The sequence below is a fragment of the Paraburkholderia aspalathi genome (assembly GCF_900116445.1).
GTDB classification, from domain to species: Bacteria; Pseudomonadota; Gammaproteobacteria; order Burkholderiales; family Burkholderiaceae; genus Paraburkholderia; species Paraburkholderia aspalathi.
Map to the genome: position 1 here is coordinate 172273 of NZ_FPBH01000008.1, position 115343 is coordinate 287615.

Genomic DNA, 115343 nt, shown 5'->3' on the forward strand with positions numbered 1-115343 from the left:
GTTGCCGTGCGACAAGGCGCGCAGTGCAAGTGAGAGCGCTAGCTGTGCGTCATGGGCGACCGCACTCCGGTCCTGATCGAAGAGTTTGACGGCATGGCGCATATGCTGCGCCGCCTGATCGTGAAGCTCGGCCGCCAATGCGTGCTGTTTTGCGGCGTTTGTGTTGTCTGCGCCAGAGCCGGTCGATGCCGGTGCGACCGGCGGCGTGTTCGCGCTGTGTGCGCCGGCGTCGTGTGCCTGATCGATCGCGTGCAAGGTGTGGCCATGGGCCATCATCGCCTGATGTGCAGCGTGGGCATAGTCCTTACCCGCCTCGAAATGCCGCGACGCCCCGCGGTGAAATCGGGAGGCCTGCTCGTGATGTGACGCTGCAGCTTCAAGATGTTCTTTTTTGTTGTGCTTCGTGCTCATACCGGCTCCTGTAAGTCCATAAGACCAACGCCGATGACGACCGATTCGAAGACCAGTGGCGGGTCGAAAACCACTGGATTCGAATTTACACGCACTTGCACGCCCGGTGACATTTTCGTCGCGCGGAATACTTCAACAACCGACAGCGGGTGAGGGTCGAATACGAATGACCACGGCAAACATGGCGGCAGCCATCGCTATCTATCCTGGTCCCTCAGAACGAGAACGTTGTATTGAGCATCACCAGACGCGCCTCGCCGACCGCAATGATCAGATTGCTGCTGCTTGACGGGTAATACGTCTTGTCGAAGACGTTCTTCACGTTGAGTTGCACACGCGTTGGGATCTTGCCGATCTTCGTTTCGTAGGCGGCGAACAGATCGGCGACGACGTAGCCTGGCAGCGTAAAGCTGTTTGCCGTATCGCCCGGGCGCTTTCCGACCAGCCGCGCACCGCCGCCGAAACGCCATTGCCCCGGCAGATAGGGCAGCATCGTGTCGTACACGGCAAACACGCTGCCGCTATGGCGCGCGGCATTCGCGAGACGCGTGTTGTCTTCGCGGTCGACGGCATCCGTGTAGGCATAACTCGCAATCACGCTGACATGCCGTGTCAGCTGACCGGCGACATCGAGTTCGATCCCGCGTGAACGTGCGCTGCCGATTGTCGACGTCGTATCGCCGACGGTGACCGCGACATTCTGCTTGTCGATCTGATAGACCGCGAGCGTGCCTGTAATGCCGGGCTTCGCTTCGAACTTCAAGCCGGCTTCGTAGACCCTGCCGCGCTCGGGCGCGAGCGGCTCGCTGACCTCCGTGGCAACGTTCGGCACGAACGACTTGCTGAAGTTCGCATAGGCGGACAACGCGGGAGTGAGCTTGTACACGAGCCCGAACTGCGGCAGCCACACTTGCCCGTGCGAGTGATCGGCGATGACGAATGGACGCCCAACGCCGGAAAGTTGCTGCCAGTTTTCCCAGCGCACACCGCCGATGGCGATCAGGCGGTCGGTCAGGTGGACCGTGTCCTGCGTAAGCAGCGAGTACGTATGGACCTTCGAGAGGCTGTCGCTTTGCGACGCGCTCGCTGTGCCGCCCGTCGAGAGCGTCCCATAGACCGGGTCGTACAGGTTGAATCCGGACACTGCCTTGCCGCGGATCGTGTCGCCACGGAAGGAGCGCTGCCGTTCGTATTCGCCGCCCACATAGACTTCGTGGCGCATACCCGCGAGGTTCAGGTCGCCGACCGCGCCGATCGTGGCGATCTCGTCGGAATCGTTGCGGCCAAGGTTTGCATCCGATGAACGGCTCATGATGCCGGTCGTGCTGTTGAATGCCGTTGCGCGGGTCAGGTACTGATCGTAGCGGTCGCGGCTCCACCCGTAGGTGGCACGCATGCGCCACTGCTCGGAGAACCGGTGTTCGATCTTGGCGCGAAGCGTTTCCTGCTTGCCGGTACTTTGCGCCCATGCTTCTTCGTAACGGGTGTAGCGCAACGCGTCGTCCAGATGACCGTTCACCAGAACCGTCCCGCGGTCGAAGGGCGTCGTGTAATCGACGTACTGGTAGCTCAGATCGATCGAGGTGTTGGCGTCGTGCCACGACAGTGATGGCGCGATTAGCGCGTCGCGCTGCCGTCCGAAGCTGCGCCAGTAACGCGCGGTGTTGTATTCACCGGTCAGCCGGAAGGCTAGCGTGCCTCCCGCCACCTGACCCGGTTGTCCGATCGGGCCGGTGAGGTCGAAGCTGGTTCCGCTGCCACGGTGGCTGGTGTACGTCGCCGATACCGAGCCGTGCAGTTCGTCCTCCGGTTTGCGCGTGATCATGTTGATCACACCGCCCGGTTCCTGAATTCCGTACAGCAGCGAAGCCGGCCCCTTCAATACTTCGACACGATCGATCGTGGCCAGATAGCTGTGCAGGATCGGCGATCGGATGCCGTCGACAAGGATCGAGCCGTCGTTGTTCGAGCCGAAGCCACGCTTGATGAACGCATCGCGTGTTCCGCCGAGCGTGTTGGTCTGGGTGATGCCGCTGACGTTGCCAAGCACATCGTCGAGGCTCCGCGCCTGCTGATCCTGCATCACGCTCGAACTGACTACCGCGACAGACTGCGGAATCTCGCTGATTTTCCGCTCGCCACCGCCGGATATCTGGCTGGTGAGCGGGCGATAACCGACCGTCGGTTCGGGGTCCGGTGCTGCGCGTACGGAAACCGCCGGCAACTCTTTCTCCGTGGGCGTTTGATCGCTGGTGACGTCGGCCGAGGCGCCGATCGCGGAATGCGTCGAAGCTGCGTACATCAGGAAGGCTATGTGCAGACCGAAGCCGAAACGGCGGTAACGCCCCGGGAGCGCGGAAATTCGCAGAAAACGCATGTGTCAGGAGACCGCCTCCCAACTCATGCGAGAACGCAGAAAGGTGGTTGTAGCGGTGAGCTAAGGGTTATGAAAGAGATCGGATGTTAATGTAAATGGGAATCGTTATCAATAACGATCAAAAAAATAAGATGTTAGGCAGGCGTTGCGGGTTGGGGCGAATTGCGACGCTGCTGTTTTTCCAGGTCCAACCTGACTATGCGCGCTGCTGACGCCAGGTAAAGCGGTGATGGATTACGACGGTCCTCGCAAAGACACGTGTACGCCAACTTGATCGCATGATCGTCGTTTGACGCCACGGCCATCCGGCACACGTCGTCCCAGTCAACGACGGCGTCAGGCGACTCTGTTTCAACGTTCGCAGCCTTGCGGACCGTTGCATACGCCGCGCACAGCGCAATCCACAAACCAGGCAGCAATTGTTTCGCCAACGCGTCAGGCAATTGCGCGAGGAGGATTCGTGCCGCGTGTGTCGCCGTAACCGTGTGAAGCACCGTGAAGTCCGGCGAGCGCCAGTAGGCGTTAATCGTCGCCCGCGCCAGATCATCGAGTAAGGACACAGCGACCGGAGGCGCAAGCACGGCTTGCCTGAACCGCACATCGCCCGCGACGGCGCGCAAGCGTGACGTGATGGAGTTGCCCTGTACGACACTGTCGTCTATTGCACGTACGACGTTGTCAAACCCGGCTTCGACGTTTTCCGCCGTGCGGGCCTCATCGAAACGGGCGTCAATCGGCAGATGCGACGAGATTAATGCGGCGAGGCCGGAGGCGATTTCGCCGGGATGTGCCGCCTCGATGCCGTATGCCAAACGGATAAGCGCGTGAAATGCCTGCGTTGCAGGTGCGAACGGCACCTCTTCCAGCACTGCCGCGATGACCGGGACGGAGCCGGCTTCGGCGATCCAGTCCAGAAAACACAAGCGCAAGGCACCGAATGCGGCGGCATTGCCGAGCTGCCGCGACCATTCGTGACGGCTGACGATTGTGTCGACAGGCGGCGCGCTTAATGCATATTCGCGTTCCCACATATCGAAGAATTCCTGCAGTCGAGCAGGCGACGCTCCCATCCCGGCCAACGCGACAAGCGCCATTGGACAATGATTGGTCGTACCTCTGGCCATCAGGTCGAAGCGAGCGTTTGCATCCAGAAGCTCATTCAACTTTTCGTGAGCGGGGTCGTTGCGCATATCGCCGTCTCTCGGTCAAAGGAACGAATCCATTCTGAAAGTTCAAGTAGACTTGAAGTCAAGAGAGAATTCGTGGAAACGTGATGAACGAGACGACGATTACAATTGGCGACCTGGCTAGACGCTCGGGCGTAGCGGCGAGTGCGATTCGTTTCTACGAGGAGCAGGGGCTGATCAGCAGTACCCGAACAGAAGGTGGCCATCGGCAGTATCGAAGGGAGGTCCTTCGCCGCGTCGGATTCATCCGCGCCGCACAGGCTGTCGGCTTGAACCTCTCGGAAATTCGTTCTGCCCTTGAGACGTTGCCCGGGCAACGCACACCGACCAAGCAGGATTGGCAGCGTCTCTCTCGCGCCTGGCAGCCTCTGCTTCAGGAACGCATCGACGGTCTTATTGCATTGCGCGATCAACTCGCGTCCTGTGTCGGCTGCGGCTGCCTTTCGCTGAAGTCCTGTTCTCTCTACAATCCCGGCGATATTGCCCGACGACGAGGAAGCGGTGCGCGATATCTGTCGGGCGACACCGCGCGCGCTGTGTTGGCGGACGATATCGCGGATAAACAGAAAACGTGAGACGACGGAACTGATAACTCATCTGTGAAACGCTCGCACCGGCCTCCTTCGCTGGAGACGCCGCTGAACCCAAAAGGAAGCATGAAACGACTATTCCTCGCTGCGCTCGCAGCCACCTCTTTCGCGACTTGCGTTTACGCGCAAAGCAACGACCCCGGCCCGCTCGTCACGCCTGCGGGCAAACTGCAATTCGAGCGCGTCGACCGTGATTTCGTGGGGACGCTCGACAAGGAAATGTTCGACCGCTTCGGTGCGAACACGCTCTCGCACTTCGACGATGTCGGCAACTCAAATGACACCGTCACCCGCATGCTCGTGCAAACGGATTCCGGCCCGGTGCTGTACGACTTTCGCCACCGTCCGCCGCTTGTGCAGCGTCTGGGAGAGCGCATGACGGTCAAACGCGTGTTCTGGCAAAGCGATGAAGTCGTGATGCAAAGCTCGCAAGGCTGGTTCCGATTCAAACGCGGCGTGCTGACGAAGCTGCAGTCGTCTACGACGACGTACCATTGATTGCGCGCGCACTTCTATCACCCTGACGGGTTTGTCATCGCCTTGTCCAGTTTCTCCAGAAGAAATTCAGCAAAGACCGCCACCGCAGGCGGCACCGGTGGGCGGCTCGTGTAGACGAGCTGCAAGCCGAGGCCGGTACCGGCGCGCCGATAGGTCGGCAGCACGCGCACCAGTTTCCCCTGCGCGATGATTGGTTCAACTATTAACTGCGGCAGCAGCGCAATGCCCAGTCCCGCAATGCAAGCCTGCGCCAGCACGCGCATGTCGTTGACCGCGAACCGGCTGTTGATCGTCACTTCCTGACTACCGCGTGGCCCCTGCAGACGCCACGTGCTGCGACTCTGGCGATTGGAAATCGTCAGACAGTCGTGTTCGGCCAGTTCACGCAGCGTGCGTGGCGCAGCGCGCCGTTCCAGATAGGCCGGACTCGCCGCGAGGATCATTGCGCTCGGCGCCAGCCGACGCACCTTAAGGCCGCTACGGCTCTCAATACCCATGCGCAACGCCAGATCGACGCGCTCGGCGATCAGATCGGTAGGCGTATCGTCGAGCAGAAAGTCGACGCTGATGTTTGGATAGCGCGCGTAGAACTCGACCAGCCATTCCATGCGGAAGAATTCGAACAGGCCGGCCATCGCGGTGACGCGAACCGAGCCGGACGGTGTCTGCTCGTCTGCATGGAGCCGGCCGATCTCGAGGATCTGATCAAGCGCCGGCGCATAGCGCTCGAACAGCGCCTGACCTTCCGTGCTCGGTGCGAGCTTGCGAGTCGAGCGATGCAGCAGACGTGTGCCGAGTTGCCCTTCGAGTTGATCGATGCGCCGGCTCAGCGTATTTGCCGGCATCTGCAGACGGCGCGCCGCCTCGGAGAAGCTGCCGGCGCGGACGACCTGAACGAACATCGCCAGATCATTCAGATCGAGCATGACATCTCTCCATAAATGGATGAATCAAATCCGATTTTACCATCTAGTGTGAAGCGTCTTTAATCCCCATACTTGGTGTGTCACGCAGGAGGTGGCCGTAAAAGGCCATTCTTCCGCTCCACTCTACGGTGGCATTGCATATCCCCGAAACCGCGCACGGGCGCGGCAACTTAATGATTCAAGGACATTGATTTGAAGAAGCATCTGATGATTGCGGCTGGTGCATTCGCCGCCTCACTGTCGTTTTCGACCTTCGCGGACGTATCGACGTACCAGATTGATCCGGAACACACGTACCCGAGTTTCGAGGCCGATCACATCGGCGGCCTGTCGGTCTGGCGTGGCAAGTTCGACAAGTCGCAAGGCACGGTGACGCTCGACCGCGCGGCAGAGACCGGAACGGTTGAAGTGACGACCGGCATTGCGTCAATCCACACGGGTAGCACAAAGCTCGACCAGAACCTGCAGTCGGACCAGTTCTTCGATGCATCGAAGTTCCCGGAAGCAACCTACAAAGGCACGATCAAGTTCAAGGGCGACAAGCCGGCCTCTGTCGTCGGCAATCTGACGATGCATGGCGTGACCAAACCGCTGACGCTGAAGATCGACTCGTTCAAGTGCACGCCGCATCCAATGCTCAAGCGCGAAGTGTGCGGTGTCGATGCAGTGGGTGAATTCGATCGCAGCGACTTCGGCGTCGACTTTGGCAAGGCATACGGTTTCAGTATGAAGACCAGGCTGCTCATCTCGGCCGAAGCGCTGAAGCAGTAATTCCATCGGACCGCTGCGCTCGCCGCGTGAGCTAGCATCGTCCCAACAAAATACCCCATGGAGAACAACCATGTCGAACACCCAGAAGCTTATCGCTGTCGTGGGCGCAACCGGCCAGCAAGGCGGCGCTGTTGTGCGCGCGCTGCAGGCGAGCGGTCAATTCAAAGTGCGCGCGTTGACGCGCAATCCGGGCAAGCATCCGAACCTGGGCGACGAAGTCGTTCTGGCGGATTTCAATCGCCCGGAAACGCTTGAAGCTGCATTTGCCGGCGTACACGGCGTTTTCCAGGTGACCAATTCCTGGGAAGCACAAGATAACGAGCCCAAGCAGGCGCTCGCGGCAGCCAACGCGGCGAAAGACGCCGGCGTACAGCACTTCATCTGGTCGACGCTTCCCAATGTGGAGACGATCAGCGGTGGCACGATCAATGTCCCGCACTTTACGGCCAAGGCGAAAATCGAACCCATCGTGAGTGAAGCCGGATTTCCGTACCACACGTTCGTGATCGCGCCGTTCTATTACCAGAACCTGATAGGCCTGATGGCTCCGCAGAAACAACCGGACGGCGCCTTGGGTTGGGCGCTGCCGCTTGATCCGGAGCGGCGCGTCATCCATATGGGCGACATCACGGAACTCGGTCGCCTCGTAGCCGGCGCGTTCGCGCAGCCTGAACTCGTGGGACACGGCGAACATCTGGCAATGGTCGGCGACTTCCTGAGCTTCAACGAGATCGTCTCCGCCCTGAATCAACAGGGAAACACGCTCTCGTTCAAGCAGGTCCCGCGCGAGGTTTTCGCCAGCTGGTTTCCGCACGCCGACGGTATCGCGGCGATGCTCGCCTACTTCGAAGCGCACACCTATCTTGGCTCGGATTCGCGCGACGCGATCGCGCTTGCCAACAAAGTTGCCGGAAAGCCGCCGACCAGATTTGCCGAATGGGCCAAGGCGAACTTCGCCATGCCGGCAGCCACCTGAACGAAGGCACTGATCAAACTACGAACGAGCAAGTACCTATGAGCCGAATTCCTACCCACACAATCGAAAGCGCGCCCGATGCGTCGCGTCCGCTTCTGCAAAAGATTGCCCAGTCTGCGCCGACGGGACGTCCTCTGAACCTGCATGGGCAGATGGCAAATTCCCCGGCGGTGCTGGCGGCGTACGCATCGCTGCGCGCGGTGACTGCCGAGCACGGTACCCTGGATCCGAAAGTGAGCTGGGCGCTCAATCTCGCCACTGCGGCCACGATCGGGAACGACTACATGATTGGTATCGCCGGTCGATTCGCCGGCATGAACGGTTGGACCGAAGCACAGATCGCCGCCTTGCGGACAGGCACAACGACGGGCGACACCAAGGTTGACGCGCTGACCAGCGTGGTCAGGGAAGCGACTGCCAGTTCGGGCAACGTCACCGACGCCACGTGGAAGGCTGCTCAACACGCGGGCTGGAGCGATGAAGACCTGACGGAGGCATTCGCGTTCCTGGGGCTGACGATGTTCACGGGATACTTCCTCAACTACGCGCAAACTGATTCGGATATCTGAACAGGCACGTCATCGACGGCAAGCAAAATACCTGCAGAGTGCGCAATGAATGCCGTCATGCAAACTCCGCTCAGCAGCCGCACGATCTCCATCTCGGCTACTACTCGGTGCGTACCCGCCCCGAAGCACTGATCGAGGGCGAGCGCGAAATCGCGTGCATCGGTCGCTCGAGCCCGATCATCGGCTCAGCCTTGCACGGGTTGCTCCGCGCAAGGCTGAGGGACAAGCCATTGCACACTAGATCACTGCGTTGCGCACGTGAAACTCGACGCAGCGTTTACATCGCCGGAACCGTTATACCTTGGGAAGCTCGGATACTCGCAAAGCGGCCGGGTACGGCCCGGCACACCCGCAGTATCCGCGACGGTCTGCGCAGGCGGCGTCACGCCATTTTCAACCCAGTTTTCCAGCGTCGTGAGTGAGTCCCATGACGCGTTGTACACCGTGCTGACCGCATGCCCATATCCGGGAATCTCGTAGAAGCGCACGAAATTGGCCACGGCTGAGGCGCCCATCGTCGCTTGCAAACGCTGATAGTACTGCTCACTTGAGCGCGTGCTAACGAGCGCGTCCGCCATGCCGTGCGCCATCAGGATCTTGCCGCCTCTCGCGTTGAACGCAGACAGATCGGTCTTGTTGACATCCTGCAGGCCCGTCAGTTGACTGATACGCGCTTGCAGACTGCCGGGATTCTGTGGATCGACGGTAAGCGAGTTGTAGTTGGAGTCACGCGTTACGAAGTAGCGGATCCACTGGTCCCAGAACACGCTGAGATACGGGGCGGTAGTGGGCATCGGCGAGGCCGGTTGCGATGTGCCCAGCGCGAGCGTCGTGACTGTGGGTTGCAACGCAGATGCATTCGCGACACCAAGGTCCGCGCCGTAAACGTTGAAGCCGGGATACTGCGTCTCACCGCTGGCAAGTGAATAACCGAAGGTGATCGGGGTGTTGTACACGTTGAGCGCGGAAATCTGTGCGTCCGACAGACAGGTGTCGCCGGTGTCCGCGCCGCCGGCGCAACGTAACGCTGTACCGTTGACCGTCGCCGTGGCCGGATTGAACGTGGTGTTGCAGGCTGCGACGTTGCTGATCAGCCCGTCGGCGACACCATCAAGCGTATCGCAGGCAGCCAGCACGGCGTTGAGCAGGACTTTGCGCTTGGCTTGATCCAGATAGGCGCCAGGCGCCGCGAGCGCGCGCGTGATGCGGCCGAACTGGAGATCGAGACTGGCGGCAGCCCAAGCCGGATAGAGGACGATCGAGCCATCCCAGTCTTGCGGCCAGCGTTGCACGACAGCAAGCGCCTCGCGGCCGCCGGACGAGCCGCCCGCGAAGTAGGCGCGTTTCGGCGCCTTGACCGCATAGCGGGCGTCGATCAGATACACGGCTGCGTCGCGGGTCTTCTTCAGCGCGTCGCCGGAGAAGTTCTGGACTGCTTCGTCGTTGACGCCGAACGAGCCGTCCTCGCTGCCCAACGCGTTGGCCTGATGCCCGGAGTCGCTCGCGAATGTCGCGTAGCCGCGTCCGAGCGGAGTGGGTTGCGCCGTGGGGCCTGCCGGCACGTTACCGGTCGGCGCCGGAATCGTTCCGTCATAGCCGCCACCGCCGAACATCATGATTTTATTGTTCCAGACGGTAGGCATCGCAATCTGGAATTTGATTTGGGGCGCAGCCGGATCGACAGGATTGATCGCGCCGCTCACGAGGCAATACTCTCCGGTCGCCTGCGCGCCGGTGCCCGAAGCGGGGATCGTGGTGGCTGCGGTCACGGTCGCGCCGGTGGTGGGCAGGCCAATGGAAGACGCCGGCACGGTCTTGCCGGCAAGCTGTGCACAACTGAGCGGCGTCGCCGCGGGTGGGGCAATGCTGTTGTTACCGCAACCGTTTAGCGACAGCACGGTAAGCACCGATACCACCACTAACGAGGAACCGATGCCGCCGAGTTTTCGGACGGTATGCTTCATTTGCATGGCCTGTCTCCGTTATGAGGGGGCGCGCCCGTCTACGGTTCGTCTGCTTCGCGGATGCAGGTGAGGACGCCACGCAAACTTGAGGCTGCTCAGCCGTCCTGTCAATCCCCCCGCACGGCTCAGCCAGGATTGTCCGCAACCGTGATCAGCGCAAGCGCCGCCGGTAGGAGCGGCTGCGCTGCCTCCCTGTTTGCCAACTGCCCATAGACGTAGGCACCGTCGATAAGAAGTGCGATCTGGTTGGCCAGATTGTCCGGCCGGGCAACGCCGATTTGCTTCGCTAGCGTACCGAGACGGCGGCGCAACTCCACCTTATGCCTGAGGGCCACCACCCGCGCGGGATGATCCGGCGCCGGAAACTCCGTTGCCACATTGAGAAAAGGGCAGCCGCGGTATTTCGGCGCGGCGATGTCGCGAGCGATCCACTTGAGGTGAGCCGTGAGCTCATCTTTCGGGGCGTTCCGGTGGCGCGTCGCGGTCTTGTCCCAGTCGGCCCAATAATTCGCGTCGTCCCGCTCGAGCACCGCAGCGACAAGATCGTCCTTGGTTGTGAAGTGCCGATAGAGACTGGTCTTCGCAACCCCTGAGCGTTCGACGACGAGATCGACACCGACGGCCCTGACGCCCTCCTGATAGAACAACTCCGCCGCCGTATCGAGTATGCGTTCCCGTACGCTGCTGGAACTGGCGCTTGCGGCTTCTTTTGCTGCGGTAGGTGTGCCTCTGCTCATGGCAAGTCCTCTTGAGACGGAAATCTTTTGCTTACCGATTACTGTACCAACATATCCCTTGACACGCTACAGATCTGTACTCTACTCTTTAAAAAACGATACAGATCTGTAGCGTCTTTGTATTGCCAAACTGCTGTCTCCCCATGCGAAGAAACACAATAACAACTGGAGGTCTGCAATGCCGTCGAATCAAACCGTGGCCGTCTTCGGCGCCTATGGCCATACCGGCCGCTTCGTGGTGTCTGAACTGCTCAGGCGTGGCTGGAGACCTATCATTTCCGGACGCGATGCCAGCAAGCTGAACGCTCTCGGCGCCGCTTACCCTGGGCTGGACATTCGGCCCGCGTCGGTAGATGACCCGGATTCTCTCGACCGGGCGCTTGCAGGCGCGGCTGCTGTGATCAATTGCGCCGGCCCCTTCGCCAGTACGTCCGCGCCGGTGATCGAAGCCGCGTTGCGTGCACGGATTCCGTATCTGGATGTCGCGGCGGAGTTAGAGGCCAATCTGGATACGTTCAAGCACTACGCTGAACGGGCGCGCGAGGCGGGCGTCGTGATCGTGCCGGGGATGGCATTCTTCGGCGGCCTGGGCGATCTTCTTGCCACGGCGGCAATGGGCGATTGGACGGCAGCGGACGAAATCTGCATCGCCTATGGGCTCAGCAGCTGGAAGCCGACGCTCGGCACAAGAGCGGCAGGCCAGGTCTCGCGGCAGCGTAGAGAGGGGCGGCGCCTTGTCTTTACGAAAGGACAGATGGTGTTCCGCACGGACGCAGCGCCGGTTGGCGAATGGCAGTTCCCTGCACCGCTCGGCAAGCAGCCGGTCATTGGCGAATTCACGATGGCGGATACTGTGACGATCGCGCGCCATCTGAAGACACCCGAGATTCGCTCGTACATGACGGCTGTGGCGGTTAAAGACCTGCTGGAGCCGGATGCGTCGCCGCCTGTCGCGGTCGACGAAAACGGACGCTCCGCGCAAACCTTCCTCGTCGACGTTGTGGTGCGGTCAGGAGGCAATGAACGTCGCATATCGGCAAGCGGTCAGGATATCTACGCAATCAGCGCGCCTCTGGTGGTTGAAGCAGTCACGCGCGTTGTCAATGGGCTGGTCCACGGGGCGGGCGTCTTCACCGCCGGCGAAGCCTTCCACGCGCCTGATTTTCTGGGGTCACTGCGTCGTCAGGAGCATCTGGCATTGGCGATGCCGTGAACGGTGCTCCTGCTCTCAGGCGCTCACTGCGACGCTGCCTGCCGGTCCGGATGCCGCGGATCATGCAACTGGTCCGCCGACCAGCCGCCGCCCAGATCGCCGAATAGCGACGCGGCATCCAGCAAGCGCGTCTCCTGAACATTCAGCGCGGTCTGCTGAGTGGCCAACTGTGTGGCCTGTGCGGTCGCCACGGTCGTGTAGTCCACTGTACCGGCCTCGTACTCGTTGAGCGCGATCTCGGCGCCGCGAGTTGCATCTTGCACGGCTGTATCGAGAACGACCGACTGCTCGGCCAGGATTCGCAACCCGCTCAAATCGTCTTCAACGTTCTGGAACGCCGTCAACACCGTGCCCCGGTAATTGGCGACGGCCGAGTCGTAGGCTGCCTTCGCCGCGTCGACATCGGCGCTGCGCAAGCCGCCGTCGAAAAGCGTTTCGGTGGCGCTGCCGCCGAGCGACCAGACGTAGTTGGCCACTTTGAACAGACCGGACAACGGCGACTGCGTGAGCCCGGCCAGCCCGGAAAGGGAAATCTCCGGGTAGTACGCCGACACCGCTACACCGATTGCCGCGTTTTGCGCAGCCATCTTGCGCTCGGCGACGGCGATATCGGGCCGGCGTTCGAGCAGCGTCGACGGCACGCCGACGGGCACGCCTGGCAGCGTCGGCATCGTGGTGCTGTGCGTAATCGAGAGCTCTTCCGGATTCTTGCCCACCAATACGGCGATCGCGTGCGCGTCTTGAGCGCGCGCCACGCCGAGCGCGATCAGATTGGACTGCGCCGTCTCGAGCTGGGTGCGGGCAGAGATCAAGTCGGACGGCGGGATGGTGCCCGCCTGATCCTGGTCGGACACGACGCTCAGAAAGTGCTGGTAGGCCACGACCGTCTTCTGCAGAAGGTCGATATTGGCGTCACTGGTGCGCAGCTGGATGATCGCTGTGGCCAACGCCACCTGCTCGGCGAGCGTCGCATTGGCGAGCGTCGCTTCGCTCGATTGCGCGGTCGCGGCGTTTTCTTCGATCGTGCGCCGCACCTGGCCCCACAGGTCAGGCGCCCAGCTGACGTTGCCTTCCAGCGAGGCTGAGTTGACCACTCGGGCGGCATTGCCGACCGAGCTGCGCGCCTTGGTGCCCGAACCGGTTACGCCGATGGTCGGGAACAGGCCGGCACGCGCCGCCCGCACTTCTGCCAGCGCTTCCTGATAGTTCGCGTAGTCCGCGCGCACGGTCTGGTTCGACACCGACACCAGCGGTTCGAGCTGGTCCATCAACGGATCGTTGAAGGCCGTCCACCAGTCGCCTTTCGGTTTGTCCGCCGCGGGCTCGGCTTGCGTCCAGCCCGGCAGCTCCGAGTAGGTGGCGGCCACATTGACCTGCGGCCGGTGGTAGTCCGGGCCGACCATGCAGCCGCTGGCCAGCAGGGCCAGCGTCGCGACGGCCAGCGGCCGAAGGTGGCCAAAGCGGTTACGGGAAATCTTCATCGTCATGCCCTCGTATCCGGTTGTCCGGGTTGCTGCGCGTCGCGATTCCATGGCAGGTTGGCGGACCATCTGACCAGCTTGAAACGCAAGCGGTCGAGGTAGAGGTAGATCACCGGCGTCGTGTACAAGGTAAAGACCTGACTCAGGATCAGGCCGCCCATCACCGTGATACCGAGCGGTTGCCGAAGCGACGCGCCCTGGCCAATGCCGATGGCGAGCGGCACCGCGCCGAGCACGGCCGCGAATGTGGTCATCATGATCGGCCGCAGACGGACCACGGCGGCGGAGTGAATCGCGTCCCGCGCCGGCATGCCTTCGGTGCGCTGCAAATGGATCGCGACGTCGACCATCATGATGCCGTTCTTCTTGACGATACCGATCAGCAGGATGATGCCGATCAACGCGATCACCGAGAACGGTGTGCCGAAAATCAGCAAGGCCAGCGTCGCGCCGATGCCCGCGGACGGCAGCGTCGACAGGATGGTCAGCGGGTGGATCGAGCTTTCGTACAACACGCCGAGCACGATATACACCACGCCGAGCGCAGCCAGGATCAGCAGCGGCACCGTCCCCATGGACTGCGAGTAGGCCGCCGCCGCGCCGGCAAACGAGCCGTGGATGCTGGCGGGCATGCCGATCTCGCGGATCGTGTTGTTGATCGCCACGCCTGCCTTGCTCAACGAACCGCCCGCGGGCAGGTTGAACGAAATCGTCGCGGCCACGAGGCCGCTCTGGTGGTTCACCTGGGTTGATGTATGGCTGTTCGAGAACGAAGCCAGCGCTGCCAGCGGCACCATGGTTTCGGCCGCGGTGCTGTCCGCACTGCCGGTCGAACTGCCGCCCTTGCTATTGGCAATGCTGTTGGTGGTCGCGTTGGCTTGCGCGTTCGAGTTGAGCGTGTTCGTGGTCGCACTGGCTTCGGTCGCGACGGTCACGCCCGACACCGTGCCACCCGGCATCTGCGTGCCCGCCGTGCCGGTGGCGTTGCCCGACGCCGTACTCAGGTAAATCTGGTTGAGCGCTTGCGGGTATTGCCAGTAATCCGGCGCCACCTCCATCACCACGAAATACTGGTTGAGCGGGTTGTAGATGGTCGACACCGTGCGCTGGCCGAACGCGTCATACAGCACGCTGTCGACCTGGTTCGGCGCAAAGCCGTAGCGCGCCGCCGTCGAGCGATTGATGGTGACGTAGGTCTGCAGACCGTTTTGCTGCAAGTCGGAGTTCACGTCGAGCAACTGCGCGTGCTCCTTGGCGAGCGCGGCGACGAGCAGCGGTGTCCACTTGAACAGTGCGGCGGAATCGTCGCTGGTGAGCGTGTACTGATACTCGGCGGCGGATTGCCGTCCGCCGATTCGCAGATCCTGCTGTGCCTGGATAAAGAGCCGGGCGCCTGAGACCGCATTGAGCTTGGGCCGCAGGCGGTTCACGACCTCAGTGGCCGAGGCGTGGCGTTGGGCTAGCGGCTTGAGTTCGATGAACACGTTCGCGGTATTGAGCGCGCGGCCGCCCGTAAAGCCGGCTACCGAGGCGACTGCCGGATCCTTCTGCACGATCTCCTGCAATTGCGTGAGCTTCTTTTGCATCGCCGGAAAGGAGATGCTCTGGTCGGCGATGATCTGTCCGATCAGGATGCCCGTGTCCTGCTCAGGAAAGAAGGTGGCCGGCACCAGCTTGAACAGAAACACATTGCCCACCAGCAGACCGATCAACAGCAGGATGACCAGCAGCGCGTGGTCCAGTACGGCCGTGAGCGAACGCGAGTAGGCATTCTTGAAACGATCGAACTGCTTTTCGACCCATATCGCCCAACGCGCTTTCGAATGTCCGGCGTTGTCGCGGCTCAGCACGTAGGCGCACATGGCCGGTGTGACCGTCAGCGAAATCACCAGCGAGATCAGGATGGCGATGGAGAGCGTGACCGCGAACTCATGGAACAGCAGGCCGACCACACCCGGCATCAGCATGATCGGGAGGAACACGGCGATCAGTGAAAGGCTCATCGAGATCACCGTGAAGCCCACTTCGCCGCTGCCTTTCAAGGCGGCCTCTTTCGGGCTGAGCCCCAACTCCATATGACGCACGATGTTTTCCAGCACCACCACCGCATCGTCGACCACGAAGCCGGTACCGATGGTCAGCGCCATCAGTGAAAGGTTGTCGATGCTGTAGCCGAGCAGGTACATCGGCCCGAAGGTGCCCACGATCGACAGCGGCAGCGCAACGGCCGGCACCAGCGTGGCGCGCGGCGATTGCAGGAAAATAAACACGACGCCCACTACCAGCAGCACGGCGATGAATAGCGTGCGCTCCGTGTCGCCCACCGACGCTCTGACCGACTCCGAACGGTCGATCGCGATGCCCACGTGCACACTGCTCGGCAGTGTCGCCTCGATTGACGGCAGGACCTTGCGAATCTGCGCGACGGTGCTCACGACATTGCTGCCCGGCATCGGATACACGATCACGAGGATGGCGGATTTGCCGTTGAAGAGCCCGGCATTGCGGATATTTTCGTTCGAATCCCTGACCTGGGCCACGTCGCGCAACTGGACCGGCGAGCCGTTGCGGTAGGCGACCACCAGGTCGCGATACGGCGCGGCATGCGTAATCTGGTCGTTGGACGTGACCACGTAGCGCTGGTCGCCCTCGTCCAGATGGCCCTTCGCGCTGTCGGCGTTGGCGGCGCTGATCGCCGCGCGTACGTCTTCCAGACCGATGCCGTAGCTGTTCAGTTTGCCCGGCTGCAATTCCACGCGTACCGAGGGCAACGCGCCGCCGCCGAGTGTGATCTGACCCACCCCCTGGACTTGCGAGAGTTGCTGCTGGATCACCGAATCCGCGGAGTCGTAGAGCTGTGCCTTGGTGAGCGTGTCCGACGTCAGCGAGAGCACCATGATCGGCGCGTCCGCCGGGTTGTACTGGCGATAGCTCGGGTTGCTGCGCAGCGTGGTTGGCAGGTCGGCGCGCGCCGCCTGGATGGCCGCTTCGACGTCGCGCGCGGCGCCGTTGATGTCGCGCTTTAGACCGAACTCGACCACGATCAACGACGAGCCGACGGTGCTGATCGACGTCAGTTCTTCAACGTCGGCAATCGTGGCGAGCCGCCGCTCGAGCGGCTCGGCCACCGTGGTCCCCATGATGGCCGGACTCGCGCCCGCCATGTTCGCCTGCACGACGATGACCGGAAAGGCGATATTCGGCAACGGTGCAACCGGCAGCCGGAAGTAGGCGAGCGCCCCGGAGATCAGGATCGCGACGGCCAGAAGCGTGGTCGCGACAGGCCGCCGGATGAATAGCGCCGAGATGTTCACGGCGTTTCCTCCGCACCGCCAGGAGGCGAACTCTCCGGTTTATTGCGGTTGCGCCAGCGTCTCGTACGCTCGGCCATTCTGTCGAAGAACAGATAGATCACGGGCGTGGTGAAGAGCGTCAGTACCTGGCTCAGCGTCAGACCACCAATAATCGCGAGACCCAGCGGCCGGCGCAATTCCGAACCCGTGCCGCTGCCGAGCAGCATCGGCAGCGCGCCGAGCATGGCGGCGAGGGTGGTCATCAGGATTGGGCGGAAACGCAGCAGTGAAGCCTCGAAGATCGCCTCGCGCGGCGGCTTGCCGTGATTGCGTTCGGCATCCAGCGCGAAGTCCACCATCATGATGGCGTTCTTCTTGACGATACCAATGAGCAGCACGATACCGATAATGCCGATCACATCCAGGTCGCTGCCGGCGATCATCAACGCAAGCAGCGCGCCGATACCCGCCGAGGGCAGCGTGGACAGAATCGTGACCGGATGGATGAAGCTCTCATACAGCACGCCGAGCACGATATACACCGCCACCAGCGCCGCGATCAGCAGATAGACTTCGCTCGACAGCGAATCTTCGAATGCCTGGGCCGCGCCCTGCAGCGACGAGGTGATCGACGGCGGCAGGTTCACCGACTGTTCGGCTTGATGGATGGCCTTGACGGCGGTGCTTAGCGACGCATCCTTCGCCAGGTTGAACGAGATGGTGACCGAGGGGAACTGCGCCAGATGGCTGATCACGAGCGGCGACTTGGTGATCTGGATCTTCGCGATGCCCGACAGCGGCACCTGGCCCGTGCTGCTGGTCTGACTCGGCAGATACAGGTTGCCGATCGACTGCACATTCGGCAACGATTCCGGTTTGGCGACGAGAATCACGCGGTACTGGTTCGACTGCTCGAAGATGGTCGAGACGATCCGCTGGCCGAGCGCGTCGTAGAGCGCGTTGTCAATTGTCGCGGGCGTAATGCCGAAGCGCGCCGCAAGTTGCCGGTTGACTTCGACGTTCACGCTGAGGCCGTCGGTATTCATGTCGCTTTGCACGTCGGCAAGCGACGGAATCTGCTTCAGCTTTGCTATCAGTTCCGGCACGTACTTCTGGAACGCCTGCTGGCTCGGTCCGCGCAGCACGAAGCTGTACTGGTTCGGCGAGACCGTTGTGTCGAGCGTCAGATCCTGCTCGGGCTGCATGTAGAGCCTGACGCCCGGCACACTGGCGACTTCCTGCTGCAGACGCCGGGCCACTTCTTGCGCGGTGTCGGAACGCTTGTCGCGGTCGCGAAGATTGATCAGGAAGCGGCCATTGTTCAGCGTCGAGTTCGTGCCGTCGATACCCACGTACGAGGTCAGCGAAACCACATCCGGGTCTTTCAGGATCGCATCGGCGAGCGCGCCCTGGCGTTTCACCATCGCGGTGTACGACACCGAGTTGTCGGCCACGCTAATCCCCTCGATCACGCCGACGTCCTGCACCGGAAAGAGGCCCTTCGGAATCACCACGTACAGGATGCCGGTCAGCACGACCGTACCGATGGCCACCACGAGCGTCAGCACCTGGTGATCCAGCACCCAGCGCAGCCCGCGCTCATAGGCGCCGAGCGTTTTGTCGAACAGGCCTTCGCTGATGCGCTCAAAGCGGCTCGGATGACGATCGGCCTGCGCGCGCAACATGCGCGCACAGAGCATCGGCACCACGGTCAGCGAGACGATCGCGGAGATCACGATGGTGACGGCGAGCGTCACCGCGAATTCGCTGAACAGACGCCCGATCACGCCGCCCATGAAGAGCAGCGGAATCAGCACGGCAATCAGCGAGATGGTCAGCGACAGAATCGTGAAGCCGATCTGGCCCGCGCCTTCCAGCGCGGCTTCGAGCGGTGTCTTGCCTTCCTCCAGATAACGCACGATGTTCTCGATCATCACGATCGAGTCGTCGACCACGAAGCCGGTGGCGATGATGAGCGCCATCAGCGAGAGGTTGTCGATCGAGTAGTTCAACTGGTACATCACGGCCAGCGTGCCGATCAGCGACACCGGCACCGATATGCTCGGAATCAGCGTGGCGGGCACGTTGCGCAGGAATACGAAGATCACCGCGACCACCAGCACGATGGCGAGAATCAGCTCGAACGCCGCGTCGGAGACCGACGAGCGGATCACGCCCGTGGTGTCCGACACCACAGTCACTTTCATACCGGCCGGCAGCGTGGACTCGAGCTGCGGCAGTTGTTTCATGATCTGGTTGACGGTCGCGATCACGTTCGCGCCCGGTTGCCGCTGCACGTTGAGCACGATCGCCGGTGAGCCGTTGTACCAGGCGCCGCGCTCGACGTCCTGAGCGGCCTGACTGACCCGCGCGACGTCGCGCATGAATACCGGGGCGCCGTTCTGGTAGGCGATCACCGTGTCCAGATAGTCCTTCGGATCGGTGATCTGATCGTTGCCGTTGATCGTGTAATCGAGCTCCGGGCCGTCGAAATTGCCCTTCGGCTGACTGACGTTGACATAGCTGAGCAGCGTGCGCAGATCGTCGATGTTCAGACCGTAGGCGGCCAGCTTGTGCGGGTCCGCTTCCACACGGATCGCCGGCACATTGCCGCCGCTCGTCGTGACCACGCCCACGCCCGACACTTCGGAAATCTTGGTGCCGAGGCGGTTGTTGGCAACGTCTTCAAGCTGGGTCAGCGACATCGATTTCGACGTGACCGCGAGCGTCAGGATCGGCTGGTCGGCCGGGTTGACTTTGGCATACGTCGGCGGCGCCGGCAGACCGGAGGGCAGGTAGCTGTTGGAGGCGTTGATAGCCTGCTGGACGTTCTGCTCGGCGATGTCGAGGTTCAGCGACAGATCGAACTGTAGCGTGATGACCGACGCGCCGTCCGAGCTATACGACGTCATCTGCTGCAAGCCGGGGATCTCGCCCAACTGCACTTCGAGCGGCGCCGTGACCGTGGTGGCCATCACGTCGGGACTCGCGCCCGGATAGAACGTCTGCACCTGAATGGTCGGATAGTCGACGTTGGGCAGCGACGAAACCGGCAGCACGCGCATGGCGACGAGGCCCACCAGCACGAGGGCGATCATCAGCAGCAGCGTGGCTACCGGTCGAAGAATAAACAGACGGGAGATGTTCATCGGCGCGTGAGCTTGCTACGACGAAGCAGCATTAGCCGACGCCGCTGCTGGCGCGGACCCGGCAGCGGGTTCGGAGGCGGCAGGCTCCGCGGCGGCGCCGCTGGCCGACGCGCCCGCCGCCGCGGGCTTCGGCTTGGCCGGCTGGATTTTGGCGCCGTCGTTCAGGCGGTCCGTGCCGTCCGTGACCACCTGGTTGCCTTGCGAGAGACCGGACAGGATGACCGTGTTCTTGCCGTCGCTCGGGCCAAGCTTGACCTTGTGTACGGAGACGGTGTTGTTCGCGTTGACCAGATAGACGAAGTCGCCGGGCGCACCGGTTTGCACGGCGGGGGTCGGCACCAGCACGGCATTCTGCATCGTATCGACCAGCAACTTGACGTTGACGAACTCGTTGGGGAACAGCGCTTCGTCGTCGTTGGCGAAGGTGGCGCGTAAGGTGACGGTGCCGGTCGACGTGGCCATCTGGTTGCTGACGGCGTAGAGCGTGCCTGTGGCGACCTCGCGCGCGTTGTCGCTGGAATACGCGGTGACAGGCAACGTGGCGCCGCTGTTCAGGCGCTGCACGATGGAGGCCAGCGCGTCTTGCGGCACCGTGAACTGCACGGTAGTCGGCTTGATGGTGGTGATGACGACAATCCCCGTCGACGATGACGCCGTCACGTAGTTGCCCGGGTCCACGAGGCGCAGGCCGACCTTGCCGGCGACCGGCGCCGTGATGTAGCAATAGGCCAGGTCGAGGTCGAACTGGGCGATGTTGGCGAGATCGGCCTGGACTGCAGCCTCGTCCTGCTGCACGAGGAATTGCTGATCCGCAAAGGTCTGCTGGGCGATCGACTTGCGCTCGTTCAATTGCGTGAAGCGGACCAGATCGGCACGCGCCTGGGCCAGCGTCGCGCGGTCTTTGGCGAGTGTCGCCTGAGCCTGCTGCTTGCTGATCTGATACTGGCGCGGATCGATCTGGGCGAGGAACTGGCCTTTCTGTACTTCCTGGCCTTCGTGATAACCGACGGCCGTGAGGTAGCCGCTTAGCTGCGGCAGCACGGTCACGGTGGCGGTCGGCGTGACCGTGCCGAGCTCGCTCAACGTGACTGGCATCGAACCGAGTGTAGCGCTCGCTACAGTGACGACGATGGGTGCGACGTCGCGCGTGGGTTTCTTCTGGGTCAACAGATGGACAACGACAAGCGCGACTAGCGCCAGCACGACAACCGCAAACAGAATGAGCCCGCGTCGGGAGCGCTTGGGTTGCTTGGACACGGCTTCGCTCATAGGTATCTCCGAAAACAGATGCTGCCGTTGATAGTTGGACGGGGAGTCATTCTCTGCCGGGATGTTGGGAACATGCCATGGTTCTCGTGCGTTGTCACAACCCAACGACTGTTTGGACTGCTGTTATCTAATTGCAAGCAAAGCGGACTGGGCAAAATGCTTAAGGCCGTGACCGGCACAAGGCGACGTTATGGTCTGGTGACTGGATCCGTAGCGATGAATGCGCTTCGTAATTGGCGGTAACGTTTTATCAAGGTGGCCGCGCGAAATAGCGCGTGCGGCGAATCGCCGACGGCCGCGAGGGCCTTGCTGACAGACTGTGTGTTGCTCATGTTCGCCTTGGTGGAAGCCGGTGGACGACGATTGAGACGAGGCATGGCGTCAATGTACCAGGGGCGCGCAAGGCTTGAGTTACCGGAGTGATACATGTTGAGGTTTGAAAGACTCCGTCGGATGTCTTTCGGCTTGCAGCTCGCGCTAACGAACGGTTGATCGTTGAGGTTTTCTTTGGGCGGTGGTCGTCGCGAGCGGGAGTGCGCGATGAAAGCTTGTTGAAATTATTCAAGCCGCGATGAGGGAACAGGTTTGCGCGTTGAAGGAGAAAGCGCGCCCCCGGCCGGCGCAACGGCAAGACGAAGTTCCCGGTAGGCGATCACTAGCGCGTCGAGGCTGAATGTCCGGTTCAGTCCGCTGGGATTGGGCAACACCCATACGCGGGCGCCGCCGAACGTTGTCGGTTGCAGGCCCCAGTCGATGTCGCGTGTGCCCGACATCGCGGAGAGCGCCATCTTCCCGAGGAAGGCAACACATTGCGGCGCATAGCGTTCAATCTTCTGTTCGAATTCCGTCGCCGCCGCTTTGAACTCGCGGGGCGATAGTTCGTCGGCTCGTGCGGTTGGACGCGAGACCACGGTCGTCAGGCCACAACCGTACTGCAGGAGCGTGTGATCGTCGTCAGGAGAAATCTGTTCAGGGGTGAAGCCCGCCAGATGAACGACCCGCCAGAACCGATTGCCTCTGCCGGCAAAGTGGCGGCCGGTCGATGCCGCAAGAACGCCCGGATTGATTCCGCAAAACACCACCGACAAACCTGGTTCAAGAATGTCAGGAAGACTTTGCAGAGGATCGGAGTGAGTCACGGACGGTGTAATCCATTATTGGGGAGAGGCTCCCAGGAGAGCAGCAGTTTGGGCTACACCGTCACGGCGGACAAGCTACAGCCTTGAGTTCCTCCGCAACCGTCTTTGCATGAGTCCAGACCGTATCGGCATTGGCCAGCCGGATTCCGCCCCGCTATGTTAGGGAGTTTCAATGCTGCGAGGCTTTCATGTTGATCATTCCGGAGCAACAGGCGTCCCAACTCGTGTCCGTCGAGGACGCGATCGACGCCGTCGGCGATGCCTTTGCCGCGAGCTACGCGGGCAATGCCCGATCGTATCCCGTCGTGCGGGAACAGACTGGCCATGCCGACGCCGTATTCGGTGTGAAAGCCGGCTTTGATGCGTCGCTGCCGGTGCTCGGTCTCAAGGCCGGTGGTTACTGGCCGGGCAATGCAAAAAGAGGAATGGGCAATCACCAGTCTTCAGTACTTCTGTTTGATGCAGACACCGGTCGCGCGGTCGCCCTTGTAGGCGCGAACTATCTCACCGGCATTCGCACTGGAGCGGCCAGCGCGCTTGCGACGCGTGGTCTCGCGTCCCCGGACGCGTCGATTCTCGGTATCGTCGGCACCGGCGTACAGTCGATTCATCAATATCGCGCGACGTGCGCCGTGCGTCCGATCGCGCGTGTGCTGGCGTGGGACCCGAATCCGGACAACCTGCGCGCGTTGCGCGACCTGGTCGAGGCGGACGGTCTGCGATTCGATGCGTTGTCCCTCGAGGCGGTCGCGCGTCATGCCGATGTGCTGATTACGGTAACGCCGTCACATATGCCGCTGATCCGCCGCGAGTGGATTCGCCCAGGTGTCCACATCAACGCAATGGGAGCCGACACAATCGGCAAGCAGGAACTCGAGGTGGAACTGGTGGCGGCAGCCAGCATCGTCGTTGACGAGATCCAGCAGGCGATCTCGATTGGCGAATGCCAACATGCGTACGCCCGCGGATTGCTCACGGCGGAAAAACTGAGCCTCACGCTCGGCGGGCTGGTGAGTGGCGCCCAGCAGCGCGGCGCAGCCGACGACATCACGATCTTCGACGGAACCGGCACTGCGCTGCAGGATCTGGCTGTCGCAGCGCTCGCCTATCGACGCGCGCAAAAAGAAGGGCTGGGGTTTGCATGCGATTTTTGATCGACAGGCGGCCACGTTGATCCACGTGTTTATGCTCATTTATGGTGCATCAAGTTCCTTTGACACCGGCAGCGTCGCGCGTGTGCACCACAATGGATCGTCGGCGTTCCCTATTGACGTGTTTCGCCCGGCACAGCAGTTGCTTCGTTTTGTATCTGCCTTCGCCGGGCACGACTTCATCGGCGTGGGTGTTTTTTCGACTGGAGCGGCTGATTTCTGTCCATGGAACTGAAGTGGCTTGAAGATCTTTTGACGCTGGCGGCCACGCGCAATTTCTCGCGCACCGCCGAGTTGCGTTTCATGACACAGCCGGCGTTCAGCAGGCGCGTCAAGATGCTGGAAGAGTGGGTCGGCGTCAGGTTGCTCGATCGCAACGCGCAGCCGATTGCGCTGACCGAAGCGGGTGAACGGTTCCGCGACATTGCCGAGGAGGTGGCCCGGCAACTCTATCAGGGGCGCGACGAATTGCGTGCGGCAGCGGAGGGACTCGCGAGTACGGTCAAGTTTGTCGCGACACACAGCCTTTCGCTGACGTTTTTCCCCCAGTGGATCAGCGCTTCTGAAAAAGCGGGGGAAGTGCTGAAGTTCCGGCTCGATACCGGGCATGCGAATGCGTGTGTGCAGATGATGCTCCAGGGTACGAGCCACTTCATGCTGTGCCATACACATCCTTCTGTCGATATTGGCCTCGACCCCAAGCAGTTTCTCGTCTATCGCGTTGGCTTCGACCGCTTGTTGCCGTTGTCGCGGCCCGGTGCCGACAATGAGCCGCTCGATTCTCTGGACGGTGCGCCTGCGCATCACTGCCGGTACCTTGCGTATGCCGAAACGTCTGCCATCGGTCGTGCGGTGGAGAACCTGTTGCGTACCTCGCCCGCAGCCAATCGGCTCGACCGCGTCTTCGTCTCGCCGCTCGCCGGTGTGCTGAACTCGATGGTGCGCGACGGGCGCGGACTTGCGTGGCTGCCGCAGAGCCAGGTTGGTCGCGAGCTCGAATCGGGGGAACTGGTCCGCGCGGGCTCTTCCGAATGGGATCTCGATGTCGACATCACGCTGTTCCGTCCACGTGCTCGCTTGCCCAGCAGCGCCGAAGCATTCTGGGAAACGCTAACAGCCACTTCCGCAACCAATACGGTTCAGCCGGCTGCTGCCTGAGTCGCTGAAAGCGCAAGCTGCCGTTCAGGTCGCCGCAATACCTCATCGCAATCGACAGGTCCGGTCGCGAAGTCTCTGTTCATCCCCATCCGAATAAGTCATACGTATACGCCATAGCGCCATGCTCGCTCAGCATCGCGTGATCGAATTTCGGCATTGGATTGCAATTTTGTGGCCACCTACGATGCGCTCAAGTTGACCTGACTGGAGCAATTCGATGACTACGAAAGAGGTGAGCGCGAGTGCAGAGGCCGATGGCCTCAAGCGCAACGCGTTGGGATTGATCAGTGCGATGGGCATGTCCCTCGCGTTCATCTCGCCGACCATCGGCGTGATGTTTATATCGGCGTTGATCGGCGGCAAGGCCGGCGTGTCTTCGCCATTTGTGTTCGTGCTAGGGACCGCTGGCATTGCGCTCATGGCATTGACGATCGCGGAATTCGCCAAGCGCGTCACGTCAGCGGGCGGCTTCTACAAGTTCATTACGCTGGGTCTTGGACCCGAAGCCGGTTTTGCAGCCGGGATGCTGATGCTGTTCGCGTACGCGCTGCAAAGCCCGATCAATACGAATCTGTTCGGCGGTTTTCTCAGCAACGCACTTCGGAATGACTTCGGCATCACGGTGCCGTGGTGGGCGTTGATGATCGGCGTCGTGGTCCTGGTCGGTATTCTCGCGTGGTATTCGGTCCATGCGTCGATGCAATTCGACGTCGCGCTGCTGATTGCCGAAGTCGTGGTGGTGGGTGGCTTGTTGATCGTCATCGTGTTCAAGGGCGGCGATGCGGGTCAGGTGCCGGAAAGTTTTTCGCCGATGCACGCGGATCAGGGATTCGGCGGTATCGGGCAGGCATTCGTCTTTATCGTCATGGCGTTTTTCGGCTTCGAATCGTGCCTGACCGTGGCGGAGGAATGCCGTAATCCACGTCGCAATCTGCCGATCGCGCTGATTGGGTCGGTGGTGCTCGCTGGCTTGTGGTTCACATTCGCGATGTATTCGATCGTGGTGGGCTACGGCTCGGCGCACATGGACAAGCTGGCCAATTCTCAGGAGCCGATTCACGACCTCGCCGTGCGCTACCTTGGGCACATGTACGGCAATCTCGTCGATCTCGCGGCCGTCTCTGCCATCGTCGCCGTCGTGCTTGCCATCCATACCGCCAATTTCCGCGTGTTGTATTCGCTGGGCCGCGATGGGCTGCTTCACAAGGCGCTCGGCCGTACTCATCCGAAGCACAAGACGCCTCACGTCGCGATTATCGTGTACTCGATCCTGACCCTCGTGGTGGGTATTGGTGCGGGATTCTGGTGGGACCCGATGTCCGCGTTCGGCAATCTCGGCTATCTGTCGTCACTCGGCATGCTGCCCATCCTGATTCTCACCAACGTCGCATTGCCCGTGTTCATGTGGAAGCGCTATCGCGCTGAGTTTTCGCTGGTGCTGCATGTCGCGTTCCCCGTTATCTCCAATGTCATTTTCCTGGCAGCGATCTGGCTGAACGTTCATCCGTGGCCTGCTGCGCCATTGACCGCGTTCCCGTGGATTGTCGTGGCCGTGATCGTGCTCGCCGCGTTGTGGGGCCGGCGACTGAAGCGCCGCGGCTCGCCGGCGTTCTATCGCCTGGGCGCAGTGCTCTTCATTGAGGGCGATGCGATTCCGGAAATGGTGGACGTCGAAATCGAATCGCTCGATGAACTGCCGCATGGCTCGGCAACCATGCATGGCGCTGATAAGGCACTTGGCTACGGCAACGAAGCGGCCTGAAATTTTCTTCGCCACGTAGAGGTGTGTGCGTGGCGTGTAGCAACCAACCAGAGAACTATGATGGGCAGACTGAATGGTAAGAGCGCGCTGATTACCGGCGGCGCGTCAGGCATAGGTAGGGCGATTGCGCAATTGTTCGCCGAGGAGGGCGCCCGCGTCGTGATTACCGACATCAACACGGCGGCGCTTACTGCGGCGGTCGACGAGTTGGCGCAATACGGCACAGTGTCCGGTTGCACAGGCGACGTGCGTTCGATGGCGGATGCCGGCTACATGGTAGGGCACGCTGTCGATGAGCATGGCGGCCTCGACATCCTCGTATGCAATGCGGGCATTACCAGCGTGATGCCGATCGAGAAACTATCCGAGGACGAGTGGGACGCGGTTCTGACCACCAACGTCAAAGGCATGTTCACGATGGTCAAGCACGCCGTACCCAAGATGATCGAGCGCGGCGGCGGCAAGATCATTACGCTCGGCTCGGAGATGGGCATCGTCGCGGTCCCTGAGTCACCGGCATATAACGCCAGCAAGGGCGCGGTAATGATGTTCACAAAATCGATCGCGCTCGACCTGATCCGCCACAACATTCGCGTCAACGCGTTGTGTCCCGGCATTACGCGTACGCCGCTGCTGCAGGCGGAAGTCGACAACAGCCTCGACCCGGCGAAGACCGCCGCGGCTCAGGCATCGTGGGCGCCGATCATGCGTGTCGCCGACGCGCGCGAAATCGCCTATGGCGCACTTTTTCTGGCCAGCGACGAAAGCTCGTTCGCGGTCGGCACCAATCTCGTGCTCGACGGCGGCTTTACCGCGCGTTAGGCATCCCAGGCATTCCCGCAATGTTCGGCCGCTCATGCGGCGGCCGGCTTACGCCCCTACAGGAGTCACACAATGAAACAGACGGCAGCCTTTATCGACGCGGAGTCGGTCGAAACACTCAACACGGCTGCGGTGCTGGACCCGTCCAGCGGCAAGGCGATCGCCCAAACAGCGGATTGTGGTCCCGACGAAATCGATCGCGCCGTGCGCGCGGCCCGGCGCGCGTCGCGGCAATGGCGCAGAGTCGCGGTTGCCGAGCGTGCGCGCATTCTGCGGCGCATCGCCGAACTGATCAAGCGTGACGAGGCGGATCTCGCGCGTCTCGAAGCGTTGCAAACCGGCAAGCCGTTGAAGCAGGCGCGACGCGACGCGGAACTCACCGCCCGGTATTTCGACTTCTACGCCAGTGCGGTGGAAACACACTACGGTTCATCGATTCCGCTGAATGCGGACACGATGATCTTCACGGAGTGGGAGCCGCATGGCGTGACGGCGCACGTGATCCCGTGGAATTACCCGATGCAGATTTTCGCGCGCACGATTGCACCGGCGCTCGCGATGGGCAACTGCTGCGTATTGAAGCCCGCGGAAGAGGCGCCGTTGACCGCTGTGCGGCTCGCGTCGCTCGCATTCGAAGCAGGCCTGCCCGCCGGCGCTCTCAATGTCGTAACCGGGTACGGTGAGACCGCGGGTGCGGCATTGACGGGTCACGACGATATCGACCACATCTCATTCACCGGCTCGGTCGAAGTGGGGCGCATCATCGCCCACGCAGCGGCGAACCGCGTGATTCCCGCGACGATGGAACTGGGCGGCAAGTCGCCTAATATCGTGTTCGCCGATGCGGATCTCGAACGCACGGTGCCGGGTGTGATCAATGCGATCCTGCAAAACGCAGGTCAGACATGCTCAGCCGGCTCACGGCTGCTGGTCCACGAAAGCGTGCACGACGTGATGGTGGCGCGCATTGCGCAGGCCTTCGGCAACGTGGAGATCGGTCCCGCGTTGAACGACCCTGCACTGGGTCCGCTGATTTCGAAGACTCAGCGCGGCCGCGTCATGTCGTTCGTCGAACGGGCTCGCAGTCACGGCGCAAAAATCGTTGTCGGCGGCGATGCACTCAACGGCGGTGTGCTGGGCGACGGCTTTTTTTTCCAACCGACGCTGATCGACAACGTCGATCCGTACAGCGCGATCGGTCAGGAAGAAGTATTCGGTCCTGTGCTGGCCGTCACGCCGTTCCGCGATATCGAAGAAGCCGTGCGTCTCGCGAATGGTACCGACTACGGTCTTGTCGCCGGCGTATGGACGCGCGACATCGGCACCGCGCACCGGATGATCCGGGAAGTGCTGGCCGGACAGGTCTTCGTCAATACGTATGGCGCATCCGGCGGCGTCGAGCTGCCGTTCGGCGGCTTCAAACGCTCGGGCTACGGCCGCGAAAAAGGGGCGGAGGGGCTGCGTAGTTTTGCGCAGATCAAGACCGGTGTCGTCGCGCTGTAAGTGCGTTCACTTCTTTCTACATTCCGACTCATGACCAGCATCATGCCCGCACCGCGCTTGCGCGGTGAGCCGACTATCGTCGGTGATTCGCAATACGTTCCTGCTGCTAGCCGATCAATCGAACATCTGGCTACGCCGGCGCTACTGCTCGACGAAAGCCGGATGGCCCGCAACATCGCCCGTCTGCGAGGGCGGCTCGCGGGGCTCGGTGTCAACCTGCGTCCGCACCTGAAAACGGGGAAGTCGCTCGACGTTGCTCGCCGTGTCATGGATGGCCCAGCCGGCCCCGCAACGGTGTCGACGTTGCGCGAGGCCGAGCAATTCGCGGAGGGCGGCGTGCGCGACATCCTCTATGCCGTCGGTATCGCGCCGGGCAAGCTCGAGCGCGTGACGGCATTACGCCGGCGCGGGGTCGATCTGTCGGTGGTGGTCGACAGCCTGGATGCCGCCCACGCGGTTGCGAAGCAGTCACGCATCAGTCGCGATCCTATTCCCACGTTGATCGAGATCGACTCGGACGGTCATCGTGCTGGCGTAAGCCGCAAAGCGTCTGAGCAACTGGTGGCTATCGGTCGCGTGCTGCATGAGGGTGGCGCGCTGTTGCGCGGCGTCATGACCCATGCGGGGGAATCGTACGCGTGCGACACCGTCGAAGCGATCAGCGAGATGGCCGAGCGCGAACGTGCGGAAGCGGTTGCGTGTGCAACCGTGTTGCGCGATGCGGGTCTTCCCGCGCCGGTAGTGAGCGTGGGGTCGACGCCGACGGCCCACTTCGCGCGTGATCTGAGCGGTGTTACGGAAGTGCGCGCCGGGGTGTTCGTCTTCTTCGATCTCGTGATGGCGGGCCTCAACGTGTGCACCGTCGATGACATCGCGCTCAGCGTGCTCGCGACCGTGATCGGCCATCAACCCGACAAGGGCTGGATTCTGGTCGATGCGGGCTGGATGGCGATGTCGCGCGATCGCGGCACAGCATCGCAGAAGCTCGATCAGGGCTACGGCGTGGTCTGCGATGTGAATGGTGTGCCGTACCCCGGCCTGATCATGGCCCAGGCGAATCAGGAGCAGGGCATTCTCGCGCTGCGCAGCGGGGCGGACGCGCAGTTACCGCAACTGCCCATCGGCTCGCTGGTGCGCATTCTGCCCAATCACGCGTGCCCGACCGCCGCCCAGCACGATCACTACAAGGTGATACGGACTGGATCGCGCGAGATTGTCGACCAATGGTCGAGATTCAGGGGATGGTGAAGATGCAGCCACATTGGACAGACGCAGTTTAAATTCAACGAAGAAGAGATCAGATGAAGATAAAACTTCTGGCGGCGCTTGCCTGTAGCGCGTTGGCCAGTGCCGCACAGGCGCAGAGCAGCGTGACGCTGTACGGCACGCTCGATACCGCCATCGGCTACGTGAGCAATCTGCCGAAAGCGAATGGCGGGACGGGCAGCGCGTTCCAGATGATAAACGGGACGCTGAGCGCCAACTCCTGGGGCTTGAAGGGCACGGAAGACCTGGGCGGCGGACTCTCCGCGGTCTTCAGGCTCGAAAACGGCTTTGTTCTTAGCAACGGTGCCCTGAACAACAACGGGCGGGAGTTCGGTCGCGTGGCGACTGTCGGTCTGGCGAGCGTTCCGCTTGGCACTGTCACGCTCGGCCGGCAATTCGATCCGCTGGTCGACCTCATCGAACCGCTGACGGAAGACGCGATATTCGGGTCGGCGTTTGCGACTCCGGGCGATCTCGACAACTACGACGAAAGCCTTGGCGTCAATAATGCCGTGAAGTATGTGAGCCCGAGTTACGCGGGTTTTCAGTGGGAAGGAATGTATGCGCTCGGCGGAGTTGCGGGCGGCGCGTCGAGCGGTCAGACCTATGCGCTTGCAGCGGCATATGCGAACGGTCCGCTGAATCTTGCCGCCGGGTACCTTCACGCGAACTTCGCGAACGATTTCGTGTTGACCAGCAGCGGTGTGTCGCTCGCACCGGGCGCCAGCGCGCCGACAACCGACAACCCCTATTTTTCGAGTATCAATCGCGGACTGTTCTCGGCGAAGTCGGTGAGCATGATTCGCGCGGCCGCGAGTTATCAACTCGGCTTGTTCCAGTTCGGCGCGGCATACAGCAATGTCGCATACGGAGAAGGATCGCTGTCGGCCGACACCCACTTTAACAACGCTACGGTCTATGTGAACTACAAACCGGTTCCCACGACGACACTGGGCGTCGGCTACAACTTCACCAAGGGCGACGGCGGTGCGCAAACCGACGCGACCTACAATCAGGTTAGCCTGGGCGCCGACTACACTTTCTCGAAGCGTACGGACGTCTACGCACTCGCTGCATATCAGAAGGCATCTGGTCGAACGGCTGACGGCACGGGCGGCAGTATGGCAGCTACCGCATCGATCGGCTCCTATGGCCTCGATTCGGGTAAGAACTCGGAGACGATGGTCCTGCTCGGCGTGCGGCATCAGTTCTAAAGCGCAGCGCTCTCGCTTGCGTGGCTTTCGCGATCGTGAACCCACGCAAGCGCTTTGTCGCGTGAATGATTATTGATAACGCTTCAATTCACATTCGAGACGAGTGATGAAATCAGGAAAGACATCGCCAATTATTGGCACGCATGCCCACGCTCCTGATTTAATTAACGCTATTCCACACAAAGATAAGGTTAAGTTAAGGTTGTTTATAAAATAAAAAAACGTTTTTTGGATGTGCTGGATAAAAACATATCATTCATAAGGGTATGCGAAAAAATAATAAATTCAGTTGAAATTATTCGAACTGGATAAAGCGTACACAGCGCCACCACGCACGGGGCGTACGCAAGACGCTGCAAGCGTGGCACGGCGTCATTGTTGAGAAAAGGGCAATGCCGCAAGACCCACGGCAGATTTTCCCCACGAAATTCAGAACGATCTTTCAATTCACATTTCCGTCATTGAATCTGCGATTTCCTGTCGAATAAATTCGCGTCAACTGTCAACTTTATTTTTGTAATTTTTGTTGTCTAAGTGAATTCAGTGACTATTGAAATGATAGAAAAAAGAGATTGGATAATAGAATGTCTGAGTAATAGGATTCCTCCGGTTTCCCCCCATGAACCAGGAATACAACGTGAAAATACTGAAGACACAGATTGCAGCAAGCATTTTCTCGATCGTCTCCGCCATGGCGATCGCTCAACCGGCGTTTGCCGTGGATATGACCCAGGATAGCGGGTCCCCTGTCGGCGACAACCAGAACTCCCAGACGGCAGGCCCCGAAGGTCCGGTGCTTTTGCAGGACTCTCATCTCATCGAGAAGCTGCAGCGCTTCGACCGCGAGCGCATACCCGAGCGCGTCGTGCATGCGCGTGGCACAGGTATCTATGGCGAGTTCGTGCCGACTACAGACATCAGTTCCCTCACCTCTGCCCAGGTGTTCACGCCTGGATCGAAGACGCCGGTCTTCGTCCGATTCTCGACGGTGATGGGCTATCGCGGCTCGCCCGAGCAGGCACGAGACCCGCGCGGTTTCGCTATCAAGTTCTATACGCAGCAAGGCAACTGGGACATGGTAGGCATCAACTGGCCGATCTTCTTCATTCGGGACGCGATCAAGTTTCCTGACTTCGTGCATGCGAACAAGCCATCGGCGGTGACTGGCGTGCAGGATCCGAATCTGGCGTTTGACTTTTTTGCTCATTCACCCGAAGCGACGAATATGCTGACGCACCTCTACACGGACGAGGGCATGCCGGATTCGTATCGCCACATGGACGGCTACGGCGTGCACGCTTTCAAGTTCGTCAATGCGAAAGGGGAAGTTCACTACGTGAAGTTTCACTGGAAGAGCCGGCAGGGTGTCGAAGGCATTCGTCCCCAGGATATCCCGCATTCGATCGGCGCGGACTGGAATCTGATGACCAATGACCTGTACAACTCGGTCAAGGCGCATTCGTATCCACAGTGGGACCTTTACATCCAGGTGCTCTCGCCGAAGGATCTGGACAAATTCGATTTCGATGCGCTGGACGACACGAAGGTGTGGCCGTCTTCCATCCCGGAACAGAAGGTGGGCACGATGACGCTCAACCGCATTCCGGACAACTATTTTGAGTCCACGGAAGAATCGGCATTCGCGCCGTCGCGGCTCGTGCCGGGGATCGAGCCTTCCGAGGACCGGATGTTGCAGGGTCGTCTGTTCTCCTACGCGGATACGCAGATGTATCGCCTGGGCCCGAACTACAACCAGTTGCCGATCAATCGCCCCGTCGTCCCGGTCTATAACAACAACCAGGACGGCTTCATGAACGAGGGCGATCGAAAGGGCGAAGTGAACTACGAGCCATCCGGAGTCGCCGAAATCTCTCAGCAGGACAAGTACAAGTCCGTGCAGACGCCGCTGAAGGGGACAACCCAGCAAAGAGCGATCCACAAGACGCTCGACTTCCGTCAGGCCGGCGAGTATTACCGGACGCTGTCCGAGACCGGCAAGACTGATCTGATCACGGCGCTGTCGGGCGACCTTGGCCGCGTGACCAACGACGCGAACAAGTACGCAATGCTCTCGTACTTCTATAAGGCTGATGCCGACTACGGTACCCGTCTCGCGCGTGCGACCAACGCGGATGTCACCCGTGTGAAGGATGCGGCCGCACACCTGAGCGACAACTGAAGCATGCACGGGAGCCTGCGCAAGCAGGCTTCCCGACCGATCAGACAGGCTTTTTACGGAGAACGTAATGCGATGCTCTTTCGCTGCTGGGCGCCTTGTTCGGACTGTGGCGGTCGCCGCCCTGGCCGCACTGTTGACGGCGAGTTGCGCACAGCATGTGTATCAACCGGGAACGTATTCGGCCGCGACGGACACCCCGCGTTTCACAGAAGACTGGTTTGTCGCGGCGCGTGCGGGACGCACGGATATCGTTCAGGCATTGATCGACGCGCATTTCCCGCTCGAGACAACAACGCCCGAAGGCTATACCGCGCTGATCCTTAGCGCGTATGACAACCACCCGGAGACATTGAAGGCCCTTCTTTCTGCAGGCGCCAACGCTTGCGCCGCCGATCGGCATGGCAACACGGCACTGATGGGGGCGCTCTTCAAAGGCGAGACGAATATTGCAACGATGTTGCTCAACACGCATTGCGACATCGATCAAACCAACAACGCAGGGGAAACGGCATTGTCGTTTGCCGCGCTATTCGGCCGGCTCGATATGATTCCGGTGCTTGTCGCGCACGGCGCCAACGCGAATCATGTGGATGCGCGCGGCGGGACCGCGTTGCAAATGGCGATCGCACAACACAACCCGGCTGCGGAGGATGCATTGCGACACGCCGGCGCGACACAATGAGACGTGGCCGATAAACCGCCGTTCACGCTCGCTTCAACAACGCGCTATCCACCGGCAACGCCCGAACCCGCGTGCCTGTCGCATGGAAGATCGCGTTGCAGATTGCAGCCATTGTCGGCGGCACACCCGGTTCGCCAACACCACCGGGCGGTGCAGCGCTCGGCACGATATATACGTGCGTTTCCGGCACGGAGTCGATACGGGCGACACGGTAGTCGGTGAAGTTCGACTGGTCGGCTGCACCCTGACTGAACGTCAGTTCGCTGTATAGCGTGTTGCCGAGCGCCATCACGACAGCGCCTTCGAACTGCGCGATCACGCGATCGGGATTGACGATACGTCCGCAGTCGACCGCCAGATCGATACGTGTCACGCGCACCGAGCCATCGTCGGCAACTTGCACCTGCGCGACCGCGGCGACGTACGACAGAAAGCTGCGATGAACAGCGATGCCGCGTCCATGGCGAGCGGGCAACGCGGCGGACCAGTTCGACCGCACCGCCGCCGCGCGGACCACCGCGGCATAGCGTGCGGTATCGATCGGATACTCGTCGATCGACGCGCCGTAGTTCGGATAGTCGACCCCCAGCGCATGCAGATCGACATGGCGCGGACTGCCCAGCAGCGCGAGCAGATGCTGCACCGGATCCTGTCGCGCAGCAGCGGCGAGCTCGTCGGCGAACGAGCCCAGCGCGAAGCCGTGCGGAATGTTGTACACCGAGCGATACCAGCCGATACGTGTATGCGCGGGCGCCGCTCCGTTTTCGCACTGCACGTTGGCGACTTCATAAGGCATGTCGGTCACACCCTGACCGAGCTCGCCCGCCGAACCATAAACCACGTTCGGCGTGAACGTCGAACCGATCGACGGAAACACGCTCCGGTGCAACCACGCTATCGTCCTGCCCTGCGCATCGAGTCCGCCCTCCATGTGCTGCGCACACACGGCATGGAAGTAGTCGTTTCGTATGTCGTCTTCGCGTGTCCACGTCAGCTTGACGGGTGCGCCGACTTCGCGCGCTAGGAACGCGGCCTCGGCCACATAGTCCGGTTTCGACTTGCGGCCGAAGCCGCCGCCGAGCAACGTAACGTTGATCGTCACGGCTTGCTCCTGCAGGCCGAGCACCTGTGCAACGGTTGTCCGCGCCTGCTGCGGGTTTTGCGTCGCGGTCCAGACCTCGACCGCGCCGTTCGCAAACGACGCAGTCGCAGCCAGCGGCTCCATTGCCGCGTGCGCCAGATGCGGCACGTAATAGTCCGCTGACACGTGTCGTGCAGCGTTTTTTAGCGCGCCCGCGGTATCGCCGTTGTTACGCACAACCTTCCCAGGCTGCCGCGCGGTGTCCTCGAGCGCTTTGCGATACGCGTGGCTATCGTAAATGCCGTTCGGCCCGAGGTCCCATTCGAGCTTCAGTTTCTGTCGCCCTTGCTGCGCGGCCCACGTGTTGGTCGCTATCACTGCGACGCCGCCCAGCGGCCGGAACCCGGCGGGCAGCGGCGTGGAAGAAATGCGCACCACGTGCAACACGCCGGGCACCTTCATCGTTTCGGTCGAGTCGACGCTTTTGAGCGTTGCACCGTACACGGGCGAACGTTCGACCGACGCATACGTCATACCGGGTAACACGACATCGATGCCATACGTCGCACGGCCGTGAACAATGTCGTCGAGATCGACGATGGGCATCGACTTGCCGATATAGCGCCACGTGTCCTCGTTTTTCAGGTGCAGCGTGTCGCGGCCGGGTACTGGCTGACGCGCCGCGGCCGCCGCCACCGCGCCGTATGAAAGGCGCCGCCCACTCGCCGCATGCACCACATGACCCAGTTCGGTCCGGCAACTCGCCGTGCTCACGCGCCACTGCGCAGCGGCAGCCGCCATCAACATCTGCCGCGCGGAGCCGCCTGCCTCGCGCAGTGGCTGGAAGAACTGGCGGATGCTGCGCGAGCCGTCGGTATTCTGGTCGCCGTACTTCGCATCGCCTTGTGCCTGCACGACCTTGACAGTGTTCCAGTCTGCATCGAGTTCGTCGGCGAGGATCATTGCGAGGCTGGTGCGGATGCCGGTGCCCATCTCGGAGCGATGCACGACCAGCACGATTTCGCCCGACGGCGCGACCGATACATAGACGTTCGGTGCAAATACCGTTTTGGCGCCGCGTGCCGAAGCGAGCGGGCTCGCTGCAAACGCCATGCGCGCGCCGCCGACTTGCAGGCCCAATACCACCCCGCCCGCCAAGGTGCCCTTCAGCACCCGGCGCCGGCTCAGATTGACAATCTCGCTCATTACGCCTGCTCCGCCGCTGCCTTGATGGCAACCTTGATGCGTTGATAGGTGCCGCAGCGGCAGACATTGCCGGACATCGCTTCGACGATCTGCTCGTCGCTCGGCTTCGGCGTCTGTTTTAGCAGCGACGCAGCCTGCATCATCTGGCCAGGCTGACAGTAGCCGCACTGCGGCACGTTCGCGGCTTTCCATGCTCGCTGCACGGGATGCTCGCCGCCTTTGCCCAGGCCTTCGATCGTCGTCACGGGCTTGCCCTGCACATCGCTCAGCGAGGTGACGCACGAACGCACGGCCACGCCATCCAGATGTACGGTGCAGGCGCCGCATGCGCCCACGCCGCAGCCGAACTTGGTGCCATGCAGCCCTAACAGGTCGCGCACCGCCCATAGCAGCGGCATGTTCGCGTCGGCGTCGACGTTGTGATGCACGCCATTCACAATCAGTTCCATCGGTTCACTCCTTGTTGTCGACGCACGCCACACCCGTCGGCGCTGCCTGGCATCGCCTATCTGCGCACGCCGTTCATGCCCTTGCCTGATAAGCGTTGCACCATCCGGTACCGCTCACTTGCTTCGCGCCGAACAGCGCACAAAGCGCGCTGGCGTCGGTCGGCTTGCCCTGGAAGAACTGGCAGTTCGTGCAGCGCTGGTTGTCGTTGAAACGGGGATATTTTGTGCGGTCGACATGGGCCGCATCGGTCTTGTACCCGAGTGCCTGCGCAGCGGGATCGCTCTCCTGAAGCTGCGGGGGCGCCGCCCAGACGGAGCGTCCGCTGATCGCGAGCGCTGCCGCGCCGATTGAATGGAGCATGAAGGTGCGTCGATGGGTTCGCATGGTCGATGGCTCCCTGTCATGCTACGAGCACGCGTTCCGGGGGCGCCATGAATTCCGGCCCAACCGGATCCTTGACGAACTGCGCAACAATCGCGTCAATCTGCTCGAACGCCTTCTCGTCGAGGCGCCAGCCGAATACGTCTTCGATCCCGTCCAACTGCGCCGGGCGACGTGCGCCCCACAGCGCGATCGTTGGGCCGCGGTCGAGCACCCAGCGCACCGCCAGCGCGAGCACCGATTTATCGAAGTTATCGCGCGCGAACACGTTGAGTGCTTTCACGGCCGCGACATACTGCTCGCGACGCGGCTCACGAAACTTCGGGTCGCGCTGGCGCAGATCGTCGCCCTCGAAACGCGTCTCGACACCGATGCGCCCCGCCAGCAGCCCGCGGCATAGTGCCCCATAGGCAAGCGCGACGAGCCCATGCTGTTTTGCATACGGCAGCACGTCATGATCGATATCGCGCTCGAACAGGTTGTACGGCGGTTGCGTGGTTGACAGCGGCGCCACGCGCCGGAATGCATCCATTTGCGCAGGCGAGAAGTTGCTGACGCCCAGCGCCCGCACCTTGCCTTCCTTGCGCAGATCGTCGAGTACCGCGGCGGTCTCTTCGATCGGCACCAGCGGATCGGGCCAATGGACCTGATACAGATCGATGTAATCTGTCCGCAAGCGCCGAAGCGTATCCTCTACTTCTTGACGAATGCGCGCTGGCGACGAATTGCGGAACACTGCACCGTCGTGCCATTCCAATGCGACCTTGGTCGCGATGACCGCCTTGTGCCGATACCCATCGGCCAGCGCCTTGCCGACAATCTCCTCCGAAGCGCCGAAGCCGTACACCGGCGCTGTGTCGATCAGATTGACCCCGCTGTCGAGCGCCCGGCGGATCACCGCGATCGAGTCTTTCTCATCGGTGCCGCCCCACATCCATCCGCCGATCGCCCAGGTGCCAAGGCCGATGCGTGAGACGGGAGTCGTTAAACCTTCAATTGCGATTGTTTCAATAGTCATGTGAAGCTCTCTAATCAAAGCACTACGTAAAGCACCGCATACGGGTCGAATGCGATCTGACTAACGGCGACGTGCCCATCGGACGGGCAGGCGAGCCGATTATTTCAGCGGCATCCGGCGATCACAAGAAGGCACCTGACGGTTTCATACTTTCCCCATGGAAACTAATTGCTACGACGGCGCTTACGCGCACGACAATCCGCAAAAAAAAACCGATGACCTGGCGCGGAACATCATCGAGCAGATCGCGGACAAGTGGACGATCCTCGTCATTGACGCGCTCGGTACGCACGGCGAGATGCGTTTTTCGCGGCTGCGCGAGGTGGTGGAGGGCGTGAGCCAGAAAATGCTCACCAAGACATTGCGACAGCTCGAGCGTGACGGCCTCGTTACGCGCTACGTACATCCGGTGATCCCGCCACGGGTCGACTATCAGCTGACGCCACTGGGGCGGAGCCTGCTCGACAAGATCTGCGGGATATGGGATTGGGTCGAAGTCCACATGAGCGAAATGGAATTGGCGCGGCGCGAATTCGACCACGGCGAAAAGCGGGTCGATCACCTGCGTCCGCGTGATGTGCCGATCGCTTAGCGCCGCCGTCGTAATGCGAGGTCGAAGCTGACCGCCACTGTCGAGCCGCCAGCAAGGCCGTGAGAAATTGCCCATAATTGCGCGCAGTCTTCGAGCAACCGTTGGGACGTTTCATGAAAGCAGCTTCTGTCACACCGCAATCCCCGATCGCATTTCTGGCTGTCGCGTTGGCGTTCGCGATCAACATGATGGGTACAACGCTACCGACGGCAATTTATCGGTACTACCAACTGCAGTATGGTTTTACACCGACCATCATCACGGTGATCTATGCCTCGTATGCAATCGGGGTACTGGGTGCACTGCTACTGGTCGGCAACTGGTCCGATCAGCTCGGCCGTCGTCGCATGCTACTGGCCGGACTGTTTGCATCGGCTGCGTCAGCGCTGATGTTCCTGCTCAGCGACGGGTTGGCGCTTCTGATGCTCGGCCGCCTGCTGTCGGGAATCTCCGCCGGCATCTTCACAGGAACTGCCACCGTCGCTGTGATCGAACTCGCGCCGCCTGCGTGGCGCGGCAAAGCCATGCTCGCGGCTACGGCGTCCAATATGCTCGGGCTGGGTTGTGGTCCGTTGCTAAGCGGCATCCTCGTCGAACTATTCCCCTGGCCAACGCGCTTGCCCTATGCGGCCCATCTCGCGTTGGTGGGCGTCGCCGCGCTAGTCGTTCTTGGCGTGCCGGAGACCGCTACGATTCCTGCGCGCGTGAAGCTCGGCATCCAGAAAATTTCGCTTCCTGCCGAAGTACGCCGTGCGTTTATTCCTGCCGCGCTGGCGGGCTTTGCAGGTTTCGTCGTGGTGGGCTTCTTTGCGGCTGTCGCCCCGCAACTAATTCGGGTCGTACTCGGCTTTCACAGCGGTATCGTGACCGGCGCGATCGTGTTCCTGCTGTTCGCGTGCTCCGCACTCGGGCAAATCGTGCAGACGGTCATTGCTGCCGGATGGAGGCAAGCGGCTGGCTGCGTTGGACTCGTCGTGGGACTGATATGTGTTGGTTTGTGCGTGCCGGAGCGCTCGCTCGGCGCGCTTTTGCTCGGCACCGCCCTGGCAGGAATCGGGCAGGGCATCAGCTTCCGCGCCGGGTTGGGCGAGATCGCGTCCGCCGCGCCGGCGCACAGACGAGCGGAAGTCACGTCCAGTTTTTTCGTCGTGCTTTATGTGGCGATCTCACTACCTGTGATCGGCCTTGGCATCGCCGTGCAACTCGCCGACATTCAACGCGCGACGTTGCTCTTCGTTGGCTTGACGATAGTGCTTGTGCTTATCGCGCTGCTCCTGCTGATGCGTGAGCAGGCGGACACGGGGCAAGATGCGCAAGCGATCGGTGACTGAACACGAAGCCGCTGGGAACAAAACGTCGTCCGGTTCGTGACTTCCTTCTCTACTACGATTGAGGACGTCGACGATCTGTTGGCGCACGGCGTTTGACAGGAACAGATCGCGCGTGCCACTCTGAATTTTTCTCCACCGCCTGTCCGTTTGCATGCCGCCCGAGCGTCATTGTCATGGCGGCCCGATATGTTCACCCGCCTCAACCCCATGACGGAGGCTCATATGCAATACCTATTGATGATCTATTCGGAAGAAAACGGCTGGAACAAGATGACCGACAGCGAGCGGCAGCAAGGCGTCGCCGCGTATCACGCGTACACCGAGTCGTTGAAAAAAGCGGAGGTGCTGGTGGGCGCCAACCGGCTGCAGAACACGAATTCGGCCACCACGGTGCGGCTCGTCGACGGCAAGCCGCAGGTGCTCGACGGACCGTATTCCGATTCGAAGGAGCAGCTCGCCGGCTACTACCTGATCGACGTGCCAAACCTGGACGCGGCGATCGCGTGGGCGTCGCGTTGTCCAGGCGCGGCGCACGGCCTCATGGAAGTGCGCCCGGTCTGGACTGCTCCCTACGACGCGCCATCTGCTGTATGAGTCCGTCCGGCGGCGGCGTTGACGCTGACGGCGCCGCGCGTTCGATTGCCGAGTCGGTCGCTCGCCGCAGTTACGGCAAGCTCGTCGCGCTGCTGGCGATGCGCACGCGCGACGTCGCCGCGGCCGAGGACGCGCTAGCGGACGCGTTTGCAGCCGCGCTCGCGGACTGGCCCGAGCGCGGCTGCCCCGCGAATCCCGAAGCGTGGCTGATGACGGTTGCGCGCCGCCGGGCGATCGATGGCGCGCGCCATCGGCATGTCGGCGACGAAGTGGTGAACCAGCTCGCGATCCTCTCCGACGAGATCGACGAGCATGAAGCAGGTGTGTTGCCCGACCGGCGGCTTGCGCTGCTGTTCGCGTGCACGCACCCCGCGCTCGAGGCCGCGATTCGCACGCCGCTGATGTTGCAGGTGGTGCTAGGGCTCGAAGCGAAGACGATCGCGTCCGCGTTCCTGATGTCGCCCGCCGCAATGAGCAAGCGTCTCGCGCGGGCGAAGAACAAGATCCGCGAAGCGGGCATCCCGTTTAGCGTGCCCGAGCGCGAGGAGTTGCCCGGCCGGCTCGCTGCCGTGCTGGAAGCGGTCTATGCGGCGTACGCGGAAGGGTGGACCGATCCGGTTGGCGGTGATACTGAGCGGCGCGATCTCGTCGGCGAGGCAATGTTTCTTGCGCAACTGCTCATCGAGCTGCTGCCCGAGGAGCCGGAGGCACTGGGTCTGCTCGCGCTAATGCTGTACGCCCAGGCGCGGCGCGATGCACGACGCGATGCGGCCGGCGACTACGTGCCGCTGTCGGCTCAGGATCCGGCGACATGGAACACGCCGATGATCGACGCTGCCAACGCATTGTTGCGACGCGCGAGCACATTCAACGCGATCGGACGCTTTCAGCTCGAAGCCGCGCTGCAGTCAGCGCATATTTACCGCTGCCAGACGCATCGGCCGAACTGGGGCGAGATCGTACAGCTCTACGATGCGCTTCTCGCGATTGCGGCGTCGCCGGTGGTAGCGATCAACCGTGCGCTCGCCTTGGCGGAACGGGACGGCCCGCAGGCGGCGCTCGACGCGCTCGAGCCCTATTCGGACGATCCGCGGTTGGCCGACTACCAGCCGTACTGGGCCGCGCGCGCCGATCTGCTGGTGCGTGCCGGCGCAACGGCCGAAGCGCTCGGCGCGTACGATCTCGCGATCGGACTCGAGCGCGATCCGGCCGTGCGCCGCTTCCTGCAGCGCAAGCGCACCGAGCTGTCATCGGCGAGAAGTTAGATCGACGCGTTGCGTTTGCCATGCGAGCTTGCAAGCCTTGCGCCGATGCTGAATCCTCAACACCCACACTTCCACTGCGGCTGCTGCAACGTCATCCCGTGCTGTCCCTTGTACGCGGCGACCGCGGGCGAGGTCCATCCCTCCAGCATCTGCGGTGCGAGCCGGTAGATCTCGATGCCAAGCGGACGGCATACCTCCAGCGGATCGCGCGCGTCCGGCCCCCACATCGGCAACGAGAGATCGCCGCCAGGGCAGGTCGACAACGCGCAAAGCAGGTCGATTTCCGCGAAGAACTCGAGGTAATCCCCCTTCTTCGCGGGACAGGCTTTCATAAAGTACTTGTCTTCGAGATTCAGCCCGGTGCACTGGAACACGTTCAGCACGTCGTGCACGTCGTATTCGGTCAAGCCATACGGAGCAATTGCGCGCGTCAGGTTCGAGTGGCAGTGGAAATGGAAATCCTCACCCGTCAACATGCGGTTCACGTACGGATCGCAACGCGTGCCGAGCAGGTCGTGAACCCGGCCGCCATGCTCGTCGACGCCGTAATCGGCGAGGCTGTCGTCGGTGATCGTCACCATGGGGCGCAGGAAGGGTAGCGTCGACCACAAACGGTCGAAGGTGCTCACGTGCGCCTGTTGCAACTGGCGCGTGCGCGAGGCCCACATGCGCTCGCGCGGGTTGTGCAGATTCCACATGTTCAGGTCGGCTACTTGCGGACCTTCAATCGTGACGATGCGAAACACGTGGCCAGCCGGTACGGTCCATGCCTGACCCGAGCGGATGGGCACGACGATCGATTCAACCAGCGTGCGCGTATCGTGTTCGGAGGCGATGCGACCATAAAACGCCTTGTCGGGATCGAGCGCGGACCCCTTGGTGGATTGATAGGCGGCGGGGTAATTCAACATGATGGAGACTCCTTGATAAAGCACACGGACAGGCTGCGCTTGTCACGCGCTGTCGCCTGTGTGAGCAGTAGCCGTGAATCGGTGGACGAAGAAGGAATGAGAGGCAACGAATCAAAGGTAATCGAGCAGCGCGTGCTCCGATTGCTTCAGGTAACCGGCAAGCGCGGCGCTCGCCTCGGCGGTGCGCCCACTCGCGATCAGTTCGAGAATCTCCTGATCCTTCGCAATCCAGGGACGCTGGAAGCGCCGCTCGTCGGGGGCCGACGCAAACACAAGACGCAGTTGCGCCAATATTGTCGTGAAGAATGTGTCGAACAGCGGGCTGCCGAGTAACTGCACGATGCGCCGGTGAAACAGCAGACTGTAGGTGCCGACGCTGCGCCAGTCGCCTTCGTCCGCCGCCGCTTGCGCGTGCACGACGGCGTCGCGCATCGCCGCGATTTCATCTTCCTCAATCGGGTCTTCGCGCATCAGGGCTTGCAGTTCGAGCGTGCGCCGCACCCGATAGATGTCGCGCACATCGTGGCGCGTCAGGGTGCGCACGATCACGCCGCGATGCCGGTAATGCACCGCGAGCCCTTCACGGCACAAGAGACGCAGCGCTTCACGCAGCGTGTTGCGCGAGACCTCGTGCGCCTGGGTGAGATCGTTCTCGACGAGTGCGGTGCCCGGCGGCAATTTGCCTTCAATGATCTCGTTGCGGATTGTCGACAGAATCCGGTCCGTGACCGATTGCTCGGGCTCCTGCGCAGCGAGGGGAGTAACAGTTGATTGCGAGGTGGGCATACGGTGTTTTATGCAAGGTGGACGTCTTTGAGGAAGCTGGCGATACGCGAAGTCTTGTCGAGCGTCGCCAGTTCGCGCGGCGGCGCATCGCTCACTATCATGCCTGCTTCCATGAACACGATACGGTCTGAAATACGGAACGCAAAGTTGATTTCGTGTGTGACGATAATCATGGTCATGCCTTCCTGGGCAAGTCCCTCGATGACCTTCAGTACTTCGTTGACCAGTTCCGGATCGAGCGCCGACGTCGGTTCGTCGAACAGAACAATCGACGGCTGCATCGCCAGGGCCCGCGCAATCGCGACGCGCTGCTGCTGACCGCCGGACAACTGATGCGGATACTTGTGCGCATGCGCAGCCATGCCTACCTTTGCCAGCAAACGCATGCCGGATTCGTCGAGCGCGGTTCCGGTCAGACGCCCGTGATAGCGGGGCGCGAGCGTCACATTCTGCAGCACAGTCTTATGTGGAAACAGGTTGAAGCTCTGAAACACCATGCCGATGTCGAGGATGCCGCGCATGTACTGCGCATGCGGTACCTTGCCATGCCTCGCACGGGGCGGCCACAGGAACGCCTTGTCATGCAGGCGCACTTCGCCGCCGTCGAGCGTCTCGAGGCCGTTCAGCGTGCGGATCAGCGAAGTCTTGCCCGAACCCGACGGGCCGATGATCGACACTACTTCTCCTGCGCGCACGGTCAAGTCGATCCCCTTGAGCACTTCATGATCGCCGTAGCGCTTGCGGATGCCGATGGCTTCCAGCGAACGCGTCGCGCTGCCTGCTCGCGCGGTACGAACGTCCTTTGCTGCCTGCACGGGCCGCGGTGTTTCTACGGGAATGACGGCATTCGCAGCCCGCGTGCGGAGCGTGACATCAAGGTGCTTTTCGAGCATTTTCAACGCGTGGCCGAACACCGTGACGATCAGCACATAGTAGAACGAGACGGCCAGCATCGTCTCCAGCACCTTGAAGTTCTGCGTGTACAGGCGTTCGCCGACCAGCAGGATTTCCGCGAGCGAAATGACGGACACGAGCGACGTCAGTTTGACGATCGTAACGTACTCGTTAATGAGCGAGGGCAGCGCGACGCGAAACGCCTGCGGCAACACGATCAACCGTTGCAGGCCGACAAAGCGGATCCCGAGCGCCTTGCCTGCTTCGAGCTGGCCCTTGTGGAGCGACAGCAGGCCGCCGCGATGGATCTCGGCGATGTAGGCCGCTTCGCTGATCGAAAGCGCCAGCAGGCCGGCCCAGAACGGGTCGGACAACAGGCCGCCCGTCCAGGGCAGCACCTGCGGCAGGTTATAGACAAAGATCAGCAGCACCAGCAGCGGCAGGCTGCGAAAGAGCCAGATGTAGGTGCTGCATGCCACGCGTAGCGGCATGAACACAGACTGTTTGCCGAGCGCGAGTGCGAAGCCCGCGACAATGCCGATCAGCCAGGTCGCGGCGCTCAGTTCGACGACGAGCCATGTGGCTTTCCAGAAGGCGGCGTCGAACAACAGCGAAGCCGTGTAGTGCCAGTCGAATACCATGTGCTTCCCCTTACGACGCGCAGCCGCGAGGGCGCGGGCGAGTGCCCGGCCTCAGGCTGCGCGCGCAACGTGCAGTTAGTTCGATGCCGTGCCGAGCGCCTGGGCAATGTCATTGCCGGTCGGCTCCGCGACGTTGTACTGTTTGAGTAGCGCCTGGTATTCACCCAGCTGTTTCATCGACGCAAACGCGCTCTTCAATTGGGCCAGCAGCGCGTCATTGCCTTTCTTGACGCCGAGCCCGATGACGACCGGATAGAGCGGGGTTGTCGACGTAATCGCCACGCGTCCGCCGAGCTTGTTGACGGTCATTTGCGCGACGGCCGAATCTTCGAATTGCGCGTCGACGGCGTGCGAGAGGACGGCCTGGGCCGCTTCCGGCGAAGTCTCGAACTCGCGCACGTCGATTGCGCCGCGGCCGGCAGGTGTACAGACCTGCTTCGACACGTCGTTGAGTTTCGGAATCCACGACGCACCCTTGATCGAGCTCACGCGCTTGCCACACAGATCTTCGGGCTTCTTCGGCTCAAAGCCGGTGTGGCTCAAGGCGAGCAGCGACCCGCCGGTTTTCAGGTAGGGCACGAAGTCGATCTGTTTCGCGCGCTCCGGCGTTACATAGAGCGCCGACGCGATTACGTCGAAGCGATTGGCGTTCACGCCGAGGATCAGATTCGCGAAACGTGTGTCGACGAAGCCGGGCTGGAGCTTCAGATGCCCGGCGAGCTTCGTCATGAACGCGGGATCGAAGCCGGCCGGATCCGCGTCCTGCACGTAGTCGTACGGCGGATACGTCAGATCCGCGCCGATCGTCAGCTTGCCGGGCGCCACGGTCGGCGCGCCGCTCGAGGCGAACGCGTGAGACGCGGCGAATAGCGCGAGCGCGGCGGCGCACTTCGCGACCCGCGGCAGGGAGGGCATGACAGTTTTCAGATCAGGTTGGGCTTTCATGGAGTTCTCGCTCGTCGGAGTGGAGGTAATATACATTGTTGAACAATAGAAAAAATATTGTTCAACAATAATTCCTGCATAAGCAGAATCCGAACCAGGGAAGTGGGGAGGTGGGTAAGCGCGCTGTGATGTGGGTCTGGCGCGGCTGTGCGGGACATGCAGGCTGGTCTTTAACGGAGGCGTGGCCGCCGCAGGCGCACCGGTTCCGTGCGCCTGCGCGTGTTACTGGCGAACGCGTTCAGGAACGGTGCATTTCGTGGGGAAGGAGGGAGCGTGCCTGCGCGGCGCGACTCACCCGATGCTGCCTGCAAACCTCTCAGCCAACCGCTCCCGCTCGAATGCCTCGACAACGAAATCGACAAACACCCGGGTTTTCGCCGGCAGAAGCGCTCGCGTCGCGTAGTAGATCGAGATCGCCCCGGCGTCCGCGTACCAGCGCGGTAGCAATCGCACGAGTTCCCCTCGTTCAATCGAAGACAGCACGTCCGACACGGCCAGCAACGTCACGCCCAGTCCGAGAATCGCTGCCTCGCGCATTGCTGCCGGGTCATTGACCATGATGGTCTCGCCGAGCTGTGCGGGCATCTCATCGCCTACCGCGTTACGCATCGTCCGATGACGCACGCGGCCCGTGCGGCTCGAGCGCATCACGATGCCGTCGAGGTCCGCAAGATCGCCGGGATCTATCGGCGATAGGCGGCCGGCCATGTAAGCCGGAGACGCAACCGCCACGAGATGCGCGGGCGTCAATGCGCGCGACACGACGCCCGGTGCGAGATCGAAGCCACCACCCAGCGCTGCGTCGTAGCCCTCTTCAATCAGGTCAACCGGCCGGTTCTCGAAGTGCCAATCCGGACGAATCATTGGATAGCGTGCGAGGAACGCCGGCAGCAGCGGCATGACGTACGTGATGCCGAACGTCGGCGCCATGCTGACCTTCAGCACGCCGGCCGGCTCGCCCCGATCGTTCGAGACGGACGCGATTGCCGCCTGCAGCGCATCCAGATTGCCGCCGATTTCCACGAGAAAGCGCTCGCCCGCCTCGGTCAGCGTGAGCTTGCGCGTCGAGCGTTGGAATAGCCGCACACCGAGATTGCGTTCGAGCAGCGCAACGTTGCGGCTGACCGCGGCGGGCGTCAGCGCAAGGCGCCGCGCGGCCGCGGAGAAGCTGCCCGTTTCGGCGCTGCGGACAAACGACTCGAGGTTGGCGAGGGTTTCCATCCGGAAATCTTAAAGCATTACTTGAAAATAATTCAAGCGATTCCCGGCTAATCATCAAGCAATAAAGGCGGCAACATTCAGTCACCTAGCCGAGGGAGTGAACCTCAGATGTCCCTCTCCTTGCCGGCTTACCACTTGATTGATCACTCTTCACCAGGAGCATCGTTATGAGCACCATCGGTATCATCGGAGCAGGCGCCATCGGATCCGCGTTCGCGAGAGCGCTGGCGGGCAAAGGCCTCAAGGCCGTCATTGCGAACAGCCGGGGCCCGGCCTCACTCGCTGACCTCGTGCGCGAGCTCGGTCCATCGATCACGCCGGGAACGCGCGAACAGGCGGCCGCGCAGGACATCGTCCTTGTCGCAGTCAACTGGGCGAAGCTGCCGACCGCCTTGGCCGGGCTGCCGGACTTCGGCGGCCGCATCGTGATCGACGCGAACAACGCGATCGAGCCGCCGCTGTTCAAGCCGGCCGAATTGCATGGCCGGACGTCGAGCGGAATCTTCTCGGAACTCGTGCCGGGCGCACGCGTCGTGAAGGCGTTCAATCATCTGCCGGCACATCTCCTCTCGAAGGATCCACAGGCCGAAGGCGGACGCCGCGTGCTGTTCTTCGCGGGAGACGACGCGCAGGCGAAAGCGGCGGTGAGCGGATTGATCGAGCAGCTCGGTTTCTTCGGCATCGACCTGGGTTCGCTCGAAGCCGGGGGCCAGCTAGTTCAAATCCCGGGCGGCCCGCTGCCCGTGCACAACTTCGTTAAGTTTGGATAACCAAACAAAGGCGTGGAATGCCGCGCCTTTCATCAGACTTTAGGCGAATCGCTTTCGCCAGAACCGTGCTGCCGGCTCGGCACAAAGGAGATGGCACCGGCCTTTCCGAAGGCCTCCAAAAGGGTTGAGGCGAATATCTTGCTGCGCTCGTCAAGGTGTATCGTGACAACGATGTTGTCAGTTGTAAGCATTGCCGATCGCACAAATGTCGCCTTGTCCCGTGCATTTCGTGCGTACCGGTGCAGTGAGCCAAAGGAACGGGGCGCGCGCCCTCTTGAGCCATGACGGGCGAAGCTCGAACACCAGCCACGACAGATGGACGCCACACACGGATTCGACCCAGGTAGCGGCCTCCAGATTCTTTGGGAGGATGGCGAGCGCGTGTTCTGTCGGTGGCAGCCACGAGACGGCGGCGACAGCGTGCTTGTTGCGCGCATCGCCGCCGAACATCCCTCACCCGCCAGCCTCGCGCGCCTCGCTCATGAGTTCGCGCTGAGGGATCAACTCGGTAGCGCGTGGGCGGTGCGCCCCAAGGAACTGCTGCGGGCAGACGGCCGCACGATGCTGGTGCTCGAGGATCCGGGCGGCGAACCGCTCGAGCGATTGGTCGGTGCGCCGATGGAGGCAGGCAGTGTTCTGCGCGTTGCCGGGGGAATCGCCGCAGCGCTGGGCAAGCTCCATCAGCACGGCCTCGTCCACAAGGACCTCAAGCCGGCTCATATCCTGGTGAACTGCGCGGACGCTCAAGTGCGGCTGACCGGCTTCGGCATTGCCTCGCGGCTCCCACGCGAACGGCAACCGCCCGAGCCGCCCGAAACCATCGCCGGGACGCTCGCCTACATGGCACCCGAGCAGACCGGACGGATGAATCGTTCGATCGATTCGCGCAGCGACCTCTACGCGTTCGGCGTCACGCTCTACCAGATGCTCACCGGCACACTGCCGTTCAGCGCTGCCGACCCGATGGAGTGGGTGCACTGCCATGTTGCCCGCACGCCGATGTCACCCAACGTGCGGGTCACGATGGTCCCGCGCGGCGTCTCCGCCGTGGTCATGAAGCTGCTCGCGAAGACACCCGAGGAGCGCTACCAGACCGCAGCCGGCGTCGAGTGGGATCTGCGGCATTGCCTTGCCGAATGGGAGCTCCGGCATCGCGTCGACGCCTTCCGGCTGGGCGCGCACGACACGCCCGACCGGCTGCTCATCCCCGAGAAGCTCTATGGACGGGAGCGCGAGGTTGGAGCGCTGGTGGCCGCTTTCCACCGCGTCGTCAGTAGCGGTGCGCCGGAACTGGTGCTGGTTTCCGGCTATTCCGGCATCGGCAAATCCGCGGTCGTCAATGAGCTACACAAGGTGTTGGTCCCGCCGAGGGGACTCTTTGCCTCCGGCAAGTTCGACCAGTACAAGCGCGACATACCCTATTCGACGCTGGTGCAAGCTTTCAGGGGACTCGTGCGACCCCTGCTCGGCAAACGCGAAGTGGAACTGGCGATCTGGCGCGGCGACCTGACGGAGGCCCTCGGATCTAACGCACGGCTCATGACCGATCTGATCCCCGAACTTAAGTTGATCATCGGTGATCCGCCGCCTGTCCCGGAACTCGAGCCGCATCATGCGCAACGTCGTTTTCAGCTTGTCTTCCGGCGCTTCATAGGAGTCTTTGCCAGACCGGAGCATCCGCTGGCGCTGTTTCTCGACGATCTGCAGTGGCTCGACGCTGCGACGCTCGATCTGTTGGAGGACCTGCTCACGCGTCAGGACCTGCGTTATTTGATGTTGATCGGGGCCTATCGCAGCAACGAGGTCGACGCCACGCATCCGCTGATTCGCACACTTCAGGCCGTCAGAAACGCGGGCGCGAAGTTCGATGAAGTCGCCCTGGCGCCGCTGGCCAGCGAGCACGTCGAGCAATTGATCGCAGAGGCGCTGCATGACACGCGGGAACGCGCCGGGCCGCTCGCGCAGCTTGTACACGAGAGGACCGCCGGTAACCCGTTTTTCGTCATTCAGTTTCTACATGCGCTCGTCGACGAAGGCTTACTCGGCTTCGATCACGACGCGGCCCGCTGGCTCTGGGATCTGCCGAACATTCATGGCAAGGGCTATACGGACAACGTAGCGGACCTGATGGTTGCGAAGCTGGCTCGCTTGCCGGTCGAAACGCAGCGGGCGCTGCAACAGTTTGCCTGCCTTGGCAACACCGCCACGATGGCGATGCTGTCGAACGTTCTTGAAAATTCGAGGCAGGAGATCCGGGCGTTGTTGCGACCGGCAGTGGAACAGGAGCTTATCGAGCAGCTTGAGGAATCCTTCCGATTCGCGCATGACCGGGTGCAGGAGGGTGCCTACTCGATGATCCCGGAGGCCGCGCGCGAGGAGGCCCATCTGCGCATAGGGCGGCTGCTTGCGGCGCAAACGCTGCCCGAGAATCGGAAAGAAGCCATCTTCGAGATTGTCAATCAACTCAACCGCGGCGTGGCCCTTGTTGCGCGACAGGAAGAGCGGGAGCAACTGGCTGAGTTCAATCTGATAGCCGGCCAGCGCGCGAAGGCCTCGTCAGCCTATGAATCGGCGCTCACCTATCTGACCACCGGCGCTGAACTCCTCACGGACGACTGCTGGGCGCGCAGGCATGAACTGATCTTCGCGCTGGAGTTGAACCGGGCCGAATGCGAATTTTTGACCGGTTGGTTACCGGTCGCAGAAAAGCGCTTGAACGTGCTCTCACGCCGTGCCGCGACTGTGCCTGAGCGCGCCAATGTGGCGTGTTTGCGCGTCGACCTGTACATGACGCTCGATCAGGCCAGCCGCGCCGTCGCGGTCGCTCTCGACTATCTGAAACATCTCGGGATCGACTGGTCGCCGCATACAAGAGAAGAGAAAGCGCGAAAGGAATACGAGCGAATCTGGTCCCAGCTTGGGAACCTCCCGATCGAAAGGCTCATCGATCTGCCGCTGATGACCGACCCGGAATCGCTGGCGACAATGGACGTCCTGGTCAAAGTCATGCCTGCGGCGTTGTTCACCGATGCCAATCTATGGTCGCTGGTCGTCTCCACGGCAGTGAATCTGAGCCTCGAACGCGGCAATTGCGATGGATCCTCCTCCGCCTATGTCCGGCTCGGCATGATTGCCGGAGCGCGTTTTGGCCACTACAAGGTCGGATTTCAATTCGGGCAGCTTGGTTACGACCTGGTCGAACGGCGCGGGTTGATGCGCTTTCGCGCAAGAACCTATATGCACTTTGGAAATGTCATTTTGCCGATGGCCAGACATCTCCGGGGTGGCCGGGAGCTGGTGCGCCGCGGGGTCGAGGCTGCGAAGAATACTGGCGATCTGGTTTGTGAGGCCTACTGCTACACCCATATGACGACCAATTTGCTCTTCGCGGGAGACGCGCTCGCGGACGTGCAGCGCGAAGCCGAAGCCAGTCTGACGTTCGCGCAAAAATCGCATTTCGGATTCGCCATCGACGTCAGCTCTACCCAGCTTGGTCTGATACGCACGCTGCGAGGCCTGACGCCCGCCTTCGGCTGTTTTGACGACGGACAGTTTGACGAGACGCAGATCGAGCGCCACTTCGCGGAAAATCCGGACCTGGTGATTGCGCATTGCTGGTATTGGACCCGCAAATTGCAGGCGCGCTTCTTTGCAGGCGATTACGCGGCGGCCGCGGAAGCCTCCTTGAGGGCACAAGGTCTTTTGTGGACATCGGCCTCTTATCTGGAAGAGGCCGAATATCATTTCTACAGCGCGCTATCTCTCGCCGCCTGGCGCGGTCCTATATCCGACCGCAAGCGACGGGAGTCCCTCGAAGCAATAACGGCTCACAACAGACAGCTGCAATTGCGAGCAGAGACTTGCCCAGAAAACTTCGAGAACCGCGCGGTGTTGGTGAGTGCCGAGTTAGCCCGCCTGGAGGGCCGCGACCTCGACGCGATGCGCCTCTATGAAGAGGCTATCCGGTTGGCGCGCGCAAACGGTTTCGTGCACCACGAAGCGCTTGCTGGCGAACTCGCGTCCCGCTTTTACGCGGCGCGCGGGTTCGAAAAGATCGCGCGCGTGTATCTGCAGGACGCCCGGCAGGGTTATCAACGCTGGGGCGCAGACGGCAAGGTACGGCAACTCGACGAGATGCACCGGTATCTCAGGGAGGTCGAACCGGCGCCTCGACCAACCAGCACAATTGGGACACCGGTCGAACACCTCGATCTCGCGACCGTGATCAAGGTGTCGCAAGCAGTCTCGGGAGAGATTGTTCTCGACAAGCTGATCGACACGGTGATGCGCACGGCGATCGAACAGGCTGGCGCCGAGCGGGGCCTCTTGATTCTCCCTGAGGGCGATGAGCAACGGATCGCGGCGGAGGTCACGACGTACGGCGACACGCCGCGCGTGCAACTACGCGATGTCCCGGTGAGCGCGGCGATGCTGCCCGAGTCCGTTCTCTACCATGTCCTGCGCACGCAGGAGAGCGTAATTCTCGACGATGCCGCGGGCGATCCCACGTTCGCCACGGATCCGTACATCCGTCAACACCAGACCCGTTCGATGCTCTGCCTGCCCTTGATGAATCGGGCCAAGCTCATCGGCGCGCTATACCTCGAAAACAATCTGATCACTCGCGTCTTCGCGCCGGCTCGGATTGCCGGACTCAGGCTCCTCGCCTCCCAGGCCGCGACATCGCTCGAAAATACCCGCCTTTACCGCGATCTTGCAGAACGCGAATCCCGAATCCGGCGGCTTGTCGACGCCAACATCATCGGCATCATCATGTGGCGAGTTGATGGCGACATTCTCGAGGCCAATGACGCATTCTTACGCATGGTGGGATACGAGCGGGAGGATCTCCTCTCAGGTCGAGTGCGCTGGACGGATCTGACGCCGCCGGAATGGCGGGAAAGTACCGAACACGCTTTGGCAGAGCTCAGCAGGGTTGGGCGCTTGCAGCCCGAGGAAAAGGAGTACCTAAGAAAAGACGGCAGCCGCGTGCCCGTCATGATCGGCAGGGTCGCTTTCGAAGCAGGCGGGAAGGAGGGCGTCGCCTTCGTGATCGATCTGACCGACCGCAAGGAGGCAGAGCAGCGCCTGAGGGAGTCATACGATATGTTGCGGGAACTCACGTCGCGTCGCGAGACGGCACGCGAGGAAGAGCGCAAACACATCGCACGGGAAATGCACGACGAGCTCGGGCAGTATCTCACCGCGCTTCGCATGCGTGCGTCGGCATTGCGCATGCAATTTGGCAACGATCGCCCGGAGCTGTTCGACGGGACCCGGGCGCTGATTGCTCTGGTGGACGAAACCATGCAGGTTGTGCGCGGCGTCATCGCGTCGCTGCGTCCGCCGGCACTGGACGCCGGCATCGTGGCAGCGCTCGAGTGGCTCGCTGCCGAGTTCGACCGCAACGGTCGTACGGTGTGCCGCCTTCACGTGCAGGACGAGACCATCGTGATGAGCGAGGACCGCGCTATCGTGCTGTTTCGCCTCGTTCAGGAGGCACTGACGAACGTCGCTCGTCATGCGTCGGCCAACGAAGTGATCATCACGCTCGAACGAACGCCCGACGCCTGCGTGCTGGAGATCCGCGACGACGGTCAGGGGTTCGACGCGCAGGCAATCAGAAAAACATCGTTCGGCCTTGCGGGGATGGAGGAGCGGGTCTTGATGCTGGGCGGTCGGATCGAGGTGGTCAGTTCGCTGGGAACCGGCACCGCGATCAAGGTCAGTCTTCCCGATCGTCAGGCGACGTCGGCCTAGTTTGGGGAGTTCTCCGACACCGAGTCCCTCCATCAACTGGGCCTGGACCGATACTGCATCGCGTGATTTACTCGCACATCTACACGATCAATCTCGCGATCTGCGCGCAAACGGATGCGATTGCCGTATTGCCGGGATTCGCGGTCGACGAAGTCGGCGCCATGTATGGATTGCGCAAGATCGGCTACGCTCCGCTGTTCGGAGCGCTTCCACTGTCAGCCATCTGGCGGGAGGACAGCCCGGGGCGAGAGGTAGCCGAAAAGTTCGTCGCCCAGCTCAAGGCGATTTGTGATGAAGGCGCAAGCTAGACGCTGACGGCAGCGAAGCGTGAAAGCAGCACCACCGCAGCAACCTACGCCTTAAACTCCACCGAAACAAAAATCTTCTTACACGGCTCAAGCACTTCCCACGTCCCCTTAAACCCCGCCGGAATCAAAAACCGATCGCCGGCTCGGACAGTCTTGCTGGTCCCATCCGCATCCCGAATCACGGACACGCCCTCAAGAATCTCGCAATACTCGCTCTCGGTGAAATTCACCGTCCATTGCCCGCAAGCTCCCTCCCAGACGCCGGCCGCGAGCTGCCCACACGGGCTAGCAAAATGCGTGTGAACAAGTTGCGAAGGGTTGCCGGCAAGCACCGCTTCCGCCTTCGGCATGTACTCAACGCTTTCCTTGACCGGCTGCGCAAAATCTACGATATTCAGAATGCTCATAATGGCTCGATGCAAACAGGGTTAAAAATCAAAGCTTCAAAAAGGGCGTAGCGCACACACCCACTGCATGCGCCACGCTCAAAAGGTGACACCTACGTCAGCAGACTACATCAGCTAAACCGAACTCAGCTCCCCGACTTCAACTGCGCCCACAGACGGTTTTCAAGCCGCATGATCGGCGCAGGCTGCGGCCGCATCAACGTCATCTTGTTCAGCACAGCTTCGGGCGGATACACATTCGCATCCTGCTCGATCGCCGGCGTCACAAACTGTCTCGCAGCGCGATTCGCAGTCGGATAGAACACTTCGTTCGTAATCGCCGCGCTGACCTTCGGATCTTCGATGTAGTTCATCCACGCCATCGCCGCTTCGGGGTGCGGCGCATCTTTCGGAATCACCATCACGTCCATCCAGAGCAAGCCAGCGTCCTTGATATTCGAGAACCGCACGTCATACGAACGTTTCGCTTCCGACGCACGTCGCCGCGCAATCCCCACGTCGCCCGAATAGCCCAACGCCACGCAGATATCGTTGTTCGCCAGATCGTTGATGTAGCCGGACGAATTGAACTGCGTGATATACGGCCGCACTTTCTTCAGCACTTCGTATGCGGCCTGGTAATCGCCGGGATTGGTGCTGTTTGGGTCCTTATGCATGTACTGGAGCACGGCCGGGAAAACATCCGCCGCCGCGTCGAGGAAAGACACGCCACAACTCTTCAGCTTCGAAAGATTCTGCGGGTCGAACAACAGCGACCAGCTATCAACCGGCGCATCGGCGCCGAGCGCTTTTTTCACGGCCTGAACGTTATAGCCGACGCCGTCCGTGCCCCACGCCCAGGGCACACCATACTGATTGCCGGGGTCCGCATCGGCAATCAGTTTCATCAATCCCGGATCGAGGTTAGCGAGGTTCGGCATCTTCGATTTGTCGATCTTCTGATACACGCCGGCTTCGATCTGGCGCGCCATATAACTCGATGTGGGCACAACGATGTCATACCCGGAACTGCCTGCCAGCAGTTTCGCCTGCAGCGTGTCGTCGCTATCGTAGCTGTCGTATTTCACCGTGATGCCCGATTGCTTTTCGAAGCCGGTAATCGTGTCTTTGGCGATGTAGTCCGACCAGTTGTAGACGTTGATCGTCGTATCTGCTGCGTGTGCAGCGTTCATCGGAGTTAATGCGGTCAACGAGCACAGCATCGTGCCGGTGAGCGAGAGAAGCTTGGCATGACGGATCTTCATTCGACTATCTCCTTGGTTTCGATCTTCAGTTTTCGCCGCAGCGCAGGCACCGATGCACGAGCGTGACGACCCACACGTCCATACGTTCCGCACGAATGCGGACGAATAAAGGACGTGACGCCGCCTGCCGCAGCGCAAGCGCACAGCAGAGCTAAAAGGGACGCAGAGAGGCGAGTGCTATAAGCCGGCCAACGCTAGCAAGACAGATGCAAAGCGCGGACGGTCAAACGCATTGCAGACGTTCAGCCGCTAGATAAAGCGGCCTGATCGCATGCAATACTTGCTCGCGAAAAGAGAAGGGGGCTAAGGCAGAAGCGACGCGATTTCGTCGGTACGCACCCCGATAGCTGCGGGTGCTGCAATGACGTTGTGTCGACGCACAGAGCGACGCGACAACACGGTATCGATGGACAGGGGGCGGGATGGCGAAGCGCAGTTGCTCCCCTGATGAGCGATCGAACAGCCGGACAGGAACGTTCTTTCCCGACCAGGCTGATATCTCACCAATGGACCACGGACTTTCACGATGGAACCCGAAGCGACGTTGAGTAGAAGTTCTCGCTGATGCGGATTGACCGCGCTGCGAGAACCACCAGACTGCCGGCTTAGGATATATGAGACATTATTTTCGTCAAAGGATTTTCTGACACTGCGCTGTCATTGTTATTGTCATGCGCAGTGGGACGCATGCATGCGAGCGCATGCTCAAACAAGCATGGCTCGCATCGAACTACGCAAAGACAGACAACGTTGGCGTTTTACTGGCCTGCAGGCGCAGCGGGCATCGGTGTGCCGGTTTGCGATGAGCCGTTTGCCGACGAACCGTAACCGGTGGCGTCATGCTGTGCGGCTACGCGTGCTTCGGCTGCCTGAATGTCAGCGGGGTAGGTTGAGTCAGTTGCAGTGGCGGGGTTGTAGCCGGCCTGTTCAATCTGAACCAGTTGCGCCCTGACTTCGGCGCGGGTTAGCGGTTGCTCGGACTGTGCGAACGAAGCGACCGGAGCTGCGAGAACAACGACCAGTGCGACTGCTTTGATCAGCGATTTCATAATGCTTCCCTCCGAGGATGTTTTATTCGGCGCCGCAACAAGTGTTCGGCGGCCTATAGAGGGATTCTAGGAAGCGAGTGATCTAGGGCAAACCCCTAAACCCGTAATTCAGTCTTGCAGCAAATGATAAGTCGGCGTTATGTAATGCTCTTCCTAACATATGAAGAATTGCTTCAGACTCCAGAACGTACACCTACGCGGTACGCCGTCACCTGCCGGTATGCGCTGCCGGGCCGCACGATGACCTGCTCCTGCTCAGCCATATTGACTTCGTTCGGAAAGCCGCCGGCTTCGAGACACAGTCCGGAGTACGCCTGGTAGGCGATGCCGCCGCGGCCCGTGTCGCCCTTCAGGAAATTGCCGGTGTAGAACTGTAAGCCGCGCTGATCGGTCGAGACGGTCAGTTCGCGTCCGCTGCCGGGATCATAGGCGCGTGCAACCTCGCGTACCTGCGGCTCGCGTCCGGCTACCGTGGCATCGGGCGCGTCATGCAGCACATAGCAGTGATCGAAGCCACCGGCCTTCGCCAGCTGCGCATGCGGCCAATCGAGCCGTGCGCCAATCGGTGCGCTCTGCCGGAAGTCGAACGCGTTGCCTGCCACTTCGGCAAGCTCGCAAGGAATCATCGACGCATCGACTTCGAAGAACCGGTCGGCATCGATCGACAACACATGGCCGCGAATGTCGGCATCCCGCCGACCTGTCAGGTTGAAATACGGATGGCTGGTCAGATTGAGTGGCGTCGGGGCGTCCGTGACCGCTTCATACGCGATCGTCAAGGTGCCGTCGTCGTCGAGCGTGTAACGCACTTGCACCGTGACATTGCCCGGAAAGCCGGCGTCGCCTTCGGGCGATTCCAGACGCATAAGTAGCGCACCGTTGTCTTCGCTCACGTCCCACAATGCGCGATGAAAGCCGTGCGTGCCGCCATGCAGCAGATTCGCACCTTCGTTGCGGTCGAGCGTGTATTCGATGCCGTCTAGCGTGAAACGCGCATCGGCAATGCGGTTCGCCCAACGGCCGACCAATCCGCCCATGTAGGTTGTGGCCGCAACGTATTCGGCGGGCGTGTCGTGTCCGAGCAGGATGTCGCCGAGACGACCCGCGCGGTCCGGTGCATGCCACGACACCAGCGTCGCGCCCAGGTCGCTGATGGCGACTTTCATGCCATGCGCATTGCGCAGCGTGAAGAGCCGCACAGGATCGCCGCCGGGCAGAGCGCCCCATGGCTCAGAAGAAAGTGGTGCGATGCTGATCATGTCGTCGGTAGAAAGAAAAGGTAAAGGGCATGCTCAGCCGGGTGCTGCGGTCGAATTCACACGGTCCTGGTATTCGCGCGGCGTGCAGCCGAGTTCGCGACGAAACACCGCGTACATGTATTGCAGCGACGTGAAGCCGCAACGGATCGCCACCTCGGCACTCGACGCATCGCGCTTCGCCAGCAGCGCTTTCGCGACATCGAGTTTATGACGCAGAATTTCCTGATGCACGGTGCACTGCCGTTCGCGCCGGAAGTACTCTTCGAGCGACGATCTCGACACGCCCACGTAATCGGCAACCTGTTCGGTGCGAATGCCCTGGCACGCGTACTGGCGGATGAAGTGCCGTGCGCGCATCACATACGGACTTGCGAGCGGCTGGTGTTTGGTCGATTCGAGCACATTGATGCCGACCGGTGGCACGAGAATGCGCCGCCCCGGAAAACGCGCGCCGTGCAGCATTTGATGCAGCAAGTGAGCGGCGGTGCGGCCCATTTCTTCGGTGCCTTGAATCACGGAGGAAAGCGGAATACGGGTCAGCGTACGCGTGAGCGGATCGTTGTCGATGCCGATGATCGCCACTTCTTCAGGCACGGGAATACCCGCGATCAAACAGGCCTGCAGCAGATGCCGCGCGCGGGCATCGGTGACGGCGATGATGCCCACTGGCTTCGGCAACTGGGCGAGCCACGCGGTGAGTTGCTCGGTTGCCTGATTCCACGACGGCGCGCTGGTCGACAGGCCACGATAGATCTCGGTGCCGATCTGCTCGGCGCTATGGCCGTCCGTGCTGCGCAGGTGAGCGAATGCCAACTCACGTTGCTGCGCCCAACGGTTTTCCTGCGCTTGCGGCAGGCTATACAAAGCGAAATGCTCGAGTCCCGCGCCGATCAGATGCGTGTAGGCGAGCGAAACAAGCTTGGCGTTATCGGTCGCGATATAGGGTAAGTCCGGGGGGTAGTGCGCCGGATCTTCGAACGATGAACCGACCGCCACCACCGGCAACGGACAATCTCGCAGCGCTTCACCCACAGCGGGATCGTCGAAATCCGCGATGATGCCGTCGCCGTCGAAACGCTCGATACCCGTCAAGCGGCAGCGGAAATCTTCTTCAAGGAAGAGATCCCACGCCACGCGCGTCGACAGCAGGTAATTGCCGATGCCGGTGATGATCTCGCGGTCATACACCTTGTTCGCGTTGAACAGCAGCGCGATTCGATGGGTCGTCTGTGGTGTTTGCGGACGGGTCATGGCAGTGGGTGGCGTGCAGATCGTCAAGATTCGCAGCGCCTTCGTCTCCTGTTGGATGCGCTCTGAAGGCAGCACCGTTTTTAAGCGTCTGGTTATTCTAGGCCGCGAACATCGCGCCGGTGTGAAACAAACGCATGGGCGGTAAGAAACATCAAGCACGCTGCGCAATTTCGCAATTGCCGATGCACCTTGCAAGCGGCAGCATGGCGTCACCTTGTCGACCGGCGCGGCGATACCGCACGGGTTGCAGTGCAGCATAAAACAGGAGACGCTGATGTCCTACTTCGAACACATTCCCGAGATCCGCTACGAGGGCCCGCAATCGGATAACCCGCTTGCTTATCGTCATTACGACAAGAGTAAGCGGGTGCTCGGCAAGACACTCGAAGAACATCTTCGCATCGCTGTGTGCTACTGGCATACGTTTGTCTGGCCGGGTGTCGATATTTTCGGGCAAGGGACGTTTCGGCGTCCCTGGCAGCAGGCCGGCGACGCCATGGAACGTGCGCAGCAAAAGGCGGATTCCGCATTTGAGTTCTTCTCGAAGCTCGGCACGCCGTATTACACGTTTCACGATACCGACGTTGCACCGGAAGGCGACAGCCTGAAGGCCTATAGCGAGAACTTCACCCGCATCGCCGACTATCTGGCACGCAAGCAGCAGGATACCGGCGTCAAACTGCTGTGGGGCACGGCCAATCTGTTCTCGCATCCGCGTTATGCAGCAGGTGCGGCGACCAGTCCCGATCCTGAGATTTTTGCGTTCGCTGCGACGCAGGTTCGTCATGCTCTTGATGCGACCCAAATGCTGGGAGGTGAAAATTATGTGTTGTGGGGTGGCCGTGAAGGCTACGACACGTTGCTCAATACCGACCTCGCACGCGAACGTGATCAGCTTGCTCGTTTCCTGCACATGGTGGTCGAGCACAAGCACAAGATCGGCTTCAAAGGTGCATTGCTGATCGAGCCGAAGCCGCAGGAGCCGACCAAGCATCAATTCGACTACGACGTGGCGACCGTACACGGCTTCCTGCTGCAATACGGGTTGGAAAAAGAGATTCGCGTGAACATCGAGGCCAATCACGCGACGCTTGCTGGTCATTCGTTCCACCACGAGATCGCGACGGCCTACGCGCTAGGTATTTTCGGCAGCGTCGATGCGAATCGCGGCGATCAACAGAATGGCTGGGACACGGACCAGTTTCCGAACAGCGTCGAAGAACTGACGCTGGCCTTCTACGAAATCCTCAAACACGGCGGCTTCACCACCGGTGGTATGAACTTCGACGCAAAGGTGCGGCGTCAGAGCGTCGATGCGGAAGATCTTTTCTTCGGCCACATCGGTGCAATCGATAACCTGGCGCTCGCCGTCGAGCGTGCCGCGACGCTGATCGAAAACGACCGGCTCGAAGCGTTCAAGCGTCAGCGCTACGCGGGCTGGGAGTCGGAGTTCGGCAGCAAGATTCTGAAGGGCGATTATTCGCTCTCTACGCTGGCTGCGGATGCATTGACACGCGGCCTGAATCCGCAGCACGCGAGCGGCAGACAGGAGCAACTTGAAAACGTTGTAAATCAGGCGATTTACAGCCGGCGCTAAAAGGCAGTCATGAAGTACCGCTCGAAGCAGGGCATGCAGTAAGACATAAAAACCGCGCGGCCACGCTGACCGCGCGAATAAAAGAAGCTTTGGGTTGTCGCTTGTCCGGTTCTGCGGCTCGCAGCGCAGACCGTCCAATCCGGTATTCCGGCTATCAGAACAAGGAGTGAGACATGAAATTCGCAACGCGTCGTACCGTACTGAGTTCGCTCGTGTGTGGAGCGATGCTCGCCAGCCTGTCGCTTGTCGCGCCGCTCGCGCATGCAAGCAAGGACCACCCGGAAATTGGCTTCTGTATCGATGATCTGCGTGTCGAACGCTGGTCGCGCGATCGTGACTACTTCGTTGCAGCGGCAGAAAAGCTCGGCGCCAAAGTATCGGTGCAATCCGCCGATGCGAGCGAAGAGCGGCAGATTTCGCAGATTGAAAACCTGATCTCGCGCGGCGTCGACGTGATCGTGATCGTGCCGTTCAATTCGAAGACGCTCGGCAACGTGGTTGCCGAAGCCAAGAAAGCCGGCATCAAGGTCGTCTCCTACGACCGCCTGATTCTTGACGCCGACGTGGATGCCTATATCTCGTTCGACAACGAGAAGGTTGGCGAGCTGCAAGCACAAGGTGTCTTCAACGCGCAGCCGAAGGGCAACTACTTCATGCTCGGCGGCGCGCCGACCGACAACAATGCCAAGATGCTGCGTGAGGGCCAGCTCAAAGTGTTGAAGCCCGCAATCGACAAGGGCGACATCAAAATCGTCGGTCAGCAATGGGTACCGGAATGGAGCGCGTCGACGGCGCTGCGTATCGTTGAAGATGCGCTCACGGCGAACAACAACAAGATCGACGCAATCGTCGCTTCGAACGACGGCACCGCAGGCGGCGCGATTCAGGCACTGGCTGCGCAGCACATGGCTGGCAAGGTGCCGGTGTCGGGACAAGACGCTGATCTGGCCGCTGTGAAGCGCGTAATCGCCGGCACGCAGACGATGACCGTGTACAAACCGCTGAAGCTGATTGCAGGCGAAGCGGCGAAACTCTCCGTCGCGCTTGCGAAGGGCGAGAAGCCGGCCTTTAATGCACAGTACGACAACGGCAAGAAGAAGGTCGACACGGTGCTTCTGCAACCCACGTTGCTCACCAAGAGCAATGTTGATGTGGTCGTCAAGGACGGCTTCTACACCCAGGCCCAGCTCGCGAGCCAATGAGCGTAACGTGTGCGTAGTTCAAGCCGGTGTGCCTGGCATGCGTCAGGCACATCGGCGCGATCACGCGCCCTGCAGCGAGGCATAGCGAATGAGTGAACCATTACTGACGATGCGCGGCATCGTCAAAGCCTTTTCCGGCGTGAAGGCGCTCGACGGCATCGACCTGACGGTGGCGCCTGGCGAGTGCGTCGGCTTGTGCGGCGAGAACGGCGCGGGCAAATCGACGCTGATGAAAGTGCTGTCCGGCGTCTATCCCCACGGTACGTGGGACGGCGAAATCATCTGGGAAGGCGAGCCGCTGAAGGCCGCGAGCATACGAGACACGGAACGCGCGGGCATCATCATCATCCATCAGGAGTTGATGCTGGTGCCGGAGCTCTCGGTCGCGGAGAACATCTTTCTCGGCAACGAAATTACGCTGCCCGGCGGCAGAATGAATTACGCCGCGATGTATCAGCGCGCCGATGAGTTGCTGCGCGAGCTCGGCATCAGCGGAATCAACTCGGCGCAACCGGTGATGAATTACGGTGGCGGCCACCAGCAGTTGATCGAGATCGCGAAGGCGCTGAACAAGCGCGCGAAACTGTTGATCCTCGATGAACCGTCGTCGTCGCTGACGGCTACGGAGATACACATCCTGCTGGATATCGTGCGCGATCTGAAGCGGCGCGGGGTTGCATGCGTTTACATCTCGCACAAGCTCGACGAAGTGGCGGCGGTGTGCGACACAATCAGCGTGATTCGCGACGGCCGCCATGTCGCGACCGAACCCATGCGCGCGCTGACCACTGACCGCATCATCTCCCTGATGGTGGGCCGCGAAATCAAGAACCTGTTTCCGCGTGAACCGCATCCTATCGGCGACGTAATCTTTGAAGCGCGCCACGTGACCTGTTTTGACGCCAACAATCCGCGCCGAAAGCGCGTGAGCGATGTGTCGTTTGCGCTGCGGCGTGGCGAGATTCTCGGCGTTGCCGGTTTGGTCGGCGCGGGGCGTACGGAACTGATGCAGGCGATTTTCGGCGCGTATCCCGGTGTGAGCGAGGCGACGGTGGTGATGGACGGCAAGCCGTTGAAAATTCGTGCCCCTGTCGATGCGATTCGCGCCGGTATCGGCATGGTGCCGGAAGATCGGAAGCGCCACGGCATCGTGCCGGGTCTGAGTGTCGGCCACAACATTACGCTTGCGGTGTTGCAACGCTTCGCGAAGGGCGGCCGCATCGATTCCGCCGCCGAACTCGACACGATTCACACGGAGATGAAGCGGCTTTCGGTGCGCGCGGCGCATCCGATGCTCTCGATTGCGAGTCTGTCGGGCGGCAATCAGCAAAAGGCCGTGTTGACGCGCATGCTGCTGACCGACCCGAAGGTGCTGATTCTCGACGAACCGACTCGAGGTGTCGACGTCGGTGCGAAGTTCGAAATCTACAAACTGATTTTTCAACTGGCACAGCGCGGCATGTCGATCGTGATGGTGTCGTCCGAATTGCCTGAAGTACTCGGTATCAGCGATCGCGTGCTGGTTATCGGCGAAGGCGAATTGCGCGGCGATTTCGTCAACGACGGCCTCACGCAAGAGGACATTCTCAGCGCCGCCATCCGTCCTGTGCAGCGATCCCTCAACCCGACCGCACCAACTGAAGCGAGTGCCGCATGACTCCCGACGTCACTTCCCAACCCGCCGACGGCGCTGCGTCGCGCGGCGCATTCGGTGGCCCGCAGCGCATTCAGCAACTGTTCGCACGTTACAAGATTCTCGCGTTGCTGATCGCCGTGGCCGTGATCTGGCTTTTCTTCTCCTTTCTGACGCACGGCGCGTTCGTGACGCCGCGCAATCTGTCGAACCTGCTGCGGCAGATGTCGATTACCGGCATGCTCGCGTGCGGCATGGTGTTCGTGATCATCGCGGGCGAGATCGATCTGTCGGTCGGGTCGTTGCTGGGTTTGCTCGGCGGTGTCGCGGCGATTCTCGATGTGAACCGGCATTGGCCGATTGGCGTCACCGTGCCTGTGGTGATGTTGCTTGGCGTGCTCGTCGGCATGTTCAACGGATGGTGGTCGACGTACCGGCGTGTGCCTTCGTTTATTGTCGGCCTGGGCGGCATGCTTGCATATCGCGGCATTCTGCTCGGCGTCACCGGTGGTTCCACGATTGCGCCGGTCTCTGATGGTTTCGTGTTTGTCGGCCAGGGGTATTTGCCGCGTCTTGCGGGCGATACGCTGGCCGTCGCGCTGTTTGTCGTACTGGCGTTTCTGACTGTGCGACAACGAAGCAACCGCGAGCGTTATAAGTTGCGCGTGGTGCCGATCTGGCAGGACGTTGCGAAGGTAGTCGGGGCAGGCGTGATTCTGGCCGCCTTTGTCGCCACGCTCGATCGTTATGGCGGCATTCCTGTGCCGGTTTTGCTGCTGCTCGCGCTGCTTGGAATTTTCACGTGGATCGCAACGCAGACTGTTTTTGGGCGGCGTATTTACGCGGTGGGGTCGAACCTGGAAGCGACGCGGCTCTCCGGCGTGAATACCAATCGTGTGAAGCTGGCCATCTTTGCGCTGATGGGACTGATGTGTGCGTTCGCGGGGATCGTCAATACGGCGCGCCTCGCGGCGGGCTCGCCGTCGGCGGGATCGATGGGTGAACTCGACGCGATCGCTGCGTGCTTTATCGGTGGGACGTCGATGCGCGGCGGCTCCGGAACGGTCTACGGTGCGTTGATCGGCGCGCTGGTGATGGCGAGTCTGGATAACGGCATGTCGATGCTGGATGTCGACGCGTACTGGCAGATGATCGTGAAGGGCAGCATTCTCGTGCTGGCCGTGTGGATCGATGTCGTGTCGGGATCGAACCGGCGGTGAAACAGCAGGCGGTGCGTCATGCAAATGACGACGCACCGCCTGCTGAGCGATCAAACGCTTTAGTTCACGCCGAGCAACGACTTAGGCTCCATGAAGGCTTCTAACCCGAACGTGCCATATTCCCGCCCAATGCCCGATTGCTTGAAACCGCCGAACGGTGCTGCCGGTTCGTGTGCCAACGTGTTGATCAATACACGTCCTGCGTCGATGCGAGTGGCGACCGCGCGAGCTCGCGCTGCATCGGCTGAGAGTACGTACGCTTGCAGCCCGTAGCTTGTGTCATTGGCGATCGCAATCGCTTCCTCAGTATCGCGATACGCAATGATCGACAGCACTGGCCCAAAAATCTCCTCACGGGCAATCGTCATGTCGTTGCTGACGCCGCTAAATACGGTCGGACGCACGAACCAGCCGCGCTCCACACCTTCCGGCCGGCCCTCGCCACCGACAATCAATCGCGCGCCTTCGTCGATGCCGATACCGATATAACGTTGCACGCGCTCCCACTGCTTGCGGCTGACCATCGGGCCGATCTGCGTAGCCGGATCGCGCGGATCGCCGGCTTGCATGCGAGCGACTTCTAAGCGCATCCGCTCTTCGAATTCCGCAAGGCGACTCTGCGGCACAAGAATCCGCGTACCGGCGATACACGCCTGACCGCTGTTCATGAAACCTGCCTGGAGCGCCAAGGGCACTGCCTCTGCGAAATCGGCGTCGTCGAGTATGACCACCGGCGATTTACCGCCCAACTCTAACGTGACGCGTTTCAATGTCTCCGCGCCGGTGCGCAGAATCGTCTTGCCGACAGCCGTCGATCCGGTGAAGGAAATCTTCGCCACGTCCGGATGCGCGCTGATTTCCGCCCCCACCGTATCGCCCCGACCCGTGACGATATTGAAGACGCCCGCGGGCAAGCCAGCTTCGTGCAGCGCCTCGGTGATGATGCGTGTCTGGATCGCGCTCATTTCGCTCGGCTTGATGACGGCCGTGCAGCCCGCTGCAATCGCGGCAGCCAGTTTTCCGCAGATAAAGCCGCCATTGCTGTTCCACGGCGTAATCAGTCCGGCGACGCCGAGCGGTTGCATGACCACGTCGGCCGTGCCGGCGCGGCGCGTGAAATCATAGGTCTGCAAGACCTTGATGACTTCCGCGAGGACGTCCGCTGGATATTTCGCCATCCAGCGTGCGCGTGACACCGGCGCACCGTATTCCTCGACGATTGCTTCATACAGCTCGTCTTCTCTCGCCTGAACCGCGGCGTGCATGCGTTCGAGCAGCGCGATCCGCTCTTCCTTGCTGGTGCGGGAAAACGCCGGGAAGGCGCGTTTGGCGGCCGCGATCGCGCGGCGAGCGTCTTCCGCGTCGGCCAGACGCACCGTGCCGATCACCGTTTCCTTAGCCGGGTTGTGAAGATCGAACCACTCTTCGCCGTGCGGTGTGACGAACGCGCCGTCGATATAAACCTTGTCGATTTGCTGCATGAAAGCTCCTACCCAGGAAGTTGTTGCCTCAAAGATAGGCTCAAAGGATTAAGCCGACTAGCCATATAATCAAGGATGATTCGTTGAGCAGGATGGGATAATGAAGACGCCCGGTTTGAGCGAACTGGAAGGCGTGCTTGCGGTGGCGCGCCATCGTAGCTTCCGCGCAGCGGCCACGGAACTTGGCGTGTCGACATCGGCGCTGAGCCATGCGATTGCGGCGCTGGAGGCGCGCATCGGCGTGCGGCTCTTTAATCGGACCACGCGCAGCGTGTCGTTGTCCGAGGCGGGCGCGCAATTCGTCGACAGCGTGGCGCCGGCGTTGTCGACCATCCGCGTGGCTATCGAGCAGGCCGGCAGCTTTCGTGACACACCGGCGGGCACGCTGCGGATCAATACGTCGACGGGCGCGGCGCGCCAGGTGATGCCCTTGCTGCTGGAATACCTGCGGCGTTATCCGGAGATGAAGCTGGATCTCGTTACCGAGGGGCGCATGATCGACATCGTGGTGGAGGGCTTTGATGCCGGCATTCGGTTGGCTGAGATTGTGCCGCAGGACATGATCGCGGTGCCGTTCAACCGGCCACAGCGTTTTGCCGTCGTTGGGAGTCCCGCCTATTTCGCCGAAAATCCGAAGCCGCGCAAGCCAGACGACCTGCGTGCACACCGTTGTATCCGCATGCGCATGCCGAGCGGGCGTATTTATCACTGGGAGTTCGAGCGACGCGGCGAGGCAATCAGCGTAGATGTGCAGGGCATGCTGACGCTCGATGAACCGTTGCTCATCATGGAGGCGGCCCGCGAGGGCTTCGGACTGGCGTATATGACTGAGTGGAACGTGGCGGCGGATCTGGAAGCTGGCACGCTGCAGCGTGTGCTGGAGGATTGGACGCCGGCGTTTGATGGGCTGTGTCTTTACTATCCCGGGCGACGTCATGTGCCGGCGGGGTTGCGGGCGTTGATTGAGATGATTCGGGAGGGCGCGTGATAGTAAAAATCCGCCACATCTCGCATTTTTCCGCCGTTCAAGCCAGTTGCGTTGCAGCGTGCCACCACGCGATGAATAACATTTAATGAACTGACACACGGCTTGCATCCACCCTTTCCTCGAAGGGCATCCGCCAGCACGGTGCAGCTCGGCTGAAACCCTTTAGCTTTCAGTCCCCCATCCACTCTTCCGTCTTACTACTGTTCCAACGAAACAAACTCCCGCGCCAGCCCGCGCTTTCACAGCGTCCCCGCCACCGTGCAAGCTGATCGAGCCATACGATGTTAAAGCGCAGAACCTTCCTGCTAGGCGGCGCCGGCGCGCTCGGTGTGCTGCTGGTCGGCTGGTCGGTGCTGCCGCCGGGCCAGCGCCTGACCCTCGCCACGCCGTTGCCGACAGAAGGCAACCAGGTCGCACTCAACGGCTGGGTCAAAATCGCCGCGGACAACACCGTGACGATCGTGGTGTGCAAAGCGGAAATGGGGCAGGGCATCCACACGGGCCTTGCGATGCTGCTGGCCGAGGAACTCGACGCCGCCTGGTCGCAGGTCCGCGTGGAGAACTCGCCGATCGACAAGATCTACAACAGCGTGCAGAACATCGTCGACGATCTGCCGTTTCGCCCGGACGACGACAGCACGGTCAAGCGCGCCACGGTCTGGATGACCCGCAAGCTGGTGCGCGACGCCGGCACGATGATGACGGGCGGTTCATCGAGCATGAACGATCTATGGGCGCCGATGCGTGAAGCCGGCGCCTCGGCGCGTGCGATGCTGATCGGTGCGGCGGCCGCGCAATGGAAGGTGGCACCCGGCGAATGCCGTACGGAAGGCGGCTACGTACTGCATGCAGCAGGTCACAAGGCGAGCTTCGGCGAACTGTCCGCGATGGCTGCACAGCAACCGCTGCCACGCAAGGTTGCGCTGAAAGATCCTGCTGAGTTCAAACTGATCGGCAAACCGGTGCGGCGTATCGAAGCCGCGTCGAAAATCAACGGCACAGCGCGCTTCGGCATTGACGCGCTGCCCGATGGTCTTATCTACGCAAGCGTGGTGATGTGCCCCACTTTGGGCGGCACGGTGGCGCATTTCGACGCCTCGCCTGCCAGGACCATGCCCGGCTTCATCAAGGCGTTTTCGCTGAAGCCCTACGCGGGTGGCAGCGGCGGCGTCGCGGTCATTGCCGACAACCCGTTCCGCGCGATGAACGCGGTGAGTGCGATCAACGTGGTGTGGAATGACGGCGCTGCAGCGACGCTGTCGAGCGCAAACGTGGACACCCAACTCGCGCAAGCACTCGACGACAGCGACGGCCACGCCTACTACCATCGCGGTGACGTCGACGCCGCATTGAGCGGTGCCGCGCGCACGATCAGCGCCGAGTACCACGCACCGTATCTCGCACATGGCGCGGTCGAACCAGTGAACTGCACGGTGCAGGTCGCGGACGGCGCGGCCACCGTTTGGGTTTCCACGCAAATGCCGACGCTCGCGCGGCAGCACGTTGCGAAAGTGCTGGACATCGACATCGACAAGGTCGACGTGCAAACGCAACTGCTCGGCGGCGCTTTCGGGCGCCGTCTCGAACTCGATTTCATCGCGCAAGCCGCGGCGATTGCGCGCGAAGGCGGTGGTCGTCCGGTACAAACAATCTGGTCGCGGGCGCAGGATTTCACCCACGATTTCTATCGTCCGGCGTGCGTGTCGCGACTCAAGGCCGGTCTCGACAAAGACGGCAAGCTGGTCGCGTGGCATGCCACTTCAGCGAGTCAGGCGATCGTGCCGGAATCGCTCGTGCGTTACTACGGCGTGCCGCGCATTCCCATCGACAAGACCACGTGCGAAGGCGCGTTCGATCAGCCCTACGAATGGCCCGCTGCACGTGTGGCGCACAAGATCGTCGAATTACCGATCCCGATTGGATTCTGGCGCTCGGTCGGCCACTCGCATCAAGCGTTTTTCACCGAGGGCTTTACCGACGAACTCGCTGTAGCCGCTGGTCAGGATCCGATTGCGTTTCGCGCGGCGCTGCTCGCGCAGCATCCGCGCCATCTGGCGGTGTTAAGGCGCGTTGCAGCCTTATCGGACTGGGGGCATCCATTGAAACATGCCGCCGATGGCACAAAGCGGGCGCGCGGCGTCGCGCTGCATGAAGCGTTCGGCAGCGTCGTCGCGCAGGTGGCAGAGGTATCGGTCGGTGCGAACAAGCAGATTCGCGTGCATCGGGTGGTCTGCGTGATCGACTGTGGACTGCCGGTGAACCCAAACCTGATTCGTCAGCAGATGGAGGGCGGCATTGTATTCGGCCTCTCGACTGCGTTGCAGGATGAAATCACTTTCGTCGGCGGTCAGGTGGCGCAGAAGAACTTCGTCGATTTCCCGGTCGTGCGGATGAACGACTGTCCGGTGATCGAAGTCGACATCATGCCCAGTCAGATGCATCCCCAGGGCGTCGGCGAACCAGGCGTGCCGCCGGTTGCGCCGGCGGTGGCCAACGCGGTATTCGCACTGACCGGTCAGCGCTTGCGCGCGTTGCCGTTGAGGGTTGCGTGAAACGCTTCAGATTGACGGAGAAAACATGGGATCGTTAAACATCAACGGCCGCGCGGTTGCCGTGCAAGCTGAACCGGACATGCCGCTTCTGTGGGTGCTGCGCTGCGACCTCGGCATGACCGGCACCAAGTTCGGCTGCGGTGTGGGCATTTGCGGCGCATGCACGATCCACCTGGACGGCAAGGCGGGCCTTGCCTGTCAGACACCGATGTCCAGCTTGCACTCGCAGAAGATCACGACGATAGAAGGCGTGCAGGGCGCCGAAGCGCAGGCGTTAAAAGCGGCGTGGATTGATCTCGACGTGGTGCAGTGCGGTTATTGTCAGAGCGCGCAGTTGATGGCGGCCTGCGCGCTGCTCAAGCAGAAGCCCAATCCCACTGACGCGGACATCGACGCGGCGATGTCCAACATCGTGTGCCGTTGCGGCACGTATCCGAGGGTAAGGGCTGCGATTCACCAGGCGGCTGCGAAACGGCGGCCCGTTTAAGGCCGGCATCACCGCAGACAGAGACGCCTGGATGAGCCGATTACGAGCCCGGTGAGCTCATGAGCTCAGTTCGCCAGCATCTCCACGACCGCGACCACTACCGTGAAAACGCCGATACAACCGCCCAGCGTGGCTGCGCCTTGCATGAATTGCGACATACGTGACCCCGTAACGTGTGGTGTTGAGGCTCGTATTTAACCTGAATTGAAAGGTAAAAGAAAGCTTGTCAATAATAGCGATTTACCCGGATGAGGCGAGATGGGAGGGTCAAGGCGCTTTGGTGATCGGCGTCGGCACCGCGACCTTAGCCGGGGCAGCAGGAGTCCCAGCGTTAGAACCCGCAGCCCCAGGCACCGCCTGCGCGTCAGTCTCCCACCCACCACCCAGCGCGAGGAACAGATTGACCTGATCAATCGCCACCTGCCCCTCCGCAGCCGCCACCTGAGATTTCGTCGAAGTCAGCGTGCGGGTGGCATCCAGATCCGAAATAAACGACTCGCGCCCGGCGCGATACAGGCGATGTGTTTCATCCGCCGACGCAGTGGCCGACTTCAACGCGGCACGCAAGGCGTCGGCGCGGGCATAGTCGGACGCGTAGGTCGCGAGGCTGGTTTCGGTTTCGCGCAATGCGGTCAGCACCACGCCGTCGAACTTTGCCAACGCAACATTGCTTGACGCTTGAGCTTCACGCACACGACCCCGTGCCCCATTCGTGGGGAAGGTCCAGCTGATCAGCGGACCGAAGGCCCAGCGTGCCGTCGGCGAGGTGCCGAGGTCCTCCAGAACCCCCGTCAAACCCGCCGACGCACCGATGCTCACCGTCGGATACAACGCACCCGTCGCGACGCCGATGCGCGCCGTCGATGCTGCCAGTTGACGCTCGGCCTCGCGCACGTCCGGGCGACGCTTGAGCAGCGCGGCGCCGTCGCCGACCGGGATCGGCTGGCGGATCTGCGGCAACGTGCTGCAGGCCAGCACGGCTGGCGGCAAATCGGACGGCGCGCGTGCGAGCAGCGCTGCGAGCCGGTATTGCGCAATCTGGCGGCGCGCCGTATAGCGCGGAATATCCGCCGCCAACGTATCGACCTGGGTTTGCCCGCGCGTCACATCGGGCTGATTGCCGCGACCCGCGTCGCGCAATCGGCGCGATACGTCCACACGCTCCTTCTGCAAGGCCAACGATTGCTGCGCGATCCTGAGTTCCTCGGCGGCCGAGCATTGGTCGACGTACGAGCGCACCACATCCGCGACCACCGTAATTCGCGCGAGATCGGCGGCCGCCTGCACGGATTCCGTATCCGCCGCCGCCGCTTCGACACCACGCCGCAGCTTGCCGAACAGATCGATTTCGTAGGAGATGCTGATACCGATATCGCCTTCATTGACGACCGGCAGCTTCTCGGTAAGCAGGTACTGCTCGGCCGATTCCTGCGCGCGTTCGAGCAGCACCGAACTCTTGCCGGAGAAGCCGCCTTGAGCCTGCGCGACACCCAGCGCTTCACGCGAACGCGCGAGGTTCGCCGCCGCGACGCGCAAGTCGGTATTCGACTGCAGCGCCTCGTCGACCAGCTTGTTCAGCACCGGATCGTCGTAGAGCTTCCACCAGATCACCGGCACGTTCTGTCGCGTGGTCAGTTTGGCATCGGCGCCTTCGATCGGCGCGTTGGCGAGCGGCGCGTTGACCAGCGCCTGCTTCGGCAGTGCGTAATCGGGGCCGACATTCACGCAGCCGTTGAGCGCGACGCTCAACGGCAAGAGTGGCAGCAGCGGCAATAAGGGAAGGGCGCGCGACAGCTTCATTGCGACGCGCCCGACATGACAGCAGCAGACGCCGGTTGCACAGCAGAAGCAGCGGAGCCAGCCGGAACAGCAGACGTAGCCGAGGCCGAAGCCGCCGATGCATCCACCGTACCCGAAGCGCCCGCAGCCGGACGCTGCTTGCCGGTCGGCGACAGATCGCGCACCGACACCGTCGCGGTGCGTCCGGCGATCATGCGGAAGTCGGCAGGCACCTCGTCGAGCGCAACGCGCACCGGAATCCGTTGCGCGAGCCGCACCCAGCTAAATGCCGGGTTCACGTTGGGCAGCAGATTCGAGCCTTGCGTGCGATCGCGGTCTTCGATCCCCGCGACGATGCTTTGCACGTGGCCGCGCAGCACGTTCGGCTCGCCCATCACCTGGATATCGACACGCTGGCCGATGTCGATGCCGCGCAGCTTGGTCTCTTCAAAGTAACCGTCGACGCGGAACGAATGCATATCCACCACCGCCAGCACGGCACGGCCCGCCGAGACGAATTCGCCGGTACGTGGCGCGCGGTCGTTCAAATAACCATCGACTGGACTCACGATCGTAGTGCGTTGCAAATTCAGCTTGGCGGTATCGATCGCGACGTTTGCATCGGCGAGCGCGGCTTCCGCCGTTTCGACACGCGAGCGGCTTTCTTCAGCGACTTCCGCCGCAACCAGGTTGCCGAGCTGGCGATTACGCACGTCTTCGCGGCGCGCCTGATCGAGGGTAGCGCGGCGTTGCTGCGCGGTGGCCTGCGCCTGGCGCAGTGCGAGCGCGTAGCGAGCCTGATCGATCACGAACAGCACCTGGCCTTGTTTGACCTGCTGGTTGTCCACCACCTCGACCGATGAGATCAGCCCCGAGATATCCGGCGCAACCTGGATCACGTCGGCGCGTACATGACCGTCGCGAGTCCACGGCGCGAACATGTAATAGGCGACTAGCTTCCACAGCACGAAGGCTGCAACCACGACGACGATCAGGGTCAGCAGAATTTGACCGACGGAGAACCAGGTTTTTTTCACGTTATTAGTCTGTGCGAAACGACGACGACAAGGCCCAGCACCAGCACATAGATGCCGAGATCGAAGATGGAGCGATGCCAGACGAAGCGGTAAAAGCCGACGCGTTCGAACACCGTGCGAATGGCCAGGTTGATCAGATAGGCGATCAACATCAGCACCAGCACGGCCGGTACGAACACGCCGAAGATATCGATTTCACCGATCATCGCGGGAACGGGCGAAGGAGAGAGTGGGATTGCGGGACGGGCGCATCAGGCGGCGGCCTCCGGTTCGGGCGGCGTGGGTGTGATTAGCGTGGCCGGAAACAGCGAAAGACGCAAGCCGACCAGCGCGTGCAGCGCCTCGCGCAATCTGCGCGCCGAGGTTTGCGCGGTCGGGCCCGGCGCATCGGCATTGGCGAGGCCTTGTGCGGTGACGCGCGCCACGGCTGAATCAATCGACGACATCAGGCTCTCGGGCACCGGTTGGCGCTTGCGCTGGTCGATGCACCATTGGAAGTAGTCGCGCACGTCTTCGAGGACCTGATCGATCGCAGCCGGCGCTTCGCCGCCGAGCTTCCCGGTCAGACGGCGCAGATCGAGCGCGTTGAAAGCAATGCGCAGATCGCGGAAGCTTTCGATCGACGGATGGCGATGGTCGTCCGTGGCGGCGAGACGCGGGATCAGCTGCATCAGGCGGTCGAGCATGCGTGCAGCGAGATTGCGCGGGTCTTCGATCGTCCGGGCGGACGCAGTCAGCGCCACGTCGGCCCAGCTCGAGCGCAACAGCCGGGAGGCCGCGAGTTCGGCGCCGAACGGCCGCGTCGCGCGGGTCCACAGATACGCATACAGCAAGCCGGCAAGGCCCGCGAGATTGCTGTTCAGGAAGATCAGGAAGTCGGCCGAATAGGCATCCTGAATGCTAATGAAGGTGGCGGTATTGACGGCCACGAGCACCGTCACCATGTTGAACTGCGGACGCGGGATCAACGTGCCGACAAGGATGAACGGCCCGGCGAACAGGATGACCAGCATCGGGAAATCGTGTACGTGAGGCAGCACGGCGAACAGATAGATACCGGCGGCCACCACGGCGATCGCCGTGGCGACGAAGAACTTGAACACCATGGGGGCGGGTTCGTCGAACGCGGCGAAGAAGCAGCAGGCGACTGCTGCCAGCGTCGCCGCATTAGCGCCGTCCGCCCAGCCTGAACTGATCCACAGACTGCACGCGATGACGACCGCGGCGCCCGCTGAAACCGTCGAAAACAGCATGATGCCGCGATCGAAGAATCGCTCGGTGCCGCCCAGCCGCCAGTGACGAAAGCGTGGCCGCCACGAGCCTTCTTCGCGCGTGATGATGATGCGCAGCGAGCGGCAGTCCTGCCAGATATCGATCACCTGTTTCAGGCGCCACAACGCGTTCGAAAGCAGCGCGTTGTCCCAGGTCGCCAGCGCGGCCGGCGGCGGCTGCATCGCGGCGATGCGTTCGCGCAACGCGTTGGCTGCCTCGTCGGGATGATAGCCCCCGCTGACCGCGGGAAGCGGCGCATTGAACCACTTGATGACGTCGTTGAGCAAGGCTTCGAGGCCTTCTGGCCATGTCTGGCGACCGCTGTTGTAGAGCGCGATCAGCGGATCGGCCAGCGCCGACATCATCGGCAGCAGCAACTGCATGCGCCCGCGCAACTCGTGAGTGCGTGTCAGGATGTCCGGCCGGGTATGGTCGTAGGCCAACTGGCTCAGTAGCAATTCCAGCCCGTTGATCGTGCTCGCAATGCGCTGGCGAGCCCCCGAGATCGCCGAGCCCGCAATGCGGCCGGACAGCGTTTCGGTCGCATAGAACGCGGCGTCGCGAAACCACGCGTCGGTTCGTTCGATGATGGTGGGGGCGAGCCGGCTGGGAAACAGCGAACTGCCGACAATGCTCGCGCACACGATGCCGAGCAGGATCTCCTCGGTACGGCTGATAGCCAGATCGAACACGCCGCCTGGATTGGTCACCGAAGGCAACGCAATGATCGGCATGGTGTAGGCCGCCAGCATGAAGACGTAGCTGCGCGCAGTGCGATCGGCCACCGCCAGATACAGCAGCGTGCCGGTCCACAACGCGACGATCACGCTGAACAGATACGGCGATTCGACGAACGGCGGCACCAGCAGCACCGCGGCCGACGCGCCCAGCATGGTGCCGAGCGCACGATAAAGCGCCTTGGAGCGGGTCGCGCCGACAAACGGATTCGACACAATGTAGACGGTGGCCATCGCCCAGTACGGTCGCGGCAATTCGAGCGCGAGGCCGATGTAAAGCGCGATCATCGCCGCGGCAAACGTCTTGACGGAGAAGAGCCAGTCGCGGATGGAGGGATAGACCATAACCCGTTACTCGGCGTCCCGGGGATTGGGGGACGCCGGAGCGTCGGCCGTGAAAGCAGCCAGCACCCGTAAGGTCGCTTCGAGATCGCTACGCGAGATACCTTTCAAAGCTTGCGCCCGCAGCGTATTCAGCTCTTCTTCCATTTTTGCGGTGACGGCGCGGCCCTCATCGGTGAGTGCCACGGTCTTGGCGCGCCGGTCTTCAGGATCTTCGTCGCGGCGCATCAGGCCGGCCGCGCACAGTTGATCGAGCAGCCGCACGAGCGAGGGCCCTTCAATACCGATGTGATCGGCCAGCGTGACCTGCCGCACCGCTTCACCGAGCCGGCTGGCGGTCAGGAGCGGCGTGGCGCACGCTTCCGAGACGTTAAAGGCCGCGAGCACGTCATGGCTCGTGCGCCGCCATTTTCGGGCAGCGACGACCAGGGTGCTGCTAACGGTGCGGCGCAAGATATCGAGATTCGACATGGCCGCTATTATATTTCCTAAAAATTCGTTAGCAAACTATTGAATTGGATTTTTGTGGGAATGTACTCCGCGGAAGTCTGAAGTCGTAATGTGGCAAACAATTGCGTCTTCTTCTCAGGCCGCGAGGCCGAGCCGGACGGTACGCGCCAGATCGTCGAGCTGGAATGGTTTGCGCAAGATCGTGCAGCGCTTGACGGCGAGACCCGAAATATCTACGTCCGCGTAACCGGTCGCGAGGATCACCGGCAAGTCCTCGCGCATCTTGCGCGCCGCGGCGATGACGTCGATGCCGTTCATGCCCGGCATCGCGAAGTCGACCACGAGCAAGTCGGGCTTGTCGTCCTGCAAACGGTTCAGCCCGGCCTGGCCGTCCGCGGCTTCGGTCACGGTGTAGCCGAGCATTCTTAAACACTCGACCAGCATCGCCCGCACCTCGCCGTCGTCTTCGACAACCAGTACGCGTTTCACGCCCACTGCGTTCTGTTCGACGTCGGAGACCACCGCGATCTGCGACGCCACGCGCTCGCGCAAGGGCAGCCAGATCTCCACTGTGGTGCCCGCGCCCTCTTCGCTGAAGAGGCGCGCAGTGCCGCCGGCTTGCCGCGCGATGCCGTAGACCTGGCTCAGGCCGAGACCCGTGCCTTTGCCGATCGGCTTGGTCGTGAAGAATGGATCGAACACGCGCGAGACCACATCGGGTGGGACGCCTGAGCCGGTGTCGACGACTTCGAGCACGACATAGTGGCCGTCGCCGAGCGTTTCATCGGGGGCTTCACGCTCTTTCACGTGAATGGCCAACTGACCACCGTTCGGCATTGCGTCGCGCGCATTGATCGCCAGATTGAGGATGGCCAGTTCGAGCTGATTGGCGTCGGCCTGGGTCCACATCTCTTCGCCATCGAATTCATTGGTGTAGCGGATGCCCGACCCGAGCGACACGGTGATGATGTCGCGCATGCCTTGCAGCAAGGCGACCACGTCCACCGCTTTCAGATCGAGGTTGCTGTTGCGGGAGAAGGTCAGTAGCTGGCCCGTGAGTTTCGCGCCACGCTCGGTTGCGCGTTTGACCGTGGCGGCCATGGCGCGAATGCGATCGTCGCTGCCGATCCGCGCGATCAACTCCGAGTTGACCATGATGACGTTCAGCAGATTGTTGAAGTCGTGCGCGATGCCGCCGGTGAGTTGCCCGAGCGCTTCCATCTTCTGCGATTGCACCAGTACGGCCTGCACTTTGGCGCGCTCGTGAATCTCCATCATCAGCCGGTTGTTGGCGGACGCAAGCTCCTGCGTGCGTCCGGCAATGCGGCTCTCCAGCGAATCGTTGAGGTGCACCAGGGCTTCTTGCGCCTCGATCAGTTCGGCCAGATGGCGGCGCGATTCGTACTGCCGCGAGCGTGCCCTTAGCGACGAGCCTACCGCGCGCCGCAACGTTTCCGAGTTCAGCGGACGCTCGAGCACCACCACGTTGCCGAGCCGCTCGAGCACTTCGAGGCTGCGCGCCGAACGGCGCCCGACGCGATTGGCGGCGAGCAGAATGAAGGGAAAGTCGGACCACGCCGGTTGCTGTTCGAGCCAACCGAACAGGCGCGATGCATGGCCGTCCGCGAGGGCTTCTTCGGCGATCAACGCACTGCCCGCGCCGGCATCCAGCGCTTCGGTGAGTGCATCGGCATCGCGGCAAGCAACGGATAGTCGGGCGTCCTTCTGCAGGACTTCGGCAATCACATCGGCGTCGCGGCCGAACGGCGCCAGGATAAGGACGCGTTGCTCCATGGCGTTACCGCCGCGACGTGTCGATGAGCCGATCCTGCTCGCCGAGCAGGGCTGTACCGCCGCGGTAGGAGGGCAGGCCGGAGAGCACACCTTCGAAGTCGCGCAATGCTTCGCCGACCTCCACGCCGTTTCGGCCGAGCCGGAACTGGCGGATCGAGCGCTCGTGCGCGTTGGCGCGGCTCTTCACGGCGGTGACGGCCGTCAGCACTTCGCCATGGTGTTCGAAGTAGCGGAACAGCACCACGACGTCGCTCAAATAGCTGATGTCGAGATCGTTCTGCACCTCGCCGATGATGCCGTGCTGGCCGAGCACCAGCATCGTGATAACGCCTTGCTGGTTCAGATAGCCGAGCAATTCATGCATCTGCAGAAGGAGATAGCGCTCGCCGGGCATGGCCTGGAGGTAGGCATTCAGACTGTCGATGGCGACGTATTTAGCGCCTTTGTTCTCAACCGAGTTGCGCACGTCGCTCGCGAATTCGCCGGGCGAGATTTCTGCCGGATCGATCTGGCGCAAGGTCAGCAAGCCGCTCTCGACGTGCGGCGCCAGGTACATGCCGAGCGTCGCGCAACGGATCATCAACGTGGTGAGGGTTTCGTCGAACACGTAGTAGACGCAGCGCTCGCCACGTTCGAGCGCCGCAATCAGGCACGACACGACGGTCGTGGTTTTGCCGACGCCAGACGGTCCGATCATCAGCGCGTTAGTGCCGGGGATCAGGCCGCCGCCGAGCAGCGCGTCGAGGCCGGACGTGCCGGTGCTGAGCACATTGGTGTCGAACGGCGTGTGATGCTCGGCTGCGACGAGGCGCGGATACACGTGGATGCCGCCGGTGTCGAGCGTGAAGTCGTGATAGCCCTCGCGGAACTTCATGCCGCGCATCTTGGCGATGCGCATGCGCCGCCGGTTGCCGCCGTAGTCGTGCACGAGGTTGTCGAGGCTGATCACGCCGTGCGCGATGCTGTGCAACTGGACGTCGCCGGGGTCCGACGAATTGTCGTCGAGCAACAGCACCGTACATTCGCGGGTGGCGAAATAGCGCTTGAGCGCGAGAATCTGCCGGCGATAGCGCAACGGGTTCTGCGACAGGAGACGCAATTCGGAGAGACTGTCGAGCACGATGCGCACGGGTTTGAGTTCGTCGACCTGTTCGATGACGTTGCGCACGGTCTCGCCGAGCTCGACTTCGGCCGGGTGCAGCACGGTCTGCTCGTATTGCGGGTCGAGGCCTTCGTCGGACAGCAGCTCGAGAATCGTGAACTGGCTGAGGTTCCAGCCGTGGCTGTCCGCGACCGAGATCAACTCGGCGCGCGTCTCGGACAGTGTGATGTACAGCCCCGCCTGGCCCTGCTCAATGCCCTTGAGTAAGAATTGCAACGCAAGGGTAGTTTTGCCGGTGCCGGGCGCGCCTTCGACAAGGTACATGCGGTGGGGGGTGAGGCCGCCTCCGAGGATGTTGTCGATTCCCTCGATCCCCGAGGAAAGGCGGGCCGTTGAGGCGGCGGCAGGTAGGTTGGGCATAGCGTAGCGATCGCGTCGGTAGTGGCTTTGTTTTTTCAGCCGGTACGGACGGAATGCAATTTGTATGCCTATGGGTGCGTTGCGCCGGCCTTCGCGGTTGTGTCGCAAGCACCCGGAACGCTCAGCCGTGAACGCGCTCCTTGACCAGTTCGATAAAGCGGGTCGCCGCGCTATTGCGCAGTCCCGCAGGGTAAGCAAGATGCAGCGGAGCACTCAACTTCGCGGGATTCGTCAATGTGCAATAGACGGTGCCCACCTGGTCGTACCGTTGCATCGACGCCGGCACCAGCGTCACTCCCAACCCTGCCGCGACCAGATTGATTCCCGACACCATGCGCGGCACCTCGCGCGCAATCCGCGGGACAAACCCGGCTTGCCTGCATGCTGCCAGGATATCCGCATACATGCCCGGCGCCCCCGGCCGGCGGACCAGAATGAAGTCCTCGTGCGCCAATGCCTTTAACGACACCTGCGGCCGCTTTTTACCCGCACCTTTCAGCAACGGATGTCCAACGGGCAATACCACCACCATCGGTTCGTCGAGCAATAACTCGAACGCCACGCCCTCGCGTACATCGACCGGCTTGCGGAGAAACGCGGCCTGAATTTGCCCCGCGGCCAAACGCTCGATAATTTCCGCCGCATTGAGTTCGGCAAGTTCCACGGCAACCTCGGGGCACACCGCGCGAAAGGCCCGGATCGTCTCGGTGGTGAAGGGATGGAACGCCGCCGAACTGGTGAGGCCGATCGAGATCGTGCCGAGCTCGCCGCGCGCAATCCGGTTCGCCCTGTCCACCGACTGTTGCAGCTCCTGCAGCAAGCGTTGCGCGTCTTCCGCAAAGGCTTGCCCCGCAGGCGTCAAAGTTACGCCGCGCGGCATGCGCACAAACAGCTCGAAGCCGATCTCTTCCTCCAGCGTTCGAATCTGCTGCGAGAGCGGCGGCTGTTGCATGGCCAGCCGTTCGGCCGCACGCGTGAATTGGCCTTCCTCAGCAACCGCCAGGAAGTAGCGCAAATGTCGAAGCTCCATCGTGTTCTGTCTCCTGGGTCTTGCTTTGCGTTCGATTCATTGCCATATCGTATAGATATGGATGGTGCATAAAACAGGTATTTTACATTTACCACGCTCAATCCTACGATCTCGTCCATCGCGTCGATCGAGGCCTGCGCTGCGTACGACAAGTACGGCAAGCAGGCTCGAGCGCCCCGCGACATAAAACAAAATCCACAGGAGACGATAGTGAAAAAGCAATGTGCGGTGGCCGCATTGGCCGTGGTGAGTTGCGCGAGTGCGCATGCTCAGGCATCGGTCACGCTGTACGGGGTGATCGATACGAATATCGAATTCCTCAACCATGCAGGGGCCAGTGGTGGCTCGCTGGTCCGCGAGAACTCCGGTGGACTGAGCAACTCGCGCTTCGGTTTTCGTGGGACCGAGGACCTCGGCGGCGGCAATAAAGCGTTTTTCATTCTCGAAGCAGGTTTCAACGGCAACGACGGCACCAATGCAACTGCCGGCGTGCTATTCAACCGGACCGCGGCGGTCGGGGTGTCGAATGAAGCCTTCGGTGCGTTGTCGGCGGGTTTGCAGTACACGGCGATGTACGACACGCTCATCAAGTACGACCCGATGGTGTTCGGCCAGCAATACACGTGGATGCCGACCACCGGCTCCGCGGACGGCTTCTCGTTCAAGGCGCGCGTGAACAACTCGGTCAAGTATGTGGGCCGCTTCGGCGGCTTGACGGCGACGGCGGATTACAGCTTCGGCGGCACGGCGGATTCGTTTCAAAGCAGCGCGGCATACGGCGGCGCGCTCGATTACGACAGCGGCAGCTTTGCCGCAGCGGTGGCTTACGACTACCGCAACGGCGCCATCAATTCGACCGGCATGTGGACCAAGTCGCGCAACTGGAGCGCGTCGGCGCGCGAGCAGATCGGCGACGTAACCGTCATGGGCGGCTACGAGCACTATCTGTTCAACCCGACCAAAGGCAAGACGGTGTCGTCGGCGTTGTGGTTCGGCGGCGTGCGCTATCTGATCGCGCCGACGTTCCGTTTGACGGCCGCCGCGTATTACCAGAGCAACAAGGCGGACAACGTATCGAACTCGTTGATGGGCGTGCTCGGTGCGGACTATATTCTGTCGAAGCGAACCGATGTGTACGCAACCGTTGCCTATGCTGCTTCCACGCGCTATGCCAACGACCAGTACACGCCGGTCGGCTTGACGAGCGACACCGCTTTCGGTCCGAACCAGACGGGTGTGACGCTCGGTATCCGCCACCGGTTCTGAGTTTTTGAGCTTTTCAACGACAGATTTGACGATGCGCCGCGTTCAAGACAGTGCACGGTGATCAGGAGCAAGCTGCATGACATTCAATCTTTCACGACGTCTGGCGATGGGGTGCGCGGCAGCCGGTGCCGCCATGCTGGCGTTGCTCGCGCAACCGGCATTCGCGGTGCATGCCTACGAGTCGCATCTGAAACCGGTGGCGACGATCTCGGATACACGGTTTGTGATCGACACGCCGCAAGGGCAAGCTGAATTTCCGCTGTACCTGTCGAAGGATTGGACCGTCGCGCAGCCGCAGGTGACACGTGCGGTGATTGTGATTCACGGCAAACTGCGCAACGCGGACGTGTATTTTCGCACCGCGCAGAATGCACGCGATGCTGCTCATGCGGATCCCGATAGCACGCTCCTGATCGCGCCACAGTTCCTCGCCACGCTCGACACGCGTGTGCATAACGAACCGGCCAATCTGTTGCGCTGGACCGGCGACGCGTGGATGGGCGGCGAAGCGGCGCGGGCGCCGCAGCCCATCAGTTCGTATGCAGTGCTCGACGCGATCGTCACGCGTCTCGCGGATCGCAAGCTGTTTCCGAATCTGCGGCACGTCGTGTTCGCGGGGCACTCAGGTGGTGGCCAGGTCGTGCAGCGCTACGCGGTGGCGGCGCATAACATCGGCGTGCTGACGGATGAAGGCATCGACGTGCGCTACGTGGTGGCGAGCCCGTCGACGTATGCGTATTTCGATGCACAACGGCCGAATGCGCAAGGTGTAGCGGCGCCGTTCGATGCCGCACAATGCGCCGATTTCAATCAATGGAAATACGGCATGGACAATCGGCCGCCGTACCTGGATGACCGCTCGCCTGCGCAACTCGAAGCGACGTATGCGTCGCGCCGCATTGACTACCTGGTCGGCGGCGCGGACGATGATCCGCAGCAAAGCGCGCTCGATAGAAGCTGTGCCGCCGAAGCGCAAGGTCCGCAGCGTGTCGCGCGCGCGGAGGCGTATTACCGGTACATCCAGTCGCGTCATCCGGAAGGGTTGAAGCAGAGTTTTCATATCGTGCCGGGTGTGGGTCACAACGGCGCGCGCATGTTGACGTCGGTCTGCGCGTTGTCGGCGATGTTCGACACCAAAGGATGCGAGCAATGAGCGAGGCGAGTTTGAATCGGCGTGACGATGCGGCGTCCGCTTTGGAGGCATCGAACGGACTGAGCCCCTCGATGGTGCGGCGCGCGATCTTTGCCTCAGTGCTCGGCAACGGGCTCGAGTGGTTCGATTTTCTGATCTACGGCTACTTCGCAAAGATCATCGCGCAGGTGTTCTTTCCTGGCGGCAGCGGTTTCGTGTCGATCATGCTGACGCTCGCCACGTTCGCCGTGGGCTTTATCGTGAGGCCGATCGGCGGCATTCTGTTCGGTATCTATGCGGACCGGGCGGGGCGGCGCAAAGCACTTTCGCTGCTGATCATTTCGATGGCGGCGAGCACGCTGTTGATGGGCCTCACGCCGGGCTATGCCAGCATCGGCATCGCGGCGCCGTTGCTCGTGGTGCTCGCGCGGCTGTTGCAAGGGCTCTCGGTGGGCGGGCAGTTCGCGACGGCCTCGGCGATGCTGGTCGAGTACGCGCCGCCGCACAAGAAGATGTTCTACGGCAGCTTCAATATGTCGGCGCAGGCGTTCGCGTTGCTGCTTTCGTCAGGCGTCGGTTATCTGCTGACCACGCAGCTCACGCATGAGCAACTGGTGGCGTGGGGCTGGCGCCTGCCGTTTCTGTTCGGCGCGTTGGCGGGGCCGTTCGGTTTCTACATCCGGCATCGGGTGGCGGAATCGCCGGAGTTCGAGCGCTTGCTCGATCAAAAGGACAAGCCGCTGCGCGTGACGGTGCGCCAGTTCTTCCGCGATAACGGCGACGCGGCGATCTGTGCGATGGGCGTGATCATCATCGGCGCGGCGACCAATTATGTGTGGCACTCGTATCTGTCGGTGTATGTCGAGCGGCAATTGCATCTGCCGCTGTCCACCGCGCTGCTCGGCGCGTTCGTGTCGGGCGTGCTGAATCTGTTCCTGTTTCCGCTGTCCGGCAAGCTTGCCGATCGTTACGGCGCGTACCGGCTGTTCTATCCGATTGTGATCACGTGGATGGTGTGCGTGTATCCGCTGTATCACTTCGTCGTGACGAATCCCACGCCGGGGCATCTGTTCATCGCGCAGATGGTCGCAACGGTGTTCCTTGCCGCCATGTCCGGTTCGCACCCCGGCATGCTCGCGACGCTGTTTCCGGTGCGCAGCCGTTCGGCGGGCGTGGCGCTGTCGTACAACATTGCGGTGACGCTGTTCGGCGGCATGGCGCCGCTCACCATCACCGCCTTGACGCATCTGACCGGCAGCAGTTTGACGCCGGCGTTCTACCTGATTTTTGCCGGTTTCGTGTCGCTCGCGATGGTGTATTTCACGCGCTCGGGACGTGAGCCGGGCGGTGCAACAGCGAAGTTCGTCACGCGTTAACCGCCACTAGCCAGACTGATTAGATGACTCACGAGCTTATTGCATGACCCAGCCTTTGATTACCGATGACGAACGCGCGCCAAATGAACGTCCGGTTGCGGTCGTCGCCAGCCGGCATCTGAGTGTCGCGACGCTTGCGGGTAGCGGCACCGTGCCGGTGTTCGCGAACGGCGACTGGCTTGCGCCGACGCATGACGTCAAGCGTGCCGTGATTCTGATTCACGGACGCCTGCGAAATGCGGACACGTACTTCAATCTGGCGGAGCGCGCGTGCGCACTGGCTGGTGGCGATGCGGCCGATACGCTGCTGATCGTGCCGCAGTTCCTCGCGAGTGCGGACCTTAGTGCGCATGCGTTGCCACCGTCCACGCTCCATTGGGACTGGACTGGCTGGATGGGCGGCGACAACGCCGAAGGTCCGGCGCCGCTCAGTTCGTTCGATGTGCTCGACGCCATTCTGGAGACGCTGGCGTCGCGCGAGCAGTTTGCGTCGCTGACGGAGGTGGTGATCGCCGGGCATTCGGGCGGTGGCCAGGTGGTGCAGCGCTACGCCGTGGTGACGCGCGGTGAGGCGCCGCTCGTCGCGCGCGGAATTGCGCTGCGCTATGTGGTCGCGAATCCTTCGTCATACGTGTACTTCGACGCGATGCGGCCGACAGCATCAGGTGAATTCGTGGCGTTCGATGCGACGGCATGTCCGTCGTTCAATCGCTGGAAGTATGGGCTCGAAGATTTGCCGGCCTATGCTTCGAGCGACGGTGATTCGAGCTCCGCTGATGCGCTCGAATCACGCTATGCGCGTCGTGACGTCACCGTGCTGCTCGGCGGCGCGGATTGCGATCCGCAGCATCCGGCACTCGACCGTTCATGCGCTGCGCAGACGCAGGGCGAGCATCGGTTGGGGCGCGGATTGGCTTACGCGCGCTATATGGCGTCGCGGCATCCGGAACGGGCGCTGAAGCATCGTACGTTTGTGATCGACGGCGTCGGGCACGACGCGAAGGGGATTTTTGCATCGGCGCAGGGGCTGGCGGCGTTGTTCGGCAAGGCATGAACCGTGCTACTGCGATAAGGCCAGCTTTCAAAGGACTGTGCCGACATGAACAAGACCCGAATTCTCGCGGCCGCGATCGCCGCTGTATCACTTGGCGCCTTGCTGCCGTGCAGCGCGAATGCTGACGATGCGCCTAGCCCGTGTGCATCGCTCAAACGGATCGTCGCGGCGGCGCCGGACGGCCTGGCTTCGCTGACACCGGATGACGGCAAGGGCGTCGCGCAACCCTACGGCGATGACGCCCAGTGTTCGGCGAGCCGCGGGAGTTATCAATGCACGTGGACGCCGCATCACGACGCCGGTTCGAGCGCGGACGCGCTGCAGGGTGTCGCGGCGGACATCGCCTCGTGCCTGCCGGACGCGACGCATGATCAGAATTCACCGGGACGTCAGCATTTTTATCTTGGCACGCGCGCCAAACGGACCGATATTACGTTGACGCGGGCTGATTCGAGCAAGTTGAGGCTGGTTGTATCGGGCAAGTGAGCGGGCACGTGCGTTTCGGACTATCCGAGCGTAGCCGTTATTGTGATGCTGGCCACCATGTCCAGCCGCGTCGCGAGCGTCGCAACTCGACCATCGAGAGCGGCGCGATTTCGATGTGCGGAAACACGCCCGGCGACGCGCCGAGCACATGAACGATGGCGGCCCGGATCACTGGAGCGTGCGTGACGGCGACCACGTTGTGGGTGTTGCCCGGTATGACGTCCTCGCTCAACGCATCGCTCAACGCACCGTTTAGCGCATCGAGCCACTGTCCCACCCGCTTCACGAGTTGACTGAACGACTCGCCGCCGTGCGCGGCCGCGTCGGGATCGTGTGTCCATGCGGCGAGGTCGTGTGGTGCTTCGACCGCGAGATCGGCAAGGCGGCGGCCGTGCCACCGGCCGTAGTCCATATCTGCCAGCCGCTCGTCGACCGATGCCGCGGCGCCGAGCCCCAAGGCCGACGCCGTATCGCGCGCACAAACGGCAGGACTGACGAAAACCGCCGCGTCATCCGGAATCGACAGACGCGCTCGTGCGGCGGCGGCTTCGGCGAGGCCGCGTGCGTCGAGCGGGTCGTCGGCAGGGAAGCGGCCCGCGCGCATCGCCGCGGTCGATGCGTGGCTGATCAGTAACAGCCGTATGTCCATTCAATTGATTTCCATAAAGACCGGACTAGAGCGGGACGCCGCGTACATGCTTTGCATTGCCGGGAGGCAAAGTTTAGCGCGTAGAATAGCGTCACTGCGAAGCACGGAAGCCGGTGAGAGCCCGGCGCGGTCGCGCCACTGTAATCGGCATTCATGAGCCGAAAGCCAGACCTGAGCTTCGCACCATCCCTCTTCAATCGACTATCGGGGCGCGTTACCCCCAGGAGATGTCCATTATGTCCAACGCTGTTTTCGATTCCACGACACAGCCCGTCGCCCAACCCACGCCGATTCCGCTGCGTGAACTGCTGCCTTGGGTCGTGTTCGGCGGCTTGCTGTTGTTGCTTGCGCTGTATTTCGTTGGTGCGGAGCAGGGCGCCACGTCGCTGGTGCCTGGCATGTATGTGCACGAATTCGTGCACGACGGCCGCCATCTGCTCGGCTTTCCCTGCCACTAACGGAGTCGAACATGGTCGGTAAATTGTTGGTACGCGGGATGCTTGCAGGCATCGCCGCGGGATTGCTCACGTTCGGCTTCGCGAGACTGGTGGGCGAACCGCAGGTCGATCAGGCGATTTCCTTCGAGGAAAAGGCCGACGCCGCCAAAGGCGAAGCGCCCGAACCCGAACTGGTGAGTCGCGGCACCCAAGCTGGGCTGGGATTGTTGACGGGCGTGGTGACGTACGGTGCCGCGTTCGGCGGCCTGTTCTCACTGGTGTTCGCCTATGCGTACGGTCGCGTCGGCACGCTGAGTGCACGCGCGTTGTCCGCATGGCTCGCGCTTGGCGCGTTTATCACACTGGTGATTGTCCCGAACATCAAGTACCCGGCGAATCCCCCTTCGGTGGGCGACCCCGAGACGATCGGGATGCGGACCGGCTTGTTCTTCCTGATGATTGCGATCTCGCTGGCGGCAATGGTGTTTTCGCTGAAGGTTCGACGCCGCGCGGCACTGAAGCTGGGCGCATGGAATGGTTCGATCGTGGCGGGCGTCGTGTTCGTTGCGATCATTGCGGGCGTGCAACTGTCGATGCCGACGATCAACGAAGTGCCGGCGGCTTTTCCGGCGGTGCTGTTGTGGAAATTCCGCGTCGCGGCCATCGGCATGCAGGTGATTATGTGGACGACCGTTGGGCTGCTGTTCGGCGCGCTCGTTGAGCGAAGCAAATTGCTGGCTCCCGCGAGCCGCAGCGCCGCGAAGTCTGCTTACCTTTGATGTGAACGGCGTGACCGTGCGAGCCGCGGTCACGCCGACGTGCAGCGCGAGAGAAGCCAAATACATCAAGTACTTGGCGCGTTTGCCGGAATGTTATCCACAGGCTTGTGAACGTTTTCTGTGGATAAGCCACCCCATCTGCAATGCGCCGCTCCGCGCCAACCGTGTCGGCGATCATCGCTGCGCCCCCCCGCACCGCAAGCAACAAACCGATCTGCGTCAAGCACTTAGGTACGATGCCCCGTTGTTATCAACAACCCTATGAACATTTTCTGTGGACAAGTGCCATGGCCGCATAACGTTATGCAAATCGCTTGGTTGCCCGAAGCCGGGGCAAATCCGACACTCACTCCAATCTCAAGCAAACCGAGTCTGGAGCCATGTCGAACACATCAAGCCTGCGCCCATCGTGGGCCACTCGCATCACGGCACTTCTGCTGCTGGCCGCATCGGCACTAACGACAACAACAACGGCCATCGCCGCGCCACCTTCGGGCGATCCGATCCTGATAGGCGTCAGCGGCCCGCTGACCGGCCAGAACGCGCAGTACGGCGCGCAATGGAAAGCTGGTTTCGATCTTGCCTTGGATGAGATCAACAGCCACAACGGCATCAACGGGCGTCCGCTGAACTACGTCTTCGAAGACAGCCAGAGCGACCCACGCCAATCCATCACGATCGCGCAGAAATTCGTCAACGACCCGCGCATCCTGATCGAACTCGGCGACTTCTCGAGTCCCGCTTCGATGGCGGCGTCGCCGATTTATCAGCATGCGGGCCTCGTGCAACTCGGTTTCACCAACTCGCATCCTGACTTCACCAAAGGCGGCGACTACATCTGGAGCCCGTCGGTCAGCCAGGCCGACGCGCAGCCGTTGCTTGCCGACCTCGCCGTGAAAACGCTCGGCCTCAAGCGCATCGCCGTGCTCTATCTGAACACCGATTGGGGACGCACCAGCAAGGACGTCTTCGTCAAAGCCGCCAATGAACGCGGCGCGCAAGTCGTTGCGGCCGAAGGCTATCAGTCGGCCGAGAAGGATTTCCGCGCGACGCTGGTGCGCGTGAGCGCTGCGAATCCGGATGGCATCGTGCTGATCTCGTACTACTCCGACGGCGCGCAGATCGCCCGCCAGGCGAGAACGAGCGGCATCAACCTGCCGATTGCTGCGGCCAGTTCCGTGTATTCGCCGAAATTCCTCGAACTCGGCGGTGAGGCCGTCAATGGCGTGGCGACGAACACCAGCTTCTTCCCCGGTGAATCCGGGCCTGAAGTGCAAAGCTTCGTTAAACGCTTCGAGGCGAAATACCACCGCGAGCCGGACGCGTTCAACGCGTATGCGTATGACGCCGTCATCATCGCCGCCTATGCGCTGCGCGCCGGCGGTCCTGACCGCAAGGCCGTGCGCGACGCGCTGCCGAAGCTGCACGACATTCCGAGCGTCGTGTTCGGCAAGGCCAATTTTGATCCGGCGACGCGTCGTGTGATCGGCGTGAAAAACATCAACGTGGTGGTGAAGAACGATAAGTGGACGTTGCTTGAGAGTAAGGCGACGGTTGCGCAGAAGTAGGCGTTCCGCTAGCGGTCTTGCTCTCCGAACATTCACAACATTCACGACTTTTGCGCCATGAGCCTTTTACTCGACCACATTGTGATTCGCGTCCACGATCTGACGCAGACCATTGAAAACTTCACTGCGCTCGGTTTCACCGTGCAGCAAGGCGGCACCCATGCCGATGGCGTGACGCATAACGCGCTGATCGGTTTCGCCGACGGCAGTTACATCGAGCTGATCGCTTTCTTGCAAGCGGCGCCGCAGCGTCGCTGGTGGGATGTGGGGCAGCGTCACGGTGATGGATTTGTTGATTACGCGTTGCTGCCGTCGAGCGTGGGCGCAGTAATCGATGCCGCTCATGGACGAGGTCTGCTATACGACGGTCCGCAGGCAGGTGGGCGTGTGCGTCCGGATGGCGCGCGGCTCGAGTGGCAGACCGGCCGGCCGCAAACCAGCGACTTGCCGTTCCTGTGCGGGGATATCACGCCGCGTCATCTGCGTGTCGCTGAGGGCGCGGTGCGTGAACATAAGAACGGCGTGCGAGGGGTGGCGAGTTTGACGGTCGCTGTGAATGATCTGACGGCGAGTTTGCAGCGGTATCGGGCGTTGCTCGGTATCGGTGAAGGGGAGACGCGGACGGTGGCTTTGGCGGGGCTGGGGGCGGTGTCGGCGACGGTGTCGATTGGTGATACGTCCGTTGTGTTGCTGAGCCCCGTGCACGTCGATGCCGCGAGCGTTACCGCCGAGGGCGCGGCGTTGCGCCGGCAATTGGCCACGCGTGGGGAAGGGGTGTTTGGTGTTGCTTTGCGCGCTGATGGTCAAGCACAGCCGCAGGTGCTCGACCGTGATCGCACGCATGGCGCGTGGTTCGAGATCACTGCGGGGTGAGGGGAATTGCTTTTCGGCGCGCAGCGCTTGGTAAGTTAAGTGGATCAAGCAGTTGGCGCTGTTGTGGGGTTGTTATCCACAGGCTTGCGAACATTTTCTGTGGACAAGTTCACAACAGCTGCTGGCTCTGAATACCGTGGGCAAACAAAATCCGAATACCATCGCCGCTTAGGCGCTCCCATTCCTAAGCGCCCAATTGAACACGCTCCGCGTTCTGGTGGCCGGCTGTGTCAACCGATCAAACAACTGGGCGACGGCGCCATCGAGTTGAGCGAGCGCTGGTGCCTTTGCCGGATCGACATCAACGGCAGCAGTCATCGGCACGGGTCCTTCCAACTCGTCACGTGTAGTCACTGCTACGCCACCGTTGTACCTGGCGATCAACGAGTCCAGCCGCGCAACGATCGATTCCACATGCGCAGCGCTGATATTCGCCGCATGGAGCGACACATCTTCCGACGACGTGACCCGCCGCGAAGGATCACTCAGCACTCGAGCCCAATGCAAGCAACACAGCAGCGAACCGGTGGCAAGTTCAACGCCGGGATTCCACACCACCACTCGCTGTGTCTGCAGTGGTTTCAACGCGATCCGTAGATCATGCCAGGTACGATCGAGCTTGCGCATGACCGACGCCGTCTCGGACGCTTGAGCGGTCGAGCCAGCTAGTCTCACTACTTCGCGCAGTGCGCCAAGCACTGCTCCAAGCCTCGTCTCGACGTGCCGGGTCGCCGCAAGCGGCATCATCAAAATCGCGACCGCAAACGACACGAGGCAACCGACCAGCACTTCTTCGATCCGCAACTCGACCAGCGGTCCCATTGCGAAGCCCAACTCGCCGTAAACGAGCCCGACGAGCACGGTAATGAAAAACACCCCCGGCGCATACGCACTCAGGATGTAGTAAGCCCATCCGAATACGCACAGGATCATCGTGGCCACGAGCAACACGGACGAGTCGTGCAGCGGCGCGACGAGCAACACGCTGACTAACGCGCCCGCCAGCGTTCCGGCGAGGCGCTGTGCGCCGCGGTAGATCGTGTCAGCGCGTGATCGCGTGCCGAGAAACACCACAAACGTCGTGATGACCGCCCAGAACCAGCGCTCGGGAGACAGCGAGTGGCCGATCAGCATCGCGAGAAAGGCAGCGGTCGTGGCGCGCGTGGCGGGCAGCCAGCAGAGTTTGGCGCGCAAATCGGCAAGCCATGACGCGGCGGACCGAGCACTCGTAGCGCCAGCCGGTGAAGGCGAAGCGCCGCGCACATGGCCTTGATGCGCAATTTCCTTGAGCCGCACAACCGCGTGATGCAGCATGTCGGCGCGTGCATGAGCGCCGCCGTGCGCCGGCGCTGAAGCAAACGCATGCTGTCCCGCCGCCACTTCCACTTCGACGATTCGCTCGCGAATCGTCTCGGCATCGGGCGGATTCAGCAACGTCAGTTGTTCTTCAAGCGAGAGCGCGGCTTCGTTCAGTGCTGACAGATTCGCCGCGTTTGGCGCGGCGAGTACACGCGAGGCGCGCAACGTCACCGTATGAATGGCAAGCCGGAAGCTGGCAGCCGCATGCATCGGCACGATCACGCGGCCGACGAGCGTGACCATCAGCGGACCGAACGCGGACAGCAAGAGCGACTGCACAAGATGCAGGGCAGAAGGATGCAGATACAGCCCAAGATAGAAGCACACCACGCCCAGCATCGCGCAACCCAGCGCACGCGGACCGCAGGCCTGGACCAGCATGCCAACGAACATCACGACCAGGAAGCCCGCATCCCCAGCGAGCGGATAACGGCTCAGCACGCTCGCTGCGGCAAAGCACGCGCAGGCGCAGAGATAAAGACTGAACAGTGTGCCGAACCACGCAGGCCGCCGCGCATCGCGCACGAACAGCGGCGCCACCATCGCAAAGAGGATGCCGGGCGCGGCGAGGGTAATCGGCTGGTGATGAAAGACGGTCCACGCGATGCTGGCAATGCCGGTGAGCAGGCAGGCAAGCGCAACGCGCAGCGCGGTATGGAGACGCACGAGTCCCGGGTCCGCAACCAGCAGGCGGTCGGCAACGCGTGAAAACGCGGCAGCAATCATGATCGATGATATCCAGGCTAAATGGCCGCCACCGGCTTTTGGCCGATTGCGACAGGGCGGGCGTGCGAGCCCGCCACCTTCGTATCGTCGAATAGGGCTGCCGTGCCGGGATCACCGGCTGGAAACCCCGTCCGACGACGGGCGATAACACTCGAACAGGCATGCCGGACGCGCTGCAAAGGGTGGCGCAGCGCATCCGGCGGGTTCGGGTTTTCCCGGATGATACCGGGTCAAAAATGCGGTTGTCGAATTTTTTGCGGCGGCGCAGCAGTGCTGGAGCGTAATCAGGTCGCGTCGTGGAAAATCACCCCGAGCGTGTGCCGGTGGCCCGAGCGCAGGCGGCTCACGCCGTGCCGCAGATTCACCCGATACACGCCGCGTGTGCCCTGCACCGGCCGGTGATGGACCGCAAACACCACCGCGTCGCCCTTGCCGAGCGGCACGACTTCCGTGCGTGTCTGCATCCGCGGACGCTGCTCCGTCATGACGAACTCACCGCCCGTGAAATCCTGGCCTGGCTCCGAGAGCAGAATCGCGACCTGAAGCGGGAACACGTGCTCGCCGTATAGATCCTGATGCAGGCAGTTGAAGTCGTCCTTGGCGTATTGAAGAATCAGGGGCGTTGGACGCAGCTGGCCGGCGGCGTGACAGCGCTCGATAAATTCGCCGTGGGCGGCCGGATAGCGGACATCGATATTCATCGCCTCGTTCCAGCGATTCGCGACCGGCGCGAGGCGCGGATAGAGCTCGGCGCGCAAGTCGGCGACCAACGGCGGCAGCGGATACGCAAAGTACTTGTACTCACCACGACCGAAACCATGCCGTGCCATCACGACGCGGCTTCGGTACAGATCGTCGCGCGGATAGTTTGCGCTCAGCGCATCGCATTCCTGCGCACTGAGCAGATTGCGCAGCATCGCACAGCCATATCCGTTCAGTTCTTCTTCGACATCGAACCAGTCGATCGCGTCGACGCGCTGCGTGAGCGGGCTGGTGACCTTGTCCGCCTTCAGTGCTGCCGTGTGTTTCCGCTTGGGCTCGAACCCCAGCTCCAGTTCCAACTCCGGCGAGTGCGACTGCGAGTGAAGAGCCTTCGCGACCGTATTCATGAGCATTCTCCGTAAGTCGATTCATCAAACGATGACCGAGTGTAAGCACACGCTCACGGCTATGCACTCCGACTCTTGCTCTCCAATTCCCGTATCGTTATGGCGGCGCTCGAACCTTGCCCCGCAGCTTCGGAGGTATCGAAAATGCAATCCTCGCGAAACCTGATGCGAAGTTCGTAGTAAAACCTTATCTGGCCCACCAAACAGCGTGTTCGGAGACTTTGCCTATGTCCGCCGCCCCAGAGAACCTCGATAGCTGGCTCGACAAAGAGGTCGTGATTGAGGACGACATCACCGCCTTTCCGCTGACGGCAATGGCCGCCACCCTGGACCGGGAAGAAAGCGGCGATACGGTGCCACCACTCTGGCACTGGCTGTACTTCCTGCCGGTCGCGCCGCTGTCGGATGCCGGTCCGGATGGTCATCCGAAGCGCGGCGACTTTCTGCCGCCGGTGCCGTTGCCGCGCCGCATGTGGGCCGGTGGCCGGCTGACGTTCCATGCGCCGCTCAAAATCGGCGAGCATGCGAGACGCACGTCGACCATCGCCAATATCGAAGACAAGACCGGCCGCTCGGGCCGTCTCGTGTTCGTGACGGTGCAGCACACGATTGAAGTTGGCGGTGAACTGAAGCTCGAAGAAGAGCACGACATTGTCTATCGCGATGCGCCGCAAGAGGGCGCCCGACCACCGCAAGCGGCACTCGCCCCCGAGGGCGAAACGTGGAGCCGTGCGATCGATGCGGACGCCGTGATGCTGTTCCGTTACTCCGCGCTGACCTTCAATAGTCACCGCATTCACTACGACTACCCGTATGTGACCGAGGTGGAGGGCTATCCCGGGCTGATCGTGCATGGTCCGCTGATTGCGACGCTGCTGGTCGATCTGGTACGCCGTGAACAACCGGACGCGGTGGTGCAAAGCTTCGCGTACAAGGCGCTGCGGCCTACCTTTTCTGGTCAGGCTTTCACGGTATGCGGCAAACTTTCCGCCGACGGTAGGACCGTTGATCTGTGGGCCAAAGACCATGAAGGTTATCTGACGATGCGCGGTACGGCCGCGCTTGAGTAGGCAACCGGGATCAAAGCCAAAGCGAACGGGGACTGCTGGGGCGCGACAAGAATATTTCCAATAAGAAACGAACCGCATCTGCCGAAGCGCCGCTAACCTGCCGCCAATCACCCGCGAACCAGCCCGTACAGGCTGGCCCCCGCGCCCGTCAATCAACCCCAGCAAGCCCGCTCGCATGCCCGGGCACACCGCTCTGGGGCAAATACCCTTGCCGCCACAAAATCCCGCGTGTATAGTTTCCGAACTTACTCTTGTTTCGCATCGGAAATTAAAGGGATTCTCATGGACGCTTCCACCATCCTCGCCGACCTCGGCATCGCCCACGCGGCGCAAGCCGGCGACATCGCGGTTCATTCGCCGATTACCGGCGAACTCATTGGCCGTGTGGCCAGCAACACGGTGGCGGAAGTCGACGCGGCCCTCGCCAATGCGAAAGAGGCGTACACCGCCTGGCGCAACGTTCCGGCGCCGCGCCGCGGCGAACTGGTGCGCCTGCTCGGCAATCGTCTGCGTGAAAAGAAGCACGCACTTGGCAGCATCATCACGCTCGAAACCGGCAAGATCCTGCAGGAAGGCTTGGGCGAAGTGCAGGAAATGATCGACATCTGCGACTTCGCGGTCGGTCTGTCGCGCCAGTTGTACGGTCTGACAATCGCCTCGGAACGCCCGGGCCATCGTATGGCTGAAACCTGGCATCCCATGGGTACGTGCGTCGTGATCTCGGCGTTCAACTTCCCGGCCGCAGTGTGGTCGTGGAATGCGGCGCTGGCGCTGGTGTGCGGCAATGCGGTGATCTGGAAGCCGTCGGAAAAGACGCCGTTGACCGCGCTTGCCGTCAACCAGATCCTCAGCGAAGCATTGAAGGAATTCGGCGACGCGCCGGCCGGCCTGACCGCGCTGATCAACGGTGGCCGCGATGTCGGCGCGAAACTGGTGGCCGATCCGCGTGCATCGATCGTCAGCGCGACGGGCAGCACGGAAATGGGCCGCACGGTCGGCGTTGAAGTGGCGAAGCGCTTCGGTCGCTCGCTGCTCGAACTCGGCGGCAACAACGCGGGCATCGTCGCGCAAACGGCAGATCACGAACTCGCAATGCGCGGCATCCTGTTCTCGGCCGTGGGTACGGCGGGGCAGCGTTGCACGTCGCTGCGGCGCCTGTTCGTGCACGAGAGCGTGTACGACAAGACCATCGAACGTCTGAAGCAGTTGTACAGCAAGGTGCCGATCGGCAACCCGCTCGAAAAGGGCACGTTGATGGGGCCGCTGATCGACAAGCAATCGTACGCACGCATGCAGGAAGCGCTGCAGCAGGCTACGGCCGAAGGCGGCAAGGTGTTCGGCGGAGAGCGCGTCGAGGTGAAGGGCCATGAAGGCGGGTACTACGTGCGTCCGGCGATCGTCGAAATGCCGTCGCAAACGGCGGTGGTGCTGAAAGAAACCTTCGCCCCGATTCTCTACGTGCTGCGCTATTCGGATTTCGCGGATGCGGTCGAGGCGAACAATGCAGCGGTGCACGGTTTGTCGTCGTGCGTGTTCACGACCGATCTGCGCGAAGCTGAACGTTTCCTGTCCGACTCGGGCAGCGACTGCGGCATCGCTAATGTGAACATCGGACCGAGCGGCGCGGAAATCGGCGGCGCGTTCGGTGGCGAGAAGGAAACCGGCGGCGGTCGTGAGTCGGGTTCGGATGCGTGGAAGGCCTACATGCGCCGCGCGACCAACACGGTCAACTACTCGTCGGCGTTGCCGCTCGCGCAGGGCATCGACTTCAATATCGACTGATCCCGCCAGTAGCACTACAGCGATAAAGCAATCGATCAGTAGAGCGTTCAGCAGAAAGCAGCGGCGCATTCATGCGCCGCTGTTCACAACTTCTTTCAGCAATTCGTTTGCGCCGCCCGCCGTTTCAGAGCGGCCACGCTACTCGTGGAGTAAGACGTGAGTTCCAAAGTCGTGATCGTCGGCGGTGGGGTGCTCGGCAGCTCGGTTGCGTATTTTCTGCAGCTTAATGATCCGTCGGTCAGCGTGACGGTGATCGAACGTGATCCGACGTATGCGCGTTCGTCGTCGGCATTATCGGCTGCATCCATTCGCCAGCAATTTTCTACACCGCTTTCCATTCAGATGTCGCTATTCGGCATCGAATTTCTGCGCTCGATCGGCGAGCGGCTCGAAATCGACGGCACGAAGCCCTCGATCGATCTGCACGAAGGCGGCTATCTGTTTCTCGCTACGCCCGCCGGTGAGGCGACTCTGCGTGAGAATCACGCGCTGCAAAAGCGGCTTGGCGCCGATATCAGTTTGCTCGACAAAGACGCATTGCAAGCGCGCTTTCCCTGGCTCAATACCGAAGACCTCGTTGCCGGCGCCTACGGCGAAAGTGGTGAAGGCTGGTTCGACGGTTACGGCCTCGTGCAGGCACTGCGCAAGAAAGCGCAGGCGCTCGGCGCGCGCTACATTGCCGCCGACGTCACCGCGCTGCATCGCGACGGCAAACACGTGACGCAAGTGCAAACCGCGGATGGCGAGGTCTACGCCTGCGATTTCGTAGTGAATGCAGCGGGCGCCTGGTCGCGCAAGGTTGCACAGATGGCCGGCATCGATCTTCCGGTGTTCGCACGGCGCCGCAGTATTTTCAATGTCACGTCGCCTGCGCGACTCGAACACTGTCCTTTGCTGATCGATCCTAGTGGCGTGTATTTCCGGCCTGAGGGCAACTCGTTCATTTGCGGTACATCGCCGTCAGCGGATAACGATCCCGACGATTTGCCGCTCGACGAAGTCGATCACGCACTATTCGACGACGTGATCTGGCCGACGCTCGCGCATCGCGTACCGCAATTCGAGGCGCTGCGCGTGCAGAACTGCTGGTCCGGCTACTACGAATACAACGTGCTCGATCAGAACGCAATCATCGGCTACCACCCGGACGTCGATAACTGCATTTTTGCCAATGGCTTTAGCGGGCATGGTTTGCAACAAGGCCCGGCAACCGGCCGCGGCATCAGCGAATTGATTCTGCATGGCCGCTATACGACGCTCGATCTCGGTTCGCTGAGTTTCACGCGTGTGCTCGAAAACCGGCCGATCGTCGAGAAGAACGTGGTTTAGCCCGCGCGTTCGAGGTGATGCGGAAAACGCAATACGTAGTGCGTAGATATCGTTTGCCGCCCACCCGGACCATGGCCACAATCGACGCGGATCTTCCATCGATAAGATAAACGGCCCGTCACCATGTTCACGTTCAATCCTGCATTCGAAGCGCCGACCGGTTCGCCGATCCGCGAGCTGTTCAAGTATCTGGCGCAACCCGGCATGATTTCGTTTGCCGGCGGCTACCCGGCGAGCGATCTGTTCGATCGCGAGGGTCTGGATGCGGCCGCCGGGCGTGCGTCGCAGCAGCCCACGCTCTGCCTGCAATATGGGCCGACTGATGGCCTCGCCGTCCTCAAGGACCAACTCGCGCTTTTGATGACGCGGCGCGGTACGCCTTGCACGCCGCAGGAATTGCTCGTCACGACGGGTTCGCAGCAAGGCTTCGATTTGTTGCTGCGCGTGATGGTCGCGCCGGGTGACGTGGTGCTGGTCGAACAGCCCGCTTATCCGGCGACCTTGCAGGCACTGAAGCTGCAAGAGGCGGACGTGGTGACGGTGCCGGTCGATCAGGATGGACTCGATGTCGCCGCGCTGGCCGCGTTGCTCGAAGCGGGCACCGAAGTGGGCACATTAGCGCGGCCACCGAAGCTGCTCTACACCGTGCCGACTTTTGCCAATCCAACCGGCGCAACCCTGTCGCTCGAACGCCGCATGGCGTTGTTGAAGCTGGCGGCGCGTCACCATTTTCTGATCGTCGAAGACGATCCCTATGGCGACCTGCGTTTCAGCGGCGCGGCGTTGCCGTCGCTGCTCGCGTTGAGCGATCAGGTGCCCGGTTCACGCGACTGGGTCGTGCATTTTTCGAGTCTGTCGAAGATCGTCGCGCCGGGTTTGCGGGTCGGCTGGATGATCGCGCACGCGGAAATTTTGCGCCGCTGCGTGGTTGCCAAACAGACCGTCGACCTGTGCAGCTCGCCGTGGACCCAGGCGATCGCCGCCGAATATCTCGCGAGTGGAGCGCTGGAGCGTCATTTGCCGAAGATCATCGACGCCTATGCCGTGAAGTGCCGCGCGCTGTGCGACGCGTTGGATGAGCATCTGGGTGACGCCATCGCGTTTCATCGTCCTGCCGGCGGCATGTTCGTATGGGCGCGATTGAAGGGTGGGCAGAATGCGTCCGACACGCTGCGTTCCTGTATCGAGCGCAATGTCATGTTCGTGCCGGGCGTCGCGTTCTATAAAGACAATATCGATTTGACGGCACTGCGTCTGTCATTTGCAGCGCCCGGCGTCGCTGAAATCGAAACCGGCGTGCAGAGAATGAAGCAGGCGCTCGCACTGGTTTGATGACGGCTAACGCGGCTAACATAGTATTGGCGGTAAAGCAGTAAGGGCAATACCTGAAATAACCCGGTGAGCACGTAGTGCGTAGCCGGGTTTTTTTATGCAGATGCTAAATCGCTGGGATTTAGCATAACCATCCCGATCCGGTAAAGCAGCATAAGGCCGCGCCTGGTCGGACTATGCTCGCAGGCCCATCTGTGCGCCGTTGAAGCCGGCAACGGGCGCAAGCGTTCCCGTCTGTGTATGCCGCCGCCTTCCGCTGCCGTTTAACTCAAGTCGTTGCTTCAGACGAGCGCGTTTTCAAAATATTTAATTTCGCTCGTTCAATATTTCCGTCAAACTCCTGAAACATGGCTGAATGTTAAATGGCGAGTACCGCTGGTTTTGGACTAAAAATATCGGTTATCATCGCTGCCTTCGGCGAATGATTTCGGTGAGTTAATTCATCGGCCATCCACGTTAATACCGTCGCATCGAACCAGAAAAAATCAGATGAAGATGTCGCGAAAAAAGATTGCAATCCTGGTAGTCGGTCTTCTGGTCGTGGCCGGCATCGTCATTCAGGCGGTGTGGCGTCCATTCGGGCACCGCAAAGCCGCTGGGACCAGCGAAATCGTCCTTGATATTCATCACCCAGATGCGGTGATCGACAGCGAAGCGCTCTCACGTTTGCCGCGCGACATTTTACGTGTGCCGCTGTTGCACGACGTGCTGACTCAAGACTTTGTGGACTATTACGAATCAAACGACACGCGCTTGTCCACAGAAGGCGCGCTGCGCCGTCTCGCGTTCGAACATCAACTCGACTGGCGCGATGAACTGATCCGCCGCGTATTCGACGAACCCGCGCATGTGCTGCTGTGGCGCTCGCCGGACGGCCGCCTCGGTTACTGGGTGATGTCGATGCACCGCAACGGCCTGGCGAAGCTGCTGCAAGGCTTCGGCAACGTCGCCGCGAGCGACTCGCAGTTGAGCCAGGTCGCCAAACTCTCCGGCGACGTGCCGGTGTACGCGTTGAAGCTGGCGGTTGGCCGCACGATTCTGTTTGCCACGAAGGACGACCGCCTTGTCGTGATGTCCGCCCCGGGCGTGCTGCTCGACGCGAAAGGCAGCTTGCTGGGCGAGCGGGCCGACGCCGTGTCCGAGATGCTTTCTTCCGGCCGCGACGATGCGACGCGCGCCTATCAGCTGGACGCGCCGGGCGATGCGCCGAAGGGCCACCGGTTGGTGGTGTCGGCCAATTATTTGTCGTTTGGTTATCAGGCATTTTTCTCCGGCATCGACGCACTGCGATTCGATTTTTCGCCGAACGGCAGCGCTGCGGCGAACTGGCAGACTTCCGCTTTGATCGAGCCGGGCAAGTTGCCGCAGGCGTGGAATAGCGCCGACTTGTGGCGTGCCTTACCGGCCAATCCGGCAGCGTGCACGAGCTTGCCAGCGGACTGGAAAGAAGCCTCGGGCTTGTTGGGCAAGGTGGCCGATGTGGGCGCGGATGGCGCTTCTGCGATCGGCGATCAGCTCACTGGCCCCGCGGCCGTTTGCTGGTATGCGAAATCCACATTGGTTGCGCCGGTGTTCGTTGCTCGCGTGAAGACACAGGACGCGACGAGCATCGCTGCGCTGCAGACCGCGCTCGGCAAGACCTTTGGCGACGTGATCGGCGCGTACGAGGCGAAGGCCGCCAAATCCGGTGATGCCGATTCGGGCTATCGTCGCTTGCCGGTCACGAAGCGTGACCAGGGCGTCGGCGTTACCGTGTGGCAACGGCCGGTCAGCGCGCTCTCCGGTACGGCGCTGTCCAGCAAGGCGTCGTTCGCATCGCAACTGTCTGCAGAGCGCTATTTCCCCGTGACGCTCGCACTGGCGCACGGTTATCTGATTTTCTCTCCTGATTCACGTCTGGTCGACGACACGCTCGCCGTGCTCGACAAGCGTTATCCGGCGCTGGCCGATACGCTCGCGCCGCAGCGTCTGCCGCGCACGATTCTCACGCTGACACCTTCGTCCGCGGCTGCGTTGATCGAACGCGAAGCGGGCGCGGCCTTGCCGGCGGATCAGGAAGCGGTGTTCCGCAACGCGTCGCGCACTCACCTCGTGCCGAAGCTGCATGCGCTGGCGCACTACCCGCCGGTTTCGTTGACGCTGCCGCAGAACTTGCCAGGGTCGACAGGTTGGGTGCCGGTGGAGTGGTGGTTCGATCGCGCGAAGGCGGGTGCGGATCCCGCTGCCACCGCGGGAGTAGCAGACTCGCCTGCAGATCAGCCCGGCACCGAGGGCGACTAAGTGCGCCGCCTTCACGTCCCCGACGTGGCATTCGCGACGAATGCCCGCACGGCACGCCGCATCTGGCTCGTGCGTGCTATGTCGACGCTCGTCGTGGCCGGCCTCGCGCCGTACGCGAACGCACTCACCAGCACAACCGCATCGCCGGACCCAGACGCGCTTTCGCCGCAGCAATCCGCTGCATTTCGCGCGTGGTTCGTGCGCATCGTCGACCAGCAAATGCGCCGTGGCCCGACGCCGCGCTGGACGCAGCGCGATTGCGCGGGCCTCGTGCGCTTTGCCGTCGGCGAGACGCTCAAGCCGCACGACACCAAATGGTTGCGCGCGAACGGCATGACCAGTCTCGCGGACACCAGCAGCATGCCGCCCGAGCTGCAACTGTCCACGTCGCAACGCGGAATCGCGAATCGCTGGACGCGGCTCGACGGTTCCACCGGCGCGTACGCATCGGCGATCGCACTGATTCAACGCAATAGCCGTTTTGTTTCGAAGGACGTGAACCAGGCGCTGCCTGGCGATCTGCTGTTCTTCGACCAGGGCGACGACCAGCATCTGATGATCTGGTTGGATCGCTACATCGCTTATCACACAGGCACCGTTACGCCGACCGATACAGGTCTGCGCGCCGTGGCCGTCTCCGACCTGATGCAATGGAAAGATTCCCGCTGGCAGCCGCTCGACGGCAATCCGAATTTCGTTGGCGTGTTTCGTTTGGACTTTCTGACACCATGACCCGAATGAACTCCGTCACTGCGTCGCGCGCCTGGCTCGGCAACCTGAAACGTCGTGCAGGCTTCACCGTGGTCGCGCTCTTCGCGGCGCTGACGCTCGCCATCGCACCAACGGCCTATGCCGACGACGCCGCCTCGAGCAGCGCCGCCGATGCCAACATCGCCGCGAACCCGACGCTGCAAACAGCGCCATCGAGTAATTTCGCGTCGCAGAAGGTCGACGGCCAGCCATTCTTCCTGCTCTCGGATGCGAGCTTCGGCAGCGATCAGTTGGCGCAGGTGCGTCTCGAAGCGCCCGGCCGCGAGTTCAAGGACGCGCTGCAAGCGTACGGCGGTGCGGACATCGTTGTGTATCGCGTACCGAAGCCGTTGGACTTTTTGAAGGCGCAGAAGAATCTGCATCGCCTGAACGTCGCGCCGAATTATCAGGGCGAGGGCCTCGCAAATACGCTGGCTTATCTGTGGGACCGCTGGTTCACGGAAGCACGCCGCGCCTGGCAACGTGTGCTGTCGTTCGCGACGCGTAGCAAGGCAACCGAAGCCCAGCCGCAATTCAAGCTCGGCGAGCAGACCGGCAAGCAGACGCAATTTCAGCAGAACTCGCAGTTCGCGCCGCTGAAGGGCTATGACATGGTCGCGCGCTTCCGCTATCCGATCTGGGACGCGAAGGTGATCCAGCCGCCGAAGGGTGTCAATCTCGAAGGCAGCAGCAGTAACTTCATCGAAGCGAGTTCGGGCAACGTAATGATTCCGGTCGGCAAGCTGCCGCCGGGGCTGTATATCGTCGAGGCGGTAATCGGCAACTATCGCGCGCATACCTTGCTGTTCGTATCGGACACGGTCGCAGTCGTGAAAGCGGCGTCGAGCGGCATGCTGGTGTGGACCACGCGGCGCGATAACGGCAAGCCGGTGGCGAATACCGACGTGAACTGGACCGACGGCGTAGGCGTGCTGCAAAGCGGCACCACCGGTAACGACGGCGCACTGGTGCTGCAACACGTTAGCCCCGAGCGCAGCTACGTGCTCGGCACCGATCCGCAAGGCGGCGTGTTCGTTTCGGAGAATTTCTACTACGACAGCGAGATCTACAACACCAAGATCTACGCGGTGACCGATCGTCCGATGTACCGGCCGGGCGACGCAGTGCATGTGAAGTTCATCGGCCGCACGTTCCAGAACGCGACGCAATCCACCGCGCCTGCAGATGCCGATATCAAGCTCGACGTGCTCGATCCGAACGGTGCGCCGATGGCGACCAGCAAGGTGCATTTTGCTTCCGATACGGGCGCGGACGCGTCCTTCACGTTGCCCGCCGATGCCACCGCCGGCGGCTATACGCTGCGTTTCGATTACAACGGCGATGTATACGGCAGCGCATTTCGCGTCGCCGAATATGTGAAGCCGCATTTCGACGTCAACCTGTCGATGGATAAAGCCGACTATGCGACGGGCGAGCAATTGAAGGGCAAGATCCAGTTGCGTTATCCGGATGGCAAGCCGGTGCGCGACAGCAAGGTCTCGGTCACGCTGCGCGCGCAGAAAGTGACGATTGTCGATGGTGAACTGCGCTATGCAGGGCTGTTTCCGGTCAAGCTGGAACAGCAGGAACTCACAACCGATAGCGACGGCAATGCGAGCCTCACGCTGCCCGCTGCTAAAGAACCAAGCCGCTATGCGTTGACGCTATTCGCGCAGGACGGCGCGGCCTACAAGGTACGTGTGACGCGTGAGGTATTGATCGCTCGCGGCGCGACGCCGTATCGCTTGTCGACTGCCAAGTCGTTTTCGCAGCCGAAGGAAGCGGTCAATTTCGATCTGCAAGCGCTTGGCACGATCGATCCGTCTTCACGTGCGCCGGCCAAGTGGGAATGGACGCGCCTTGAATCGCAGACTCATGGCGAGGGCGCAATCAAAGGCGCAACGGCAGGTGGCAAGCTGTCGTTCCCGGTGCAATTCGACGAACCGGGTTCGTACATGCTGTCGGTCAAGGACGACACCGGCAACCTGCTCGCGGCTACAAGTCATTGGGTGGCGGGCGACGGTCTGAAGGCGATTCCGGGCAGCGTCGAGATCGTATTCGATCGCGACAGGTACAAGATCGGCGATACCGCCGAAGCGCTGATTACTTTCCCGATGCCGGTCGACGATGCTCTCCTGACGCTGGAGCGCGACAACGTCGAACATCGCGCGTTGCTGACTGCCGGCGGCGACTGGCTGCAACTGCAACGCGTGGCGCCGTCGCAATGGAAAGCGCGTATCAAGGTCGGTGAAGCATTCGCGCCGAACATGACGTTCTCGGTGCTGTACGTGCATGCGGGCGAATACGTGTTCCAGAATGCAGGCATCGTGGTCGCGCAACCGCAGATCGAATTGAACGTGAAGAGCGACAAGCCGGTGTACGGTCCGGGCGATACGGTCACGCTCAACTTCGACAGCACGCTGAACGGCAAGCCGGAAGCGGCGAATCTGACGGTCAGCGTGGTCGATGAAATGGTCTACGTGCTGCAGCCGGAGATCGCACCGAATATCGTCGACTTTTTCTATCATCCGCGCCGCAACAATGTGCGGACGTCGTCGAGTCTGTCGTTCATTACGTACGACCTCGCGCGCTCGCCGTTGAAGGGTGCGCCGGGCGGGCCGCAACGCGCCAACTACAACGAGCGCGGCGTGAAGGTGCTCGAACGGCCGCGTCGTGACGATCAGGACACAGCCGCCTGGGAAGGCACGCTGAAGACCGACGCGAATGGTCACGCCACCATGACCTTCAAGATGCCGGACTCGCTGGCCCGCTGGCGTGTCACCGTGCGCGCGGCGGCGCCGGACGGCATGGTCGGTCAACGTACTGCGTATGTGCGTTCGGACAAGGCGCTGTATCTCAAGTGGAGCGGGCCTTCGCATTTCCGCGTCAACGATCAGCCGGCCATCGACATGATCGCCTTCAATCAAACCGAAGCGGATATGGACGCTGAGTGGGTGGTCGACGGCGGCGGTCTCTCGCTGAATCAGAAAGTCACGCTCAAGCGCGGCGCGAACTACCTGCGTCTGCCAACGGGCGCGTTGAAGGCGGGTGTGATCAACGCGAGCCTGCGTCGGGCGGGTAAGGACGTGGATCGCTTGCAGACCACCATCCAGCTCGATGCGAGCGGCTGGCTCGATCTGCATCAGAACACGGTGGCGCTCGACGGCTCGAACAAGCCGCTCAATCTGCCGCAAGATGCGCAGGATGTCAGTGTGCGTTTCATCGGCAGTGCCACGAGTCAATTCGCGCGCGTTGCCGACGATCTGATCAATTATCCCTACGGATGCGCCGAGCAGACGTCGAGCCGCCTGATTCCTTTGGCGCTCGCACACGATGCGATCGGCCGCGGCGATAGCGCTAGCTCGACGCAAGGGCTCGAAGCGCTATTGCGTAATCAGCGCCAACGTCTGGCGATGCTGGCCGGTGTCGGCGGCACGTTTGGCTGGTGGGGCGATACGACCGGCGGCAGTTCGCTGATCACCGCCTACGCGTATTACGCGGACTGGCTCGCGAGCCGCAGCCTCGGCATTACGCTGCCCGCCGACAACTGGCAGCATGCAATGGACGTCTATCGCGATGCCGGTGCGAAAGAGCCGCTGCTGCATCGCGCGTTGGCGCTGTGGTTCATGCAGCAGATGGGCTTGCCGGTCGCGACGCCGGTGTCGGGAGTTGCGGCGGACTTGCAGAGCGATTCAGCGGCCTCGGCCAATGCTTCGGCCCCTGCGCGCAACGGCACGTATGGCGCGTCGGACAGCATCGTGTTCGCGCAAGCCGATTCGCCGCGTGGCAAGCAAATGGCGACGCTGCTGGTCGCCAACATGGCGCGTAGCGCGAGTGCTCAACTGCCGGACGGCTTCGATGCAGCGGCGAGTGCTGCACGCACGGCATTGACCAACGATCCCGCTCCGCTCGTGCAGAGTCTGCTTTATATGACGGGTGGCGATGGTGGCGCGGCGATCGATGCATCGGCCTTGCTCGCGAAGAGCAGCGCCGACTACCCGACGCTCGATCGCGCGTTGACGTTGCTGTGGGTGCGTAAAGCGCTCGGTGGCGACACGGCGCCGGCTTCGCTGCCGTCGCTGCAAGGTGCGGGTTGGACGCGCGCCGCGACGCCGACTGGTACGCCGCTGTGGAAGTGGACCGGCGCCGCTTTGCCGGCCACGCTCGACGCAGGCGGCGCGCGCACCGACGTGAACGCGCTGGTCTCGTTCCGCAGTCATACGAGCGAGGACAGTCGACTGAACATCACCGTCGAACGTCGTTTCTACAAGCTGGAGCCGCTCGAAGTGAAGGTCGATCCGAAGAAGGCGGGTGGCGCCGAGAGCCAATTGGGCCGCTCGGCCTTCACCGCGCGCCTGGTCAAGCAGGGCGATGCGATCGACAGCAATGCGCTGTACGTCGACGAAGTCACGCTCACGCCGCGCTCCGGCAATGCGTACCACTACGGTCTGCTCGATGTGCCGCTGCCGCCGGGCGGCGACGTGGAGGCGACCAGCTGGGGTGTGTCGATCGACGGTTTGCCGGGCGAGAAGGACGGGGTAAGCGGTCCGCAGCCGTTTGCGCGTGCCGCTTCGTACGAGATGGGTGAGCTGGCCTATCACCAGCCGGTGCCTTTGCTCGATCGTCCGGTGACGCTGCGGCAACTGGTGCGCTTTGCATTGCCGGGCACGTTCGCGTTGCCGCCCGCACGCTACTTCCGCATGTATCAGCCGGACGCCAAGGCGTTCGAAGGCGGCAAGAGCGATCGCATGACGACTCTGCGTATTCAGTAAGCGAGACCGCTATGTTCTCTGCTCTTCGGCACTCGCGCGATCGTCTGGCAGCTGCGCTGCGGATCGCGCTCGCCGTGGGAGTGGGATGTGTTTTTAGTGGTGCGGCTGCGGCGATGGCGGCGTCGACTGTATCACTGCCTGCGGGGGCAAAGTCGACGTCAACCGCATCGCCAACTTCGCCGTCCGTTGCGTCCTCGGCGCAAATGCTGCGCTTCGCATGGTTGCGCGATGGTCAATCGCAGCTTTGGCAGTTCAACGCCGGCGGCGCTGCAGACGGCCTCGCGCCGCAGTCGGCAAGTCCGTTGCCGGCGACGCTGGAGACGCCGCTCGGCAGCGTGTGGAAGTTGTTCGTCTATGGCTATCTGGTCGATCGCAATATCGCCACGCCGGATTACACCTGCAGCGGCGGCGATCCTGAAGAAGTGTATTGCTGCATGACGGGCGGGCACATCGACCGCGAACATGCGCTGGTGCAATCATGCGGACGCTTTTTCGAGCCCGCACGCCTGCAACTCGATCCCGCCGATTGGCGCAAGTATTGGACGGCCGCGCATGCACCCGCATGGCTGCGCGACCTTCATGCGATGACGCCGACGCACCGCGTGCCCGTGACCGACCTGCTCGCCGCATTGCAGGCGATGCCGGCCAAGCCGCGCGAAGCGGCGGCGAGCACGCTGGTGTCAGTGCTGACGAGCGGCCGCGGCGAAGGCACCGTGTCGCTATACGGCAGCCTGCTGCGCGCCAAAACCTGGACGATGCCGGATCCCGCGCGGCCTGGCGCCTCGATCGGCGGTGCGGCAGGCTGGCTCGCCGATGGCACGCCGGTGTGGCTCGGCGGTGCCGGCGGCAGCGCGCGCGTGTTGGCGGCCGCCGCACCGCGCATCGCGCCGTTGCTCACACAAGTCACCGTGCCGGACGACAACGCGTGCGTGCTGGTCGACTTCTTCAGCCGTTATCCGATTCGCCAGGTGCTTGGCGACAAAGGTTCGGCTGCGGTGCCGGACGGGCCGCTGCGTGGCGAGTTCCGGATTGGCTTCGTCAATGGCAACTGGGCGCGTGTGGAAAGTCGAGGCGAACTGCGGCTCGATCGCGACGCTGCAGGCGCACCGCAAGTAGTCGGTCGCTTCGGCATGAATGACTACGTCGCGCGAGTGGTCGAGCGGGAAGGCGACACGAGCCAACCGGAAGCGGCCAAAGCGTTGGCGGTGGCGGCGCGATCCTACGTCGTGCAGCACGGCAATCACGATCACGGCTGTTTCCGTATCGATGACAGCAGCAGCACGCAGCGCGTCCTGCCGCGCGTGCCGACCGCCGCCGCGCGTCGTGCGGCCGATCTGACCGACGCGCTGGTGCTCACCGGCGTGCCGGTTCAGTATCACCACGACAAGGCCGCACCCGGTCAGATGAGCTGGCTCGCTGCGAAGGCGTCCGCGCAAACCGGCCTCACGTTCGACACCATTCTCTCGCGCACCTGGCCGCAAGCGACCTTGACGTCGTTCGAGAGTCCGTTGTCCGGCGATTGCATCCAGGTGGCCGGCGCCCAGCAATGGCTGCAGCGCAACGCGCCGTTGTGGGCGCGGCGTATGGACGGCGCGCCCGGCTACGAAACGCCCGATCTGCCGGCCGTGTGCGCGGTGCGCGAAGGTCGGCCGTATGCCGATGCGCAGCGCAATCGCGTGTACGTGTATCACCTGCAGACCGAAGAAGACCGTATCGCGCTGGCGCATGAATATATTCACCTTGCGTTCCAGCATCATCCGCGTGGCCTCGATGAAGACTTCGTCGAACGTACCGCGCGCACGCTGATTCGTACCGACAATCCGATCCAATGAACACCGTCTCGCGCTCGCTTTCTGCCGTGTTCCGTGCGCTTCCTGTGATGCGCCGCGTTCGCATTCCTGCGGCCGTTGCTTTGGCACCTCTTGCGCGCGGTGTTCGCGTTCACATGGCAATTGCTGTGGCCGCGGCTGTGCTGGCGGCAGGCATGACGACAAACGTGCAAGCCGCCGGCGCGGACGGTAATGGCGGTGCGCTCGCCGACCTCACCGGCGCATTCGGCGGCTGGCGCCACAGCGGGCTGACGAACGAAGGCGAGCACTTCGTCGCGGCGTATCCCCGGCCGCCGGTCGACCGTGGCGCGCAACGCTATCGCACGCTGATCGAAGGGCGCCTCAAACATATCGACAAACACGCGCGCAAGCCGCCCACACTGGTCGTCAACGGCAATCCAACGCCGCTCTATACCGACGACGAAGGCGCATTCGCGCGCCCGTGGGCATTTGGCGCGGGCTCGAACAGCATCGAGTTGATTTCCGCCGACGGCAAGCAGCGCCAGCGCATGCAGTTCTACGAAGCGGACCGCAGCAAGCCGCAGGCGAAGCTGCGCGCGATCGTCACGTGGGACGATCCGAAAGCGCAGGTGGATCTGCACGTGATTACGCCGGACGGTCTGCACGCGTTCTTCGCCAACCCCACGCTCGAAGACGGCAGCGGATTCGATGTCGATTCGGTGGACGGTGCGGGGCCGGGAATATTTTCGTCGGCGGCGCCCGAGCACGGGACGTGGCTGTTCTTTCTGAACTACTGGGGCAACTTCGATTCGACCGGCTACAACTTCGACGCCGCCGCGCACGAGCGCGACGTGATTACCGCGACGTTGACGCTGGTGTTCAATGAAAACACGCCGAACGAGCGGCGTGAAACGATGGTCGTGCCGCTGCGTAAGATCGGCGACCTGCAGCTCGTGAAAAGCGAGCGACTCTGACAGCGGGATGGGAGCAGTGACGATGAAGGTCAAGACGACGGGGTGGGTGAAGGCTGGCTGGATGATGCTCGTCGTCGCCTGCTTGCAGGGCGCCACGGTGGCGCACGCGAGCGATATCGACTTCGGCGCGCCGTTGAACGGCTGGCGCAACACCAGCGGTGACAGCGAGCGTTATACGCAGGACGTGCACTACCCGGCGGTGTCGGTATCGACGCCGGAAGGGCAGTCGAAATTTGCGCTGATCGAAGGGCAGATCCGTAACACGCCGAAGAAGAAGGGCACCACGGTGGGCACGCTGGTGGTCGACGGCACGCCGTTGCCGCAGCGCGTTGAGGAAGACGGCAAGTTTTCGCGGCCTTACGCGTTTCCGTCCGGCAGCAATAGCGTGGAACTGTGGGCGCCGGATGGCTCGCGCAAACGCGTGCAGTTTTACGACGCCTACAGTGGCAAGACGCAGCCCAAGTTGCGCGTGTTGCTCGCATGGGACACCGACGGCACCGATCTGGACTTGCACGTGGTGTCGCCGGACGGCGCACACACCTGGTATGGCGATCGCGTTGCGCCGAACGGCGGCGCGCTCGACGTGGATGTGACGACCGGCTACGGGCCGGAGATTTACTCGTCGGCGGCGCCCTTGAAGGGTACGTATCTGGTCTATGTGAATTACTACGGTAGCGGGAACAGCGGCAGCGATATGACCGTCGCGCAGGTGACGATCATCACGAACGAGAACACGCCGAACGAAAAGAGCGAAACCATTCGGGTGCCGATGCGTAAGGCAGGCGAGCTGACGCTCGTGAAAACATTCGTGATGCCGTAAAACAGTTGCTCTCTTGCGGGCCAGATTTCAAATTTTCACGCTGTCGTAGTCAGTTTTGCGAAGGAAAGACCACCCGCCCGCCATGCATACTTGCTTATGCGTACGCGGGCCTCAAAAACGTATATTTGCCAGCCGGGGGAAGAAAAAATGAACTCACTCGACCAGAAGCAACCGCTGTTGAGCTATGACGGCAAGCTTGGAGAGTTGTACGGGATATTCATCAAAAATCTGTTGCTGCAGATCATCACGCTTGGCATTTATCGTTTTTGGGCCACCACGAATAACCGTCGATATATCTGGTCGCGCATGCGTTTTCAAGGTGAGCGATTTGAGTACACCGGGACGGGCGGCGAACTGTTCAAAGGTTTTCTACTGGCGATTGCGATTATCTTTGGCGCGATTGTCGGTGCAGGCATTCTTAGCGCGATTCTGCGCGCCATCACTGGGAGCGCTGCACTGGCTCTCGTGCCGATCATCGTTCTTTACATCGTGATCGCGGTGATCGCAGCAGGAGCGTATTTCAGCGCGCAGCGTTACCGCTTGAGCCGCACACAATGGTGTGGGATTCGCGGCGGCATGACCGGTTCGTCGTGGGTCTATGGCGCGTATGCATTGCTGTATGGCCTGCTGTGCATCGTCACGCTTGGACAGATGGTGCCGTGGGTGTCCATGCGCCTTGCGGAGCGGCGCATCAACGCGAGTAGTTTCGGCAGCCTGCCGTTTCATTTTGAAGGGCGCGCACGTGCGCTGTATGGCGCGTTCGTCGGCACGTTTTTGGGCATCGTCGCGCTGTTCGTCGTGCTCGGGGCAGTTTTCCTCAAGAGCATCATGGCGTTCCTGCCCATCGGGCATGCGCCGCTGAAGGCTCATGATCCCGCCGCGTTCGCCGCATTCGGCTCGATATTCCTGTTCTACGTGCTGTTTATCGTCGGCGCGTTGCTGATCCAGTGCTTCTATCTGGCGCTGGTGACGCGCCATGTCATGGGCAATACGACGCTTGGCGCGCAACTGCGTTTCGGCAGCAGCATTACCGCCGGGCGTTTGCTCGGCATGATGCTGGGCAATCTGGCGATCATTGTCTTCACGCTGGGTCTGGGTTTTCCGATCGTGCTGCATCGCGTGATGCGCTTCGCAGCCGATACGCTGCAGGTGTCCGGTCAACTCGACCCGCAGACGCTTGGTCAGAGCGATCAGCAGCCGCCGCGCACGGGCGAAGGCATGCTGAACCTGCTCGACCATGGCGGCGCGTTCTGACGCGGTTGTGGAGCCTTCAGTGCCGACCGGCACACGCTATTACGACGGCCATACCGCCGCGCCTCATGTGGCAACGCTGCGCTGGAGCGAGGCGGTTCTGTCGATCGACGGTGTTGAGGGTGAACTGGCGGTTTGGCCGCGTGCGCGGCTGATCGTCGGCGAGTCCGACCCGGACGGCAGGGTCGCATTGTCGTGCAAAGGCGAACCAGGTCGCGTGTTGACCGACGCCTTTGCGCTACCTGCGCAGATGACGGCGCCACGCGGGCAGCGTTGGCATTATCTGGGCTGGGTCGCGATCGGCGCAGCGGCGCTGGCGCTTGCGTTCCTACTCGTCGTGAGATTGCCTGCGGCTGGCGCGGCGCTTGTGCCACGCAGCGCGGAAAACCGGCTTGGCGAGACGGTGGAGTCGGTCGTGGTCGGTAAGCATCGGGTGTGCCGAGGCGACGACGGACAACGTGCGCTCGAACAACTCGAAGCGCGCCTCGCTCACGCGGCGGGGATCGCGCAGCCGGTACGCGTGGTGGTCATCGACAGCAAGACGGTCAATGCACTCACGTTACCTGGTGCACGCATGATCATCATGCGCGGCCTGTTCCAGCGCGTCGACAATCCCGATCAACTGGCCGGCGTGATGGCGCACGAGACGGGACATATCGCGCGGCGCGATCCGTTGACCGCTTTGTTTCGCAGCGCCGGTATCACTCTGATCAGCACAACCTTGGGCATCCATCTCGGTTTCGCAGACGTCTCTTCGCTGGCGGGGCGATTAGTGGGTTTGTCGTATAGCCGTGACATGGAACGTCTCGCCGATGCGAACGGCGTTGCCTATCTGCAAGCGAGCGGATTGCGCAGTGATGGGCTCGCGGGATTTTTTGCGTTGACTGAGAAGCGTAATGGCAGCGGTACGATTGGGTTTCTGTCGGATCATCCGCGTACGCTCGACCGGGAAAAGCTGAATCAGGGATCACCTGTCGGCGAAAGTGCATTGACGGCGCAGCAATGGGCGGCGGTTCGGGCAATGTGCGGGAAGCCGTGAGCGATGCGACCTGTCGTGTCGGAAGCGTAGATGTGAAAAGCAATGCGCTCAACGACTTGGGTGACTCTTGCTCAGGATATCCACAGGCTTCTGAACAGTTTCTGTGGACAACAAATCGACCTATGGAATTCGTTCTGTAGAACCGCGTGTTGCGCACGCAGCCGTCGGATACGTTTCGGGCCGGAGCAATGCGTCCGATGGAACTTACCGTTTCTTTCCAGCGCTCAAGTTTTGGCGTACTGCCGTCGATAGATCCTGTAAGCGGTTGTGCGTCGAACCGCCGTGTGCGAGCGTTCTGTTTGCATTGCCGCGGCGAACTGGGGCGGCGCATGCGTTGGGCGAAATAAACGGAGGTTGCCATGCAAATCGACAGTGCGCTGTCGTCGACACTGCCGGAATCGGATCGCGCGATGATGAAGAGCCGGTCCGTAACGGACAACGCGGACGACACGGCCACGCAGGCTGTTGCGTCGAATACATCCGAACAGGACGACGCCGTCCACATCTCCGCCGAAGGCGCAGCGACGGCGGCGCAAGAGGGCAATGCGATTCAGGACGGTGAAGTAAGCGATTCAGCGGGGGGGAGCGCGTCGACGACCGATACCTCGGCGGTCAAGGCGTTTGCGTACGGTACGTTGGGTCTCGAACGCCCGGATCAGCCTCATGAAGAGCGTAATGCGTTCTACACGGCTGGGCGTTGGCTGGCAGCGGGACTCACCATTGGTGGGATCATCTCGTTGCTTGCTTGAATGGGGAGAGGGAGATGCGCTTGCCGTGCATGGCGCACGACAAGCGCAACGACCGGCTTGGCTTAGCGGTCGAGGAACGACTTCAGGCGATCTGCGCGGCTCGGGTGCATCAGCTTCCGCATGGCCTTGCTTTCGATCTGACGGATCCGCTCGCGCGTGACGTCGAACTGCTTGCCGACTTCTTCGAGCGTGTGGTCCGACTTCGTGTTGATGCCGTAACGCATACGCAGCACCTTCGCTTCGCGCGGCGACAGTGAATCGAGCGCGTCGTCGATAGCGGCGCGCAAGTCGGCCTGCATCGCTGCGTCGGCCGGCGAGGAAGCTGCCGAATCTTCGATCATGTCGCCCAGCGTGGCGTCGCCGTCGTCACCGACCGGCGTTTCCATCGACACTGGCTGCTTGGCGATCTTCAGAATGCCGCGCACCTTCTCTTCCGACAGTTCCATGCGTTCTGCCAGCACCGACGGATGGGCTTCCTGACCGGTCTGCTGCAGGATCTCGCGCGAAATGCGGTTGAGCTTGTTGATCGTTTCGATCATGTGCACCGGCACGCGAATCGTGCGCGCCTGGTCGGCGAGCGAGCGCGTCACAGCCTGACGAACCCACCACGTTGCATACGTCGAAAACTTCCAGCCGCGGCGGTATTCGAACTTGTCCACCGCCTTCATCAGACCGATATTGCCTTCCTGGATCAGGTCGAGGAACAGCATGCCGCGGTTGACGTATTTCTTCGCGATCGAGATCACGAGACGCAGATTCGCCTCGATCATCTCGCTCTTGGCCTTGCGCATCTTCGACTCGGCCGCGACCATCTGACGATTGATCTCTTTCAGATGCTTGAGCGGCAGCGAAACGGTTGCTTCGATGTCGATCAGCTTCTGCTGTTCCGACTGGATTGCCGGCAGGTGACGCTCCAGCGCCGCGCCGTACGTCGACGCGCCGCGCGCGGCACGCTCGGTCCAGCCCAGGTCGGCTTCATGACCCGAAAACGATTCGATGAACTGCTCGCGCGGCATGCCGCTCTTCGTCACGACGATTTGCAGAATGCGGCGTTCGATCGCACGAACTTGCGCGACCTGGTGTTGCACGTCGCCGCACAGACGGTCGATGGTGCGTGCCGTGAAGCGGATCTTGGCGAGGTGCTGCTGAATCTCTTCGCGAGCGCGCAGGTAAGCCTTCGAGCTGACGTCGCCGCGCGTGTGCGAGGCGTTCTGCTGGTCGGACAGAATGCCGACTTGCGCGAAGATTTCCAGGCAATCGCTGGTGAGTTGCTTCAGGCGTGCTTCGTCTGCTGCCGAGGAGTCGGCCGGGCCGGCATCGTCGTCGTCTTCGCTATCGCTGTCGTCATCGGTGGCGTCTGCGTCGACGTCGGCTGCTGCGTCCGCGCTCGCGCTTTCTTCTTCCGCCGCAACCGTGTCTTCATTCAGGCCGTCGACCAGTTCGTCGATGCGCAGTTCGCCGTCCGCAACCTGTTGGGCGCTCGCCAGAATGGCGGAGATCGCGAGCGGGCAAGCGGCAATCGCCTGCACCATTTCGTGAAGACCGTCTTCGATGCGCTTCGCAATCGCGATTTCGCCCGCGCGGGTCAGCAGTTCGGTTGCGCCCATTTCGCGCATGTACATGCGCACGGGGTCGGTCGTACGGCCGAACTCGGAATCGACGGTCGACAGCGCGACTTCGGTTTCCTCGTCTGCCTGATCGTCCGACACCACGGCGGGGGCGTTCGAGTTGAGCAGAAGCGTTTCCGCATCCGGGGCCTGCTCGTAGACCTGCACGCCCATGTCGTTGAAGGCGCTGACGATGCTGTCAATCGCCGC

Annotated in this window: 90 protein-coding genes and 1 riboswitch (2 of these 91 only partly in view); of the genes, 52 read left to right on the plus strand and 38 right to left on the minus strand. The window is 61.9% G+C overall.

The window, feature by feature from the left end; genetic code table 11:
- The 3 genes from BM438_RS45515 to BM438_RS15250 form a co-directional block, all read right to left on the minus strand.
- On the minus strand, positions 1 to 411 hold the 5' portion of the coding sequence (locus tag BM438_RS45515) for a hypothetical protein (protein ID WP_054034882.1). 48 nt of this gene lie to the left of the window's left edge; only the first 411 of its 459 coding nucleotides appear in the window; the start codon lies at positions 409 to 411; its stop codon lies beyond the left edge, outside the window.
- Between the two features lie 214 nt (positions 412 to 625).
- A complete protein-coding gene (locus BM438_RS15245; protein ID WP_244179377.1) occupies positions 626 to 2713 on the minus strand; it encodes a TonB-dependent siderophore receptor in 2088 nt (695 codons plus the stop codon).
- Positions 2714 to 2922: 209 nt separating this feature from the next.
- Positions 2923 to 3978 carry a questin oxidase family protein gene (locus BM438_RS15250; protein WP_093635057.1) on the minus strand — a complete coding sequence of 352 codons (1056 nt, stop codon included), beginning with the start codon at positions 3976 to 3978 and terminating at the stop codon, positions 2923 to 2925.
- 83 nt (positions 3979 to 4061) lie between these two features.
- On the opposite strand from BM438_RS15250, the gene soxR reads away from it, so the two are divergent.
- Together soxR and BM438_RS15260 are read left to right on the plus strand one after the other, a co-directional pair.
- Positions 4062 to 4550, plus strand: a complete 489-nt coding sequence (gene soxR, locus BM438_RS15255) for a redox-sensitive transcriptional activator SoxR (protein WP_208620660.1) — start codon at positions 4062 to 4064, stop codon at positions 4548 to 4550.
- 81 nt (positions 4551 to 4631) lie between these two features.
- Positions 4632 to 5063, plus strand: coding sequence for a hypothetical protein (locus BM438_RS15260; RefSeq protein ID WP_093635059.1), 432 nt, complete (start codon positions 4632 to 4634; stop codon positions 5061 to 5063).
- Between the two features lie 17 nt (positions 5064 to 5080).
- Here BM438_RS15260 and BM438_RS15265 read toward each other — a convergent pair whose 3' ends face one another.
- Positions 5081 to 5989 carry a LysR family transcriptional regulator gene (locus BM438_RS15265; protein ID WP_093635060.1) on the minus strand — a complete coding sequence of 303 codons (909 nt, stop codon included), beginning with the start codon at positions 5987 to 5989 and terminating at the stop codon, positions 5081 to 5083.
- Positions 5990 to 6181: 192 nt separating this feature from the next.
- Between BM438_RS15265 and BM438_RS15270 the strand changes: the two genes are divergently transcribed.
- From BM438_RS15270 to BM438_RS15280, 3 genes are all read left to right on the plus strand, one after another.
- Complete coding sequence (locus BM438_RS15270) at positions 6182 to 6760, plus strand: YceI family protein (RefSeq protein WP_093635061.1); 579 nt, start codon at positions 6182 to 6184, stop codon at positions 6758 to 6760.
- A 70-nt stretch (positions 6761 to 6830) separates the two neighbouring features.
- Complete coding sequence (locus tag BM438_RS15275; RefSeq protein WP_093635062.1) at positions 6831 to 7736, plus strand: NmrA/HSCARG family protein; 906 nt, start codon at positions 6831 to 6833, stop codon at positions 7734 to 7736.
- Between the two features lie 38 nt (positions 7737 to 7774).
- Entirely contained in the window at positions 7775 to 8305 is a 531-nt protein-coding gene (locus tag BM438_RS15280; protein WP_093635141.1) for a carboxymuconolactone decarboxylase family protein, read from the plus strand.
- Positions 8306 to 8547: 242 nt separating this feature from the next.
- Here BM438_RS15280 and BM438_RS15285 read toward each other — a convergent pair whose 3' ends face one another.
- Positions 8548 to 10269: a tannase/feruloyl esterase family alpha/beta hydrolase gene (locus BM438_RS15285; protein WP_425270737.1), complete on the minus strand. Its 1722-nt coding sequence runs from the start codon at positions 10267 to 10269 to the stop codon at positions 8548 to 8550.
- Between the two features lie 125 nt (positions 10270 to 10394).
- Complete coding sequence (locus BM438_RS15290) at positions 10395 to 11006, minus strand: TetR/AcrR family transcriptional regulator (protein WP_093635064.1); 612 nt, start codon at positions 11004 to 11006, stop codon at positions 10395 to 10397.
- Between the two features lie 178 nt (positions 11007 to 11184).
- Between BM438_RS15290 and BM438_RS15295 the strand changes: the two genes are divergently transcribed.
- The gene (locus BM438_RS15295; RefSeq protein ID WP_093635065.1) at positions 11185 to 12219 is read left to right on the plus strand and encodes a saccharopine dehydrogenase family protein; all 1035 of its coding nucleotides are present in this window, start codon (positions 11185 to 11187) and stop codon (positions 12217 to 12219) included.
- A 23-nt stretch (positions 12220 to 12242) separates the two neighbouring features.
- On the opposite strand, the gene BM438_RS15300 is transcribed toward BM438_RS15295, so the two are convergent.
- The 5 genes from BM438_RS15300 to mug all read right to left on the minus strand — a co-directional run bounded on the left by BM438_RS15300 (position 12243) and on the right by mug (position 22550).
- Entirely contained in the window at positions 12243 to 13706 is a 1464-nt protein-coding gene (locus BM438_RS15300; protein WP_093635066.1) for an efflux transporter outer membrane subunit, read from the minus strand.
- Entirely contained in the window at positions 13703 to 17014 is a 3312-nt protein-coding gene (locus tag BM438_RS15305) for an efflux RND transporter permease subunit (protein WP_093635067.1), read from the minus strand. Before BM438_RS15305 ends, BM438_RS15300 begins: the two co-directional genes overlap by 4 nt.
- Complete coding sequence (locus BM438_RS15310; RefSeq protein WP_093635068.1) at positions 17011 to 20142, minus strand: efflux RND transporter permease subunit; 3132 nt, start codon at positions 20140 to 20142, stop codon at positions 17011 to 17013. The genes BM438_RS15305 and BM438_RS15310 overlap by 4 nt, the downstream gene beginning before the upstream one ends.
- Before the next feature lie 15 nt (positions 20143 to 20157).
- Positions 20158 to 21411 carry an efflux RND transporter periplasmic adaptor subunit gene (locus BM438_RS15315; RefSeq protein WP_093635069.1) on the minus strand — a complete coding sequence of 418 codons (1254 nt, stop codon included), beginning with the start codon at positions 21409 to 21411 and terminating at the stop codon, positions 20158 to 20160.
- A gap of 557 nt (positions 21412 to 21968) precedes the next feature.
- Positions 21969 to 22550: a G/U mismatch-specific DNA glycosylase gene (mug, locus tag BM438_RS15320; protein WP_093635070.1), complete on the minus strand. Its 582-nt coding sequence runs from the start codon at positions 22548 to 22550 to the stop codon at positions 21969 to 21971.
- A gap of 188 nt (positions 22551 to 22738) precedes the next feature.
- On the opposite strand from mug, the gene BM438_RS15325 reads away from it, so the two are divergent.
- From BM438_RS15325 to BM438_RS15365, 10 genes are all read left to right on the plus strand, one after another.
- A complete protein-coding gene (locus tag BM438_RS15325; RefSeq protein WP_093635071.1) occupies positions 22739 to 23704 on the plus strand; it encodes an ornithine cyclodeaminase family protein in 966 nt (321 codons plus the stop codon).
- Complete coding sequence (locus tag BM438_RS44855) at positions 23688 to 23936, plus strand: hypothetical protein (protein WP_143131706.1); 249 nt, start codon at positions 23688 to 23690, stop codon at positions 23934 to 23936. The genes BM438_RS15325 and BM438_RS44855 overlap by 17 nt, the downstream gene beginning before the upstream one ends.
- The gene (locus BM438_RS15330; protein WP_093635072.1) at positions 23927 to 24859 is read left to right on the plus strand and encodes a LysR substrate-binding domain-containing protein; all 933 of its coding nucleotides are present in this window, start codon (positions 23927 to 23929) and stop codon (positions 24857 to 24859) included. Before BM438_RS44855 ends, BM438_RS15330 begins: the two co-directional genes overlap by 10 nt.
- A 217-nt stretch (positions 24860 to 25076) precedes the next feature.
- Positions 25077 to 26621, plus strand: coding sequence for an APC family permease (locus BM438_RS15335; protein ID WP_093635073.1), 1545 nt, complete (start codon positions 25077 to 25079; stop codon positions 26619 to 26621).
- 57 nt (positions 26622 to 26678) lie between these two features.
- Positions 26679 to 27443, plus strand: coding sequence for an SDR family NAD(P)-dependent oxidoreductase (locus tag BM438_RS15340; RefSeq protein WP_093635074.1), 765 nt, complete (start codon positions 26679 to 26681; stop codon positions 27441 to 27443).
- Between the two features lie 72 nt (positions 27444 to 27515).
- On the plus strand, positions 27516 to 28946 hold the full coding sequence (locus BM438_RS15345) for an aldehyde dehydrogenase family protein (protein ID WP_093635075.1): 1431 nt from the start codon (positions 27516 to 27518) through the stop codon (positions 28944 to 28946).
- 162 nt (positions 28947 to 29108) lie between these two features.
- On the plus strand, positions 29109 to 30194 hold the full coding sequence (locus BM438_RS15350; protein ID WP_093635142.1) for a DSD1 family PLP-dependent enzyme: 1086 nt from the start codon (positions 29109 to 29111) through the stop codon (positions 30192 to 30194).
- A 53-nt stretch (positions 30195 to 30247) separates the two neighbouring features.
- Positions 30248 to 31426: a porin gene (locus BM438_RS15355; protein ID WP_093635076.1), complete on the plus strand. Its 1179-nt coding sequence runs from the start codon at positions 30248 to 30250 to the stop codon at positions 31424 to 31426.
- Positions 31427 to 32117: 691 nt separating this feature from the next.
- Entirely contained in the window at positions 32118 to 33605 is a 1488-nt protein-coding gene (locus tag BM438_RS15360; RefSeq protein WP_093635143.1) for a catalase, read from the plus strand.
- A gap of 67 nt (positions 33606 to 33672) precedes the next feature.
- Positions 33673 to 34287 (plus strand): ankyrin repeat domain-containing protein, encoded by a 615-nt coding sequence (locus BM438_RS15365; protein WP_093635077.1) that lies wholly within the window; start codon positions 33673 to 33675, stop codon positions 34285 to 34287.
- Between the two features lie 22 nt (positions 34288 to 34309).
- On the opposite strand, the gene BM438_RS15370 is transcribed toward BM438_RS15365, so the two are convergent.
- The 4 genes from BM438_RS15370 to BM438_RS15385 all read right to left on the minus strand — a co-directional run bounded on the left by BM438_RS15370 (position 34310) and on the right by BM438_RS15385 (position 38423).
- Positions 34310 to 36574 carry a xanthine dehydrogenase family protein molybdopterin-binding subunit gene (locus BM438_RS15370; RefSeq protein WP_093635078.1) on the minus strand — a complete coding sequence of 755 codons (2265 nt, stop codon included), beginning with the start codon at positions 36572 to 36574 and terminating at the stop codon, positions 34310 to 34312.
- On the minus strand, positions 36574 to 37023 hold the full coding sequence (locus BM438_RS15375; protein ID WP_093635079.1) for a (2Fe-2S)-binding protein: 450 nt from the start codon (positions 37021 to 37023) through the stop codon (positions 36574 to 36576). Before BM438_RS15375 ends, BM438_RS15370 begins: the two co-directional genes overlap by 1 nt.
- A gap of 73 nt (positions 37024 to 37096) precedes the next feature.
- Positions 37097 to 37408, minus strand: a complete 312-nt coding sequence (locus tag BM438_RS15380; protein WP_093635080.1) for a high-potential iron-sulfur protein — start codon at positions 37406 to 37408, stop codon at positions 37097 to 37099.
- Positions 37409 to 37424: 16 nt separating this feature from the next.
- Complete coding sequence (locus BM438_RS15385; protein ID WP_093635081.1) at positions 37425 to 38423, minus strand: aldo/keto reductase; 999 nt, start codon at positions 38421 to 38423, stop codon at positions 37425 to 37427.
- A 157-nt stretch (positions 38424 to 38580) separates the two neighbouring features.
- On the opposite strand from BM438_RS15385, the gene BM438_RS15390 reads away from it, so the two are divergent.
- The 4 genes from BM438_RS15390 (at position 38581) to BM438_RS15405 (ending at position 42205) form a co-directional block, all read left to right on the plus strand.
- Positions 38581 to 39015, plus strand: coding sequence for a winged helix-turn-helix transcriptional regulator (locus BM438_RS15390; protein ID WP_093635082.1), 435 nt, complete (start codon positions 38581 to 38583; stop codon positions 39013 to 39015).
- 113 nt (positions 39016 to 39128) lie between these two features.
- The gene (locus BM438_RS15395) at positions 39129 to 40346 is read left to right on the plus strand and encodes an MFS transporter (protein ID WP_093635083.1); all 1218 of its coding nucleotides are present in this window, start codon (positions 39129 to 39131) and stop codon (positions 40344 to 40346) included.
- Between the two features lie 222 nt (positions 40347 to 40568).
- Positions 40569 to 40940: a YciI family protein gene (locus tag BM438_RS15400; RefSeq protein WP_054040106.1), complete on the plus strand. Its 372-nt coding sequence runs from the start codon at positions 40569 to 40571 to the stop codon at positions 40938 to 40940.
- Entirely contained in the window at positions 40937 to 42205 is a 1269-nt protein-coding gene (locus tag BM438_RS15405; protein WP_093635084.1) for an RNA polymerase sigma factor, read from the plus strand. Before BM438_RS15400 ends, BM438_RS15405 begins: the two co-directional genes overlap by 4 nt.
- Positions 42206 to 42261: 56 nt before the next feature.
- Here the strand turns inward: BM438_RS15405 and BM438_RS15410 are convergent, their stop codons facing one another.
- The 5 genes from BM438_RS15410 to BM438_RS15430 form a co-directional block, all read right to left on the minus strand.
- Positions 42262 to 43116, minus strand: coding sequence for an urea carboxylase-associated family protein (locus BM438_RS15410; protein WP_054040108.1), 855 nt, complete (start codon positions 43114 to 43116; stop codon positions 42262 to 42264).
- Positions 43117 to 43227: 111 nt separating this feature from the next.
- Positions 43228 to 43902: a GntR family transcriptional regulator gene (locus BM438_RS15415; RefSeq protein ID WP_093635085.1), complete on the minus strand. Its 675-nt coding sequence runs from the start codon at positions 43900 to 43902 to the stop codon at positions 43228 to 43230.
- 8 nt (positions 43903 to 43910) lie between these two features.
- Positions 43911 to 45437, minus strand: a complete 1527-nt coding sequence (locus BM438_RS15420) for an amino acid ABC transporter permease/ATP-binding protein (protein WP_093635086.1) — start codon at positions 45435 to 45437, stop codon at positions 43911 to 43913.
- Positions 45438 to 45512: 75 nt separating this feature from the next.
- Positions 45513 to 46382 carry a transporter substrate-binding domain-containing protein gene (locus tag BM438_RS15425; protein ID WP_093635087.1) on the minus strand — a complete coding sequence of 290 codons (870 nt, stop codon included), beginning with the start codon at positions 46380 to 46382 and terminating at the stop codon, positions 45513 to 45515.
- A gap of 291 nt (positions 46383 to 46673) precedes the next feature.
- The gene (locus BM438_RS15430) at positions 46674 to 47603 is read right to left on the minus strand and encodes a LysR family transcriptional regulator (protein WP_093635088.1); all 930 of its coding nucleotides are present in this window, start codon (positions 47601 to 47603) and stop codon (positions 46674 to 46676) included.
- A gap of 167 nt (positions 47604 to 47770) precedes the next feature.
- Here BM438_RS15430 and BM438_RS15435 point away from each other — a divergent pair, with 167 nt between their 5' ends.
- The 3 genes from BM438_RS15435 (at position 47771) to BM438_RS15445 (ending at position 54441) form a co-directional block, all read left to right on the plus strand.
- A complete protein-coding gene (locus tag BM438_RS15435; RefSeq protein ID WP_093635089.1) occupies positions 47771 to 48373 on the plus strand; it encodes an NADPH-dependent F420 reductase in 603 nt (200 codons plus the stop codon).
- A gap of 315 nt (positions 48374 to 48688) precedes the next feature.
- Positions 48689 to 54133, plus strand: coding sequence for an AAA family ATPase (locus tag BM438_RS15440; RefSeq protein ID WP_093635090.1), 5445 nt, complete (start codon positions 48689 to 48691; stop codon positions 54131 to 54133).
- A 62-nt stretch (positions 54134 to 54195) separates the two neighbouring features.
- Positions 54196 to 54441, plus strand: a complete 246-nt coding sequence (locus BM438_RS15445) for a LysR family transcriptional regulator (protein WP_093635091.1) — start codon at positions 54196 to 54198, stop codon at positions 54439 to 54441.
- A 44-nt stretch (positions 54442 to 54485) separates the two neighbouring features.
- On the opposite strand, the gene BM438_RS15450 is transcribed toward BM438_RS15445, so the two are convergent.
- The 5 genes from BM438_RS15450 to BM438_RS15475 all read right to left on the minus strand — a co-directional run bounded on the left by BM438_RS15450 (position 54486) and on the right by BM438_RS15475 (position 59651).
- Positions 54486 to 54848 (minus strand): cupin domain-containing protein, encoded by a 363-nt coding sequence (locus BM438_RS15450; protein WP_093635092.1) that lies wholly within the window; start codon positions 54846 to 54848, stop codon positions 54486 to 54488.
- Positions 54849 to 54973: 125 nt separating this feature from the next.
- A complete protein-coding gene (locus BM438_RS15455) occupies positions 54974 to 56050 on the minus strand; it encodes a polyamine ABC transporter substrate-binding protein (RefSeq protein ID WP_234486705.1) in 1077 nt (358 codons plus the stop codon).
- 800 nt (positions 56051 to 56850) lie between these two features.
- Entirely contained in the window at positions 56851 to 57141 is a 291-nt protein-coding gene (locus tag BM438_RS15465; RefSeq protein WP_093635095.1) for a DUF4148 domain-containing protein, read from the minus strand.
- 173 nt (positions 57142 to 57314) lie between these two features.
- A complete protein-coding gene (locus BM438_RS15470; RefSeq protein ID WP_093635096.1) occupies positions 57315 to 58400 on the minus strand; it encodes an aldose epimerase family protein in 1086 nt (361 codons plus the stop codon).
- A 33-nt stretch (positions 58401 to 58433) separates the two neighbouring features.
- Positions 58434 to 59651: a XylR family transcriptional regulator gene (locus tag BM438_RS15475; protein WP_093635097.1), complete on the minus strand. Its 1218-nt coding sequence runs from the start codon at positions 59649 to 59651 to the stop codon at positions 58434 to 58436.
- Between the two features lie 274 nt (positions 59652 to 59925).
- Here BM438_RS15475 and xylA point away from each other — a divergent pair, with 274 nt between their 5' ends.
- The 4 genes from xylA (at position 59926) to BM438_RS15495 (ending at position 65303) form a co-directional block, all read left to right on the plus strand.
- Positions 59926 to 61248, plus strand: coding sequence for a xylose isomerase (xylA, locus tag BM438_RS15480; protein ID WP_093635098.1), 1323 nt, complete (start codon positions 59926 to 59928; stop codon positions 61246 to 61248).
- A gap of 173 nt (positions 61249 to 61421) precedes the next feature.
- Positions 61422 to 62450 (plus strand): D-xylose ABC transporter substrate-binding protein, encoded by a 1029-nt coding sequence (xylF, locus tag BM438_RS15485; protein WP_054040132.1) that lies wholly within the window; start codon positions 61422 to 61424, stop codon positions 62448 to 62450.
- An 88-nt stretch (positions 62451 to 62538) separates the two neighbouring features.
- Positions 62539 to 64107: a D-xylose ABC transporter ATP-binding protein gene (gene xylG, locus BM438_RS15490; RefSeq protein ID WP_093635099.1), complete on the plus strand. Its 1569-nt coding sequence runs from the start codon at positions 62539 to 62541 to the stop codon at positions 64105 to 64107.
- Entirely contained in the window at positions 64104 to 65303 is a 1200-nt protein-coding gene (locus tag BM438_RS15495) for a sugar ABC transporter permease (RefSeq protein ID WP_093635100.1), read from the plus strand. Before xylG ends, BM438_RS15495 begins: the two co-directional genes overlap by 4 nt.
- A gap of 59 nt (positions 65304 to 65362) precedes the next feature.
- On the opposite strand, the gene BM438_RS15500 is transcribed toward BM438_RS15495, so the two are convergent.
- The gene (locus BM438_RS15500; RefSeq protein WP_093635101.1) at positions 65363 to 66784 is read right to left on the minus strand and encodes an aldehyde dehydrogenase family protein; all 1422 of its coding nucleotides are present in this window, start codon (positions 66782 to 66784) and stop codon (positions 65363 to 65365) included.
- Between the two features lie 100 nt (positions 66785 to 66884).
- Between BM438_RS15500 and BM438_RS15505 the strand changes: the two genes are divergently transcribed.
- The 3 genes from BM438_RS15505 (at position 66885) to BM438_RS15515 (ending at position 70811) form a co-directional block, all read left to right on the plus strand.
- Complete coding sequence (locus tag BM438_RS15505; RefSeq protein WP_093635102.1) at positions 66885 to 67772, plus strand: LysR family transcriptional regulator; 888 nt, start codon at positions 66885 to 66887, stop codon at positions 67770 to 67772.
- 281 nt (positions 67773 to 68053) lie between these two features.
- Entirely contained in the window at positions 68054 to 70324 is a 2271-nt protein-coding gene (locus tag BM438_RS15510; protein ID WP_093635103.1) for a xanthine dehydrogenase family protein molybdopterin-binding subunit, read from the plus strand.
- A gap of 25 nt (positions 70325 to 70349) precedes the next feature.
- The gene (locus tag BM438_RS15515) at positions 70350 to 70811 is read left to right on the plus strand and encodes a (2Fe-2S)-binding protein (protein WP_093635104.1); all 462 of its coding nucleotides are present in this window, start codon (positions 70350 to 70352) and stop codon (positions 70809 to 70811) included.
- 267 nt (positions 70812 to 71078) lie between these two features.
- On the opposite strand, the gene BM438_RS15520 is transcribed toward BM438_RS15515, so the two are convergent.
- The 8 genes from BM438_RS15520 to BM438_RS15555 all read right to left on the minus strand — a co-directional run bounded on the left by BM438_RS15520 (position 71079) and on the right by BM438_RS15555 (position 80774).
- Entirely contained in the window at positions 71079 to 72611 is a 1533-nt protein-coding gene (locus BM438_RS15520; protein WP_093635105.1) for an efflux transporter outer membrane subunit, read from the minus strand.
- Entirely contained in the window at positions 72608 to 73627 is a 1020-nt protein-coding gene (locus BM438_RS15525) for an efflux RND transporter periplasmic adaptor subunit (RefSeq protein WP_093635106.1), read from the minus strand. The genes BM438_RS15520 and BM438_RS15525 overlap by 4 nt, the downstream gene beginning before the upstream one ends.
- A complete protein-coding gene (locus BM438_RS15530) occupies positions 73624 to 73833 on the minus strand; it encodes a DUF1656 domain-containing protein (RefSeq protein WP_054040146.1) in 210 nt (69 codons plus the stop codon). Before BM438_RS15530 ends, BM438_RS15525 begins: the two co-directional genes overlap by 4 nt.
- A gap of 45 nt (positions 73834 to 73878) precedes the next feature.
- Positions 73879 to 75981 carry an FUSC family protein gene (locus BM438_RS15535; RefSeq protein ID WP_093635107.1) on the minus strand — a complete coding sequence of 701 codons (2103 nt, stop codon included), beginning with the start codon at positions 75979 to 75981 and terminating at the stop codon, positions 73879 to 73881.
- 6 nt (positions 75982 to 75987) lie between these two features.
- A complete protein-coding gene (locus BM438_RS15540; RefSeq protein WP_093635108.1) occupies positions 75988 to 76449 on the minus strand; it encodes a MarR family winged helix-turn-helix transcriptional regulator in 462 nt (153 codons plus the stop codon).
- Between the two features lie 114 nt (positions 76450 to 76563).
- Positions 76564 to 78222, minus strand: coding sequence for an ATP-binding protein (locus BM438_RS15545; RefSeq protein WP_093635109.1), 1659 nt, complete (start codon positions 78220 to 78222; stop codon positions 76564 to 76566).
- 4 nt (positions 78223 to 78226) lie between these two features.
- Complete coding sequence (locus BM438_RS15550; protein WP_093635110.1) at positions 78227 to 79744, minus strand: ATPase domain-containing protein; 1518 nt, start codon at positions 79742 to 79744, stop codon at positions 78227 to 78229.
- Between the two features lie 121 nt (positions 79745 to 79865).
- The gene (locus BM438_RS15555) at positions 79866 to 80774 is read right to left on the minus strand and encodes a LysR family transcriptional regulator (protein WP_093635111.1); all 909 of its coding nucleotides are present in this window, start codon (positions 80772 to 80774) and stop codon (positions 79866 to 79868) included.
- Positions 80775 to 80984: 210 nt separating this feature from the next.
- On the opposite strand from BM438_RS15555, the gene BM438_RS15560 reads away from it, so the two are divergent.
- The 5 genes from BM438_RS15560 to BM438_RS15580 all read left to right on the plus strand — a co-directional run bounded on the left by BM438_RS15560 (position 80985) and on the right by BM438_RS15580 (position 86088).
- Complete coding sequence (locus tag BM438_RS15560; protein WP_093635112.1) at positions 80985 to 82040, plus strand: porin; 1056 nt, start codon at positions 80985 to 80987, stop codon at positions 82038 to 82040.
- A gap of 76 nt (positions 82041 to 82116) precedes the next feature.
- A complete protein-coding gene (locus BM438_RS15565; RefSeq protein WP_093635113.1) occupies positions 82117 to 83193 on the plus strand; it encodes an alpha/beta hydrolase in 1077 nt (358 codons plus the stop codon).
- Positions 83190 to 84548 (plus strand): MFS transporter, encoded by a 1359-nt coding sequence (locus BM438_RS15570; RefSeq protein WP_093635114.1) that lies wholly within the window; start codon positions 83190 to 83192, stop codon positions 84546 to 84548. Before BM438_RS15565 ends, BM438_RS15570 begins: the two co-directional genes overlap by 4 nt.
- Before the next feature lie 43 nt (positions 84549 to 84591).
- Positions 84592 to 85602 carry an alpha/beta fold hydrolase gene (locus tag BM438_RS15575; RefSeq protein ID WP_093635115.1) on the plus strand — a complete coding sequence of 337 codons (1011 nt, stop codon included), beginning with the start codon at positions 84592 to 84594 and terminating at the stop codon, positions 85600 to 85602.
- Positions 85603 to 85647: 45 nt separating this feature from the next.
- Positions 85648 to 86088 carry a hypothetical protein gene (locus BM438_RS15580; RefSeq protein WP_093635116.1) on the plus strand — a complete coding sequence of 147 codons (441 nt, stop codon included), beginning with the start codon at positions 85648 to 85650 and terminating at the stop codon, positions 86086 to 86088.
- Between the two features lie 37 nt (positions 86089 to 86125).
- On the opposite strand, the gene BM438_RS15585 is transcribed toward BM438_RS15580, so the two are convergent.
- Complete coding sequence (locus BM438_RS15585) at positions 86126 to 86737, minus strand: histidine phosphatase family protein (RefSeq protein WP_093635117.1); 612 nt, start codon at positions 86735 to 86737, stop codon at positions 86126 to 86128.
- A gap of 95 nt (positions 86738 to 86832) precedes the next feature.
- Positions 86833 to 86920, plus strand: a riboswitch (adenosylcobalamin (AdoCbl) riboswitch).
- A gap of 53 nt (positions 86921 to 86973) precedes the next feature.
- Between BM438_RS15585 and BM438_RS15590 the strand changes: the two genes are divergently transcribed.
- From BM438_RS15590 to BM438_RS15605, 4 genes are all read left to right on the plus strand, one after another.
- Positions 86974 to 87195 (plus strand): CbtB domain-containing protein, encoded by a 222-nt coding sequence (locus tag BM438_RS15590; protein WP_054040208.1) that lies wholly within the window; start codon positions 86974 to 86976, stop codon positions 87193 to 87195.
- Between the two features lie 11 nt (positions 87196 to 87206).
- Positions 87207 to 87953, plus strand: coding sequence for a CbtA family protein (locus BM438_RS15595; RefSeq protein WP_093635118.1), 747 nt, complete (start codon positions 87207 to 87209; stop codon positions 87951 to 87953).
- Positions 87954 to 88333: 380 nt separating this feature from the next.
- Positions 88334 to 89521, plus strand: coding sequence for an ABC transporter substrate-binding protein (locus tag BM438_RS15600; RefSeq protein WP_093635119.1), 1188 nt, complete (start codon positions 88334 to 88336; stop codon positions 89519 to 89521).
- A 57-nt stretch (positions 89522 to 89578) separates the two neighbouring features.
- Complete coding sequence (locus BM438_RS15605; protein WP_093635120.1) at positions 89579 to 90394, plus strand: VOC family protein; 816 nt, start codon at positions 89579 to 89581, stop codon at positions 90392 to 90394.
- A gap of 168 nt (positions 90395 to 90562) precedes the next feature.
- Here BM438_RS15605 and BM438_RS15610 read toward each other — a convergent pair whose 3' ends face one another.
- Both BM438_RS15610 and BM438_RS15615 read right to left on the minus strand, forming a co-directional pair.
- On the minus strand, positions 90563 to 92479 hold the full coding sequence (locus BM438_RS15610; protein WP_093635121.1) for an FUSC family protein: 1917 nt from the start codon (positions 92477 to 92479) through the stop codon (positions 90563 to 90565).
- 284 nt (positions 92480 to 92763) lie between these two features.
- Positions 92764 to 93588, minus strand: a complete 825-nt coding sequence (locus tag BM438_RS15615) for a 2OG-Fe(II) oxygenase (RefSeq protein WP_093635122.1) — start codon at positions 93586 to 93588, stop codon at positions 92764 to 92766.
- A gap of 227 nt (positions 93589 to 93815) precedes the next feature.
- On the opposite strand from BM438_RS15615, the gene BM438_RS15620 reads away from it, so the two are divergent.
- The 13 genes from BM438_RS15620 (at position 93816) to BM438_RS15680 (ending at position 113526) form a co-directional block, all read left to right on the plus strand.
- Positions 93816 to 94658, plus strand: a complete 843-nt coding sequence (locus BM438_RS15620) for an HTD2 family dehydratase (protein WP_093635123.1) — start codon at positions 93816 to 93818, stop codon at positions 94656 to 94658.
- 282 nt (positions 94659 to 94940) lie between these two features.
- Positions 94941 to 96440: an L-piperidine-6-carboxylate dehydrogenase gene (amaB, locus tag BM438_RS15625; protein ID WP_054040185.1), complete on the plus strand. Its 1500-nt coding sequence runs from the start codon at positions 94941 to 94943 to the stop codon at positions 96438 to 96440.
- A gap of 156 nt (positions 96441 to 96596) precedes the next feature.
- Positions 96597 to 97769, plus strand: a complete 1173-nt coding sequence (locus BM438_RS15630) for an NAD(P)/FAD-dependent oxidoreductase (protein ID WP_093635124.1) — start codon at positions 96597 to 96599, stop codon at positions 97767 to 97769.
- Between the two features lie 123 nt (positions 97770 to 97892).
- Positions 97893 to 99101: an aminotransferase-like domain-containing protein gene (locus BM438_RS15635; protein ID WP_093635125.1), complete on the plus strand. Its 1209-nt coding sequence runs from the start codon at positions 97893 to 97895 to the stop codon at positions 99099 to 99101.
- Between the two features lie 489 nt (positions 99102 to 99590).
- Entirely contained in the window at positions 99591 to 101381 is a 1791-nt protein-coding gene (locus tag BM438_RS15640; RefSeq protein WP_093635126.1) for a DUF2138 domain-containing protein, read from the plus strand.
- Positions 101382 to 101459: 78 nt separating this feature from the next.
- On the plus strand, positions 101460 to 102113 hold the full coding sequence (locus BM438_RS15645) for a DUF1175 domain-containing protein (RefSeq protein ID WP_234486701.1): 654 nt from the start codon (positions 101460 to 101462) through the stop codon (positions 102111 to 102113).
- On the plus strand, positions 102110 to 106903 hold the full coding sequence (locus BM438_RS15650) for an alpha-2-macroglobulin family protein (protein WP_093635128.1): 4794 nt from the start codon (positions 102110 to 102112) through the stop codon (positions 106901 to 106903). Before BM438_RS15645 ends, BM438_RS15650 begins: the two co-directional genes overlap by 4 nt.
- 11 nt (positions 106904 to 106914) lie before the next feature.
- The gene (locus tag BM438_RS15655; protein ID WP_093635129.1) at positions 106915 to 108735 is read left to right on the plus strand and encodes a DUF2300 domain-containing protein; all 1821 of its coding nucleotides are present in this window, start codon (positions 106915 to 106917) and stop codon (positions 108733 to 108735) included.
- Between the two features lie 113 nt (positions 108736 to 108848).
- Entirely contained in the window at positions 108849 to 109667 is an 819-nt protein-coding gene (locus BM438_RS15660; RefSeq protein ID WP_372342073.1) for a YfaP family protein, read from the plus strand.
- 22 nt (positions 109668 to 109689) lie between these two features.
- Positions 109690 to 110487, plus strand: coding sequence for a YfaP family protein (locus BM438_RS15665; RefSeq protein WP_093635130.1), 798 nt, complete (start codon positions 109690 to 109692; stop codon positions 110485 to 110487).
- A gap of 147 nt (positions 110488 to 110634) precedes the next feature.
- Positions 110635 to 111741 (plus strand): YjgN family protein, encoded by a 1107-nt coding sequence (locus BM438_RS15670; protein ID WP_093635145.1) that lies wholly within the window; start codon positions 110635 to 110637, stop codon positions 111739 to 111741.
- Positions 111742 to 111760: 19 nt separating this feature from the next.
- Complete coding sequence (locus BM438_RS15675) at positions 111761 to 112777, plus strand: M48 family metallopeptidase (protein ID WP_167378397.1); 1017 nt, start codon at positions 111761 to 111763, stop codon at positions 112775 to 112777.
- A 359-nt stretch (positions 112778 to 113136) separates the two neighbouring features.
- The gene (locus BM438_RS15680; RefSeq protein WP_093635132.1) at positions 113137 to 113526 is read left to right on the plus strand and encodes a hypothetical protein; all 390 of its coding nucleotides are present in this window, start codon (positions 113137 to 113139) and stop codon (positions 113524 to 113526) included.
- A 62-nt stretch (positions 113527 to 113588) separates the two neighbouring features.
- On the opposite strand, the gene rpoD is transcribed toward BM438_RS15680, so the two are convergent.
- Positions 113589 to 115343 carry the 3' portion of an RNA polymerase sigma factor RpoD gene (gene rpoD, locus BM438_RS15685; RefSeq protein WP_093635133.1) on the minus strand. Its footprint extends 246 nt past the window's final position, so 1755 of the gene's 2001 nt are visible here — the last part of the coding sequence; its start codon lies off the right edge, out of view; it ends in the stop codon at positions 113589 to 113591.

Bases quoted from the DNA above. Each gene is read 5' to 3' on its own strand.
- BM438_RS15245 (WP_244179377.1), bottom strand. From the start codon at position 2,713: ATGTACGCAGCTTCGACGCATTCCGCGATCGGCGCCTCGGCCGACGTC.
- BM438_RS15250 (WP_093635057.1), bottom strand. From the start codon at position 3,978: ATGCGCAACGACCCCGCTCACGAAAAGTTGAATGAGCTTCTGGATGCA.
- soxR (WP_208620660.1), top strand. From the start codon at position 4,062: ATGAACGAGACGACGATTACAATTGGCGACCTGGCTAGACGCTCGGGC.
- BM438_RS15260 (WP_093635059.1), top strand. From the start codon at position 4,632: ATGAAACGACTATTCCTCGCTGCGCTCGCAGCCACCTCTTTCGCGACT.
- BM438_RS15265 (WP_093635060.1), bottom strand. From the start codon at position 5,989: ATGCTCGATCTGAATGATCTGGCGATGTTCGTTCAGGTCGTCCGCGCC.
- BM438_RS15275 (WP_093635062.1), top strand. From the start codon at position 6,831: ATGTCGAACACCCAGAAGCTTATCGCTGTCGTGGGCGCAACCGGCCAG.
- BM438_RS15280 (WP_093635141.1), top strand. From the start codon at position 7,775: ATGAGCCGAATTCCTACCCACACAATCGAAAGCGCGCCCGATGCGTCG.
- BM438_RS15285 (WP_425270737.1), bottom strand. From the start codon at position 10,269: ATGAAGCATACCGTCCGAAAACTCGGCGGCATCGGTTCCTCGTTAGTG.
- BM438_RS15290 (WP_093635064.1), bottom strand. From the start codon at position 11,006: ATGAGCAGAGGCACACCTACCGCAGCAAAAGAAGCCGCAAGCGCCAGT.
- BM438_RS15295 (WP_093635065.1), top strand. From the start codon at position 11,185: ATGCCGTCGAATCAAACCGTGGCCGTCTTCGGCGCCTATGGCCATACC.
- BM438_RS15300 (WP_093635066.1), bottom strand. From the start codon at position 13,706: ATGACGATGAAGATTTCCCGTAACCGCTTTGGCCACCTTCGGCCGCTG.
- BM438_RS15310 (WP_093635068.1), bottom strand. From the start codon at position 20,142: ATGAACATCTCCCGTCTGTTTATTCTTCGACCGGTAGCCACGCTGCTG.
- BM438_RS15315 (WP_093635069.1), bottom strand. From the start codon at position 21,411: ATGAGCGAAGCCGTGTCCAAGCAACCCAAGCGCTCCCGACGCGGGCTC.
- BM438_RS15325 (WP_093635071.1), top strand. From the start codon at position 22,739: ATGTTGATCATTCCGGAGCAACAGGCGTCCCAACTCGTGTCCGTCGAG.
- BM438_RS15330 (WP_093635072.1), top strand. From the start codon at position 23,927: ATGGAACTGAAGTGGCTTGAAGATCTTTTGACGCTGGCGGCCACGCGC.
- BM438_RS15335 (WP_093635073.1), top strand. From the start codon at position 25,077: ATGACTACGAAAGAGGTGAGCGCGAGTGCAGAGGCCGATGGCCTCAAG.
- BM438_RS15340 (WP_093635074.1), top strand. From the start codon at position 26,679: ATGATGGGCAGACTGAATGGTAAGAGCGCGCTGATTACCGGCGGCGCG.
- BM438_RS15345 (WP_093635075.1), top strand. From the start codon at position 27,516: ATGAAACAGACGGCAGCCTTTATCGACGCGGAGTCGGTCGAAACACTC.
- BM438_RS15350 (WP_093635142.1), top strand. From the start codon at position 29,109: ATGGCCCGCAACATCGCCCGTCTGCGAGGGCGGCTCGCGGGGCTCGGT.
- BM438_RS15355 (WP_093635076.1), top strand. From the start codon at position 30,248: ATGAAGATAAAACTTCTGGCGGCGCTTGCCTGTAGCGCGTTGGCCAGT.
- BM438_RS15360 (WP_093635143.1), top strand. From the start codon at position 32,118: ATGGCGATCGCTCAACCGGCGTTTGCCGTGGATATGACCCAGGATAGC.
- BM438_RS15365 (WP_093635077.1), top strand. From the start codon at position 33,673: ATGCGATGCTCTTTCGCTGCTGGGCGCCTTGTTCGGACTGTGGCGGTC.
- BM438_RS15370 (WP_093635078.1), bottom strand. From the start codon at position 36,574: ATGAGCGAGATTGTCAATCTGAGCCGGCGCCGGGTGCTGAAGGGCACC.
- BM438_RS15375 (WP_093635079.1), bottom strand. From the start codon at position 37,023: ATGGAACTGATTGTGAATGGCGTGCATCACAACGTCGACGCCGACGCG.
- BM438_RS15380 (WP_093635080.1), bottom strand. From the start codon at position 37,408: ATGCGAACCCATCGACGCACCTTCATGCTCCATTCAATCGGCGCGGCA.
- BM438_RS15385 (WP_093635081.1), bottom strand. From the start codon at position 38,423: ATGACTATTGAAACAATCGCAATTGAAGGTTTAACGACTCCCGTCTCA.
- BM438_RS15390 (WP_093635082.1), top strand. From the start codon at position 38,581: ATGGAAACTAATTGCTACGACGGCGCTTACGCGCACGACAATCCGCAA.
- BM438_RS15395 (WP_093635083.1), top strand. From the start codon at position 39,129: ATGAAAGCAGCTTCTGTCACACCGCAATCCCCGATCGCATTTCTGGCT.
- BM438_RS15400 (WP_054040106.1), top strand. From the start codon at position 40,569: ATGCAATACCTATTGATGATCTATTCGGAAGAAAACGGCTGGAACAAG.
- BM438_RS15405 (WP_093635084.1), top strand. From the start codon at position 40,937: ATGAGTCCGTCCGGCGGCGGCGTTGACGCTGACGGCGCCGCGCGTTCG.
- BM438_RS15410 (WP_054040108.1), bottom strand. From the start codon at position 43,116: ATGTTGAATTACCCCGCCGCCTATCAATCCACCAAGGGGTCCGCGCTC.
- BM438_RS15415 (WP_093635085.1), bottom strand. From the start codon at position 43,902: ATGCCCACCTCGCAATCAACTGTTACTCCCCTCGCTGCGCAGGAGCCC.
- BM438_RS15420 (WP_093635086.1), bottom strand. From the start codon at position 45,437: ATGGTATTCGACTGGCACTACACGGCTTCGCTGTTGTTCGACGCCGCC.
- BM438_RS15425 (WP_093635087.1), bottom strand. From the start codon at position 46,382: ATGAAAGCCCAACCTGATCTGAAAACTGTCATGCCCTCCCTGCCGCGG.
- BM438_RS15430 (WP_093635088.1), bottom strand. From the start codon at position 47,603: ATGGAAACCCTCGCCAACCTCGAGTCGTTTGTCCGCAGCGCCGAAACG.
- BM438_RS15435 (WP_093635089.1), top strand. From the start codon at position 47,771: ATGAGCACCATCGGTATCATCGGAGCAGGCGCCATCGGATCCGCGTTC.
- BM438_RS15440 (WP_093635090.1), top strand. From the start codon at position 48,689: ATGGACGCCACACACGGATTCGACCCAGGTAGCGGCCTCCAGATTCTT.
- BM438_RS15450 (WP_093635092.1), bottom strand. From the start codon at position 54,848: ATGAGCATTCTGAATATCGTAGATTTTGCGCAGCCGGTCAAGGAAAGC.
- BM438_RS15455 (WP_234486705.1), bottom strand. From the start codon at position 56,050: ATGCTGTGCTCGTTGACCGCATTAACTCCGATGAACGCTGCACACGCA.
- BM438_RS15465 (WP_093635095.1), bottom strand. From the start codon at position 57,141: ATGAAATCGCTGATCAAAGCAGTCGCACTGGTCGTTGTTCTCGCAGCT.
- BM438_RS15470 (WP_093635096.1), bottom strand. From the start codon at position 58,400: ATGATCAGCATCGCACCACTTTCTTCTGAGCCATGGGGCGCTCTGCCC.
- BM438_RS15475 (WP_093635097.1), bottom strand. From the start codon at position 59,651: ATGACCCGTCCGCAAACACCACAGACGACCCATCGAATCGCGCTGCTG.
- xylA (WP_093635098.1), top strand. From the start codon at position 59,926: ATGTCCTACTTCGAACACATTCCCGAGATCCGCTACGAGGGCCCGCAA.
- xylF (WP_054040132.1), top strand. From the start codon at position 61,422: ATGAAATTCGCAACGCGTCGTACCGTACTGAGTTCGCTCGTGTGTGGA.
- xylG (WP_093635099.1), top strand. From the start codon at position 62,539: ATGAGTGAACCATTACTGACGATGCGCGGCATCGTCAAAGCCTTTTCC.
- BM438_RS15495 (WP_093635100.1), top strand. From the start codon at position 64,104: ATGACTCCCGACGTCACTTCCCAACCCGCCGACGGCGCTGCGTCGCGC.
- BM438_RS15500 (WP_093635101.1), bottom strand. From the start codon at position 66,784: ATGCAGCAAATCGACAAGGTTTATATCGACGGCGCGTTCGTCACACCG.
- BM438_RS15505 (WP_093635102.1), top strand. From the start codon at position 66,885: ATGAAGACGCCCGGTTTGAGCGAACTGGAAGGCGTGCTTGCGGTGGCG.
- BM438_RS15510 (WP_093635103.1), top strand. From the start codon at position 68,054: ATGTTAAAGCGCAGAACCTTCCTGCTAGGCGGCGCCGGCGCGCTCGGT.
- BM438_RS15515 (WP_093635104.1), top strand. From the start codon at position 70,350: ATGGGATCGTTAAACATCAACGGCCGCGCGGTTGCCGTGCAAGCTGAA.
- BM438_RS15520 (WP_093635105.1), bottom strand. From the start codon at position 72,611: ATGAAGCTGTCGCGCGCCCTTCCCTTATTGCCGCTGCTGCCACTCTTG.
- BM438_RS15530 (WP_054040146.1), bottom strand. From the start codon at position 73,833: ATGATCGGTGAAATCGATATCTTCGGCGTGTTCGTACCGGCCGTGCTG.
- BM438_RS15535 (WP_093635107.1), bottom strand. From the start codon at position 75,981: ATGGTCTATCCCTCCATCCGCGACTGGCTCTTCTCCGTCAAGACGTTT.
- BM438_RS15540 (WP_093635108.1), bottom strand. From the start codon at position 76,449: ATGTCGAATCTCGATATCTTGCGCCGCACCGTTAGCAGCACCCTGGTC.
- BM438_RS15545 (WP_093635109.1), bottom strand. From the start codon at position 78,222: ATGGAGCAACGCGTCCTTATCCTGGCGCCGTTCGGCCGCGACGCCGAT.
- BM438_RS15550 (WP_093635110.1), bottom strand. From the start codon at position 79,744: ATGCCCAACCTACCTGCCGCCGCCTCAACGGCCCGCCTTTCCTCGGGG.
- BM438_RS15555 (WP_093635111.1), bottom strand. From the start codon at position 80,774: ATGGAGCTTCGACATTTGCGCTACTTCCTGGCGGTTGCTGAGGAAGGC.
- BM438_RS15565 (WP_093635113.1), top strand. From the start codon at position 82,117: ATGACATTCAATCTTTCACGACGTCTGGCGATGGGGTGCGCGGCAGCC.
- BM438_RS15570 (WP_093635114.1), top strand. From the start codon at position 83,190: ATGAGCGAGGCGAGTTTGAATCGGCGTGACGATGCGGCGTCCGCTTTG.
- BM438_RS15575 (WP_093635115.1), top strand. From the start codon at position 84,592: ATGACCCAGCCTTTGATTACCGATGACGAACGCGCGCCAAATGAACGT.
- BM438_RS15580 (WP_093635116.1), top strand. From the start codon at position 85,648: ATGAACAAGACCCGAATTCTCGCGGCCGCGATCGCCGCTGTATCACTT.
- BM438_RS15585 (WP_093635117.1), bottom strand. From the start codon at position 86,737: ATGGACATACGGCTGTTACTGATCAGCCACGCATCGACCGCGGCGATG.
- BM438_RS15590 (WP_054040208.1), top strand. From the start codon at position 86,974: ATGTCCAACGCTGTTTTCGATTCCACGACACAGCCCGTCGCCCAACCC.
- BM438_RS15595 (WP_093635118.1), top strand. From the start codon at position 87,207: ATGGTCGGTAAATTGTTGGTACGCGGGATGCTTGCAGGCATCGCCGCG.
- BM438_RS15600 (WP_093635119.1), top strand. From the start codon at position 88,334: ATGTCGAACACATCAAGCCTGCGCCCATCGTGGGCCACTCGCATCACG.
- BM438_RS15605 (WP_093635120.1), top strand. From the start codon at position 89,579: ATGAGCCTTTTACTCGACCACATTGTGATTCGCGTCCACGATCTGACG.
- BM438_RS15610 (WP_093635121.1), bottom strand. From the start codon at position 92,479: ATGATTGCTGCCGCGTTTTCACGCGTTGCCGACCGCCTGCTGGTTGCG.
- BM438_RS15615 (WP_093635122.1), bottom strand. From the start codon at position 93,588: ATGAATACGGTCGCGAAGGCTCTTCACTCGCAGTCGCACTCGCCGGAG.
- BM438_RS15620 (WP_093635123.1), top strand. From the start codon at position 93,816: ATGTCCGCCGCCCCAGAGAACCTCGATAGCTGGCTCGACAAAGAGGTC.
- amaB (WP_054040185.1), top strand. From the start codon at position 94,941: ATGGACGCTTCCACCATCCTCGCCGACCTCGGCATCGCCCACGCGGCG.
- BM438_RS15635 (WP_093635125.1), top strand. From the start codon at position 97,893: ATGTTCACGTTCAATCCTGCATTCGAAGCGCCGACCGGTTCGCCGATC.
- BM438_RS15640 (WP_093635126.1), top strand. From the start codon at position 99,591: ATGAAGATGTCGCGAAAAAAGATTGCAATCCTGGTAGTCGGTCTTCTG.
- BM438_RS15645 (WP_234486701.1), top strand. From the start codon at position 101,460: ATGTCGACGCTCGTCGTGGCCGGCCTCGCGCCGTACGCGAACGCACTC.
- BM438_RS15650 (WP_093635128.1), top strand. From the start codon at position 102,110: ATGACCCGAATGAACTCCGTCACTGCGTCGCGCGCCTGGCTCGGCAAC.
- BM438_RS15655 (WP_093635129.1), top strand. From the start codon at position 106,915: ATGTTCTCTGCTCTTCGGCACTCGCGCGATCGTCTGGCAGCTGCGCTG.
- BM438_RS15660 (WP_372342073.1), top strand. From the start codon at position 108,849: ATGGCAATTGCTGTGGCCGCGGCTGTGCTGGCGGCAGGCATGACGACA.
- BM438_RS15665 (WP_093635130.1), top strand. From the start codon at position 109,690: ATGAAGGTCAAGACGACGGGGTGGGTGAAGGCTGGCTGGATGATGCTC.
- BM438_RS15670 (WP_093635145.1), top strand. From the start codon at position 110,635: ATGAACTCACTCGACCAGAAGCAACCGCTGTTGAGCTATGACGGCAAG.
- BM438_RS15680 (WP_093635132.1), top strand. From the start codon at position 113,137: ATGCAAATCGACAGTGCGCTGTCGTCGACACTGCCGGAATCGGATCGC.